The organism is Paenibacillus sp. KS1, assembly GCF_001680695.1.
Classification (GTDB): Bacteria; Bacillota; Bacilli; order Paenibacillales; family Paenibacillaceae; genus Paenibacillus_B; species Paenibacillus_B suaedae.
In genome coordinates, this window is sequence record NZ_MAIS01000004.1 from 57,672 (window position 1) to 142,876 (window position 85,205).

An 85,205-nucleotide genomic window follows, 5' to 3' on the forward strand; every position below is an offset into this window, starting at 1 on the left:
GGTTATTCATCCCCCGCTGCCTCACAGCGGGGGTTTTATGTTGGTACCGTTAGAAGATTGGAGAGAGAAAGGAGAGACCGTCGTGGGCAAACACATGGACTCAACATGGAAGCGGCGAATCAGCATGATGCTGGGAGTCGCAGTTGCCGCAGGGGTCATTTGGACAGGAGCAGCCCTGTTCTCGAATGACTCGCGGAGCTCAACAATTGAACCAGCGTTAGCAAGCGGTGCAGTAAAGCCGCTAAGTGTTTCTTCGGACTCCAATCCGAAAGGGCTGCTTCGTTATGAGTCGTACCAGAAGAAAGTGGGGAATCCATCTGCAATCGCATCGCAGCCGATTGAACTCTTAGCGAGCGAATTGGATCATTCGCTAAGCGAGGGAAGTCCTATAGAGTCGTCGTACGAGGGCTCAACAGGACAAGTGATTCGCAGTGGGGAGATGGGGACGTTCGGCTGGACGTTTCATGTGGAGGAAGATGGATGGTACGATGTGAAGCTTCGTTATTCTCCTGTGAGTGGAACAGGATCTCCAATCGAGAGAGAACTGCGGGTGGACGGAAATATTCCATTTGCAGAAGCGGAACGGATGCTGTATCCGCGAATTTGGGGCAATGAGAGAGAGGACATCGAACGTGACAGCAACGATAACGATATAAGACCGCGCCAAGTCGAACAGCCTGGTTGGACGGAACGAAGCTTGAATGACGCAGAGGGATATTATGCCGATACACTTGCCATTTATTTGGCGAAGGGGAAGCATACACTTCAATTTATCGGAATAAGAGAACCGATGATGGTAGAGCGCGTGACATTGGAACCGCGTGTAGCCAAGTCATATGCAGACATAGAGAAGGAGTATGCAGAGAAAGGCTATCAACAGGCAGACGATGCACTGATTAAAGTACAAGGAGAGTCGGCCTACCATAAGTCAAGCCCATCGCTATATCCGATTAATGATCGCTCTGGCCCGGATGTAGAGCCCTATGATGCATCCCGCATTCGCATGAATGCCATTGGAGGCGACCATTGGAAGGCACCCGGGCAATGGATCGCATGGAATGTAGAGGTGCCTGCGGATGGATTATATGAGATTGGATTCAAATACAAGCAGGATTTAGCTCGTGGCCTTAAGGTGACACGCAAGCTGATGGTTGATGGCGAGCTTCCATTTGCCGAAGCGGCAAAGATTACGTTTCCACCGAGCACTTCATGGGATGTGAAGGCAGCAGGCGATGAGCGCACAGGGAAGCCCTATTTGTTCTATCTGACGAAAGGACAGCATGAGCTGCGGCTGGAAGTAACGATGGGCGATCTCGCAGATATGGTTCGCATCGTGAAGGACAGCATTCAAGAGCTGAACGGATTGTATCGCAAAATTATAATGATTACGGGCACTGCTCCAGATCAATTCCGCGATTACCCGCTTGAGGATTTGATCCCGACGATGGCGGATACGTTCCTTGCGCAGAGCAAGCAATTGTCGCTTGTTGCGGATGAGATGGATCGTCTAGCAGGGGGAGCTAGTGTAAATGCAACAGTACTTCGAACGACAAGCTATCGCTTGCAGGATCTCGGCGAGCATCCAGAAACGATTACATCCCGGCTGACCAGCTTCAAAGATGGCATCATGTCGCTAGGAACGTGGATGCTTAGTGTGAACACGCAGCCGCTAACGCTTGATTATCTGTTTGTAAGCTCGCCGAAGACGGCATTGCCTGAAGCGGGAGCAGGATTGTGGGCATCCGTGAAGCATGAATTAACGTCGTTCTGGTATTCCTTCACAGATGATTACAATCTGGGAGGCGGCGGGAAGAAGACGGACATTACGGTATGGGTAGCTGGCGGACGCGATCAGGCACAGTTGATCCGAACCTTAATTGACAGTTATTTCACGCCGGAGACCGGCATTCAAGTTGACCTGCAGCTTGTCGGGGAGAATGTGCTGCTTCCTGCAACACTTGCAGGCAAAGGGCCGGACGTGGCGATTGCAACTGCCAACGTGATTGACTTTGCGATGCGAAATGCGCTAGAGGATTTGAGCCAATATCCGAATTTCCAAGAGGTATATGGACGATTCCGTGACAGTGCATTTGCGAGCTTCAAGTTCAAGGACGGTGTATTTGCCATTCCTGAAACGCAGTTGTTCCCGATGCTGTTCTATCGCAAGGATGTACTTAGCGAGCTGGGCATGAAGGTGCCGGATACCTGGGAAGAAATGATGTCGCTCGTGCCGGAGCTGCAGAAGCGAAATATGCAAATCGGACTAATGCCGAATCCGACCTTCGATACACTCCTCTATCAATTGGGCGGCAGCTATTACGAAGGTGATGGCATTGCAGCTGCGATTGGCAAGCCGGAAGGAATGGAGGCATTCCGTCACTGGACAGAGCTGTATACTCATTACAAACTGCCGCGTGAATTCGAGTTTGTGAATCGCTTCCGAACGGGGGAGATACCGCTTGGCATTGCAGACTACACGACATTCAATACCTTAGCTGTATTTGCTCCCGAGATTCGTGGGGAATGGGGGTTCGCTCCAATTCCGGGTGTTAAGGGAACAGACGGTGTTGTACATCGGGAAAGTCTGTCGTCAGCAACGGGCTCTGTCATGTTCAAGAAGGCCAAGAATAAAGAAGCGGCTTGGAAGTTCATGAGCTGGTGGACGAATGCGGATACGCAATCATCCTTCGGAAGAGAGATGGAGTCTATACTCGGCGAATCTGGCCGATATACGGCAGCTAATGTTGAGGCTTTGAAGCGGCTGCCATGGTCTGCGAAGGAAGTGGCGACACTGAATGAACAGTGGAAATGGATTGTTGGGAAGCCTGCGGTTCCGGGTTCTTACTCCTTCGATCGCCACTTGCAGAATGCATTCTTCGAGGTATTCAATAACGGAACGGATGTACGGGAGACGCTAGAAGAATATGTGCGCATTATTAATCAGGAATTGACCATTAAGCGCAAAGAATTCAATTTGCCAATCCGAGAGGGGGAGCAATAGCCGATGGAAGTGAATCGACCTGTTCTTCCAGCATCTGCGAAGTCGGTGCAGCCTGCCTCTAAGCTGCGAATGCGCCTGAATCATAAATTGGCCGAAGTGCGGCGCAATCGAACATTATATGCAATGATCGCGCCGTATTTCCTTATTTTCTTTACTTTTACGGTCTTGCCGGTAGTGTTGTCGCTCATTATTAGCTTTACAAATTTCAACATGCTGGAACTTCCAAAATGGGTAGGCTGGCAAAATTATGCCCGGTTGTTCGTCCAGGATGATGTGTTCCTCATTGCCCTGAAAAATACGCTGATGTTCGCAGTAATTACTGGCCCCGTCAGTTATATTGCCTGTTTTGTACTGGCTTGGATTATCAATGAATTGTCGCCGAAGGTGCGTACATTCGCTACCCTCGTGTTCTATGCTCCAGCGCTATCCGGCAATGCGTTCATCGTCTGGACACTGTTGTTCAGCGGCGATGCTTACGGGTATATCAACGCTTTCCTCATGAAGTGGCGCATCATTCTGGAGCCGATTCTCTGGCTAAAAGATACGAAGTATATTATGCCGATCATTATTATCGTACAGCTATGGTTAAGCTTAGGCACCAGCTTCCTTGCCTTCATTGCGGGCTTGCAGGGCATGGATAAGAGTTTATATGAAGCGGGGGCTATCGATGGGGTGAAGAATCGATGGCAGGAGCTATGGTACATTACACTGCCTTCTATGAGACCCCAGCTGCTGTTCGGTGCAGTCATCCAGATTACCTCATCATTCGCTGTGGCAGAAGTGGCGACGACGCTCGCCGGATTCCCAAGCGTGCAGTATGCAGGGCATACGATCGTAACTCACTTAATGGATTTCGGATCGCTCCGCTATGAGATGGGCTATGCTTCCTCCATTGGCACGGTACTGTTCGGGATTATGCTTGGCTCGAACTTGATTGTGCAGAAGCTGCTGCGGAAGGTGGGGGATTAGGATGGGACGTATATTTCGATGGAAACTGCGCATCGGACGCAAGGTGAATCGTTCTCGTACCGGTGATGTGTTTCTGTTCTTATTCTTGAGCTGCATTGGCGTTTTTAGGCGATGCCGCTTGTATTCGTCATCAATAATGCGTTCAAGCCAATCAATGAAATTTTGCAATTTCCACCTAACTTCTTTGTTCGCAACCCTACGTTCAATAACTTCGTGGATTTATTTCATCTCATGTCGGGCACATGGGTGCCCTTTTCCAGATACATTTTCAATACGCTGTTCATCGCATTTGTCGGTACTGCTCTTCATGTCATTATTGCCTCACTGGCGGCATACCCGCTTGCGAAGAAGAAGTTCCCCGGAAAGGGGATTCTGTTCACGGTTGTCGTCTTGTCCTTGATGTTCTCTGCGACCGTAACGCAAATTACGAACTACATGACGATGTCATGGCTTGGTTTGGTTGATACGTATTGGGCCATTATTTTGCCGGCGGTTGGCTCCTCGCTCGGCTTGTACTTAATGAAGCAGTTCATGGAGCAGGTGCCGGATGCGCTGCTGGAAGCAGCTCAGCTGGACGGATGCTCGGAGTGGAGAATCTTCTGGAGCATTGTTATGCCAATCGTGAAGCCGGCATGGCTGACTTTGATTATTTTCTCCTTCCAAGGATTGTGGAATGTAGGGGGAGCCGGCGGGGCCGGTTCACTGTTTCTGTACAGTGAGACGCTCAAGACATTGGATTATGCATTCAGCCAAATCTTAGCGGGAGGCATTATCCGCACAGGGCCATCAATGGCAGCAACGCTCATTCTCATCTCTGTTCCAATCACGATCTTCATCATTACACAGAGCAATGTGCTGCAGACGATGTCGACGTCCGGCATGAAAGAGTAAGCCAAGGAGGGAGCGTATGTTATTACATCAACCCAACCAAACATTGCCGTCCCGCCTTGTGCAGGCGGGATATCGAATCGTGCTTGCCTTCGTCATCTGCGCCATGCTGGGAATTTCTCTGTTCGATGCCACAGCATCTGCGGCTCCCTATGAAGGCTACAACTATGGGTATGACGGCAAGCCGATCAAGACGCCGCTTCCATATGAACCTTCGCGGAGCTGGACGGGTGAAGCGCTTGGCGTTGGCGCATTGAATTCGCCGGAGGATATGACTATTGGCCCTGATGGGACGATGTATGTTCTCGATACGGGCAATAACCGATTGATCGCATTGAACGACAAGCTGAAGCCCAAGTGGGTTGTAAGCAAGTTCACGAACCAAGGGATAACAGATACGTTCGAACGCCCGCAAGGCCTCTTCGTGACGGAAGACAATCGCATCTATGTGGCGGATACCGGCAAGGCGAGAATCGTGGAGCTGACACCGGAGGGGAAATTCGTACGTGCACTTGGAACGCCGAAGTCGGATATGATACGGGCAGATCTGCAGTATGTTCCGATTAAGCTGGTCGTTGACCGAACGAAACGATTTTATGTCGTGAGCAAGGGCGTATTTGACGGCATTATGGAGTTGTCGCCTGAAGGGGAATTCAATGGATTTATTGGCGTGAACCCTGTTCTGTATAACCCGATTGAGCTGTTCTGGAAGCAGTTTGCGACGAAGGAGCAGCGCAAGCAGATGGCACTGTTCATCCCAGTCGAGTTCAATAATATATCACTTGATGATGAAGGCTTCATGTACGTAACCACTGCCGATGAGATGTCTACCGAGCCCGTTCGCCGCCTGAATCCTTCTGGGGTAGATGTATTGAAGCGCAAGGGCTACGAAAAACCGATGGGTGATCTGTACTTCAGCAACAGTGCCACAATGGGCGGATTCTCCACCTTAATTGCGGTTACTGCTGATAAGTTCGGCATGTATAGTGTGCTCGACAATAAGCGCGGCCGTATTTTTACGTATGACAAGGAAGGCAAGCTGCTGTACATCTTCGGGCAGAATGGCGATAAGTTCGGCCAATTCAAGGCTCCAATTGACTTGGAGATGTCAGGGGATAAGGTACTTATTCTTGATAAAGGATCGAATCAGATTATTGTGTTCGAGCCAACTCGATATGGACGCGTCTTGCGCAAGGCGGTTGAATTGACGGAGGTTGGCAATGAGGCAGAAGCCGAGGCCGCGTGGGAAGAAGCATTGAAGCTGAACAATAACTTGGATATGGCGCATGTTGGCCTTGGCAAGGCGAAGCTGCGAGCTGGCGAATCTGAGAAAGCCATTCATGAATTTCGCCAGGGGATGCGCCCAGACTATTACTCGCGTGCATTCAAGAGTTATCGCAAGCAGTTGATCTGGGATCAATTCGGGCTCATCGCGACCTTGTGCATTGTGCTCGTTGTTGGCCTGATTATCGGGAATCGGATGTTGAAGGACAGACTTGCTTCTGAACCAGGTAAGATTCGATTTGCTTGGAAGCTGATGTTCAGGCCATTCAAGTCCTTCTGGGAATTGAAATATGAACAGGCAGGTCATTGGGGTTTTTCTCTGCTTTTGCTTCTCATCTTCATTATTTTATCAGTTATTAAGCGGCAATTTACCGGGTTTATTATTTTTCAGAGCTTGGAGACACAGTTCAGTATATGGATGGAAGTCCAGGTTGCCGTTATTCCATTCTTCCTCTGGTGTATTGCGAATTGGTCATTGACTACGTTAATGGATGGAGAGGGCAAGTTCAAGGAGATTGTAACTGCAACGGGTTACGCGCTTATGCCGTTAATTGTCATGCAAATTCCACTATTGATTCTATCCAACATCATGACGCAAGAGGAAACCTCGTTCTACTACTTGCTGGAATCGATCAGCTATATATGGTGCGCCCTGCTCTTGTTCGTCGGCATGCTGACAGTGCATCAATATACGGCATCGAAGACAGTTGTCACGATGGGCCTGACCTTCGTCGTTATCGGGATCATCCTGTTCCTCGGTCTGTTAGCATTCAGCTTGGGGCAGCAAATGATAATGTTCGTATCCACCGTATATCAAGAAATCTTATTCCGGATCGGAGAGGGGTGACGACTTGAAAATCTCATTACGCAAGTCTCGTGATTCTGGAACTGTCGCACCCACACGGCGACGGAAGTGGAAATGGAGAACCATAGGCATAGCTGGGGCGATTATGGCTGTGCTGCTGCTCCTGTTCGTTCTGTTCCAACCAAGAAGCCTGCCGCGCACGGGAGATGCAGCGATGCCGGACTTCGGTGTATCCACATCGCCAGGAGCGATCAAGGGAACGGTTGCGCTGGCATCGAATGCCCAGTTGTCTGCAGCCCGGCAACAGGTAGCTGGCCTGGAACGAGTGGCAGCAACAGATGTCCTGGAATTGTACGTGAACAAAAGCACGGCAGAAGCTGCCGTCGTCGATCTGCGAAGCAATGCGGTGTGGTGGACGAATCCACAGGATCGAGACTCGGACGGTATGGCCAGCCCGTTAATCAAGGGCAAGCTTGGCGCCCAACTGTCGCTTACCTACTTAATGCCGAATGGACAGACGAAGGATTATGACAGCTTCAATGACAGTGTTGTCCATAAGACCTTCACCATCCAATCGGAGTCGGACGGCATGACCGTCGTCTATGAATTTGGTAATCCGGAACGCGGCGCAGAAGCGATTCCACTCAAGATTAGCAAGCAGCGGCTGGAAGAGAAAATATTGAATAAGCTCGACCAGAAGGATCGGAATCAGATGTTGACCCGCTTCCGTCTAAATGAGGATACGGGGATCTATGAACGTAGGGAGATTCCGAAGTCAGCGCTCAAGAAAGTGCTTGATCTGATTGAGAAGGCTGGATATACCGAAGAGGATCTGAAGTCCGACAATGAGCAGAACGGTGTTATTGAAGGAGAGGGCGGAGGCAGTGCATCCTTTACGGTGCCGCTTCGCTACAAGCTTGATGGGGAGCACCTGCTGGTGAGTGTGGATGCCTCGGCAATCAAGGCGCAGCCCCCATACCGGCTGCATACCCTCGATGTTCTATCCTCCTTCGGTGCGGCGGGTAAGAAGGAGAATGGCTATTTGTTCGTGCCGGATGGTTCGGGCTCACTTATTCATTTCAATAATGGCAAGAACTACGCGCAAGGCTTAGTCCTTCCTGTATATGGCGAGGATCCAAGCTTCTTCAAGACAGAGCAGTTGAATACGTATGAGACGGTTCGTATGCCTATTTACGGCATGAAGAGGGACACGAGCTCTTTTCTAGCGGTCATCGAGGACGGAGATGCGATGTCGACCCTTTATGCAGATGTCAGTGGAAGGCAGCATGAATATAACTGGATTGGCCCCCAGTTCACCGTATTGCCGAAGGACAAAGTGATGCTGAATGCCAGGGAGGAGCTTATTAAGACGCCTGCAGAGCCATACGCAGGACAGCTGCAAATTCGCTACATGTTCCAGAATCGCGAAGAGGCAGGATATTCGGGGATGGCGAATGCATACCGGGATTATTTGATGCGCAAATACCAGCTGAAGCCGCTGCGCGAACAGGCTGATAAGGCTGTTAAGCCAGCGGATGCGCCATTTTACGTAGAGGCGATCGGTTCGATTTCTAAAGTAAAGACCTTCTTGGGCGTTTCTTATGATTCGCCAGTGCCGCTCACCACATTCGATGAAGCCGGTCAGATGGTGGAGGAGCTTGCAGCTAGGGGAGTCTCCAATATTCAGATGAATTATGCCGGATGGATGAACGGAGGCATTCAGCATAAGCTGCCGAACAACGTGAAGGCGGTTCGTGAGCTGGGTGGAAGAGATGGACTGAACCGGCTGCGTGAACAGCTGCAGGCCCGAGGGGGAACCTTGTATCCGGAGTTCTCGCTTGGACGCGTATACAATGATGATGGGTGGAACGCAACCAAGGACAGCGTACAATCGCTTGGCCGAATCTCGTTGAAGTTCTTCCGATTCAACGCAGCTAATTTCAAGAAAAATTACGAAGCATTCTCCCATTCATTATTGTCGCCAGCGTTGTACCCAACCGTCATGAGCCGTTACTTGGCGCATGCAGAGCTGCCAGCGGATGATGGTGTCTCTATTCAGGATTCAGGAAGCGAGATCTATTCCAACTTCAATCTGAATGAACCCATATTGCGTCAGAAGTCGATTGCCTTCGTCAGCAAGGCGCTGAAGCAAGCGGCGGATCGGGGCAAGGTCATGCTGCAAGGCGGCAATGCGTATGTGCTTCCTTATGCGAGCCAGATTGTCCGCGCACCGATGCAGAGCAACAGATTTCAGATAACGGACGAGATGATTCCTTTCTATTCGATGGTTATGCATGGCTTGATTCCTTATGCAGGTGAAGCATTTAACGGGGTGGAGAATCAGGATGTGAACAGGCGGATGCTGCAAGCGGTAGAGACAGGTTCTAATGTATTCTTCAGCTGGCTTGCGGCGAGTACAGAACAGCTCCGCGATACGATGTGGGATGACTTCTTCGCCGCAGAGTATTCGCAATGGCTCGACGAAGCAGCTTCTGCGTACCGGCAGTTGAATGAGCTGCACCATAAGGTTGGCGATGCATTCATGATCAAGCATGAGCGCCTGGCGGATGAGGTAGTGCAGACAACTTACAGCAATGGTGTGCGCGTCATCGTCAACTACGGCAATGCGCCTGTTGAGGTAGGCGGAGCGGCGGTGGAAGCGGCCAACTATCGCATTGAGGAGGGGAGCAAGTGAAGCTGTCGATTGGAAAACGAAGAAGACCCTCGCTTGAACGAAAGAAGGCGATGTTTGGCTGGCTTTTTATCGCACCATGGTTGATCGGATTTTTGCTCCTCATGGCTGTTCCGCTCGTACGATCGCTGCTCTTCAGCATAAGCCATTTGAGTCTGACAGAGACGGGCTACAAGCTGTCATCTGTTGGATTTGAAAATTATACAAAAGCATTCACCGTTGATCCCAACTTCAATCGGCTCTTGATTGAAGCGACAATGAACATGCTAGCGAATGTGCCGCTAATTATCTTTTTTAGCTTATTTTCAGCAGTGCTGCTCTCTCAGAAGTTCCGCGGGAGAATGCTTGCCCGTGCAATCTTCTTCCTGCCGGTCGTGCTTGCTTCCGGTGTTATTCAGGGCATAGACAGCTCGAACTATCTTGCCCAGATGCTAGGGGATGTTGCATCAAGCGTAGAGGGCAATTTCTCAGGACTTCGCAGTATGGGACTGCGTTCTTTGCTGATAGAGATGGGGATGAGCGGCGATATCGTATTTTATCTGACTAGCGCTGTTGATCGCATCTATTACATTGTAGCGGCGTCGGGTGTGCAGATATTGATATTTTTAGCTGGGCTGCAGTCCATATCGCCTTCCTTGTATGAGGCTTCCAAGATTGAAGGAGCAACGGGCTATGAAGCATTTTGGAAGATTACATTCCCGATGATGTCGCCGCTTATTTTGACAAATACGGTCTATACGGTCGTAGATTCGTTCACGAATAATGGAGTTACAGGTTATATTCATCGGATGGCGTTTAGGGAGAATAACTTGGCTTAAGCTCAGCGATGTCTTGGGCATATTTCCTTATCGTATCTATTATGCTCGGAGCGTGTGTCTACTTTATTTCCAAACGGGTCTTCTATTATGACTGAGAAAGGGGAGAGAAGCATGTCATCTATCGCAAGACAAAAGGCAGACGCAATAGGTCGACGTATGGAACGATGGAATGCGGAAGTTCGTCCCCTTGACCAGATGAAGAAGTGGCTGTGGATTTGTGCGCGAACCTTGCTTATCGTTGGGATCTGCTACATCATCCTGTACCCGCTCATTACGAAGCTGTCCATGGCGATTCGGGATCGGATGGATTTGTTTGATACGACGATCGTATGGATTCCGCGTCATATTACATGGGACAATTTCAAGACGGCATTTGATATGCTGGAATATCCCGCCGCGTTCTGGAATTCTACGATGCTGAGTCTAGGGACTTCCGTTCTGCAAATGGTCTCCTGCGCCTTAGCCGGATACGGCTTCGCGCGGCTGAAATTTAGGGGAAGGGGCATTCTGTTCACGTTAGTAGTGTTCACGATTGTCATCCCGCCGCAGACCATTATGATCCCGACGTATTTGAATTATCGATTCTTCGATATATTTGGTCTCTATGAGCTGTTCACAGGCAAGCAAGGGGTTAACTTGCTGGAAAGCTATTGGCCGTTCTTTATTTCCTCTACATTAGCAATGGGGATGAAAAACGGGTTGTTCATTTTTATTTTCCGTCAATTTTTCCGCGGCCTGCCGAAGGAGTTAGAGGAAGCCGCTTATGTTGATGGAACAGGGGTTATCGGTACGTTCTGGAGAGTCATTATTCCGAATACCGTGCCGGCAATCGTAACGGTGCTGCTGTTCTCAATCGTCTGGCAGTGGAATGACAACTACTATGTCTCTCTATATATGAATTATACGCAGGTGCTGTCCTCGACGCTTGCCAGCATGCCAGGGGCATTAGGGCGGATTACGACAGATCCTTCCTATATTTCGCAGCTTATGAATACAGGAGCACTGCTTGTCATGATGCCAATGATCATTTTGTATGTATTTGCCCAGAAGTATTTTGTTGAGAGTGTTGAGCGTACGGGGCTTGTCGGATAGTATTACAAACCATACCTTTTCCGCAGCACGAGTAATGTGCATGCACGAGAATGATGGGGTGTTTACTATATAAGGGGATTACTGCCTTAGAAGAAGAGGAGATGGAGTTATGTGCAAAGGGAATATGCATATGCAGGCTGAGGAAATCCAGCACAATTGGGCGCATGGAAGCTGGAGCGAGCTGCTGCAGGCGGAATGGAAGCAGATGATCGAAGAAGGCAAGGAGACACAGGGCATTGCGGAAGCCTTAGAGGACTGGACCCATCATCATTCGCATGATGAGGAGGCTGCTGCAAAGCTGTATTGCGACATGTCCAATCGCCGCATTCGCAGCGATTTCCCCTTTACTGAGCCATCTGACTTGGAGAGCATCCGGGAGCTGAGACCTACGAACGCTCCATTTCGCTCAGAAGAGGAGCTCAAACGGGAATCGCCACTGCGGGATGACGAGTTCTGGCATGATCGTTTCCATGGGGCATGGGTTGGGCGCGCAATCGGCTGTGCGCTCGGCAAACCGTTAGAGGTGCCTCCATTTGTCGACGGAGCGGGTGGAATTCCGGGTTGGAAGTGGATTCGAACATGGCTTCAAGATGCCGATGCTTGGCCATTTCGGAATTACGTGCCGGGACATTCGCGCGCATCATCTATTGAGTTTCGTCCAGGTGAGAAACTGAGGATTTTCTTTCCAGACAGCCAGCTCGAGCAGATTCGCTTCATGGAGACGGATGACGATATGCGTTACGCGGTTCTTAGTCAGCTCTTAATGGAACGCCATGGATTGAAACTGAAGACGGAGCATGTCGCAGCGGTATGGCTGGAACGGCTCAGTCTAAAGCAGGTATTCACTGCTGAATGCATGACCTTCGTGAATTTAGAGCAGGAGCTGGCCGCCGTGCAGGACTGCAAGATGTCAGCTTCCAGTAATAAGCGGGAAGTAGACTGGGAACGAGTGCGTATGCACCTGAATCCCTACCGGGAATGGATTGGCGCCCAGATTCGCGCGGATGTATACGGCTATTCTGCTCCTGGACGACCGGAATTAGCAGCAGAGCTAGCTTGGCGTGATGCCTCCCTATCCCATGTGAAGAATGGAATTTATGGTTCTATGTTCGTAGCAGCAATGATCGCTGCGGCTTTCTATGAACCGGATCCTGAACGCATTGTTCGGGCGGGGCTTGCTCAGATTCCAGACACGTCGCGTCTGGCTGCTGATATCGCCCAGGCGATTGAGATCGGCAAGACGTCGAAGAGTGAAGAGGAAGTAGCTGAGCGAATTTGGAACTCGTTCGGACATTATTCATGGGTGCACACCAATAACAATGCCGCGCTCGTTGCTGCTTCGTTGATTTTTTCTAAAGGAGATTTCGCGTGTGGTGTAACAACGTCCGTGCTGGGTGGATTCGATACGGATTGCAATGGAGCGACAGTAGGTTCCATTTTAGGGGCTTCTATGGGACATCAGCAACTTCCCGCACATTTCGTGCAGCCATTGAACGATACTTTATATGCGGATGTCGAAGGGTTCCATCCTATTGATTTCACTGCGTTAGCGCATCGTTCCGTTGTATTGTTCAGGGGGATTGAAAACGCTTTAGTAGGGAAGTGAAAAGGCGTATATTATTTTGTTTTATCAAATAAAAAGTTCGGATATAAACTGTCCACTGAGCGAAAACAGGAACAATCATGCAAAAATGATCAGTAATCCATAATGATTCACAAAACAAAAAAATAAAGAATGCCCTATTGACTCCTGATAGGTGTAGGAATATAATGTTTCTAAACATTTGAAACATGACACATAATACCAACGGCAATGAAGAGGACGAAGTAGTAAGGGCTCTTATGAACAGAGAGCGGTCGGAGGTTCTGCTGAAACCGACGCCTTAACCCCTTATATGCGAGCTCACCTCGGAGCTGTTCTCCTGAACAGATGATTAGGACGCTGGAATGTATCGTTCTATCATGCGAGTAGGGAGAATCGTAGGGCGCGCGTTAGACGCTATGAGTATTCGTTATTGTCTATGGCATACGAATACTTGCTGAGATTTCATATTGCGAGATATGAAATGAATGCGGGTGGTACCACGGAAGCACAACCTTTCGTCCCTAATGCAGCAGTTTGCTGCGTGGGATGGAAGGTTTTTTTGTATTTGCTGACTCTCTCATTTCTCATCTTCATGTGATGAGTTGGCATAGTATGTGCCTGGCCAGGCAAGACATATCTTCACAAATGTAACCTAGAGCCCGAGTATGGAAATGAGTAAATATGCGTAAGGAGGATGTCGAATGAGCTCACATCGTACGGCAATGAGGTCAAAAGAAGAATTAAGACAGAAATGGATGCAGCCTGAAGTCATTACAGGCTCGGATATTTTGCTTCGCAGCTTGTTGTTGGAAGGTGTGGAGTGTGTGTTCGGATATCCAGGCGGCGCGGTGCTCTATATTTATGACGCCATGCACGGCTGTGAGGATTTCCACCACGTTCTGACCCGGCACGAGCAAGGAGCGATTCATGCAGCGGACGGATATGCCCGTGCAAGCGGCAAGGTCGGTGTATGTATCGCAACATCGGGACCAGGCGCGACAAACCTGGTTACAGGAATTGCTACTGCCTATATGGATTCGGTTCCGCTCGTTGTTATTACAGGCAACGTAGCGACGACCTTGATTGGCACCGATGCATTCCAGGAAGCAGACATTACAGGCATCACCATGCCGATTACGAAGCATAGCTATCTGGTACGCGATGTGAAGGATCTGCCGCGTGTCATTCACGAGGCATTCCACATTGCGAACACAGGACGCAAGGGGCCGGTTCTCATCGATATTCCGAAGGATGTATCGGCGGCGAAGACGCTGTTCGAACCGGTATCAACTGTAAATATTCGCGGCTATAACCCTAACGTTCAGCCGAACAAATATCAAGTCGATAAAATGCTGAAAGCGATCGAAGAGTCGAAGTCACCTGTGATTCTCGCGGGAGCTGGAGTTATCCATTCTGGAGCGCATGAAGAACTGTATGAATTCGTGAGCAAGACACAAATTCCAGTAACGACAACGCTGCTGGGACTTGGCGGATTCCCAAGCGGTCATGATCTGTGGATGGGCATGCCTGGCATGCATGGAACCTATACAGCGAACAATGCGATTCAGCAGGCGGATTTGCTCATTAACATCGGGGCTCGCTTCGATGACCGAGTGACGATGAAGCTTGAAGGTTTCGCGCCACATGCGAAAATCGTCCATATCGATATTGATCCGGCAGAAATCGGCAAAAATGTCCCAACGGACATTCCGATTGTAGGCGATATTCGTACTACATTGGAACTAGCCAATAAGACAGCAGCACGTGCAAACCATGCGGATGAATGGCGCGCTCGCATCATGCAGATGAAGGCGGATAAACCGCTGCAATTCATCGATTCGGATGAAGAACTGAAGCCGCAATGGGTCATCCAGCTGATCAATGATACGACCAAAGGGGAAGCCATCGTTACGACAGATGTCGGACAACACCAGATGTGGTCAGCGCAATATTATCGCTTCAATCATCCGCGCTCCTGGATTACTTCTGGCGGCCTTGGAACGATGGGATTCGGATTCCCATCCGCAATCGGAGCACAAATGGCCTTCCCGGATCGTACCGTTGTATCGATCAATGGCGATGGCGGCATGCAAATGTGTGCGCAGGAACTTGCAATCTGTGCGATTAACAATATACCGGTCAAGGTAGCGATCATCAATAACCGCGTGCTGGGGATGGTTCGCCAGTGGCAAGAAATTATTTATGACAATCGCTACAGCCATATTGACCTTGCTGGAAGCCCAGACTTCGTGAAGCTCGCGGAAGCTTACGGGGTAAGAGGATTCCGCGCGACGAACAAAGAGGAAGCAGAACAGGCATGGCAGGAAGCACTGAATACACCGGGGCCAGCGGTTGTGGAATTCGTTGTTCGCAAGCACGAGAATGTGTACCCGATGGTAACGCAGGGCTGCACGATTGACCAAATGATAATGGGGGATTGTGAATGATGAACATAACCAAACATACCATTGCCGTCATCGTGAACGATCAGCCAGGTGTTCTGCAGCGTGTCTCCGGTCTATTTGGCCGCAGAGGATTCAACATTGAGAGTATTACTGTAGGTGCTTCTGAGGAGCAAGGTCTCTCCCGCATGGTCATTGTGACCACGGGAGATGACCATATGCTGGAGCAGATCGAGAAGCAGCTGTACAAGATCGTTGACGTGATCAAGGTACTCAACTTAAGCTCCCAGCCAATGGTTGCTCGTGAACTTGCACTCATTAAGGTGAAGGCTGAGCCACACGTACGTCCAGAGATTCTTGGCGTCGTGGAGACGTTCCGCGCTTCCATCGTCGACATTGGGCCAAGCACGCTTATGGTGCAGGTTGTCGGCGAATCGCAGAAGATCGAAGCGATGATTCAATTGCTGGAGCCATACGGAATTCGTGAGGTTAGCCGCACAGGAGTTACAGCCTTGATTCGCGGTCAAGTAACAGATAAGTAAGGAAGCGTCTGGACTTATTCCTACACGTATGGATTGAATCGAATAACGGCCTTCGAATGAGGGGGTATCTCAGAGGACAAGCGGAAGCTGTAAGAGGCCCGTGATTGTCACTTGAAATACCCGCCTCATTCGGGGGAGATTACTACACACTATTTATATAGGAAGAAAGAGGAGGACTCATACTTATGCCAGTTACAATGTACTATGAAAATGACGCTGAATTTAACGTACTGCAAGGAAAAACTATCGCCGTTATCGGTTATGGAAGCCAAGGACATGCTCAAGCGCAAAACCTGCGTGACAGCGGTCTTCAAGTGGTAATCGGTCTTCGTGAAGGCAAATCTGCAGACAAAGCTCGTCAAGACGGCTTCGAAGTGCTGTCCGTTGGCGAAGCTACTTCCCGTGCTGATGTGGTTCAAATCTTGATGCCGGACGAAACGCAAGCATCTGTATACAAAAATGAAATCGAGCCGAACTTGAAAAAAGGCGCAGCCTTGATGTTCTCTCACGGCTTCAACGTACATTTCGGTCAAATCGTAGCACCGAAAGACAACGATGTATTGCTCGTAGCTCCTAAATCCCCAGGACATCTTGTACGCCGTACGTATGTAGAAGGCTTCGGCGTTCCAGGTCTTATCGCAATCGAGCAAGATGCAACTGGCAATGCGAAGGCTATCGGCCTTGCATACGCGAAGGGCATCGGCTGTACACGTGCAGGGGTTATCGAGACTTCCTTCAAGGAAGAAACAGAGACAGACTTGTTCGGCGAGCAGGCAGTATTGTGCGGCGGTGTAAGCGCACTGATCAAAGCAGGCTTCGAAACATTGGTAGAAGCAGGCTACGCTCCTGAAATGGCATACTTCGAGTGCTTGCATGAGCTGAAGCTGATCGTTGACCTCATCTATGAAGGAGGCCTGGCTACAATGCGCGACTCCATCAGCAACACGGCTGAATACGGCGACTATGTTACAGGTCCTCGCATCGTAACCGAAGAGACGAAGAAGGCGATGAAGGAAGTATTGTCCGACATCCAACAAGGCAAGTTCGCACGTGACTTCATCTTGGAGAACCAAGCGAACCGTGCGTTCCTGACAGCAACTCGCCGCAACGAAGCAAACCATCCGATCGAAGTGGTTGGCGGTCAATTGCGTGAATTGATGCACTGGATCAAAAAATAGGAAGTAAGAAGTAAGCTTTAATCTCATATATATAGTTCAAAAAGTCCATACTGCAGCCTTTTCGGTGCTATTCATGGGCTTTTTGAACATAAACTGATACTTGTAAAGCTCCACAGACTACAGAAGGAGGTGCAGCCGGTGCGCAAAATTTATATTTTTGACACGACGCTTCGGGATGGAGAGCAGTCCCCTGGCGTGAACCTGAATACGAAGGAGAAGCTTGAAATCGCGCTTCAATTGGAGCGCCTAGGCGTCGACCGCATCGAAGCGGGATTCCCTGCAGCATCTCCTGGTGACTTGGCGGCCGTGAATGCAGTGGCGAAAGCGGTGAAGCAATCTACGATTGTCGGCCTGTCCCGTTCCCGTATTCCGGATATTGATGCAGCTTATGAAGCGCTGAAGGGTGCAGAGGATGCTTGCTTGCATCTCTTCCTTGCTTCTTCGCCAATTCATCGCAAGCATAAGCTCCGCATGGAGAAGGAGCAGGTACTTGAGACAGCTGAAGCAGCTATTCGCTATGCGAAGAAGTACTTCAGCAAAGTTGAGTTCTCTCCAGAGGACGCGGGCCGTACGGAGATCGACTTCTTATGCCAAATGACAGAGATGGCGATTAAAGCAGGCGCTACCGTTGTGAACATTCCGGATACGGTTGGATACTTGTCGCCGTATGAGTACGGCAACATATTCAAGACGCTGAAGGAGAATGTACCGGGAATCGAGACGATTCAGCTTAGTGCACATTGCCATGACGATTTGGGAATGGCGACTGCCAATGCGCTCGCTGCAATCTTGAACGGTGCAGATCAGATCGAGGGGACGATCAACGGTATTGGGGAGCGTGCAGGCAATACTGCAATTGAAGAGGTTGCGATGGCGCTTGATACGAGATCGAGCTTCTATGAGGCGAAGACTTCGCTCGTTTTGTCTGAGATTGCGCGTACGAGCCGACTCGTCAGCAAGCTGACAGGCATGCCGATCCCAGGCAACAAGGCGATCGTGGGTGCTAATGCCTTCGCGCATGAATCCGGCATTCATCAAGACGGCATGCTGAAGGAACGGTCAACGTATGAGATTATTACGCCAGAGACGATCGGACTTAAGGAAAGCAAACTCGTGCTCGGCAAGCATTCTGGCCGTCATGCCTTCCGTGAGAAGTTGATTGATCTTGGCTATGACTTGGATGAAGAACAGCTGAACGGAGCTTTTGCCAAGTTCAAGGAATTGGCAGATAAGAAGAAGGAAATATCGGATGAGGACATCCGGGCCATACTCGAGGAGAAACTGATCGATACGCCTGAGGTGTACTCGCTCGAGACGATATACGTCGCTTACGGGAACCAAGCAATTCCGGCTGCGAAAGTGCGTATCGTAACATGGGAAGGCAGTGTGCTTGAGGAAGAGTCGGAAGGCAATGGCTCTGTTGATGCGATTTACAAGGCAATCGACAAAGCTACGCAGGAAGATGTTGAGCTCGTTGACTATTCCATTAAGTCGGTCACGCACGGCAAGGATGCACTCGGTGAAGTGCATGTCGTTCTCGCACAAAATGAAATATCTGTGCTTGGCCGTGGTGTAAGTACAGATATTCTCGAAGCGAGTGCACGTGCTTATGTCGATGCGCTCAATCGACTGATTGAGAAGCGCAAGCTAGGTGCAGCCAGCCGTCGCGACAAAATTGGACTTGTCTAATTGGATATCAGCAGATAATGGAAGCTGCCCCACAAGCCTTGAATTGGCTGTAGGGGCAGTTTTTTATTGTAAATAGAACGGATCGTGGAAGACACTCGCATTTTCATAGGAACGATCGCATTGTGCGGATATGTTACAATAAAAGAGTTATGTATGATACGCACGAATGGAAGAAATTCGCCTTATGCGATGGGAGGATAAAGTGATGGATCAACAACAATCAACGGTTCGATTGACAACCTTGTCAAGCAAAGGAGGATGCGGCTGCAAAATAGGGCCGTCCGATCTGTCTCAAGTATTGCGCATGTTACCGCAGACAGAGAAGCATCCGGATTTACTCGTAGGATTGGATACAAGCGATGATGCGGGTGTGTATCGGTTGAATGACGACATGGCATTAGTGCAAACGGTTGATTTCTTTACGCCGATTGTCGATGATGCTTATTCGTTCGGTCAAGTTGCCGCTGCGAATGCACTTAGCGATATTTACGCAATGGGAGGCAAGCCGCTCACGGTATTGAATATTGTGGCTTTCCCAATTTCGAAGCTGGACAAGTCCATCTTGGCAGACATTTTGCGCGGAGCGGGAGATAAAGTGAAGGAAGCGGGAGCAACACTCGTTGGCGGTCATTCCATTGATGACGCGGAACCGAAGTTCGGCATGGCCGTAACGGGCATCATTCATCCGGACAAGGTGCTGACGAATGCGTGGGCTAAACCTGGCGACAAGCTGGTGTTGACGAAGCCGATTGGTGTCGGCATCATGACAACTTCCTTGAAGCGCGAGCTGCTTCAGCCAGAAGAAATTGAGCTGGTAACACGGACGATGACGACACTCAATAAGACGGCAGCTGAAGTGATAGCCGGATACGAGATCCACGCATGTACCGATGTTACGGGATTCGGCTTGCTCGGCCATAGTACAGAGATGGCGGCAGGCAGCGAGGCAGGACTTGTTGTTCACGCGGAGAACGTACCATTCTTGCCACGCGTTCGTGAACTGGCTGAGAACGGTGCTGTACCGGGCGGAACGAAGAATAACTATAATCATGTGAAGGATCAAGTTGTATTCGACGAGCGACTTGATGAGATTGCACAGTGGATGCTGTGTGATGCAGTCACATCAGGTGGACTGCTCTTGTCTGTTGCAGCTAGCGATGCGGAAGCGATGATTCATGAGATGCAAGCTCGTGGTGTAGAAGCGGTGTGCATCGGTGAAGTGGTGGCCGAGCATCCAGGTAAGATTCATGTAGTGGGCAGCTTCGTCGGTAGATAACAACAATCAGAGTTAAATAGAGAATACGTGTACCAAATACCGCCAGGAGAAGAGGAGAGGTTATCCTCCATTCCTGGCGGTATTTTGATGTAAGCAAGTGAATTCGGCAAGGCGCCAACGGAAATGGCAACTTACTTTAGAGCGAAGGATTCTGCTGTAGAAAGTGCTGTGCAAGCTGTGACAGCTGTACAGAGTTAATCTGCTGATGAGACGAATTCCATACGACTTTCTGCTTGTAAACAAGCAGAATTTGCGGGGATTTATGGGGAGTCTGCAATAGTTCCGCTACTTTGCCAGACAGCGCCTTCTCTTCGAGGACACGAACGACAGCGTAGGAGAAGCGGGAAGATACATGCGGATAGCGAGTCAAAAATTGATTCAGCGCGAGGTGAGCTACTCTGCTCGAACCGCAGTTTGTATTGTGCTTATAGAGCCACAACGGCCGTTCATCTGTCTGTTGAATCAAGCTGATAAGCTGCTCCTCAGTAGCGATGATGGGGAGTCCCTGCATATATCTTCTTCCTCCTTCTGATTTTTGTTCCCGCTGCAAGGGAGGGTGGCGCTATGTAATGTCCAAGGCAGTGATAGGGAACAGTTCTATCCTTGTCAAGAAGTCCATACAATGAATCTGATCGAAAGAGTATACGAGCGGCTAAGGAGGACTGTTATGCATAACATATCCTGGTTGTCATTGACATTGCTTATTTTGGCGAGCTATCGCCTAACTAGACTCATCGTATTCGATGAAATTACTTCTTTCATTCGCAAACCCTTTGTAGAGGAGCGATATCATACGGATGAGAATGGAGCTATATTTGCGGTGATCGAAGAAAAAGGCGGCCGTTTTCATGCCTTTATGCGCAAACTGCTTACTTGTTATTGGTGTACGGGTGTATGGTCTGCCGCATTTGTAACAGCATGTTACCTTCTCATCCCCACTTATGCATTTCCGGTTATTCTCCTGCTTGCTATTGCGGGTGCGGCCGGGATTATGGAGTCTTTTGTCAAAGGCTGACAGCACCCTCTTCTATATGCTAGGTTTCTATCCACGGGCTTGTTGCACATTTCCTCGTCTATCAGGCTGTTGTCTCTCAAGATTTCGAAAGCCGCATCATAAGATATAGCAGAGCTGATAGAAAATGCGGAACTTGCTAATCGAAGTGGTGAACAAGTTATTCCAGTTCCCGCACTCTACTCAACAAATGCTCCAGGCGCTTCGCAAATGTATGCTCTGACTGAGTTCGTTCATAGCCTTGAGAGGCGATGGAGCTCCGCTTGGCATCTTCGTAGAGGTACGTATGAATAAGCTCGGCACATTCCTTCGGCGATTCGAAGCATAGCAATTCCGCGCCTGGTTCATAGAACATGTGAAGATCTGGGCGATAATCAATGATCTGCGCACGCCGGCATGCCGCAATATCGAAGGTGCGATTGTTAATGGTGTGGCCAGGAGCACCTGTCTTATTTTTATCAATTAACGTATCATCTTCGCTGCGGTGAATATTCAGCACAAGCTTGGCACCGTTGTAATAACGGGGCGTCTCAGAGAAGTTGACCCACTTGGTTCGCAGGTGAGGGATACAACCGCCCGACCAATTGACGGTGTCCCAGAAATGTCCGACAAGTTTCACATGTAAGCCAGGATCGAGTTCCTTCAGCATTTGCTGCATCATACGGAGTCGGTTATCGTACCCTGTACCGATGAAGCAGATGTCGCTCTCATAAGAAGGGTGCGCGTTGAAGGGACGGAAGATATCGGTGTCTGTTCCGAGCGGCAAGTGGTGAACTCGCTTGCAGCCGTGGCGCTCATAGTAAGAGACACAACCAGAATCAATGGTGAAGATGATGTCGTATTCGGCTGCTACTTGCAGCGCATTGTCGATGGCATAGGGATCATCAACGAACCACACGCCAATTGGAATGCCCATCCTCCGTATGCTGCGAACTTGATCAACAGGCAGAAAAGAGCGCGGGCCGCAAATGGTCAAGACGAATTCAGGCCTGAATTCGCGGATATCAGGAAGAAGCTGCTGAAGTGGTGCACGATTCAACAGAAATATTTTGCTCTCATAACACTGGCCGTACAGAGCCTTCATGAGCGCATTATCGAGGATATCAATTGGCCTCCGATAACCGGAAGCGATATAGTATAGCCGCATTAGCCCCTCCTCGTTCCTGTCATCGAGAGAATAAAAAAGGGGATGGTTTTAGCCACCACCCCAAGCCGATCAGCATTTTGATTATGATGGGAACGGATAAGGTGCACCAGGGAAGATAGTAGGACATTGTTTCGGGAATGTGACAACACAAGCGTTTTCAGGGACTGGAATCACTGCACGCGGTTGGCACAGCTCAGCTTCAACAACTAACTTGACATTCGCTTTTACCTGAATGCTTTGGCAAATCACGATGTCCACGTTGACACAAGAGTTGTCGACAATATCGAGAACTTCAATCGTTGATGTGTTCGGAACGATTTCGCAATCCACCGTAGTTCCCGGAGGTGCGCACAACAGAACTTTCTCGAAGCGTACAAAGGTTTTCGTAAACGAGCAATGTACTACGTTAGGGACGACTGTAGTATCAATGATCGTGACTTCAAACGTTCCTGTTTTCTTAATGACAACACGTTGTAGAGTAACTGGTGTGCCACCAATCGTAACTACTACATTTTCTCTAACAGAACCGACTTTCTCTCCGCAGCTTACTGTCAGTAACGTTGCTTGAGCGCTGAATGTAGCCGGCAATGGCAAGCACAGAGCTGGATCAATGCATGCTTCATCAACAATTTGCGTCGTTAACAACACCCAATCGAATACTTTAGGAACCTCTATACATTCCAAAGAGGGTAGTGGCAAATATTCGGGGGGCGTTGTTTGCCCTTGAACTAACTTGCTCTCCATGAATGTTTCCTGCCTCCTTTATAGAATCTGAATTCAAATTCAATACAGTCTATGGGGGCGATCTAGAAAAGGTGACACCCCCATAAAATAATTTGGAGGGGATCGCAGTGAGGCAAGAAGTTTGCTTATATTCCTCAGAAGGCGTGCATTGGGTAGAACTTCAATCCGATGGGTCGCTGCTTCATTCCTTATACCGCGGAGTTGAACTGGTCAAGCAGCACCTATGGAGGTTCAGCAGTACCGTGAAGCAGTTCAGCGCCATTCTGCTTCATGGACATATACATATGTTGATGGCTTATGAATCGGGTATCTATTATGCACGTTGCAGCGTGAATGCGCGTGCAGATGAAAAGCAAGAATTGCGAATAAGCAGGCATCCCAGCTCATCGAATCCGTATCTCTTTAACCTTGGCAGAACCCTCTATTTCGGCTTCACTACAATACTGAACAAGAAGTTTACGTATGTGCTTCGACAGGTTGAGCAGGGGAGGTGGCGAGAGAGGGCTTTTTCCTATGTTCACGAAGATTATGGCGTCAATGTACATATTGAACAAGCAAGCTGCGATATAAGTGAATCAGGGACTTTATATGGGCTGTTCCTGATCCGACATGGAGATACGAATCGACAGCAGCTAATGCTGCTCGAGCTCGATATGGAATCAGAGGAGGCAAAATGGCAACACGTCTTCTCTTCTGCGCAAGCAGGGCAGAGTTGGAGCATTACAATATCCGCGGCGAGGGAAGGAGATCCGTATCTCGCGTGGGTCGTACACAACGGAGTCACAGCTACGGTATATTGTGCACGAGGCAGACAAGTTACGAATTCCTGTATCCCATTGAAGGTATTTTTTCAGAATCAATTTTTCGTTCCTCGACTTATTATCGCAGGAGAACATGGTCTGTTTCTCTCGATTACAGGTTCCTCCTGGTTAGCTTGTGCTTATTCAAGCAACGGAGGGAAAGACTGGGGGACCTTTATGGAAGTGCCGTTCGCACGGGAATCGAGACTTCGCATCATCCAAGGGGTTCGTAGCTCTGAACATGACCATGTGCCTGTGTCGCTTGTTGGCATCGGGTACCCGTGCTTCCGTCCGGTCGAACTCATTGATTTGTTCCATCCATTCTTGACCATGAATACAATGGGCCCTTCTATACAGGATGATGTATTGCTTCATTATGCCAAACTGCAGTTAGGCGTACTGCATGATTTTGCATCTGGACGAATTGTTTCATGGCAAGAAGAGATGATGCTGCTTGAAGAACGTCTGCTGCAAGAGGAGTATGCGCTGCAGCGATTGGAATCATTTATCGAAGAGATGGAGCGGGAGCAGGTTCGCGTATTGGAGCAGTTGCATGCCGTTGGTTCCAATTTGGCACCATTCGGAATTCGCCTCATACAATGACGTTAGTCAGTACATACAAGAGGGAGGGGCATGGAATGCACATTCAGTTGAATGGCAAGCCATTATGCAAGATTGCGGAGACGCGGTTAGTTGATGTATACCAGCTGCTGGGCAAGTACTCGTTCACATTTCATCTGGACAAACGACAAGGCGTGCTCGATATTATGAACCCGCTTGAAGGGTGCAGAGTTGTACTGGAGAGTAAGATGACGGAGATTGTGGATCGGTTGTTGTATCCGATACAGTCCACGCTGTCCCAAGCTGGATTGAGGGTCACGATTGTGGATTCAGAGGATACGCGCAAGCAGCTGTTAAGCGAATCCAATCATCAGCGGCAGGGGATATGGATATCAGCAGTGCCGGATGATGCAATGGAGTTAAGTGTGCATTATTATTTCCATCATCGTAAGCAGAGCAAGCAGTTGGCCCAATTACTTATTATGAATATGTTGAAGCACGGTGAGCTGCCTATCCGTGGAGCCACCTTGAATTGGAAGGATCGATCGAATTATCAGATATCGCTGACAGGGCAATCATGGACTTCGGTGGCACTCACATACGGCGGTTTCCTGCGATTGTCTTCGGAACAGCTTGTGCAGCTCGGCAATGGAATCACTCGCGCAGCTGCCTCCTACTTCTCGTATCTTCCGATCCTAGATGTCATTGAGAAGCTTCGAGCAATGGATAATGGTGAGGGATTTGAATCCGATAGGAAGAATGAAGCAAGTCCCGTTACTACTGAGGTGCGGCACGCTGAAGACATTGCATCGCTGCGGGAGGAAGAGGCTACGGCTCCACATGTGCAGACCTCATTCATGGATGTATCTAATATGCATCAATCTGTAGACAATTCACGCAGGGATGAACTGGAACCGCACGAACACTCGAAGCAGCGGGGGCATAGAGAGGCACGGCTTGCTCAAGAAGCGCGTTCCGCTTATGAGGGTTCAGGGACAGCTGCCGTTGAGCACAGTGAAGAACGAGTAAGTGTGCATGATCTTGAGCATGGGAATGAGTTGAATGAGCAAGTGTATTGGGAAAAGTATAAAGATAATGAGGAACCTTCGGGAGACGATTGGCAGGAAGCGGATGTTGAAGAAGCAGTAGATATCGAGAAGAGCCTTAATGACACCGGTTATGATGACGATATGTTCGTGAACAGAAGCGTGTTGGTAGCGGAATATGAATGGGAGGATAAAGAGAATATGTATGACTCTCCTACGGTGGTTGAAGCCGATGAACTGTATAAGGGAGAGCAATCAGATAGCAGGTCGATCGGGGTTAAGGAGCAAGGGACAGGGATATCACTAGATGGTGGCAGATGGACACACAAACAGAAGGCTGACGGAATGTCCAATCCTCTACATGAGGAGCGAGCACACCGTGAACTGCAAGCTGATTCGGATGAGTTGGAGGGCCGAGAGCAGGAACGGTTGGAAGACAAGAAGCGGCAAGCTCCAGCATATTCGACGTTTACATGGCTTCATGCCAATACGGTAAATCGTGCAGACGGAGCAAGCAAGCAGTCTGGCTCACTGCTTAGTTATTTGAATCAACAATCATTAACGAGCCAGCCTCGCATACCGAAAGATCCGGCTCAAGATCTATTGCTCATGCAAAGGGAGCGGACGAAACGTGAACAATCGTCTACCGACAAATCATAATGCTGTAGGACTACAGCTAACGGAGAACACATATCGAGAGATGGTAGGGCATTGTCTGCAAGAGAAGCCACTGGAAGCTTGTGGACTGCTGTCAGGAAACGACGGGCTTGCTAACCGCTGCTGGATTATCGATAATATTGACCGCAGTCCGGTATCATTTACGATGGATATGGAGCAGCTGGATCATGCACTGAAGCACATGGAGGGGAGTGGAGAACAGCTGCTCGCTGTATTTCACTCTCATCCAGCCTCTGTTCCATACCCGTCCGTCTTCGACATTGAGCATGCTGTGTATCCGTGCTCGTACATCATTATATCTTTGTCACGGCTTCGTCCTCGCGTACGCAGTTATCGGATTGAGGGGCGTCAAGCACAACCGGAGTCAATAAGAATTGTAACACATGGCACGAAGCATGATGCGCTCTAAGGAATCGCATCATGCTTCGTGTTGTTTCATTCGATTCAGCTAATCAGCTGGTTTGTGGGAGATAAGCAGCAGCAATTACAGCAAGGACTGATAAATGTCAGCAATGAAAGACAGGCCAGCTGTGTTGACAGCGCCAGTTGTGAAGTAGTTTGTCACTTGGAATTGGAATACAAACTGTACGCTAAGCGCAATTGAGATGAGTCCAAGTGATGCTGGAATCGTATAGAAGCGCACATTTTGCCAGTTGTATGGATTCGCGACATCTGTAGTTAAGCCAGTAGTTGGATCCAAGGAGCCTGCAGTCAATGGTACATTGAGTCCGGGAACTGGGAACAAGCTGATTTGCAATGGGCTGAAAGCTTGAATCGTTGCAGTCACGGCATTGTCGGCAAATACAGCCATCGCAATGACAAAGTCAGCAGCAATTCCAATAGTAAGCGGAATTGCTGCAGAAACAGTAGCAAAACCGTGTGTTTCACCTGGAACGAATGTGGCTTGTGACCAGATGAATTGCGGATTTGGAACTGCTGCAAATGGCCCGTTATCATTGTCGAATTTTGCTATCTGAGGCCATATTTTCGGAGCATTTCCTACATTCACTACATTCGGTGCTGCACCTGCGATTGCTAGTGTAGCAGCAGTTGCACTAGTGGCGGCCGTTACAACGTTAGATGTGCTGCTTACGATCCGTTGAATGGGAATAAGAACCATATTAGTAAACCTCCCCTTCATCATATGAGCGAAAGAATCCGCTAGAATTCTTTCTACACTGTTAATGTATGAAGGAGACTCGTCATAAGATTGGATGAATTACTAGATTCATTCGTACAAACTTATGTCAAGATACTCGTCATTCATGTAGTTTAGAATAGACCAATTATGGATGAACAGCAGCTCGGAAGCTGATACTGCTTGGATTCGCGGCAGGGAACTGCTTGCCTCCTGCACATACATAAGCGTGTATGTGGAGCGGGGTGATGAGGTGATCGATATCGCATTCTATATGAATATCTCTTATGTCTGACCAGATTCGTGGGGGGAGCAGAAGAGGCTGGACAGGCTCAATCCGGTACTCCCCGTTTTTGCGTCCGTTCGAGAACCAATCATCCCGATCGAATTTCCAGCCCGTTTGCTGATTGCCTTTCTTATGGAGACCAAACACCAGAGCATGCTGCGGGGCTACAATTTTCCCGCTCACGACTGCGAATTGGCTTGGGGATAGCGTTAGTAAAATATGAGACAACGACACAGGCTGAGCTGAGGTATTGCGAAATTTGATATGGGTAATCAGGCAGATTCTGCGCGTCTCTAGATCAACATCGGCTGCAGTTTGCAGGATCACATCAATTGAAGCTTCTGGATCATTTGTCATCACAAGCTCCTCCTTAGCGGGGGTTTGATATTTTTAATACAATCCGTGATAATTGTTCCTTCATGCCGCTTCGAGAGTCTATCTTATCTTCTTTCTTCATTAATAATGTATTCTTCTCACTAAGTTCCTGAATGGCAAGGCGCACTTGAACTTCCTCCTGCAAGGCAGCGATTCGTTCAGTCAGTCGGTCTGCTGTGGCTTGCCGCTCCTTCTGGATTTGTTTCAATTGGACGAGTTCCTTCTTTCTTGTTCTGCAACATTCCCTCATGTAGGCGATAGAAGCGATGAGTGCATCGGCTGAATCGATACTATGTGTGAGGTCGCGTGTTGCTCGGTAGCCTTGCATGACTGCGGGTGCTGCAGATCCGGTGAAGTCGGGCGTTGTTTCCTGGTCAGAAGCAATCCATACGGTAGGGCCATCGCGACCTGACTGCTTGTCATAAATACAAGTCCAGATTACTGGACACTGAATTGCTGTTGTGTATAAGTCGCTCCATTCTTCTTGATGGATGCTGTAATGAATGCGGAACAGCAAGTCTTCTGTTACCCAGCTTAAGCGATACCGCACCTGATCATATGCACATATGACCTGTGTTGCGAGAGTGGGAGGGATGATTGTTTGGTTATGAGCCGTCAATGTCCATTCCTTTTGCTTATTCCATTCATATGCTGTAAATAAGAGCTTGTTCCCAATGCGCTGAAACTGAAACATTCCAAGTCGCCCTTGTACAGAGTAGAGATCATAGGCTAGAAAATCTTCCCTCGATTCCAGTGGGACAACAGGCAATGAAGTCGAAGGCAGCCATCGGCTGGATGCTGTATGGAACGATTGCAGGAGCAGACGTAGTTGCTGATGGGGAGGCGCCGCCGTTATTAATGCAGTGCACAGCCAGATATGATCTTGATGTGCGAATAGACGGAGGGAATGGATCTCTTCGCCATCATATAGGACGTCTGCGGTTGACCAATGAATGCCAGATAACGATACATGCTCAATACGGGAACGGTATTGAATCACAGCATGAAGCTGATTGTGGCAATTCGTCAGTTGAATATGCAGGACGTGCTTGAACAGGCCTGCTATTTCGCGCTTGTGCGACTGCAGGGAACAGGGATTGATTGAGACATGAATGAGCTGGTCATCCCTATTCACATACACGAGATGAACATAATGTGCGTCATCCTGACACACGCCGAACGGACCGGCCGCATCGTGGTATATCACCGGCTTAGGGCATTCAATTAGACAATGCTCCTGTGGTTCGAATAATAAGCTGCCGTCTCTCATCTGCAACGAGGAGAAATGATATCGGTTCGATAACAACATACGCGTCATCGGATTACACCCCCTAGGTTCGCACAAGCTCTTCATTTCAATGTATTCAATCATCTTCACATCTAGGATTGAAATTCTCGCTCGAACATAGCGAGTCCCATTTTGATCGTGTAGGGAAGAATGTTTATACCAAGTTCGTTGAATCGCATATAGTGATATACGGAGGTGAGTAAGGTGCTTGCATTTTGGGAAAAAATTATACTTCCACTTTTGCAATCATTTGGTGTGAAGAGAATCGTAGAGATTGGTGCGGAGCATGGTTTGAATACGAGCAACTTATTGCAGTATTGTCGTGCGGTGAATGGTGAATTATTTGTTATAGATCCAGCACCGAGATTTGATATTCAGCAGATTAAGATGCATTTCCACAAGGAATTTCATATGCTGCTGGACTATAGTTTAGAGATTCTTCCGCACCTGAAGCAATTTGATTGTATCCTGATTGATGGGGATCATAATTGGTATACCGTATATCATGAACTGAAGTTAGTTGAGATAATGGCTCAGCAGCAGGAACGGTTCCCGCTAGTATTTCTGCATGACACACAATGGCCGTATGGTAGAAGAGATATGTATTATTTCCCAGAATCGATTCCCGCGGGTTTTGTGCACCCTTATGCGAAGATGGGGATGGTATCAGGCCAATCGCAGCTCGTTCATGGCGGAGGGGCAAACAATTTGCTGAATAATGCACTCTATGAAGGAGGAGCCCGCAATGGCGTGTTGACTGCTGTTGAGGACTTCCTGCAGCAGACGCCTTGGTACGTTAGCTATCATCAAGCCTTGTCCAATAGCGGGCTAGGTATTATTGCACCGAAGCACCCATCGATCGATATACATGTCCAAACGATTCTGGCAGCTTCGGGATTATAATAGCGAGACGAGAGGTGAAGGTTGGTTCACTAAGCCCAATTATAGGTGTGACAACGACATATGTGTCAAGACACGACTTCCATATTCTTATCATTACGAATAGCTATCATGAATCGCGCAGCAATTAAGCTATGACACATAGGGTGTATTCTAGCCGCAGATAAAAGGAGAATCTGTGGCTAGAGATACATAGAACGGTTGCATTATAGACCGGATTGTTCAATTATTCGGCGTATTTCGCGATTGAAGTAATGATGTGTTTCTGTAATGTCTGGCATAATGATGCCTAGTCCGAACTGGCTGCGTACGCGATGCAGCTGGAGCGGGATTTGGGCTTCCTTCATAAAATCTTCTACCGCAGTCAATACTCCGTTACGATCTCCATTTTCATATGCTGCGTTGTGGACAGAATCATTATGTCCATTGTCTACAAGCTCATTGATTCCTGGCAAGATCCCCTTCTTAGCGCTCGGCTTGCGGAACTCCGCCGGAATTGATTCAGGGAAATAATACATATCTCGCCTGCCATAAGGCCATTCCACATCATGAAGGAAGATGAGCGGGAACTTCTTGATGCGCTCGAATTGCTTCAGTTCGTTGTACACGGTATACCAATTATGATCCCCGTCAATAAACGCGGCATCGCATGTGTGAATGTGCGGTAGGACTTTCAGGCTGTAATCTTGCACGAGAAGAAATTTATGGCCATATAACTGCTTCATTCGTTCAATATCGAACAGGGGAGAGGGATCGATAGCCACTAGCTGACCGTTCTCCATCGGCTTTACATATTCGAGCAAATTAACGGTGTTATATCCTTGGGCACATCCTATTTCTACGATCACTTTCGGCCTTGTCAGCTGAAGGATAGGATGTACGACCTGATTCCAGAAATAAATCACTTCTGTTGCCTCCCATGATCACCACGTTTTGTACGTGCGAATGAAATCCTCGATTCTATTGGAGAGAAGGAGGGGCCAAGCGACTGTGATGTACTCCAGTGGCCAATCCCACCATGCAATACGCTGCAAATCGTCAATGATGGAAGGGGGGAAGCGATAACGAATCACACGAGCCGGGTTGCCGCCGGCAATCGCATAAGCAGGAATGTTCTTCGTAACGATGCTCCTTGCTGCAATGACTGCACCATTTCCAATTGATACTCCAGAGAGAATCAGCGAGTCGAAGCCAATCCATACATCGTGGCCAATCGTAACATCACCCTTTGTTTTGGGATGTCCAAGGAAGCCTGCTGCATTGGGGAATATTGGGTTGAAGGGGTAGGTAGTAACCCAGTCCACGTTATGTTCTCCGCCCAGCATGATCGTCGTATTCGAAGCGAATGAACAGAATTTTCCGATCGTTAATGTTGCTTTCTCACCCCATGTGAGTACGTTAGGGTAGCCGTAGGACCAATCACCGATTTGGTATTGTTGATAAGCTGGATTTTGGTTCAAAAAGTAGCTCATTGAACTTCCCCTCCCCCGAGCTGTTAATGCTGGTGATAGCTTGCAGCTCTCCACATGTCCAAGTATTGCTGGAGCGAGTTAATCGTCTCGGCAGGTACGGCATTGCCCTTAATGCCGATACCGATGACAGTGTGAGGGAATAGTTCTTCCCCGGCATAGTCGGTTATTACCGTATCGAATGGCTTCAAGATGCTGGCGAATGCTTGGGGTGTGAAGCGCCAATAATCGGCTGGATAATCATGGATTGGGAAATTCATGACCGAGGTAATAATGGCAATGCCGTTCGGTTTTAAGATGCGATGAACCTCTTGCATGGCGAGACGGGGATCTTCCACATGCTCAAGCGTATCCAAGGAGATTACAAGCCCTGCTGTCTCCGCAGGGAGGTCGATATGATGGAGATCCAAGATCATATCTACTCCTACACCAGGACGCATATCACAGCCGACATAGGGTTGGTTGGGGAAGAAGGGGCGCAGGTCAGCGAATCCTTCCTGGCCTTGCACCTGATAGGATCCAAATTCATATACTGGCACTTCATATGGAAGAATGTCCGAACATATTTTCACCAAATTTTTGACAATGTGTCTCATTTCTTCACTCCTTATTCATGTACCATCACCTAAATCTAGTACTCACTGTATTCAGCGATGATGGAGATGTTGATTAGGCGTACATCCAATTGTTATTTCGCGCCCGTTTCTGTCAAATACACAGGCAAATTGGAACCTGTGCTAATACACTAATGTAAATGACCGTATCATCCGTAATGTGTATGGAGGGATCGAGTTTGAATATCATCCAGACGTTACACCAGATGTTCCGCTTGGAAGAGGAAGCATTTGTGTCGGAGCTATATAGACAGGTGTTAAATAGAGAGCCGGATTATCCAGGATTGAGCCATTTTACTGCACTGCTTCGCGCAGGGCACACGAAGATGACCATTGTTACCCATTTCCTGAAAAGCAAAGAGTTGAAACAGACATTCGCTGGTGAAGTTTCCGTCGATATGGTCGGCACTCCATTTCGTATCTTTCATCGGATTTACACCTTATTGACAATCGATCCAAACGAATTTCCGCATGAGCTGTACCGAGAGATGCTGTGTAGAGAGGTGGAGGACGGTGCATTCCGGCACTATTACTTCATGCTGAGACAGGGGAAGCCGCGAATGTCAATCTTAATGGGGATTCTGGTATCGCCGGAATGCCAGATGCTGCTCCATGCCCCACAAGCCCCAAGACATAATGGTCCGGTTGACTTTGAACGATTCGAAATTATGGAATACCCTCCTGCCAAGACGATCGGCAATCTTGCTCCGTCTCCGCCGCTGCGGCGCAAAGTATCAATTGTCATCCTGACATGGAATGGACTAGAACATACGAAGCAATGCATCGCATCGCTTTCCCCATTGGCTGCGCATGAATTGGTGGATGTTGTGGTGCTGGACAATGGAAGCACGGATGGAAGTGTGGACTATCTTCGAGGTTTGAAGTGGGTTACGTTAATAGAGAGTCCACAGAATATAGGGTTTACGGCTGGAAACAATTTGGCAATTGCTCATTGTGATCTAGACAGCGATATTCTGCTGCTGAATAACGACATTCTGATTACACAGGCAGATTGGCTGGAGCGCTTGCAAGAGACAGCCTTTCTAGCTCCCAATATCGGCGTTGTAGGCTGCAGATTGCGTGGTGAAGACGGGAAGCTTCAGCATGCAGGGACATATATTTTTGAGGATACATGTTGGGGACAACAGATTGGTGGACAACAGACAGATATTCGTCAATATGAAGGTGTACGTGATGTGCAAGGGGTTGTATTTGCTTGTGCCTATGTGAAGCGTGAGCTGATTAATCTAATTGGTTCATTGGATACCGATTATTTTGCTTATTTTGAAGACACCGATTATTGCTTGCGGGCATTAGCCGCTGGTTTCCGGGTTGTCTATGATGGAAGAGTAACGCTCGTTCATGCGCAGAACACCTCTACGAAGGTAAACAACATCGATTTCAACCAATTATTCTTGCAGTCGCAGGGCATCTTCCATGGCAAGTGGGGCCACCAGCTTGCAGGAGAGTATCATACACAGCTGAATTGGCATTCGATTGTGAACCTGCCAAGCGGGTATGCGAATTCCTCCCGCAACCTCATGATTGCTCTCGACGAACAGCGTGTGAAGATGCATTATCGCTATGTATACGGCCCTGGAACACCGTTCCATACGAAGGAACCGAATATGAGCGATGATTATCGTGTGAATCTATTTAGCATGCGAAAGAGGAATGAATCAGCACCTGAAGTAGTGTACGGGCAGGGAGATGTGTTCTTCAAAAATGAAGGCAGGTACAAGATCGGCTATACGATGCTGGAAGTGGACGGCCTGCCTGAAGAGTGGGTGCATCAGTGCAACCGCATGAATGAAGTGTGGGTTCCATCCAGCTTCAATGTAGAAACCTTCCGCAACAGCGGCGTGCATGTTCCGATTCATGTTATCCCATTAGGGGTTGATCCTAACTATTTCAACCCGGATATTCGTGCTTTCCGGTTCTCTGAGAAGTTTACATTCTTAAGTGTATTCGAGTGGGGGGAACGCAAAGCACCGGAAGAAATGCTGCGAACGTTCGCTAATGAATTCGCCTTCGATGATGTGGTGCTTGTCTGCAAAATTACGAACAAAGACCCGGAAGTAAACGTGCGTGCCGAGATTCGCAAGCTGAATCTAAAGCATGCAGAGTCCAAAATCATTATTATCGAAAATCAGACCATTCCTTCTTATTTGCTTGGCAGCTTGTATCGTTCAGCGGATTGCTTCGTGCTGCCTACAAGGGGAGAAGGCTGGGGAATGCCAATACTGGAATCGATGGCTTGCGGCATTCCTGTTATCGCGACGGATTGGAGTGCGCAGCGGGACTTTTTGAATATCCAAACGGGCTTCCCCATTCAAGTGAAGCGATTGATTCCGGCCGTGGCGAAATGTCCGTATTATACAGGATTTCATTGGGCGGAGCCGGATTTTGAGCATCTAGCTCATGTCATGCGTTTTGTGTACGAGAATCAAGAAGTGGTGAAAGAGCGAAGTCTGGCCGTATCCCAGCTTGTGCTGTCGCACTGGACGTGGGAGAACTCGGCGAAGAAAATAGCGGAGCGGATTCGCTATCTATAAAGGTATAAGGAAAGCTTAATGAATTTGTATATGAGGAGTGATCAGCATTGCGTTACGTTGTGGGAATTCCGTACGTGAACCGTAAGGATCTGCTGTATCGGGCTTTGGACAGTATCGAACTGTATTGGAAGCATACTTACGTATTGGATAACTCTCCCGCGCACGATTTGAGATATGATTCTGAATTGTCTCGGCGCGTAACCGTATATGAGCCCCCTGTATCGCTGACATTTACCCAATCTATGAATTGGTTCCAGAGGGTGGCTCTCGATCAGGGGGCCGATTCTGTGTTCTATATGCATAACGATGCGGAGGCTCATCCGGGTACGCCAGAAGCATTTCTGGGAGTGCTTGAGGAGTTGAAGAACAGTGGGCGGAAGTGGGGGCTTGCCTTAACGAACTTCGATGCGCTTGCCGCTTACAATATGGAGGCGGTTAGAGCAGCGGGATCATGGGATACGGTATTCAGCAGTTATTTTGCCGATATAGACTATCATCGCAGGCTCAGGTTGGCAGGATATGATGAAGTGTTCACGGGCTTGCCTGTCGATCATCATGGAAGCTCAACGAGGAAATCGGATGCTCATTACAATTTTATCATTGATACGACTTGGCCCTTGTACGAGCGGTATTATGAGTTGAAGTGGGGCGGCAAAATGGCCGAGGAAACCTATAGGACACCGTTCAACCTTACGTAGTGGAGGAGATTGCCTTGCGATTGTCTGATGTAAAAGGCGTATACGATGCCGTGTACAGTTTGGGGTCGAACTGCTATACGGCTCAACGGCTGGAACGCTATGGCTTGCGGCCGTACAGTGGTGTCGTGGATTGGATGTACTCCAATTGGACACCTGGTGTAAGCTTATTGCTTCGAAATCGCTTTGCCAAGTTCATGCATCCGGATCATTTAGTGGTGGAGAGCATCATTTTTAAACGTCATAATTATTGTATATTAGACCGGGTGTATGGTGTACAATCAGTTCATGATTTTTTGTACACAGAACGTCGGAGAGGGATCGCGTTGAAATATCCGAAATTTATTGAGACGATTCAGCGGAGAATTCATCGATTTCTAGATAAGGCGGAGCATAGCAAGCGTATCTTCTACTTCCGATTTAATGCATCATATGACGAGGCAGCAGAACTGGAAGCAGCATTGGCATCTCTTGTGAAGCATCAATTCAGCTTGCTGGTTGTAAATCCCGGAAACGAGCATCGGATCATCGACAAGGAATGGCCGCTTGCGAATACATGCGGATTAGAGCTGCCCATTGGATGGGATGCTGCGTGCGATCAAGTATGGAATGAAGTATTTGCCGGCATTCACTATCAAGTAGGAATAAGGAATTAGGATATGCTGCACATAAAGTAAGCCCCGCTCCGAGGTTCGGAGGGGGCTTATTTCATATGCATTCACTGCTGCAATTGAGGCGTCACGGCGTGAAATACCGTAAGCAGATTATGCATCACACGCGGCCAATTATAGTGCTGCACCGTTGTCATGGCATTCGTCGTGAGATACGCGGCGAATTGCGGATCGGTTAATATACGCAGGATCCCTTGTGCAACTCCAGCAACATCTCCTTTGTCTACAAGAATGCAATTCCATTCATTATGGCAGAATTCTTCATTTCCTTCCGCCTTCGTGGTCACGACAGGGGCGCCACAAGCCATAGCTTCCAATATCGGAAGCCCAAAGCCTTCGTGATAGGAGGTTTGGACAAATACTCCGCAGTTGGCATATAAGTAGGCAACATGGTGGTCATCAGGGTGAGAGAAATGACCATGAGGAATGCCATGCAGATGGGGAGGCTCCACGCCAAAGGTGACCATAGATGCTTGTGGCAGTCTGGAGCACACATCCTTCGCTGCTTGAACCGTAATGTCGAATCCCTTCAAGTGCTGGCTGCGGCGGCTGCAGGCAAGGATACGGAATGGGTCATAGTCATGAGTGCGATTCGGCTTATATAGGTCGAAATCAACAGCAATGGAAATGTTGCTTGCGTGCTTCTGGAACCGCTCCAGCAATTGTCTGGTCGTCCAATCCGCTATCGTCAGCATATGCACGGGCACCCGGTACGTATTACGTACTCGTTCCTGCATATCATTCCAGTTCGGGTAATAGCTCTCCTCAATATCCTGCACCAGATATACCGGAACGCCGTTGCCGCCGCGCTTGCGATCGCAGCTATGCCATACGGCAGCAAGCGTCTTCCACCAGGTGGCTACCTTAATACAATTCATTGGCGTCAGCGCACGCATCATGGATGGATAATTGCCGAAGCGCCGTACGGGCACCTTGAGCGGGAACCAATTAGGCTGCTTATCGAGTGCGAATAGTTGTACGTTGACCCCCATATCATGCAGGCGGTTGACCTGTTCGAATACGTTGCGGATGCCGCCAGACAATCCGGTCAGTTCAAGCACATATACGACTTCCAGAGGAGCTGTCATCGGATGATTTTCCCTCCCCATTTCATCCAGAATTTTTTTCGAGCTTCCATTTCTTTTTGTCTCCAATATGGATTCTTGTTCGCTTTTGTCGTGCCGCGGGTATACCCTTCCGCATGGATGGCACTAGCCGTTCCGCAATACACGACACGGGAGCCGTGCACCTTGGCGCGATAACAGAGGTCAACATCCTCGAAGGCAATGAAGAATTCCTCGGACAATGGCCCAATCTGGTCGAGGAGCTGCTTGCGTATTAGCATTAATGCACCGGTTACGGCATTCATATCTTCTACGGCTAATGCAGGCTCATAATCAGCTGACTGTCGGCGGTAGCGGTGGTCAAAATGCCCCTTCGCTGTCGGGATAACACCGCCATGCTGTATGGTCATATCAGGATAGAGGAGCCTCGCTCCTACGATGCCGATTGCTGCATCACTGTTCATGGTTGCAACCATATGATGGAGCCACCCGGGCTCGTGGAAGAACACGTCATTGTTGACGAGCAGAATATATTGTCCCTTGGCATGCTGGATGCCAGCGTTGACAGTATGGCTGAATCCATGATTATGAGGCTTTGCAATGAATTGCACCTGGAGCGGAGCAGCCCATCGTGCCAGTTCTTCTTGAATCGCGGCAGGACTGCCATCATCGACAACGATGATCTCGTAGGGCAGCTCATGTACGGTATGGATGAAGCTGTGCACACAATGTTTAACGAGATCGGTGTGATGGATCGTAGGAACAATGACGCTGATCATAGCGTTGCCATCTCCCTTTTTAACGCGCGGCTATTTCCGTCAAGCGATGAAGCATGCGGGCTGCGCTTGCTTGCCATGTGAATTGCTCCTTTACTGTGTTTCGACCGAGGGCAGCCTTAGCGGCTGCTTCATCCCGGTTCATATATACATGCCTCATCAGCTGTCTTAGATGCATATTGTCTGGAACTGCCCACAGCATTCTGGAATTCGTGGGGTGGGCGGGAGCGAACTTTTGGACGGAGATGAGGTATCCGTTCGCATCGTTGACGAAATCAAGATGAGCTGACCAACGCGTTGTAATGACAGGGAGACCGGAGGCCATTGCCTCCATTACGGTTAAGCTCCATCCTTCTCCACGTGTAGGAAGCACATAGCTGTCTGCACTGTTATAGAGCATAGCTAACTGCTGCTCGCTCCAACTGTGAATCGCTGAGATGAGAATGACAGATGAGCGAGACTTTCCGGCTGTCTTGAAGGCGATAGCGTCAATATAGGCTTGCTGTCTGCCGATCTCCTCTTCAGTGGTTGCACGCGTTTTGATAATGAGGCATACATCCTCGGACTCCGCGAACTCTTCAAGGAAGGCGGTAAGTAAGATATCAATGCCTTTGCGGTCATCGAAGGAACAGACGGATAAGAAGGTATAGCTTCGTTGGCCCGGAATAGGGAATGGGGGGTGACCGGGAGCAAACAAGTTCGAATCAATTCCGTAAGGCATGACGTGAATTTTGTGCAGCGGGACTCCAGACCGGTGGAAGGTATCTCGATTGAAGGTGGACGGTACCCATACTTCATCCATATTGCTGCATCTTCGAGACCACATGAACGACAGTCGGCTGCATTCGTACATCGTCATTCCGATTGAGTAATGGCGAATGTCCTTCACAAATTGGATCGCAGGGTAATGCGTAAATACGATATGGGGCTCTGGCAATGGAGTGTGCGATATCGCCTGCAAGGCCGCCTCGATATCGGGGGTCATGGGAACCCTGACTGTTTCGGAATGAACTGGTGTATAGTGAAACTGCACCCCCAGCTTCATCAATTCAAGCACGACATGACGATTGGCCTTTGCATATCCTGTTGGTTCGTAGATGGTACCGATATTATGAAGAAACATCGAGTCGTATCCACCTTTCTATAAGAACGTGTCGTATCCGCGCTGCTTCAAGTGCTGCACCATCTTTTTTATATCCTGTGTTCGTTCTTTCGGACAGACGAGAACCACATCATCCGTGGCGACGATCACGATGTCTTCAATGCCTACCGTCGCGATTAATTGCTTTGTTGCACCGTAGATAATGCTTCTCTCCGTATCGATCCCCTCATGACGCCCATGAACAATATTCAGGAGCTCATCGGTCTGGTGTATGCGCTCAAGTGCATTCCAGTTGCCGAGATCGTCCCAGCCGTAATGGACAGGAATCATGTAGATGGATTCACATTTTTCGATAACGCCATAATCAATGGATTGCTTCTTGAGACTACTGTATGCGGCTGCGAGCTGTTGTTGACCGTTATGTGAATCGTTTAAGAGTGTCTTCATTTCAAACAAGGAACGATACAGGTCAGGTAGGTGCAGATGGATCAGATGCATGATGGTTGAAGCTTTCCAAATGAACGTCCCTGTATTCCAATAGTGGCAGCCATCAGCAAAAATATTGGTTGCAACAGACAGTTCTGGCTTCTCGATGAATTTCTCAACTGGGGTAAGAGGAGTGTATATATCGGTTGCTTCATTTCCGTTAGTAGGGGTAGGGCTGTTCTGTTGGATACGGATATATCCGTATCCCGTCTCAGGGCGTGTTGGCTTTACCCCCAAAGTAACGACACATCGTTCCTGATCAGCACGATAGACGGCGGTGCGCAGTGCTTCGTGAAAAGCATCAGGATCCGAAATATAGTGATCGGAAGGTAAGGTAATCAGAATGGGATCTTCGTCGTCTGCACTTAATTGAAGCGCGGAAAGACCGATGCATGCGGCGGTATCTCTCGCCATCGGCTCCACAATAATGTTCTGCAGCGGGAAGGCAGGAAGCTGCTTTCGGATAATAGGGATGTATTCTTCAAGGGATACGATATATATATGTTCCAGCGGTAAATATTGAAGCATTCGCTGCACCGTGTCAGCAAGCATCGATTGTTGATGAAGAATCGGCAAAAATTGCTTCGGGTAATCTGCGCGGCTGAAAGGCCAGAAACGAGTTCCAGTTCCGCCAGCTAATATAACTGCCTTAACGATCGTGATGTGAAACACCTCCTGGGAAACAGACAATGATGACAATCATGGGTTATTACTACATATGTACTTAACGTAAAAAAGGGCACGGCGATTGTCAGAGTGGATTTCTTGGGCGGAATGCTATAGTCTTAACAATAGTTCGATAACACGAGATGTAAGAGACAACAAGAGGTGAGAGGTATGCACGATATTTCATTAGAGCAGTGTATGGCATTGCGGGACAAGGAGGCAACGCTTGTTGATGTGCGTTCGCCAGGAGAATTCGAGGAATTCCGAATACCGGGAAGCATCAATATTCCTTTGTTCACGAATGAAGAACGGGCGGAGATCGGAACGATATACAAGCAAGTAAGTGTAGAAGCGGCCAAGGAACGTGGGTTAGAGATCGCGTCAGCCAAGCTTCCATCATTATATAAGCAGTTCAAGGAGCTTCGAGGGACGACCATCATCTACTGCTGGCGGGGCGGCATGCGAAGCCGTACGATGGCTACTGTGATGTCTTTAATGGGATTGAAGCCATACCGATTGTCAGGGGGAATACGCACCTACCGACAATGGATACAAGAGTCGCTGGTGAACTATGACTGGCGAATACCGTGCATTGTCCTGTCCGGACATACGGGGACAGGGAAGACAGATATGCTTCGGCAGCTTCAAGCGGAAGGGTATCCCGTCCTTGATCTTGAGGAGATGGCAGGACATCGAGGCTCTGTATTTGGGCATATTGGACAAGTCCCGAACAATCAGAAGATGTTTGATGCGATGCTATTTGAGAAGCTGGAGGAGTTAAAGTCAGCAAGAGTACCTTGCCTCCTATTGGAGGCGGAGAGTCGTCGAATCGGGAAGGTCATACTGCCAGAATTTCTGATGGATGCGAAGAAGGCGGGAACGGTGCTTGATATCCAACTGCCGATACAGGTACGGGTTAAAAACATTGTGACGGAATATGAGCCGTCCAAGCATCCGACTGCGATCCGTGAAGCATTTGCCCGCATTCAGCGGCGCATGCATACCCCGCATGCTAACGCAATTGCAGAAGCACTTCGCCTGGAGAACTATGGAGAAGCGGTGTCGCTCATGCTGGAGCATTACTATGATTCCAGGTATGATCATGCTTCGATGGGCTATGAAGGCCAGATCTATTCCATTAAAGCTGAACATCTGGAAGACGCATTGAAGCAGATTAGGGCACATCTCGGAAGACCGGAGTAATAAAGGCAATAAATACGGGCTTCACCTTCTAGGTAAAGGTGAAGCCCGTTGTACGTGATAGGGCAGTAATGAGATCCTGAGCTGCCTTATCAGGTGAAAAATGAGTGAGCGTATGGTGCATAGCAATTTGGCCCTTGTTAGACGCTTCCGCATAATTGGTAACGACATGCCGCATCTGGCTGCGCAGGGCGTCTACAGAAGCCTCAGCCCACAGCTGATCACTCTGGTATCCTTGGTAATAAGGCTGAGGCCTTACGGGTACGAGGTGGTAGGGGATTAAGTAACTGTTATATTCATTCAAGAAATCAAGATGACCACCCCAGCCGGTTACAATGATAGGCACTCCCCTCATAGCGGCTTCCAATACGGGATAGCCGACACCTTCTCCACGGCTCGGCAGCACAAATGCATGACTGCTTCGATATAAGGCATCCATCTCCATCTCGCTGCGCAGTTCTAAATCGATATAGACCTGAGCAGGATGATGTGTCAGCTGCAGTTCTCTCTTCCAATGCTCCATCATGTGATATACCTCTGCGGTACCTGCTGTCTTAATAATGAGACATACCGGATCAGCCGCCGTAAATTCACTCCAGAAGGCTTTGAGCAAGATGTCTATTCCTTTGCGATTAATCCAAGAACATACGGACAAAAATCGGAATGGCGGTAAATGATTCACGTACTGCGGTGTATGCTCAGGAGCAGGTGGATGATAGGGTTCGGAGAGACAGGGCCGAACGTAATGCAGCGGTACATTAACGCCGGATTGGCGAAAAACAGTGATATTATGAATGCTGGGCAGCAGGATGCCGCTCATTTGATTTGCTTGTTTAATCCAATTATCTGGTATCTTCGACGTTTCCCAGTAGGTAAATCCGAATGAAGCCCGAAGCTTTCTCCGCCAGAGATCCGGAATATAGTGGTATACACTAACGCGCGGACCAGCGCTGCGTCGCTTTCTCAGCAAGTGCTCCAGTACAGAACGTTGATCTGGGGGAAGTCCTACTTGCGGTAGTCCTTGATAGGTTTCAAGGCTTACATCTACGCCGGCAGCATGCAGTGCGAGTACATATTCTCTGGTTGCCTTAGCATACCCAGTGGAATCGAATACTGTGCCATGCCATATAACTTGCGCCATTCTAAATTTCCCCTCCAATCTAGCTATCGTTATTGTACTCGGAAGTATGCTTCATGCGTCACGGCTATTCCCACGAATCTTACTGCGGAATACAGCATAATGATTAACTGATTGCTGCATGCAACGAGATGCTGCTTCCAAGGGAGTGTGGAATATGAGAATAATGATATGGTGCGCAAATTTAATATCGGCGGGCGGTGGAGCGAGATTATTATCCAATATGCTGCCTGCGATGGCTCGGCAGGTAGATATTGATCTCGTCCGATTAGTCATTGCACCTGACACGAAGTTCAAAGAGAGAATCGATACGGTCAGCTACCCGAATATCGACATTGTGTATTTTAACGGAAGCATTCAATCGCCAGAAGCGAGGGTGCTGTTAGCAGATTGCCATGTTGTGTATTTCTTCTGGCCGCATGGGCCTGCTTATGTGAAGGTAGATCTTCCGACGATATGCACCTTTCATGATGCAACTGTCTTTGACTTTGTACCGCCTTATGTGTCAGGCGCCGTTATTGAGCAGGCTTGGCGGGAAGCGAAGGAATGGCTCAGCAACATGACCTCAATTGTCGTATCCTCACGCCATGTACAGACTAGGCTGCTCCATCATTTCGGAGAGGTAGGCAACAGCGCCACCATTATTCCTCACGCCATACTGCCGGCAGATCCGACAAGTCATCTCGTCAGTGATAACGTGAGCCCTGATGTGGCCGTCCGTCTCCCGCCGCAATATGTGGTCTACCCAAGTAATATATCTCCGCACAAAAATCACTATAATCTGCTGTTGGGATATTCCAGGTGCACCGCAGATGGCAAAGTCCCCCTCGTACTGTTTGGACATCATACAGAATTGCTGCGAGTTGTCCCTCCACAATGGCCGGAACAAATGTATGTGCCTACGCTGATTTCTTTATTATCAAGGACAGGGCTTCGCTTGGATGCAGACATCTATCCAATGGGGTTCATTCATGACTCTAATGTGATTCCTCTAGTTCGCAACGCGCAAGCACTTATTATGCCGAGCATGTCGGAGGGGGGAGGAAGCTACCCCGTAGAAGAAGCGCTGCGTCTTGGCGTACCGGTGCTGTGCTCGGATATTCCTGTGATGAGAGAGCATATGGCAAGACATAGCGCGGAGATCATCTGGTTCGATCCAGAATCCCCTGATTCCATCGCACAAGCACTGGATTTATTTTTTGAACATTCTAGTCATTACAAATCGTCTGCCATGCAAGGCATGAATGATCCAACAGATACGTGGGATCATATTGCAAGCCAATATATCCATGTCTTCCGCGTTGCTTATATGAAATATTACGGCATGATTTAGAAGATGAAATGTAAGTTGAAATGCTTGTGCAATCAGGGGATTTAGACTGGGTTCGATATGACATGTTGGAGAAGGGCGTAGTATTCGTTCGCAACATCCGACCAGCTCCGCTGCATTGCTTCTTGAATCACTGCCTGTTGTCCTGGCACTAAGGTATGGCGATATACCCATAGAGCGCGAAGACTGGCTTCGATCTCGTCCACGGAGTAGGGATTGAAGGCCAGGAAGGCGCTCATATTGGGAATAATTTCGTTCGTCACCTCTAAATTGGCTGCAGCGACAGGTGTTCCTACCGTTAATGATTCAAGAATAGGGAACGGACAGCTGCCTTCAAACAAAGTGGGCACGATTGTGCCGACTGCGTATTTGTAAAGGGAAGGCATGTCTGAGGTCGGAATTCTGCCGATGAACATAAGACTGTTTAAGATTTCAGGTTCTTGAACATGATGCAGCATGCGCATGACATCGGCTTCTTTTGGACTGCTGGACAATTGATCAGTGAAGACGAGTCGCAGACGCGAATGGTATCCGTCTATCGTTAATCGGAATTGAATAAATGCAGCAAGAAGCCGCTCGAAATTTTTGTGAAGGCGAAGTACGGTTGGAAATACGATATATTCATGATGAAGCTGATATTTCGCTCTAAAATGCTGCTGATCCATAAATGAAAAGGTTTGATACTCGTCACTAGGTGGAGCAAGTCGGATGACATGCGTTTTGTGTGCAGGCAGCCCAGCAATGCCAATTGCATGGTGAGTTCGTACATAATTCGAGTTCGATACAACCGCCGCGGCTTTATGCAAAATATAATAGCCATTTCGATCCACACGGTGACAAAATTCTGGGTAGGTAGAGAAATAAAGCTCTTTAAACTGATGATGAACGAGATCATGCAGACATAAAATATACGGCTTTTTTAAAAACATGGCCAAATCGAGCGAGATAATGGGGACGATCCATATCTCAGCGGGTACATTCGTATTGAAATGCTCTACATTATTGGAATGGTGGATATGAACTCTGCCCGGAAACATTGGTCTTAACGGTGAGAAAGATTGTTCTGCATCGGCGTAATTATAGCCAGTAGCAGCAATATGAATGTGCACATGTGGAAAGTTGGACAACATACCTCTCGTAAGCCGGTAGAGGAAGCGGCCAATTCCTTCGCCATCCATGGCAAGCGGGTGCGGATAAGCTAAGAAAATCCCGATATGCTGAACAGTTCGCGGGGATGCTGTCAGACTGGGAGAAGCGTTGGGATCCGATTTCAACGGTGGATGCGGATGTGCAAGCAATTGTTGAAATTCTGTGGTATTCAAAAATTGCCGAAGCATTAGTTTCTTGCTATGTTTGGCCATTAATCCCTTTAGATGACCTTGCAAGCCCAGTGAGTCTGGATTGCGGCACAACAGTTCATCATATAAGGAATGGATGAAGAAAAAAGGCTCCGCGGCGTAAAAACGCCGAATAAGACCAGCAGCGGAAACAGCTTGAGTAGGAATAAAACTTGTAGGGGGCCTAAGGTAGTTCTGCTCTGCCTCCTCACTGCACATGACTTGCTCAATAATACTTAGTTTGGTCTGCCGAGAAGTCAACAGTCTCATATAGTGCTGACTCTCTACCGCTCCTGGTTCGCGGTTAAGGAACTGTCGAAACAGCTCGGTGATGAAATGTTGACCATCCTGCCTCCAGATTGCTTGTATGAAATGGATGAGTCGAAATTGCAGATCCAATAATGTCTCCTCCTAACAGCTCATTTGTTCGTCACAGTATATCTTGCAAGGATTGGCAGATATACTGAATATCCTGTTTGGTTAATTCGCCGTGGCTGGGAAGATTCATACCTTGCGATGCAATTCGGTTGGCGATCGGATATTCTTCATACAGCTGACCATCGCGATAGGGAGGAAGGATGTGCATCGGATAGAAGAATGGCCGGGTTTCAATTCCTTTGTCCTTCAGTTGCTGCATGACATGATCTCGCTGCTGCTCGGAACGGCCGTTCAACACAATACTGAACATCCAGAATACATTTTTGGCCCATATTCGTTGTACAGGCAGTGTCAGTCTGCTGTCATGCTGCAAGTAATCATAATAATGCATTGCTACCCGAATTCGCTCTCGAATATGCCACTCAACCTTCTCCAGTTGGGCGCATCCGATAGCGGCTTGAATATTCGTCATCCGATAGTTGTAACCGATGACCGGATGCCAATACTTTTTGTTCTTATCTATCCCTTGGCCTCGCAGCAATCTTATTTTCTCCGCAATGGCTTCGTTATCTGTGGTGACAACACCGCCTTCCCCAGTTGTAATGACTTTATTGCCGAATAGGCTGAATGTCGCTGTATGTCCCAGCGCTCCTGCCATTCTCCCTTTGTACTGCGCCCCAATCGCTTCAGCAGCATCTTCAATGACAAACAGATCATATTTGTGAGCGATCTCCATGATTGGATCCATGTCGGCGGGATGCCCATATAGATGTACCGCGATAATGCCCTTCGTACGGGAAGTGATTTTTTGCTCGATTGCTCGAATGTCCATGTTCCACGTATCGGCTTCAACGTCAACGAATACAGGTAGTGCGCCGCAATACGTCACCGCATTTGCTGTCGCAACGAACGTAAGTGTAGGTACGATGACTTCGTCGCCTGGCCCGACATCATGAGCAAGCAGGGCAAGATGCAGTGCTGTTGTTCCATTGCTGCAGGCGATTGCATGCTTCGATTGGCAGAAGGCAGCGAATTGCTGCTCGAATTGATCCAGATATGGGCCGTTGGAAGATATCCAGGTCGTATTCAAACAATCCAGAACATATTTCGTTTCATTTCCATTCAAGACAGGGGTTGCTATAGGGTAGTATTTATTCATGTTATTTCCCTCCAACATTCATGTCTGCAATTAGCTCGATTTAAATGTGAATCTGCTTAATGACGCGAGCTGGAACCCCAACAGCAACACAGGATTCTGGAATATTGCGAATGGCAACAGAACCAGCCCCCAAAATAGACCATGCCCCAATGGTAACCCCGTCGATTACTTTGGAGCCTGTGCCGAGAAAGCTTCCTTCTTTAACATGTACATTCCCAGAGAGTGTGGTGCCAGGAGCAATATGACACGCTCGCTCTATCACGGATTCATGATCGATTGTGGCACCTGTGTTAATGACTGCGTAGTGATGGACTTGAGCTTCTGCATTGATGACCGCGTTGTGCATGATCGCAATTCCTGATCCTAACTGTGAAGAGGGGGCAACATAAGAGAACGGGCTGATGGCATTGATCAGGGTAAAGCCCAGCTTCTCTACTTGAACTGCTATTTTGTAACGCAGCTTGTTGTCTCCGATTGCTACAAAGGCATGGCGTATGTCATCCGCGAATAAAGTAGGCAAGATAGAGTCATCGCCTAATAGGGGAATTCCCATAATCTGCGGCTTCTCCGATTTGTCCGTACATCCAATGATCTCTATCGATGAATCATGCTGCAAAATATCGATAATCACTTTTGCATGTCCGCCTGCACCAATAATTACAGTCTTTTGCTTGCTTGACACGAAGCACTTCCTCCTGACCACAGTGTCTGTACTGATACATTATGATGATTGTGAGGGGGACGACTTAGGCATAACAAATGATTGCGTCTAAAATGGGTGAAATGCAGACGTTCGCGCCAAAAGAGAGGTCGAGGAGTCTGGCTGCTTTCGACAGAAGGCTGTCCCTGCAAAATAAAGAAAGCCAGGGTTTTATATCCCGGCTAATTCAAGAGTCTGTTTAAGCTGGCTATATTAACATCTCCTATTCGATTCCAGCCAGATGAAGCACGTGCCGCAGCTTATTCGCATCCACATACATGTTATCGGCACCTCCAACTGGCTTTGCAGGGTACTCAATGTCGCAGATGATTTCATAATAGTCAAGCCCTGCATGATTGCTTATTTTCCAAAAGTAATCGTCCTTAACGGTATGCGGCGTCAGTTCAATAACCTTCGTTCCGGGATTGCAGAAGGCAAAGTTAATGTTCCCGCTCCCGAAGGGGGCGACGACTGCTTGAGCAGAAGAGTATATCGCGATCTTCTCAGCAGTTGTTAGCGGAGTAAGCACAATTTTGGTAAATCCTTTGGAATGCAACAGTTCCAGCACCTCGTCTTCATTGATCACATAGCGAGCGAAAGCATCCTGTCTAGTGACGTAAATTCGTTCATACCCGCTGATAGGCTGAACCGGATGGTTGTCTTTCAGGTGTTTCCGTATATATTCATATGCCCAGCGAGGACTTTTGCCTGTCATCCATGGTACTGCCGGGACAAGAAGTCTCTCAGCCATGATATGGAATTCATTTCGATCGACCTGAATAAGCCGTTCAAGCGGGATACCCAGCATGTCCAGCGATTCATATTGGAAGGGATGGGTCAGCTTGCCGATCACATATTTGTCAATTGGTATTCCGCTCTGCTGGAGTAAGTGAAATCGCGGCAAAATATCGAAAAACCAATGTCCGAATATGGCTTGTGTGAATACGAGATCCGGAATATTCCATCCCCATACAACGGTAGCAATCGTCCCGGGGTAATATTCTGGCGGAGGCAGAGCTTGAGAAGCGTACGGATAATAATATTCCACGTCAAGCAGCCGTTTCTGATCTGGTGTGACGACATAGCAGCTTCCAGTTATGAGGCGTCCACCCGGAATTGCGGCGACAAAAGCCTCATCATAGCTGCATATAGTAGACCAGCGGATAGGATCGATGCCTTTTGGAGGACGCAGTGCGAGTGATTCTTTCGGATAAATGACTTGGTAAAAGAGTTCGAATGGTAGATGCTGTTGTGCCGCATAGGTGGCAGCCCAGTCACTTGTTTTCTCGTAAAATTGATCTGGGATGGTTAACATATTCTCTTCCCTCCCTATTATAGATAGAGTTGTGTTCAATCAAGCATTTCCCTTCAGATTCCATTGCTAGCTTACGATATTCTATTCTATGTAGAGAGAGTGGCTTTGAGATACGGCGTATAGGACGGGAAAATTTTTTTCAACGAGTAACATAGAGAGAGCAGCGGTTCTGATACTTTGATAGTTATAGTTTTTACCTATAAAAACAATAGCTTTTATATCTTAGCCAACCTTGTTCATTTGTGATACAACAGGAATAACATTACTTGAACGAGGAGTGGCAGACATGGCAGAAGTGAAGAAGATAGCGATTGTTGCTGGCGATGGTATCGGACCGGAAGTCGTAAGAGAAGCGGAGAAGGTATTGAAGCGTACGGAGGAACTTTTCGGATATGCGTTCGAGACGAGTCATGGACTGTTCGGGGGAATCGCGATAGACGAGAAGGGAACGCCGCTGCCTGAGGAGACGCTGGCTCTATGCAAAGATGCTGATGCGGTTCTGTTAGGAGCAGTTGGAGGGCCGAAGTGGGATAACAATCCGAAGGAGCTTCGTCCAGAGACTGGACTGCTTGGCATTCGCAAGGCTCTCGGTTTATTCTCTAATATTCGACCTGCAGTCGTATTTGACTGTTTGAAGGATGCATCCACATTGAAGCCTGAAGTGCTTGAAGGTACGGATCTAATTGTCGTACGTGAACTGACAGGCGGGATTTACTTCGGAGAGAAGTTCCGCCGCGAGGGCGAACATGGACAGGAAGCCGTTGATACTTGTGTCTACAATGTACAGGAAGTCGAGCGCATTGTACGCCAAGCATTCGAGGTTGCTCAGAAGCGCCGCAAGAAGCTGGCTTCGGTAGATAAGGCGAACGTGCTTGAGACTTCGCGCTTGTGGAGAGAGACGGTGAACCGCGTTGCACCTGAATATCCAGATGTGGAGCTGGAGCATGTATTGGTGGATAACTGCGCGATGCAGCTGTTGCGTCGTCCGGCTAGCTTCGACGTTATCGTCACCGAGAATATGTTCGGTGATATCTTAAGTGATGAAGCAGCCATGCTCACCGGTTCTATCGGCATGCTATCCTCTGCTTCCTTAGGGGAAGGCAGCTTCGGTCTGTATGAGCCCGTACATGGTTCGGCGCCGGATATTGCAGGGCAAGGAATTGCGAATCCAATTGCGACCATTCTATCGGTTGCTCTCATGTTCCGATTGACATTCGGTTATGAAGATGCGGCACAATCCATTGAAGATGCAGTGAAGGAAGTGCTGGATAGCGGACATCGGACAGGCGATATCGCTACAGATAAGTCTAAGGCGATCGGAACGGAAGCAATGGGCGATCTGATTGTGGCAGCTATGACAAAATAATGGGATGATGATAAGGCCAACTCTTAGAAGGATGAGTTGGCCTTTGCTTTGTTGCCAGTCATTTTGGACAGACATTCCTGGGAATGATCAGCTCTATATGATGACAATAGCTCCAGTAAGCCGTTGATTGCATGCAGGTTGGTTTGGGGCGTGTCATTTTTGAATCGAACGGGTAGAATGATATAATAAATGACAATTCAGTTAGTACTTAGGAGGAATTTAGCTTGGCAGAACGTTTGGTAGGCAGACCTGCTCCAGAATTCAATATGGAAACTGCAAAAGGTGACGGACAAGGATTTGGAGCAGCATCTTTGTCGGATTACCGGGAGAAATGGCTCGTATTTTTCTTTTACCCGCTCGATTTCACATTTGTATGCCCGACCGAGATAACGGCATTGAGCGAAGCTGCGGAAGAGTTCAAAGCATTGAACACGGAAATCTTAGGGGTATCCGTTGATTCCATCCACAGCCACAAAGCATGGATCAATACACCAAGAGAGCTGAATGGTCTTGGCAAAATCAACTTCCCGCTCGCCTCCGATATTACGAAGAATGTTGCACGCGACTATGGTGTCTTAATAGAAGAGGATGGCATTGCACTGCGTGGCTTGTTCATTATTGACCCAGAGGGCGAACTGAAATATCAAGTCGTGAACCATAACAATGTAGGGCGCAGCGTAGAGGAGACACTTCGTGTGTTGCAGGCGCTGCAGTCCGGCGGGTTGTGCCCAATCAATTGGAAGCCGGGCGATAAGAACTTGAACGCCTAGATGGTCTGCCACTTGGTATATAGCAAGGCAAATGAAAAGAAAGCCCCGTAGAAATCTGCGGGGCTTATTTCGTGTATGAAAGAGAGATGTCGAATTCAACAGCTAGAGGGAATCTATATTAGAGGTTATTCAAGCTCTAAGTTCAGGATAAACAGGCTGCCTCCAATTGCTTGTATTTCTCAATATACTTCAGAACGGTATGAATGTATGTTGCATGTGACCAAGTTAAGGGTGCAACGGACAGTGGAGAACCATCAAATGGATCCAACTGCTCAGGAAGCAATCCGCTTGCCAGACTGTGTGCTTCCACCCAGCGCAAGGTATCATGTGCGGCTTGCAGTTCCTTCAGGCTGGAGGCGGTATCGATGTCATGGGCTGCGAACCAGAGGGTACAGATGATCCAGGGATTGCCGGGAGCAAGGCTCGGATCAGTGCTGCGCTGGAAATAGTAATCCCGCCAGTAGCGCGCAATCCCCCCTGTCTGGCTGCGAATGGACAGCTTGCTCTTCAATACGCGAACGGTTGACAGTACCCGCTCATCGTCAGCAGGAAGTACACCGAACATATAAATGGCTAGAATGCTGCTCTCGGGCGTACAATCCTGAGCCCATTTCCCTTCTTTCCGGTACAGTCCGCGTACGAAGCATCCGGCTTCTTCATTCCATAGATGGGCAAGCATCGCTGTCTTGATTTCCTCTGCGGCGCTGCGGAAGCGGTCAGCTCGTTCCTCATCCCCGAACAGAGATGCAAAGTTGGAAGCAGCTACTAAGCCGCTGTAAACAGCTGAAGCGGTGAAGGTGAATATTCCATACCGCTCCTCCCATAGATCATAGCTGGGCAGGGGGAGCTTCAATTCGGGATCGCGGTAGTGAATCATGAACTTGGCAGCCTTGCGGATTAAGGATTGATAGAGTGATTGAGGGAGCTCAATGTCTCGGTGATGTTCGTAATATCTCCACAGTGCCCACAGCACAAGTCCGGTCTCGTCCTCTTGGATCGGCAGTTGCGATTTGCCGTCGCGCAGATAGGGATGCCAGCTGGAACCGACGGTGCCGTCAGGATTATACTTGTGCAGCAAGTATCCTTCCGCAGTCAGCGCATCCGCACAGAAGCGGAAGAAGGGGGCTGTCATCCCATGGTATCCCGCAGCGGACATCGCTTCCGCGACAAGTGCGCCATCCCGAGGCCACATGTAGCTGTAATGATCCCGATTGAATTGCATAATGTCCGTATCATTCGCTGCAATGATTGCCCCGTTCACGTCTGTCTGCGTGCGAATGATAAGCAGGCTGAGCTTAAATAGGCGTATCAGCTCGGGCTCCAGATCGGCGAAATCAAGCTGGTGCTGATTCGACCAACGCTTCCAGTAGGTGCTGACACGCTGGATCAGTTGTGCAGGGCCGCTGTCTCTTACATATCGATCAAGTTGTTTCACCTCATCAAGCCGATTACCAACACTGAGCCAATAATAGCTCTCCCGGCTGTCTGAGCCGGGGACGATCGTGCGCAAGCAGATCGTGCTGTCAACAGAGCCTTGGGCGATAGGATTTCCCATAAGATGCCCATCCTCTGCGTCCTTCCACGTTCCCTCTGCCTGATGAAATCGCTTGATGCCTGTCGTGTATTGGTGTATGCCTGCTATTTCACCATGATGCTGGGTGATGCAGCCATTGAACATGAAGTAGCGATCTTTTTTGTAATGAAATAACGTGCCATTGTCAGGGTAATATCCTGCTGTATCGCCAACTTCCGTTTCATTGATGGACAGATCCTGATGGAAAAATAAGCGTACTTCACGTGGGTTTGGATTACCATTCGAGATGACAATCCGCTTCAAGTAGATCGAATCCCGCTGGTGAACGGCATCATTCATATGAAGCACAATACCAAGCCCTTCGTGTGTGGCGGTTACATCGGTAACAAGCGAATCTTCTTGATAAGCCAGGCGAATGTTCCACTCTGGATCGCCTAGCCAGCTGAATTGACCTTCCACCCATACCCCGAGACGGCTGGGATAGCCGGCTGTATGATTCAGTTGACCAACATACGGATAATAGACATCCCTTACATAGGCGTGCTCGTCAAGGTTCACGAGAAATTTGCCATTTCCAACGACTAGATGGCGCGGCACGTCATCACTTCCTTAACGGGGACTGCGTCTGGATTAACCGTCCTGCATATTCATGAGCTAGAATTCGCGCCTTGGTCATACTGTCTGCTTGTGAAATAACGCGGAACAAAGGCTCTTCTTGATCCGGCTGAATAAGAATGGAGCCCTCAGGCGTCTCAATCTTAATTCCATCCAGAAATTCCGCGCGATAGGAGGACTGGCGAACCCACTCGGTCATCTCGCGCATGACACTGCCTTTGTCAGAACGGGGGCAGGTCACTTCTTCAATGGCGGTATGCAGGGTTGGAATATCCGCAACAAGTTCGTGCAGCGGCTGTCCGGTGTCTGCCATGAGCTGCAATATCAGACTAATCGCATATAAGCGATGTGCCGCAGGCAACAAGGCGATGCCGCTCGTGGCTTCCATCTGGGAGCGAAGCGGCTCCTGCGTCCGTACGATCCTTACCCCGCTGCGACTGACAATTTGCTCTGCTGTAACAGGAGCGCTGATCGGCACTCCAATGCTCGCGTTGACGCCCGTTTGGACAAGCGCCTGCAGCAGCAGCGGAAGAAGATGATTATGATGCATGCTTGTGCCGTCACTCATATAGATGCGGAACCCTTCATCTTCGGTCAGCATGATGCCCATGTCAGCCTGAACATTTCGAATATGCTCAATAACGGCAGCTGGGGACGGCACATCAGATTGGGTATGCAGCAGGATGCCTCCGGTCAGGGAAGACCATTGTTGAACGAGTGCTGCTTCTGCACCTGAGCTCTGAACGATGAGCTTGAAGCTTGCAGATTGAATTAGATTGAAGTCAATGGCCTTGGATAGTGTTGTAAAATAGGAGGTTATCGCGTGTTCTTCGCTTCTTCTGCGCCCCATATATTCGATTGGTGTTCGCGCAAAGTCTTCTTGGAAGTAGGCATTTTCGATCTTACGCTCCAAACTTTTCGCGAATGGCATTCCTCTTGCATCCATCCAGCTCATCACCATTTGTTCGAACTTGGCATCCTCGCTAGCGGACAGTACCTTGAAATGAATGCCGCCATCGGCCTTCAGTGTGGTAACAGCATGCCGCAAGCATTCCAGCGGAGCGTCTCCGATATCAATGATATGAATGCCCTGTGATTGAAGTCCTGCTGCACAGGCATTCTTCATTATGGTGTCAAAAGGATGCGAAGATGCAGCCAGAACAATAGATGATTCCCGATTGAGGATCGATCCATAAGCACAGGCCAGCTTGCCGATAAATTCTGGGGTCAGCTCGCTATTCGGACTTCCGCCTATTTTGCTGCCCTTGAACAGCGAGGCAGCTGCATTGCCCCAGATGAGCGTAGCATTCACGATGCTATGTGCTTCAACCTCTTTGTTCGGCCACAGTTTAACTTGAGAACGGATATGGGATTTATCGCCGATCGTACAGCCGCTTCCAATAACGGCGCCTTCTTGAATGTGTACATCACTGCCGATGTTCGTGCGGTGGAGCAGGATCGCATCTTCAATGTCGCAGTGTTTGGCAACGCGGTTTCCGTTCCACAAGATGGAGCGTGTAAGTGAGCTGTGCGGGAACACAATATTGCCGGAGCCGAGAATGGTATATGGTCCGATCGAGCAGGAAGGGTGGAGAATCGAATCTGATCCGATATAGGCAGGTCCGCTCAGTCTAATACGGGAAGGAAGCCTCACGCCTGACTCTACGAATAGACCTGGCATCGGTTCTGCTGCTTGAATGTGCACATCTACGCGGCGATCGAGCATATCGAATTGAGTCTGCCGATATTGCTGTAAATTTCCAATATCTGACCAGTATCCGGAAGCAGTATATCCGTATAGTCGCTGCTGTTCTTGAAGCAGTCTTGGGAAGAGATGCAGACTGAAGTCATAGCTTTCCCGCTCCGGAATCCAATCTAATATTTCTGGCTCCAATATATAGATGCCAGTATTGACGGTATCGCTGAATATTTCTCCGTAACTTGGCTTCTCAAGGAAGCGGGCGACCCGGCCCTCTTCATCGGTCATGACCACCCCATATTCGAGAGGCAAGCTTACTTGCGTCAGTACCATCGTAGCGATTGCCTGCTTCTCCTTATGATAGTGGATGGCCTGGCGCAGATTGAAGTCGGTCAAGGCATCGCCGCTGATGACGATGAACGATTCGTTAAGGAAGGACTCAGCATTCTTAATGCTGCCTGCCGTACCGAGAGGAGCGTCCTCCTCGAAATAATGCAGCTGCACGCCATATTTGGAGCCGTCACCGAAATGGTTGCGAATCACATCGGGCAAATATTGTACGGTAACGGCGATTTGATGAATGTCGTACCTCTTCAACAATTCAATAATGTATTCCATGCACGGACGATTCAATAGGGGAACCATTGGCTTGGGTGTGCCTAGTGTCAACGGGCGAAGCCGTGTACCTTTGCCGCCTGCCATAATCACTGCCTTCATCGAGCGATCACTCCTTCATATACTTGTCTCGTTGACACAGCTATCGTATTCCAGTCGTAGTGTGCTCGAACCTTCTGTTGTGCTTTTGCAGCCATTTGAGCAGCTCGCTCAGGATGGAGGAGGAGATCCGTTACATGCCATGCTAATGATTCAATATGACCTGGGAGTGCTTTGTATCCATCTAAAGCATGATCAATGATTTCAGCGAGTCCACCCGTGTCTGATACGACAACAGGTGTTCCGAACCGCATTGCTTCAAGCGCAACGATTCCGAAGGGTTCATATAGACTGGGGAATACACATACCGATGAGGCTGCAATCCACGCATCCCGTGCCTCATCCTGTACAAATCCAGCGAAGAGGATATGTTCTTGCAGTCCTAACTGTGCGGCCTGAGCCTCTAATTGCTGTCTCATGGGTCCAGTACCGGCGATAATCAGCTTCGCTTGTGGAACAGACTGTATAATAAGTGGCATTGCCTCAATGAGAATATGGATGCCCTTCTCATAGACAAGGCGGCCAACATAGAAGAGAAGTTGGGAATCTACTAGATCAGTGCGATGTTCTAGGTTGTTGATCGAACCAGCTGGTATAGCTATGTCAATCGCGTCAACCCCATTTGGTATCATGGTAACGCGCTGCCGTGTAAGATCGAACAGAGATGCGACCTCCTGAATCATGGCATGGCTGCACACAATGGTATGGTCGGCCTCTGCTGTCAAGCTTGCTTCCATGTCATGGATTCGCAGCTGAAGCTCGCCGTGCAGCCGGCCATGATTGCGTCCATGCTCGGTGGCATGAATGGTAGCAACCAGCGGCCAATGGTAAGTCTGCTTCAAGTCTGCTGCGGCAGGGTAGACGAGCCAATCATGGGCGTGCATGAGGTCGAAGGTCAGACCGGCATCTACGAGATCATCAACGAGTGATGAAATGGCAGCGTTCATATGGAACACCCAATCCATGAACTCTAGTGGTGAAGCTGTCTGTATAAGTGGGACACGATAGACGTGAACCCCATCCATTAGCTCATAGTCAGGTGCGCCTGGCACTTCGCGAGTGACTACATGAATTTCGCATTGCTTCTTGCTTAAATGGCGGGAGAGATCATATACGGCTCGTGACAGCCCGCCTACAACGAGCGGCGGGAACTCCCAAGCTATCATTAAGATGCGTTTGTTGGAACGATATTGTGGATGATGTGCCAAAATAGGTTGGGGACAGTTGAATGGTATAGTTCGTTTGGTAGGGGGATAGGCTGCATTGAAATGGTACATTCGCTCGATTGAATGCCTAGCTCTGCTGGATAAAAGCCGATAATCAACTGTAGGGAAGCAAGGGTATTCTCCCTCCATCCGCTCGACAAGTACTTGGTCGTATACGCCCCGCTCAATCATGTCCAGCAAGTTGTGGCATCGCTCCAGATGCTGAGTCGTTCGCATCCCAGCATACTCGGTCACCGTCCCCGCATCTACGATGAAAGCCCAATCGCTGCTCGCTGCGAGCATCCATTCGGTGATAGCTTGATTGATAATGCGCTCTTGCATGTCATGGAAGCTTGAAGCTGCCTCCTTATCGATATGGGATACAGTGTGCAGGATTCGATCTTCCGTCTCATGAAGACGTGGATACATCCAGTCATTTCCCTGCTGCAGCCAGACATCCGCATATCCGCCGCGTCCCCAACTACAGAACGATAATTGAGCCTTTTCCTGATTGGGGTATCGCGATAGGTAATCACTTGGTGTTACGAACTCAATGCGTTGTGTATGATGGCGGGTTCGTTCCGACTGCTCTCGGAATAATGCTTCTATCCATAGCGGGCCTTCGAACCACCAATGCCCGAATAGTTCCGCATCATAGGGGCTGATGGCGATCGGAAGGCGATCCCCATCTACTTGAGCCGCTTCAAGTTGAAGTTCTCTGTTGTTCAAGAAGTGACGTGCGTGTTCCCTAGCTTTGTGCAGGGCCCATTCTGGTCGGTATGGTTCTTTAGGAACGTCATGTACTCCGGTAATACGATAATATTTGAGTCCTGTATTGATTCGTGCTTCATTATCCAGCAGGTGAGGACGAATATAATCCCATTCATCTGCACTGTTCCAGCCAAGATCGTAGCCGATGTCGCGATAGTATTCTCGATAATCATGGTCACCCGGATACCCTTCGTGCGTGCTCCATACTTGTCTTGAAGAATCTGGATCGCGTGCGAAGGCGAATACCCCTCCTCCTGTGTCAATAGGAGCATAATGCATAGCTGTTGGCTGCGGCATTGCATTGACGAATCCATGGTGATCAACAATAAAATATTGAATCCCGCATTCCTGAAGAAGCGGGCTAAGTTCTGGTGCGTAGGCGCACTCTGGCAGCCAGATTCCGTTAGGCCGTCTGCCGAGCAGCCGCTCGTGTTCCCGCATCCCTACCTCAATTTGCAGGTAAGCTAGGGATGGCTGCTTAATTAGAGGGAGGAAGGCATGAGTTGCAGCACATGTCATGCATTCCAAGTTCCCTTTTTGGACATAATGCCGATATCCATTAATGACATTGCCTTCGAGCCGAGCGTAGATGGACTTCAACTGATGCCACCGCTCCACATACATTGCAGCGACGTCCTGCAGGTCATTGTGGCCTGCCAATCTCTTTACTTCGGATTCAGCCAAGTCAATCGAACGCTGCAAGTGGGATTCAAACCGCACTTTCATCTCCGCATCGTCCATCATGGACAGCAAAGTCGGGGTTAACGTCATCGTAAGGCGAAACGGGATGTTGTCTCGCTCAAGCTGGCCAAAGGTATGAAGCAGTGGGAGGTACGTCTCCAACATGGCTTCGAAAAACCAGCGTTCTTCCAATGTGCGCTGTACATGCGGGTGGCGCACATAAGGCAAATGTGCATGCAGAACGAGGGATACTAATCCTTGCGTGTGCATGCTGGGATGAGAGCATACTGGGACAAATGCGTTCATTCACAAACTCCTTCTCGATTTTCATATAACGTATAAGATGAGAATGATGGAAATGGCGATCCGGCTTCTGTTTGCTCCAATTGTATGGCTTGTAAGGCACCCATCTGCTCAGGGAATTCGCCATATGATTGCAAGTAGGGGGTATGAACGAATGTTGAACGTGCAAGTGGTACAAAGGATTGCGATGCCGGAATGATCCCATAATCAGCTATGTATGAACGATTCGGCTTAACAGGATGCAGATATACGGAGCTCTCATGCGATTCCACGGGATGCAGTAATACTTGGTTAGATGCGCCTAGCTTGCAGTGAGGAAAATCGGCACGCGGTACTTCATACAGCTGTATCACTTTGGTCATTTCGTTCCAGCCCATTCGATAGTGTCGCTCTACGGCTGCTTGTGTGCGTGCTGTGATGAACCAATAGGCGAATAAGGTAAAGGGGTCTCTAAGTAACAATTGCAAGGCAGAATGTTGACGATAGGATGATGGCGTCCGTGCATCGGCAGCAGGAATAAGCGCTCCTCCTTTCCTGGAAATCACTTCATGCTTCAACCTATACTATCCATGCAATCGGTGTTTCATGTCTGTTCCTTTTATGAATATTTGAAAAAAGGATTGGAACCTTTGAAAATGAAAATGCTTTTACATTTGATTTCAAACTTGGAAATATTGACGCTCACACATGTTCATGACGCTTCTTCAAGCTTCCATTTAACAGACCTTCCGAAAGTTTCATGACATCATCGTATTGATTGTCAGAATGCATTAACTGCTCGAACCAGCTTGACGATATGGATGAAAATGCGTCTTGCTTCCCATCTGCATAGTGCACAACCAATTTGAGGTTTGATTCGTCATAATGTACGTATTGAATTTGCTTCGAGGCGATGAACAGTACATTTGATTTCATAAGTATGCCTCCCGCTTCTTTGTATTATTTACATCTATATGCCCATGGGCACACAGTTATACGCGGGGAGCTTAAGGTAGGACGTTTGAAGGAAGTTTTATCAGAATTAAAGGAATTATTAGAGGGGCTATCGAATACACTACAATAATCTTAGCTTACCGCAGAGCGAGGAGGGAGAACATGAGCTTTTGTTGTGGAGCAAGCATGATCGGGACAACGGGTACCCTGCAGCATTATCGAACACGCATTCATAATGTTCCCCTGCTGCTGTGTCCGGTCTGTCATCGCATTGAAGTCCATTACTTAGTTGAAAGCGAATACGAAATACTGGCGGAATATTCATCAGATGACGGTGCGGAAGAAATTGACTTCCGTGACTATGTACACACAGATGATGAAGGTATGTTCGAGAACTGCATTAATCAAGAGCATGATGATCCGCTAGAGCTAGTGAAGACACAAATCGATAATGCGCTTGATTTGCTTGCATTGGCCAAGCAGTGGAAAGATACACAATGGGAAGCGGAGCTGAAGCGTCGGTTGGCCTTAATGAGTCGTCGCAGAGCGAAGCTGCTGAAGCAAAAATAGAAGCTGTCTGTCATATAGGATAGAGGAAGAGGCGGCAGCCGATCGTCAAACAGCGTGCTCAGAGGCGCGTTCATCGTAGGGCGATAGGCGCATGGCGCCTCTTTGTCGTGCAATGAGATGGGCATTTTAGCTTACTTTTAAGGGAAATGAGCTTATTTGTCCATTTTCGACATTATCTAGTGTTGACGATTTTGCCAAAAGTTTACTATGATGAAGCTGTTGGGACGAACCTGGATACGGTTACCGTACAAATGAGGTGAGCCACATTGACCACGGACTGCAAGCTGCAAGTGCGAAGTGAGAATGAGTGGATTCAAAGATATTGTAGAGGGCTGTGGAATTATATCATGAACGGGGACGAGAAGGATTTGCATGTAGCGAGGGAATTAGCCATGGAGCTACATTCACTGGAGCTGCAGCAGGATCTTCTTAGCTTGCACGAGGATGCAATGTTTACTGTTCTGGCCCATGTTGACTGGAATGATGGGGTTAAGGCATTTCATCGTTCGTTCCTATATTTCTTAGAGTGGATGATAGCTATAAAGACAGAAGAGAGAGGCAAGGAGGGGATTGCAGTGGCGCTGAACCCGATACGTGAGCCTTGGATTCAGTCCGCACAAGCTTTATTTTCCACCAAGAGCGTTCGTGACAAATACGAGAACGTGCTTCAGCATATGGATAGCGGAATCGTATTATTTGACTGTAGCGGCGTACTGTCTTTCATTAATGTGGAGACGGCCAAACTGCTGGATGTACCACGCAAAGCACTTGTAGGTTGTTCCTTGCGTGAAATGCTTTTTCATCCTTTACTCAAAAGGGACAAGCGTAAAATGCTCCTCCGTCTATATAAAGACACTATCCTCCAAAGAAAGCGCTATCACGAATTCTCCGATCGTCTGGATCGACATTATCTTGTCACCGTCACCTACGGGGATCAGATGGATGGCGATTATTTATTTAGCATTAAAGATGTATCTGACTTCAAGCGCATCGAACAAACGGCATATCAAAATGACAAGCTAGCTATTCTTGGTAAAATCGCCGCAGCTATTGCGCATGAAATACGCAACCCATTAACCTCGATTCGCGGCTTCATTCAATTGCTCAGGCCGCATCTGATGCAGCTTGGCAAGGAAGAGTATGCGAAGATTATTCTCGCAGAAATTGATCGTGCCAATGATATCATCTTTGAATTTCTGAATTCCTCCAAGCCATCAGCTCCTATGACCTCAGAAGTTCCTGTCTCATCCCTTCTACGAGAGGTTGTTCTCCTAACCGAAAGCGATGCTGTTATGAAAGGCTGCGAGATTGAATTGGTCGACAACTCCGCTTCGGGCTCATTATTTGTATCCATTGATGTGAAGCAGATTAAGCAGGTTATATTGAATATGATACGCAATGCGATTGACGCGATTGATGATGTGGCCGCTGTACGGAAAGGGCATATCCGCATCGTGACAGAGCAGGACGGTCGGTTCGCGAAGATACATATTCGGGACAACGGAAGAGGGATGTCCCTGAAGACGATGGAGCGCTTATTCGATCCATTCTTCACAACGAAGGCCGATGGTACTGGACTCGGGTTGTCTGTCAGTTATCGAATTATTAAAAATCACGGCGGGTTAATTGAGGTAGACAGCCAAGAGGGAGAATGGACGCTGTTTACGATTCGATTGCCGCTCGCATAAATACTTGTAAGGGCAAGAAGCCTCACCAACGCAGCCGATGTCTGCCGTTATGAAGCCACAACGATCAGGGTTGTGGTACAATAAGGGAGACATTGGCATTCATCATTTTTTAATACAAAGGAATGATCACATTATGAAACTAGCAAATGCAACATGGATGAATGATGTACAAATTCAAGCTCAAGCACTTGCATCTGCTCAGATTGAGGCAGACGCTGTTGTAGTAATTGGTACAAAAGCTGAATTCGAGAATGCATCTGGATTCCCAGGGGCCGAAGCCTGTGCGGCAGCGGTTCGTAGCGGATTGTTCGAGGCAGATTGCTGCAAGGCTTATGTAGTAGCTACAGGAGAAGAGAAGACTCCTGTTCTGATTGCAGTAGGACGCAAGGAAGAAGCGTTGACAGAGAAGCAAGTACGTCTTAGTCTTGCTGAGGCTGCTCGTGTAGCGGTTAAGCATCGCCTGAGCCGTGTAGCGGTTATCGTACCGGAACAGCTTGTACAGGCTGATGCGGCAGCAGCGCAATCGTTCGCACATATGATGGTGGAAGGCTTCCTCTTGGGGGCTTATCAGCGCGTTACCTATAAGAAAGATGCGAAGCCAGCTCATACCTTTGCATCCCTGAATCTGTACGCAGCGGAACTGGCGACAGAAGCATGGAACGAAGGCATTAAGACGGGTCAAGCTTATGCGCTCGGTACAACGTATGCGCGTGACCTGACGAACTTGCCAGGGAACGTGCTAGTTCCCAGCACACTCGCAGAACAAGCGTTGGAACTGGCTGAACAGTTCGGCTTCGAAGCACATGTGCTCGATGAGAAGCAGATCGAAGAGAAGGGCATGGGGGGTCTGCTCGGCGTTGGCAAGGGCAGCGTGAATCCTCCACGCATGATTGTTCTGAAATACCAAGGCACGGACGAGTGGACAGATGTTTATGGCATCGTCGGCAAGGGGATTACGTTCGATACAGGCGGTATTTCCTTGAAGCCTTCTGCGAAAATGGATGAAATGATCTGTGATATGGGCGGCGCAGCTGCAATGCTCGGCACGATGTCCGTAATTGGACGTCTTCGTCCACAGAAGAACGTGATCTGCGTGATTGCTTCGGCGGAAAATATGCCTGCTGGCAATGCGTTGAAGCCAGGTGATGTGATTACATCCTACAGCGGACGTACCATTGAAGTGCTCAACACAGATGCGGAAGGACGCCTTGTACTGGCTGACGGCATGACGTATGCGAAGGAGCTTGGCGCAAGCAAGCTGATCGATGCAGCAACGTTGACTGGTGCTGTCGGGGTCGCGCTCGGTTCGATTACAACAGGTGTTGTAACGAATGATGATGCCTTCTACGATACGCTCAAAGCGGCTGCATCCCGTACGAATGAACTCGTATGGCAGCTTCCTTCCAATCAAGAGTATTGGGATATGCTGAAAAGCGACGTTGCAGATCTGCGCAATGCTATACCAGGTGGAGCAGGAACGATTACAGCTGGCTTGTTCGTCGGAACATTCGCTGACGAATTGCCTTGGATTCATTTGGATATTGCAGGAACTGCATTCCTAGCATCCAGCCGTGGCGTTGATCCGAAGGGCGGAACTGGAGTTATGGTTCGGACAATTGCTGAGACAATTCTGTCGTAATTTACAATTATTGTAAAGGTGTACCGCTTGCGCGGTACACCTTTTTATTCGTTCGGGGCCTACGTTGGTTCGTGCAAAGGAATGGATTAACCAGTTGATGCATGGGAACGCTTCTTCGGAAGACGGCTTCGCAAATCGGCTGTTGATTTGGCTGTCTTAGTCTCCGCCTCTTGCGATGCACGGCGGCTCAACAGATTGTTCACGATTAGAGCGCTGACGATAAGCAGTGTGCCGAACCACTCTGCTGACGATACCTCATAACCCTGTATGACGGAGATAATGAACGTCGTTGCAGGCACGAAGTTAATGAACAGCATGCCATTAATCGGCTTCAACAATTGAACCCCCTGAATCCAGCTCAGCAAGGCGAGCAGACCAGCTACGAGAATCATGAAGCTCATCTCCGGCGCAATCGATACAACCGTGCTCACAGATGGAGCATCGACGATGCCTAGAGCAGTCATGACGAGAACGATAGCCAGTGTTGTAAATCCGCCGTACAGCGAGCTCAAGGTAGAGAAACGAAGTGCAGACCATCCAGCGAACTGTCCGCTGCTAACGGTGTAAATGACCCACCCCGTAATCCCTGCAAATACAGACAAGAGTGGAAGCAGCTTCAGTCCTCCATTTGCAAGGGAGTGAAGATCGCCTTTCGTCACGACGAAGATAACTCCAATAAATGCGGTGATCACACAAGCAAGTGTTGACATCTTTGGCATTTTGCGCGTTACGAGCCATACGAACAGTACAGCCAGCATCGGCATGAACGATTCCATGATAGAGGCAAGCAGAACTCCTGATTTGCCGAGCTGCTGTTGTCCCCAGAATACGCCGAAGTTATAAATAGTGAACCCGAACAGACCAAGCAGCCATATTTTGAAGGTTTGTCCCTTTGTATTGAATGCTGCCTTGCCTTCCTTGAACAATAACAGTGCAGCTAGTAATAGGCCGACGATACTGTATCGAATTCCGGAGAACCAGAACGGATCGATATGATGCAGCGCACTCTCGGCAATCGGGAACATTGCCCCCCATGCTACTGCTGCAAAGAGGCAAAACATAGCTCCCTGCCAAAAATGTTTCTTACTCATGATGCCACTCACTCCCACTCCACACGATGCCAAGCGTTATCTGTATCTGTAATAGAGATTGCTTAACAATTCCGTTTATAGTAACGTTCGATAACAACTGAAATTCATATTATGACTTTTCTGATATCTTGTAAAATAATTGAAAGTGATTTAAGATATCACTAATAATGATATCTAACATAGAGTGTGAAGGAGTTATTAGGATGGACTTGAGTGACATTCATATTTTCATGTCCGTCGTAGAGCATGGAAGTGTCAGCCGTGCGGCTGAAGAGATGGGGTATGTGCAGTCGAACGTAACGGCTCGCATCCGTGCATTGGAGCAGGAGGTTGGGCATCCGCTGTTTCATCGCCATCGCAGGGGCATGACCTTGAATGCGGAAGGCCGCAAGCTGCTCTATTATGCAGAGCGGATGTCAATGCTCATGAGTGAAATGAGGAAGGCGTTCCAAGACAGTGAGGATCCTGTTGGCAACCTGCTGATCGGTTCAGTAGAGACGGTCGTGGGATTGCCTGATATATTAAGTCTGTTCTATCAGAAATATTCGAAGGTCGACCTGTCGCTAATGGCGGGGGTAACGGACAAGCTGACGGAAGAAGTGCTGGAATACAAGCTGGATGGGGCATTCGTATCCGGTCCGGTAACGGTATCGAACGTAGAACAGTACCCAGTGTTCGATGAGGAATTGGTGCTCGTATGCGGCAAATGTGCCGTAGACGGGAAGCAGCCGTTATTCCATGTGCGGGAATTGCTGCACCGCCCGCTACTTGTCTTCCGCAAAGGCTGCGGATATCGAGCGAAACTGGAGCAGTGGATGCAGCTTGAGGGGATTTCGCCAACAAAGGTGATGGAATTCGGGACACTAGAGACGATTATCGGAACGGTTGTAGCTGGGCTCGGCATAACGGTTGTCCCTCGGGCCGCAGTAAGACGTCTAGAGAAAGAAGGCGAACTGCAAGTATTCGCCATACCGAAACCGTTCAATATGGTATCCGTTGTCTATATTCGCCGCAGTGATACGTATATGGGGGAAGCGGAGCGCCGCTTTATGGAAACAATGGAGGAAGTGCGCGAGAAGCGCCGGGTGTAGGAGCATTTGCCTGTATAAGAGTAGCTGGAAACTTGAAATTAGTAGTTTATTTCAATTGATTAGTGGCGGCAATCAGGTATAATATGTAATAAGAGCGATACAATAAATAAGGAACGGACTGCCATCCGTTCCCAGTACAAACATCTTGAGTGGATTTTCCCCTCCATAAATTTCATACGCTATAGAGAAGTAACCCACGGCGGCTAACCATGAGTGGTTACTTCTTTTTTCTATCCATGTACGTCAGTAGCGCGACGAGAAACGTAGCGAACATGATAACATCGGAGAAGGAGAAGTTCATAGACTCACCTCCTTTCCGGAGGGAGCCAACCACTCAAGGTGTGTTGTACATATCTATTATACAAGCTAGAGGAATAAATTGTAATCTATGATTGCGATGAAAATAAGAAAAGGGATGGTGCTATGGCACAATCCCTTTTCTTGATATACAAGGACATTTTGAAGCTGCTGCTCCAATCGGCACTCTGAATCAGCCTCGCAGATTTTTATCCGTACTGCTGCTTGTATGCAGTCGTCCTGCAATAAAGAATGGAAGATACAAGACAATGAACATTCCCAGTGCAACACCCTCGAGTGATAGAAGATACCACGGGTAAGGCCCCAGCACATCCAATAAGGAAGCAGTCTCCGGCTTGTGAGCCAAGAACATGTAGTTGCCGCCTGTTATATAGTTGACACCCCCAACTACAACGAGCAGAACGTTAAGGAACAGCATCGCATAACCGATTGATTTCCACGTAGGCCTCACATTTTCTATCCAGACCATATACAGCACCGCGAGGATGATTGCGATATGGGCAATGAAGAACTGGACGAATCGGAAATGGGGGAACGGATAGTCTAGAGCTGGCGTTAGCAGTGCCTGGAGCGCTCCCCCGATACCAGTAAAATAAACAATATGGAATATCTTCTTGCTTCGGAACAGGAGCATGAGCACACACATGTATAAGGAGATGCTGCATAGCTCGAACGGGAGTGTATCCGCCGCACGGAATATCCCTGTTGCCACATACCATATATTCAAGGTTACTTCAGATAGGACGAGCAAACTTATTAGGACGCATCTGCCGTATCGGTTATGTTTCTCCTGTCGATACCAATGACGCCATCGATATAAGAGGAGCACTGTCACGATAAATAGAAACAGTGCCCCCATATGTGCAGATGAGAATGCCTTGAACGTGTCTGTTACCTGTGGAGAGAACCAAGACATGGAGATGCCATCCTCCTTTTCACATGGAATTCTTGCTAGATTTCTTTATGCTGATAAAGCATGAGTTGTGGTAGAGCCAGTTGTAAGTTGTGAGCAGTGAGAAGTGAGTAGAGCAATCCACTAGGAACTGATCAGTTCCTCCTTCGGTACTTCCCCCTTTGGTACTTCCTCCGTAGAGGACTGCTCGCCTTGCCAGAGCAGCTGCATTTCTGCACATGTTGCGAGCAGCTCATGCAGTGTCCCTTCTGCCTCGATTCGGCCATCCTTCATTACGATAATATGATCAGCCCTGCTTAAGGCAGCGCGGCGGTGCGACACGGCAATGCAGGTGACATCACGCTCGGTGAATAATCGCTCCCAGAGCAGCTGCTCGGTCTCCACATCAAGGGCGCTGGACAGATCGTCGAACAAATACAGATCAGATTGTGTCATCATCATCCTTGCAGTTGCCCCCCGTTGAATTTGTCCGCCGGAGAGCATTACCCCGCGAGGCCCTACATACGTATCAAGACCATTTTCAAGCTGTTCCATATCCCGCTCCATGCTAGACGAATGGCGTGCTCCAATGCATCTTTCTCTCGATCATGACTGCCCATAATGATATTTTCCCGAAGCGGGTCGCTGAATAAGCGAGGCACCTGCGGCGTATAGGCCGCTTTGGGCGGGGTGAGAAATGATGCAGGATCAATCTCCTTCCCGTTCCAGCGTATCGTTCCTTCTGATTTTTTCAGCAGACCAAGCAATGTACGCATCAGCGTGGATTTCCCCGAACCGATCCTACCGGTAATGACGAGGAACTCGCCTCGATTCACGCGAAATTGAATATCGTGAATGCCATGTTCAGAATCCGGATAGGTGAATGATACCTGATCAACCTCCAAGGATTGCAGCCGTTCTGAATCATTAAGGGTGCGAACGGGTGGTGCCGGAGGATCTTCATCCAGATAAATCTGGCTGTGCTCCACGACACGATCCTCTTCTCCCGGCTGGAACAAGATGCGCATTCGATCGAGAGATACTTGCAGGCGCTTATGTTGAAAAACCATATAGCCGAACAAGGATATGCTAAAGGCAAAGTTCGTCAGGTAGGAGGTAAATAGGGCGAAGTCTCCTACAGAGAACCGTCCTGCCTGCATTTCTGTTGCGCACATCAACAGAATTCCGCCTGTGCTGATAGTAAGTACATGCTGATTCAACGACTTCATCCATTGCGTGAATAGCGTATCCTTAAGGGCAGCTTGACGACGATCCTCGTTCAACTTGACGAAGCGCTGGTGCACATGACGTTCAGCCTGCCCAAGCTTCAGTGCTTGCACTGCCCCGAATATCTCCGCGATGAAGCCCGTAATCTTCGATGTTGCTTCTCGATTCTGCTGACTATAGCGCCGTGCACGATTGCCCGACAGGTTGTTCAGCACGGTAACAGCAAGCAGCGGCAGGATTGCAACTACGGTAATTTGCCAATTGATGTTGGCCATAATGATGATGGATACGATGGTGAAGGCCAATCGTCCCCAGAAGTCGACCCATGATTCCACGTAATCCACGACTTCATTCACATCGTCGCGGAAGCGGCTGGCAGCATCTCCGGGGGAAGCCGGAAGATGGCGTCCCGGCCAGCGCATAATGCCTGCCAGCATGTTGGTACGCAGTACAGCTTGAATATGATAGATATAAGTGACCCACTGGTAGAATGCTGCAAAAAACACGCCAACCCGCAGTATGCGTACAAGTGCGATAACAATTAACGGAACCGCAAGCCACATATAGTCATGAGATTGGGTAGTAGCGCGATCAAAAAACCACTGCATGCCGAGACCGATGAGCAGGGGGATTGCGTGAAACATGCCCCACATGATTCCGTTTACAAGAAAGAGCATCGGTCGGAACTGGAACAATCGGGTGATAAAGCGCGTTACGGTCATGCCAATTCCTCCTCCATTCCTGTTCGAAGCAGTCTCGCATAATGCGAGGATGGGGTGTTTGCAAGCTCTTCGCGCAAGCCTAGCTCGACAATTCGTCCATGCTGTAACACCATGATCGTATCGACCTGTTCGAGCGTTGCCAAGCGATGGGCGATGACAATGCCCGTACACTGTTCCATCAGCTGATCGACTGCAACTTGCAGCATTGCTTCTGTTGCGGCATCCAGCCGTGATGAAGGCTCATCAAGCACAATAATGCTTGGATTGGTCAGAAATACACGTGTCAAGGCGAACAGTTGAGCTTCACCTGCAGACAACGAAGTTCCACCCGAGGACAAATGGGTATCGAGTCCATTAGACAGTCCATCGATCCATTGCCGCAGACCGAGCCTTGCTGTTGTCTCCAGGATGCTCTCGTCCGATACATTCGGATCGAATAAGGTTAGATTGTCGCGCAGCGTTCCGTCAAAGAGCTGCACGTCTTGTGTCACCATTCCTACGCGGCGGTACAGCGTCTCCAGCTTCAAGCTGCGAATATCCTCGCCGCCAATTTGGATCGTTCCGCTGTTGATGTTGTATAGACGAAGCAGCAGACGGCTGATGCTGGACTTGCCGCTTCCCGTACGGCCAATGATGCCCAGTCGCTGGCCTGGCTGAACGTCGAAAGTGATATCGTGAAGCACGACTTTATCTTCGTTATAACCGAAGGTAACCTGTTTGAACTCCAGACCGAGTGCCCCATCCGGAAGTTGCGTCTTCGTTCCATCTTCAATCTCACTGCGAAGCGAGAGAAGTTCGCGAGCGCGAAGCATGCCGGATTTGGCTTTTTGGAATTCCTGAATTTGATCCCCCAGCTGCTCAATAGGCGTATTTAACATTTGCGTATATTGGAAAATGAGAAACAGCGTTCCGAGCGATATTTGACCGATTAAATAGTAATGGACGCCCAATAACAGTACAACCGTCACTGCGATCGAAAAGAGTACAACTGTGCTATTCCATGGAATAACCCGCAGCATCCAAGCTTTGCGGCCGGACAAGAACACCTTCCGCATCGCACCATGGAATCGATTCATGACATAGGGCACAGCCCCATTCGCTTGCACATCCTCGATACCCGCGATTCGTTCCTCAATCAAGCCGAATAAGGCGGCGCTTGCAGAACGTTCGTCCTTGGAGCTATTCACGCCCATGTTGCGAATAAATACCATAGAGCCGATGGAGAGAAGCGTAAATACAGTCATGACAGCTGCAATCGGCCAATTAACGGTGAACATGTAGCCAAGAATACCGATGAGCAGGATGAAGCTGCCGATGACTTGCGCAATGAACATGGCGAAGAAGTTGGACATGCCGGTTACATCGCCGTCTATTCGCTCGATCATCTCGCCAGGCGTTTTGCGGTTATGGAAATGCATATCCAATCCGAGGCAATGCCGCAAGAGATCTCCGCGCAATGTATTGGTTGCGCGCCATGAGATATCATTGCCAACATAGCTTATCGCAACCGTAATAAACTGGGTGAAAACAGCAATGAGCAGATAAATGCCTGCAAGTGTGAGAAGGGTGGATATTGCACCTTGAGCTGCGGCTGTATCGATGAATTGCTGCACAAGCTGAGGATTGATGAGCTGACATGCAGTGGATACGAGCAGCATAATCAGCAGCAGCAGCCGTCCCCTTACCGGATATAGATACCGAAGCAGCCAAGTCATTGATATGGATGTATTCTGGGACATAAGATGACCTCCAATCTGTGAACGACATGAGGCTTCTACGTCATGCGAAGGAAGAAGCGTCGAATGAAATAATTTCTATCATACACTAAATAATGGCAGCTGCAAGATAAAAAATGAATTAAGAAGTTTATTCTCTAACTATTCCGTAGGGGCGTCCGGGATTCGCATCGAGTAGAAGGTTTCAAATATAGGAAGACTACAAAAGTGAACATGATTTTACCAGAAAAGGTAATGCGAAACCGCTTATGATGTAAGCGTTTTACCACTACAATGTGGAGGCAATCATTACTGTAACGAGAAGGTCAAAGGGGGGTGAACATACACACGTGAGTGCTATGCGTGTATCAGCGCATAGATCCTAAATTGTTCTCCTGAAAGGTGGTAATCGTAATGAGATACATCTTGCTGAGACCGTTGTCCATCTGGCTTGTTGCCGTTCTCCTTTTCTCCACGCTGCTGCAGGCCGTGCCTAATTATGCGCAGGCTGAGGCGGATCTGCCCCCAATCGAACAACTGCTTCTTCCATCGGGTGAGGCAGACCCTGTCACCGTCGTCTCGCAGGATGCAACGCAGTCGCTTGTAATTAGCGATATTAATTCCCCCGGGGATTCATTAGCGAACAAAACCGATTTCTTGGCCTTATATACGAGTGGAGCCGGTGTGACGAATACGGTGTACGGCAATGAAGTGTTCGTCAAAAAATATGATGTGGCCCTCGTGGTTAATCGTCACAGTGTTGTAGAAGCTGTCTATGGCCCTGATGCTGATCCTCCAGTGTCATGGGATGACGACATAAGTATTGCAATTCCAGAGGAGGGCTATATCGTGTTCTCTGGTGGAACCACTTGGGACTCTTCGATTCATCAAAAACCACTATTTCATCATTACGGCATCGGAGATCACATTCGATTAATGAGAGGCGGCAAGGAAGTGACGGCAGCTGATTTCCGCAATCAGCAGCCTGAGCCTGAACTGAAGCCTGAACTGCATCTCGTTACCCCTTCGGATTCAACGGTAACGTTACCCATGATTGAGGTCAAAGGCTATGTTGCGAATTATCGAGAGAACCAGAATATCCAGGTTGTCATCGGTGGGAAGCAGGCGAGTATTACCGCGAACGGCAGCTTTCTGCAGCAAGTGTATCTGACCTTAGGTGCTAACCTTATCACGGTGCGCTTGTTGCAAGGCGATACAGAGCTGGCAGTGTCCAACATCACCGCAACCTATGAACGCTCCGGGCAGGGCTCAGACTATATCGAGGTTGAGGCTGCTCCGATCGATGTCACAATCGAAATTCAAGGGCCTCGGCATAAAATTGATGCTGTAGACGAAGACATCGCCGCACACGGAAATGTAGTTGCCTTATTTACACGTGATTATGGCTCCTCGCTTGTCGTTCCTCAATACAATGTTGCTGTTCAAGTAGACGAACATAATCGTGTTCTTCGTGTCGTCAATCCTTCTATTAATGGCAAGCCTCCTGTCTGGACGGGGCCAACTACTCTGGAAATCCCAGATGGCGGTTATGTATTAATGGCACAGGACGACAGCTATGCGACGAACTTCATCAAACGGTATCTAGCGGTTCATTTCAAGGCGGGGGATCAGATTAAGCTTCGCAAAAACGGAGAGGTAGTCTCTGTTAAGGATGTGAGAAGCGGCAATGGAGCGATTGCAAGACTGATGCTGGATAATGAGCTGATGTATACCGTAACAGACAACCAGACGGTGGTTACTGGGCGGATTGTGAATATCGATCATCTGGAGTCGACGGCATTATTGATCCATGGGAAGCAGGAGACTTTCGCTGCGGATGGTACCTTCTCAGTTCCCGTTACACTGAGCAGGGGTACGAACTATGTAGATATTGTGGTTATGAAAAACGGAAAGGAACAGGATAAGCGAAATATGGTCGTGTTCAGCAGACCGGGATTTGCACCTGAGAAGGACATCATTCTATGGGTCGATCAGGCAGCGAATGCTCGGAAGTTCCAATCCAGCGAGCAAGTGCTGGCCTTCCTGAAGAAGGCAAAGGACTTAGGCGTGACGACAGTCGTCTTCGATGTGAAAGGGGTAGAGGGGTTCGTATCCTATAAGAAGAACGATCTGACCGGAAGACCGTACGTGAGCGAGATAAAAGCGCCGGAGAAGGCAGGCTCGAATCCGAATCTCGACCTGCTGCAGGAATTTATTTTGCATGGCCATGCGCTTGGCTTAAAGGTGCACGCATCTCTGAATGTATTCGCGGAAGGTTCGATCGCCCATAACGAATACGCAGTGCTCGATCAGCACTTGAATTGGGAGGAGCATATATACGTTCCAGAAAACAACGGGGAGATCAAACGTCTTCGGGAAAGCGCGAAAAAGGGGCTCGTTGCATTCGTCAATCCTTCCGACGATGAGGTGAGAGCGTATCAGTTAAGAACGTTCGAAGAGGTGATCAAAAACTACGATGTTGATGGAGTCGTCCATGATCGGGGGAGATATGATAACGAAACGGCTGATTTCAGTGACGTCACTCGGATCAAATTCGAACAGTTCCTGCAAGCAAGGGGCAAGCAGTTGCAGAATTGGCCAGCCGATATTTACCGCTATGAGCAGAACGTCCGGGTATACGGGCCGTTAATTCAAGATTGGTGGGAATTCCGTTCCGGGACGATCAAGAGCTTCTTCGCTGAAGTGAAGGCACTCGTTGATTCCTATGAAGTCTCGACGGGACGGACGATCCAAGTGTCCTCCTATGTAGGTTCTTGGTATGAGACGTATTATTTGAACGGGGTCAATTGGGGAAGCCGTAATTTCCGCTATGACTCACGCTTAGGGCTGCCTGATCAATCCGTCTATACGCCGGAATATTATGATACGGGCTACATTGAATACTTAGACTTCTTAATGATCGGCGCCTATCAGACGACCAGCAAGGAAGTGAAGAAATACATCACGCTTGGCAATATTGTGACAAATGGTGAGATTCCGCTGTATGCGGGGATATCCCTTGTCAATGTGCAGACTCCGTCTGTACAGCGAGAGGTATTTCAGGCAGGATTGGCTACCACGAATGGCCTGATGTTGTTCGATGCCTCCCAGATCAACTGGCCTATTGCTTCGGCGGCCCTCCGGGATGAGGAATATGTGAAGGATTATCAGCTTGGCATCAGCTTGCCAGGCAGCCCGGATTCATTCATGGAAGGGAACTATTATAATGTGAACCGAGTCGAGGGCAATGTGAATGTGCTGACCGACGCGTTCGGTTATTCAACGGGCACGAATCAATTCGGGGTCGAGGTTGTTGTAGATGCCGGCGGTAAAGTGACGAATGTAGTCAATCGTAAACAAGCGATCCAATGGAACTGGGCTGTACCGGAGCAGAACAACAGTGTCATTCCGCAGGGAGGATTCGTCATTACAACCGTCGATCCTTCTGGGACGCGAACGCTGCGCCAGCTTGTGGCGAACGCGTATGATGTGGGTAACTCGATACGGGCAGCTGTACTTAGCGGATGGCAAGACGATGATGGGCGGCAGACATCGAACCGCGAGATAGTGGTGGAGGGTCAGGTTGAGGTGCTGGGCACAGGGAAGGCTGAGGTGTTTTTGAATGGTAAGCCAGCGATCATTGACGCAAGCGGCGGCTTCAAATCCAACATCCCGCTATCGGTTGGCCGCAACAGCGTAACGATTACTGTGTTTGTAGATAAACATAAGACGAACAGTCGGACGATTGACATCATCCGCACCGATTCAGGCGGCACGGATCCGAATTCAGGAGGTTCGAATCCATCTAGCGGTTCGGGAGCTGTTTCGCAGCAGCCTGCGACAACGAACAAAATAGAGCGGCTATCTATTGCTTATCGACAAGATCGGGATGGTCGTCAAGTAACCGCAGCGAAGGTAAATCTTGCTCCGATGCAGGAAGAGATCGAACAGTTCAAGAAACAAGCCTCATCATTGTCTAACCCTATTCTGAAATATTCGATTGCGAGTGTGCAGGATGTGCTTGAAATTAGCATTCCCGTGCTAGGCGTGGTGCAAGCTGCGGAGGAGCTTCCACAATCCAGCATTGCCATCGAATCGCCGCAAGGTGTCCTGAAGCTGCCGCTTCACGCGATGAAGTCCGCCCTGACAGGCATCAGTAATCAGAAGTCTGGGGAGCTTCAGATTCGTATCGGGACGTTGTTGCAAGAACAGGATAGAGCACTCCAGCAACGATTATTGCAGGATGGATCCAAGAAGATAGGGGCAGCGCTCGAAATTGGATTGGTCGTGAAGGAAGGGGAAGAAGAGAAGGCGATTGCATTCAAGGGGGAACGGGCGGAATATCGATTCAAGCTTCCAGCGATTGCAGCTGATCGAAATCGAATGACGGCAATCGATTATGATGGGAAGTCAGGAGGGTACGCGTTCGTCCCTGCCTTATTTGAATCTCGTGAAGGGGATTTGGAAGTGCTGCTCAAGCTATCGGGGACGGGGATATACGGCACTGCAGAAGTGCAGCCCCCAATGTTCACGGACATACAGGGACACTGGGCAGAGCAAGATATCTTATTGCTTGCATCCAAGCTAATAGTGAAGGGAACGAGTGACACCCGCTTCTCTCCGGGAGAGACGTTGACGCGTGCCCAATTTACAGCGATGCTTGTGCGAGCGCTCGGCATGAAGGAGAAGGCAGGTGTGATGCCATTCGTCGATGTCCAGTCGCAAGATTGGTATGCGGGTGCAATAGGAGCAGCGGTAGAGCAGGGACTGATTCAAGGCACGGACAGCAGCCACTTCAGCCCGAATGCGCTTCTCACGCGTGAGCAGATGAGTGTACTCATTCTACGAGCAGCTGAGATTGCTGGGGTAAAGGATACCGATGTGAATACGGAGGCAGTTCTCCAATCCTTTAAGGATCAGAATGAGATTGCCGCATGGTCTAAGGATGCTGTAGCTGCGGTCGTGAGCAAAGGACTTATGGAAGGGCGCAATACAAACTCTTTTGTCCCGAATGGAACTGCTACGCGCGCAGAAGGCGTCGTTGTGCTGAGGAGACTGCTGCAGCAATCTGCATATATCAATCGTTAGTAATAGGGAATGAGTTAGGAGCGATTGCTTCCCGCACCGTTTCATGATGTGGAATTGAAAAGGAGCCCTTCACCCTAGGTTGCAAATTAGCTGGTGTGGAGGGCTTTCAATGGAGGGAATTCGAACCTCCAACAGGCGGCCTTTATAATCAATCTCGATTCGCAAGGAGGGAGGAATCGTAGTAGAATAAGAGTATGTTCAACTACTACTTTTTGGGAAAAGGAGCGATGGACGAATGGCGGCTCAAGCAACGCGTATGAAACGATCAGAAGTCCCTCTGGAAGCAACATGGAGATTGGAGGACTTATTCGAATCCGAAGCAAAATGGCTTGAGGAATTGCAAGCGATTACAGCTGATTTGAGTTCAGTCACCCGCTTCACAGGCAAATTGCATGAGGGTGCTGGTACATTGCTGGCTTGTCTGGAAGCAATGGAGGTCATTTGGAGGCGCTCGCAGTTGTGCGGCAGCTATTCACATTTACGATTGACGGAAGACAGCACGAATCCAGTGAATCAGGGAAATAACAGCCGTGCGCAGGATATGATGGCTGAAGTGTCCGTTGCTCTATCCTTCTTCGAGTCTGAATTTAGTGACATGAGCGACGATGCATTGCCCGCATATTATGAAGAAGAACCTAAGCTTCTGGAGTTCAAGCCCTATTTGGATCAGATTGCAAGCAAGAAGCCATATCGGCTGAGCAGCGAGACGGAATTGACGCTCGCAGCACTTGACAACGTCTTAGGAGCTCCGTACAAAATTTATAATCAGATCAAGCTTTCGGACATGGCGTTTGAACCCGTTACCGATCAGGAGGGTAAGACCTATCCTCTATCTTTTGCTCTATTTGAGAATCGATATGTGGAGTCTCCGAATACATACTTGCGAAGAGAAGCGTTCCGATCATTTTCCGAAACGCTGCATGCATATCGCAACGGGGTTGCGGCTTCATATGCAACAGAAGTGAAGAAGCAGGTCGTGCTGGCGAAGCTTCGCGGCTATGATCATGTAACCGATATGCTACTGCATAAACAACAAGTGACACAGCAGATGTATCACGCTATTTTAGATACGATTCAAGCCGAGCTGGCTCCGCACATGCGGAAATGGGCAAAGCTCAAGAAACGTGTTCTCGGTCTGGATGAACTCCGCTTTAGTGATCTGAAGGCGCCATTCGACCCTGAATACGATCCGGAAGTTTCGTTCGAGACAGCAGCGCAGCAGGTAGTAGAGGCGCTGCAGGTCATGGGGCCGGAGTACACGGCAATTATGCAGGATGCCATCCAAAATCGTTGGATTGACTATGCGGATAATGTAGGCAAGTCAACAGGGGCATTCTGCTCATCAATTTATGATTCCCATTCCTACATATTGATGACATGGACAGGAAGCATGCGAGGAGCATTCACTCTGGCTCATGAGTTGGGCCATGCGGGGCACTTCATGCTGGCACATAAACATCAGAGGATATCCAACACACGTCCATCGCTTTATTTTATCGAGGCTCCGTCCACCATGAACGAGATGCTGCTGGCTGACCACTTGTTCCGTCAGTCGTCGAATGATCCTCGGATGAGACGCTGGATTATTACGCAGCTGCTGAATACGTATTATCATAATTTTGTAACGCATTTGCTCGAAGGTGAGATGCAGCGCAGGGTATATGAGCTTGCTTCACAGGGAGAGCCGCTTACCGCTGATCTGCTGTCGCAGCTGAAGGGGCAAGTCCAGAGCGATTTCTGGGGCGATGCCGTTGTGATGGATCCAGGTTCGGAACTAACTTGGATGCGTCAGCCGCATTATTACATGTCCTTATATCCATATACGTATTCAGCAGGTTTAACAGCATCGACGGCAGCAGCCAAGCGCATCCGCGAGGAAGGACAGCCGGCAGTAGAACGTTGGCTGACGGCGCTGAAGGCTGGAGGCTCCTTGCCTCCATTAGAGCTGATGAAGCTGGCTGGTGTGGATATGTCCGATACGAATACGATCCGCGAAGCTGTAGGATATGTAGGCGAGCTCGTTGATGAATTGATAAGCTTGTACGAGTAATCGAGTTTTTATTGTGGTAGAGAGTAAGAATGGTAACAGCTATCTTCGCACGAGGTGTATGCTGCCGAATTGGGGGCTGGGCATGGAGCGAGGAGCATGCAGCAATTATAGATGTAAACAACAAAGAACAGTAGCACGAGGTTCATCTCGGCTACTGTTCTTTTCATTTCAGCTATTAGTCAGCGTCAGCTTCATTTGGATGTGGTTGTGTGGAGCATCCGGATGAGCAGGAGCGGTTCAATGCGCATGAAGCACAAGCTCCTTGCTTCGACTTACGCACGTGGCGTACAACCATCCACAGTGCATACGCAAATATGATCATTACAATTCCAATTTCCGGCCACGACATGCGATTCACCACCTGTTCTATGAAAATCCGAGAAGTCTACCGACTCCCGTAATGATGAGAGCGACAACATAGGCGATAAGTAGGGCATAGCCGATGGAGAACCATGTCCAGCGCCACGATGCGGTTTCTTTCTTAATAATGCCCACCGTTGCAAGACAAGGGACATACAGCAGCACGAAGGCACAAAAGGCATACGCAGACAACGGGGTGAATGCCCCTGCGATCTGGGATTCAAGCATAGCTGTGTCTGGTGCGTGATAAATAATATTCATCGTGGACACAACGACTTCCTTGGCTAGAAACCCGGTAATTAGAGAAGCACCCGCTTGCCATGTGGCGAAGCCGAGCGGGGCGAACAATGGTGCAAGCACGCCGCCAATCATCGCCAGGAAGGAGTCGTCCATCTCAACTCCGAATCCGCCTGGCCCAGCATACGTCATGAGCCAGATGAGCACGGAGCCTCCAAGAATGAAGGTACCTGCTTTGCGTACGAATCCTTTCCCTTTCTCCCATGTACTGCGGAACAAAGTCTGCCATTGTGGCAGACGGTAAGGTGGCAGCTCAATAACGAAAATGCTCTGCTCCTCCTTCATCATCCGCTTGGTGAACAGCTTGGCTAGCAGCAGGGAGAGTACAATTCCCATCACATAGAGGGACAGCACGACAAGTGCTTGATGACTCTTGAAAAAGACACCGGCAAACAAGGCATAAACGGACAAGCGGGCAGAGCATGACATCAGTGGAACGAGCAAAGTAGTGACAAGCCGTTCGCGCGGCTGCTCAATCGTACGAGCGGCCATGATCCCAGGCACGTTGCACCCGAAGCCGATGACAAATGGAATGAATGCCTTGCCGTTCAGACCAACGGCTTCCATAAGCCGATCCATGACGATGGTCACACGAGCCATATATCCCGAATCCTCAATAAAGGAAATGAATAAGAACAGGATGAAGATTTGCGGGACGAATACGAGTACGCCGCCAACACCCGCAATAATCCCTTCTTCGATCAGCGCATGGGTAAATGGTGACACGCCAATCGCATTCAATATGGATGCTGCGCTGTCCGTTACGGGGCCGGAGAAGAAGGCATCCAATGCATCCGACGTTGGAGTTCCAATCCATTCGAATGTCGCCTTGAACATGAGGAACATAATGCCGAGAAAGATCGGAATGCCTAGCCAGCGATTTGTAACAATGGCATCGATGCGCTCCGTCAAGGTTACGGATTTCTCCTTCGTACTATTAACTGCTTCTGCACAGACCTCACGAATAAAGGCAGTGCGCACCGCACGAATGTGCTGTGCCATGTGCAGCGCGATGCCCTGCTGTTGTAGCTGCTGTTCTGCTGCACTGCATATATGCAGGAGCTTATCGTTCATCTCCTGATTCAATCCGCTGTGAACCCATTCACGAACGGTATTATTCTGTTCCAGATACTGCAGCGCAATCCATCTTGAAGGTACCCCATCTTTAGGTGGTAAGTACTCCGACATACGCTGAATAGCGAGTTCAGTAATTTCCCCATAGTCGAGTTGGAACGGATCTCCGTCTTCCCTCGCTGCTTCTTGGGCGGGGTGATTGATATGCTGCAAAATATCGTGAATTCCTTGCTTGCGTCTAGCATTGACGGGAAGTAAGGGGGCATGAAGTGCCTTGGACAGCTTCTGCGTATGAATGTGAATGCCGCGGCCCTGTGCCACGTCGTTCATATTCAGCGCAATGTGCACGGGAAGCCCATATTCCAGTAATTGTATGGTTAAATATAAGTTGCGTTCGAGCTGTGAAGCATCGACAACATTCAAGATCGTATCTGGCCGTTCGTGGAGCAGGTAGCTTACAGCGACGCTCTCGTCACGCGACATCGGCTGCAGCGAGTAGATGCCGGGAAGGTCGATGAGCGTGCCTGAATTGCGATGCAGGTGGCCGACCTTCTTCTCTACCGTTACGCCAGTCCAGTTGCCTACATATTCGTAAGAGCGGGTGAGAGCATTGAATAAGGAAGTCTTACCAGTATTCGGATTGCCTACGAGTGCGGTGGTACAAGTACTCATGCGCCATTCACCCCGATAGAGCGAGCCTCGTTTTGGCGAATGCCGAACAATTGGCCGTTAGCTTCTAGGGTAAGCGGACCGCCGAACAAGCTGGTACGCTTCAGCTCTACATGGGTTCCTTCTGTAATGCCCAGATCACGCAGGCGATGGCAGACCGATGCATGGACTTTGGACAAATCACAAATACATGCACGCTGCCCAGGCTTCAATTCGCATAAGGAGGTATTCTGTCCGAGCATCTCACAATTAGTTGGGCGCATGTTAATCCTTCTTTCTTCAACATATCAATTTCAGCTATGATTAACTATTAACTCGTTATGTTCTTATTTATAATGATAATCGGTATCAATTGGATTTACATTGAATGTAGCACAATGGAAGAAAAATTACATGTGATTTTTTTCATAGAAAAAGGATTAAATTGTAGATAATTTATCGAAATCTATGAAAACGACACGAAAATGAAGCTTTTTTGCTTTGCTTTATGAGTTTGTTTCCATTAGAATGGAGAGAAAACATTTGGCAAAGGAGATAGCGGAATGAAAACGAATCACTGCAAAATTGTCGACTGTACAATTCGCGATGGTGGTCTAGTAAACAATTGGGACTTCAGCGTCGAGTTCGTGCAAAGCTTATACGCATCATTGAATGATGCTGGCGTCGACTATATGGAAATCGGCTACAAAAATTCGCCTAAACTGCTCAAAGGCGCTGACGAAGCAGGCCCTTGGCGATTTTTGAATGACGATTTTTTACGTACTGTCATTCCGCAGAAGGGTACTACGAAGCTATCCGCACTTGTAGATATCGGCCGTGTGGATGAGAACGACATTCTACCGCGCAACGAGAGTATGTTGGACTTAATCCGGGTTGCTTGCTACATCAAGGATGTGGACAAGGCGCTGGATTTGGTACGCACGTTCCATGATCGCGGATATGAAACAACGATCAATATTATGGCGCTGTCAAATGTGATGGAGAATGACCTTATCGAAGCATTTGCGATGATCAAAGAGAGTGTCGTTGATGTGGTATACGTCGTAGATTCCTACGGCAGCCTTGATCATAATGATATTCATTTTCTCGTGAATAAATTTAAAGAGCATTTGCCGAACAAGCGAATCGGTGTTCATACGCATAATAATATGCAGCTTGCTTTCTCGAATACGCTTGTTGCTGCAGAGCTTGGGGTTGAAATGCTGGATGCTTCCATATACGGGATGGGGCGTGGAGCGGGCAACTGTCCGACAGAAGCTCTATTGACTCATTTGAAGAACAGCAAATACCAGCTTCGATCCGTACTTGGGTTCCTTGAGAAATACATGATTCCGATGCGTGAAAAGTGGGAATGGGGCTACCTGATTCCATACTTGATTACAGGTACGCTTGATGAACATCCTCGTTCTGCCATGGCGCTGCTTGCTTCTGATGATCGGGACAAATACCTGGACTTCTATGATCAAATGACGACACCTGAGGTATCGATTCATAAGAAAAATTCGTAAAGGAATGTGAAAGCTCCTTCACGATAAGAACATACAAAGACCGCTCCAGCTATGGCTGAGCGGTCTTTCTTATGTTGAAATGAATGAGGAACAGGCTACGATTGCATGCGAACGTACTTGCGTTCGCCTGTCTTCGGGTTGTAATACACTTGATATTTTAAACCATCTCTCGGATCGATAAAGATCTCTTTCGTTGGCATAAAGTCGCCTGAGACACCGATGGCATCCAACGGATTATCGTATTGCTTATAGCGCTTGTCGAAATATTTCTTGCCGATCACGATCAGGATGACAAGGCCGATCAGGGGCAGGCCGTACACCACAAGAGCGATTTTGAAGAAATGTACAACCTCATCCATTAGGAATGCACCGCTCTCAACTTAACAACCGTTCCGTAAGCTACAATTTCACTCATGTTCTGGCCGACATCGCCGCTATCGAAGCGCATCATGATGATTCCGTCTCCACCCATTGCGTGCGCATTCTCGATCATGCGATCCATTGCTTGTCGGCGAGCATCCTCGATCATTTGTGTGTACTGCTTGACTTCACCGCCCACGAGACCTTTCAAAGATGCCATAATGTCCCCGCCGATACCACGTGCTCGAACAACAACGCCAAATGCCGTTCCCAATACTTCGGATACTTCATAATTTGCAATGCGTTCGGTCGTTACTACGATCATGAATGCCAGCTCCTTTTGAACACTTATCTAGAGTTGAAGGGGATTATCAATCCCTTTTAGTATTATTCATACGGGGAATATCTTTATTCGTTTCATAAAGAAGTTCAATCCGTAAGAAGAAGGGCCGTCCATAGCTAAAGATTTACTAAAAAAGGCGTAAAATGTCGGTTATCACGGTAGTTTTAATGGAATAACGCTTTAAAGTTAGTTATGATGGTTACATAGAGATTTGTGCCTTTCCATATCTAATGATCGATCATGAGGGGAGAAGGATATGAAGGTCAGTATATTTGATGTGGCTAAGAAATCAGGTTTATCTGTAGTGACGGTATCCCGTGTCCTAAATAACGCGAAGACGGTTCGAGAAAAGAATCGGGTCAAGGTTCTTCAGGCGATGAAGGATCTGGATTACCACCCGAACGCAGCAGCTCGAAGCCTTGCGAAGGGGAAAACAGGTGTCATAGGGATGATTGTCACTACCTTGCAGGATTCATTTCTGGATAGTATCGTGCAATCGGTGTACTCACTGCTAAAGGATCATGGTTATTACTTAGCACTATCGGTTGCATCAGAGCCGATGGAACAAGGGGTGGGTACGGACTTAATTCAAGAGGATCGCGTGGATGGAATGCTGATTCTATCTGCGGTACATGAGGAACCTTACGTGGTAGAACTAAAAAAACGTAAAATCCCGTTCGTACTCATCGACAATCAGACAATCCAGCCTTCTGTGACCAATGTGAATGTGGATAATTATAAAGGTGGATATGATGCAACGAAGCATCTCATTGATTTGGGGCATCGCTCGATCGCTCATATTCGCGGGCCGAAGTTCTTCTTAAGTGCACTGGAGCGTGAAAGGGGTTTCAAGGATGCAATGAGGGACGCAGGCCTCGAACCTTTTGCAATTGAGGATGGTAAGTTCTGCATTCAATCCGGCTATGATGCTGTACAGCGATGGCTGCATGCAGGTTGTATGCCGACGGCGCTGTTCGCGGCTGATGATTTCACGGCGATTGGCGCCATCAATGCACTCTGGCAGGCTGGTTACAAGGTGCCAGATGATATGTCTGTAATCGGCTATGATGATCAAGTCATCGCCTCCCAACTGCGTCCGAAGTTGACAACGATGCGACAGCCAGCTCACCAAATCGGCAAAGTTGCTGTTGATTTGCTTATAAAGCAGATTAATGGAACGAATAAGCGTAGTATCAGTGCTCGTCTAGAGTCGGATATCGTGATTCGAGAATCAACGAGCGCACCGAAATTATTGCAATCGTAATATGATGAATAGGTAAGACAGATAGGCGTGCGGTTATGAACTGGTGACCGCATGCTTTTTTCATTACAATAGGAATAGATGCGAATGGAAGATACCGAACATAGAATGGAGCGAAAACTATCTTGAAGGATCGTACGATTAAACATCTGATTCTATGGATCCCTACGATTACAATTGGACTGTGGGAATATATGCGCCACTCGTTCCTGCTCCCTTACGTTTCCATGGAGGTTGGGAATTGGCTTGCCCCTGCCATTGTTTTTATCGTGTCGGCCACGCTATTGACTCGCTTATTCAAGCTGCTGGATGATACGAATAAGAAGCTGCAGCATGAGCAGCAGACGAAGGCGGCCTTGGAGGAGAGGAGGAAATTGGCGCAAGAGCTGCATGATGGAATTTCACAATCATTGTTCATGCTATCGGTGAAGATTGATCGGCTGGAGACAGCTTCGACCGAACAGCAGCCAGAGCAGCTGGACAAGCTCCGGCAGACGGTTCGTCATGTATATGATGATGTGCGCCTGTCCATCGCTAATTTGCAAACTGTTCCTGAGGAGATGAATGTATGCTGGTCGGATCAACTCGTTACAATGATCGAGGATATTCGAAAGGATACGGATTGGACACTGGACGTGAAGTGGGAGCTGCCTGAAGATCAATTGTCATTGAAAGAGAAAATCGCGCTGTTGTCGGCTGTCCGCGAGGCGCTGCTGAATGTGCGCAAGCATGCAGAGGCGAAACGAGTATGGATCATAGCGCAGCCTGTGGCTGAAGGATTCGTCTGCGACATTCGGGACGATGGAATCGGATTTGCAGGAGAGCCTTTTGCACAGAAAGGGAAGTATGGATTGAAGATGGTACGCGACCGCACGACCAATATGGGGTGGAGCTTGTCTTTGGAACGAGATGGCGCCGTGACGGTAGTGCGTATTGCAAGTTAATGAAGTTGGCGGAAGGAGAGGAAACTAGCGTGAATGCGGAACATGGGGTGGAGAAGCAGCATTGTTTTCGGGTGTTAATCGCCGACGATAATGCCCATGCGCGTGAGGGGATGCGGGATATTTTAGCGATTGATCCTGCATTCGTCGTTGTAGGTGAGGCTGTGAACGGAGAAGATGCACTTCGTATGACGGATCAAGTCATGCCGGATTTGATACTGATGGATATTTCCATGCCTGTTATGGATGGATTGGAAGCTACCAAGCGGATCAAAGAGCAGTTCCCCTATGTAAAAATCGTGATGGTGACGGTATCGGATGATATTACTCATTTATTCGAGGCATTGAAAAAAGGGGCACAGGGCTATTTGCTCAAAAATTTACAGCCTTCTGCATGGCATGAGTATTTGCGTGCGATTGCCATTGATGAGGCACCGATGTCGAAGGAACTAGCGTTTCGCTTATTGCAGGAGTTTTCCGTGAAGAGTGAGAGCAAGATTCCGTCATCGACTCCGTTGACGACTCGTGAGCGTGAAATCTTGGAGCGTGTAGCGAAGGGAGAATCGAACCGGATCATTGCGGGACAGTTGTCCCTATCTGAGCATACCGTGAAGAATCATCTAAAAAACATTATGCAGAAGCTGCATTTGGAGAATCGTGTGCAGCTTACGCGATATGCACTGAAGCATGGCATTGTAGATAACTAGAACCCTATGATGATGAATTATTGATCGAAAATAATTATGATTTCGAAGGTGAAAAACGTATTGCGCAACAGAATGGGCTGTGCTATATTAATTCTTGTCACTTGATGTGACGTGCAATATATGTCGGGACGTAGCTCAGCTTGGTAGAGCAC

At 48.6% G+C, this 85,205-nt stretch carries 66 protein-coding genes and 1 pseudogene; 35 read left to right on the top strand and 32 right to left on the bottom strand.

Features of this window, described 5'->3' with window-relative positions:
* The first annotated feature begins 82 nt into the window (after positions 1-82).
* From BBG47_RS02495 to selD, 13 genes are all read left to right on the top strand, one after another.
* A complete protein-coding gene (locus BBG47_RS02495) occupies positions 83-3,001 on the top strand; it encodes an extracellular solute-binding protein (protein WP_175400466.1) in 2,919 nt (972 codons plus the stop codon).
* Between the two features lie 3 nt (positions 3,002-3,004).
* Positions 3,005-3,970: a carbohydrate ABC transporter permease gene (locus tag BBG47_RS02500; RefSeq protein ID WP_065290386.1), complete on the top strand. Its 966-nt coding sequence runs from the start codon at positions 3,005-3,007 to the stop codon at positions 3,968-3,970.
* A gap of 111 nt (positions 3,971-4,081) precedes the next feature.
* Entirely contained in the window at positions 4,082-4,861 is a 780-nt protein-coding gene (locus BBG47_RS02505; RefSeq protein ID WP_368072424.1) for an ABC transporter permease subunit, read from the top strand.
* Between the two features lie 16 nt (positions 4,862-4,877).
* The gene (locus tag BBG47_RS02510; RefSeq protein ID WP_083189044.1) at positions 4,878-6,989 is read left to right on the top strand and encodes a YIP1 family protein; all 2,112 of its coding nucleotides are present in this window, start codon (positions 4,878-4,880) and stop codon (positions 6,987-6,989) included.
* A 4-nt stretch (positions 6,990-6,993) separates the two neighbouring features.
* A complete protein-coding gene (locus BBG47_RS02515; protein ID WP_139070663.1) occupies positions 6,994-9,642 on the top strand; it encodes a DUF5696 domain-containing protein in 2,649 nt (882 codons plus the stop codon).
* Entirely contained in the window at positions 9,639-10,457 is an 819-nt protein-coding gene (locus tag BBG47_RS02520) for an ABC transporter permease subunit (RefSeq protein ID WP_368072425.1), read from the top strand. Before BBG47_RS02515 ends, BBG47_RS02520 begins: the two co-directional genes overlap by 4 nt.
* A gap of 111 nt (positions 10,458-10,568) precedes the next feature.
* A complete protein-coding gene (locus BBG47_RS02525; protein ID WP_083189045.1) occupies positions 10,569-11,549 on the top strand; it encodes a carbohydrate ABC transporter permease in 981 nt (326 codons plus the stop codon).
* 109 nt (positions 11,550-11,658) lie between these two features.
* Positions 11,659-13,155, top strand: a complete 1,497-nt coding sequence (locus tag BBG47_RS02530) for an ADP-ribosylglycohydrolase family protein (RefSeq protein ID WP_254659729.1) — start codon at positions 11,659-11,661, stop codon at positions 13,153-13,155.
* 680 nt (positions 13,156-13,835) lie between these two features.
* On the top strand, positions 13,836-15,581 hold the full coding sequence (gene ilvB / locus BBG47_RS02535; RefSeq protein WP_021254477.1) for a biosynthetic-type acetolactate synthase large subunit: 1,746 nt from the start codon (positions 13,836-13,838) through the stop codon (positions 15,579-15,581).
* Positions 15,581-16,078: an acetolactate synthase small subunit gene (gene ilvN, locus BBG47_RS02540; protein ID WP_028531812.1), complete on the top strand. Its 498-nt coding sequence runs from the start codon at positions 15,581-15,583 to the stop codon at positions 16,076-16,078. Before ilvB ends, ilvN begins: the two co-directional genes overlap by 1 nt.
* A 185-nt stretch (positions 16,079-16,263) precedes the next feature.
* A complete protein-coding gene (ilvC, locus tag BBG47_RS02545) occupies positions 16,264-17,256 on the top strand; it encodes a ketol-acid reductoisomerase (protein ID WP_021254479.1) in 993 nt (330 codons plus the stop codon).
* 138 nt (positions 17,257-17,394) lie between these two features.
* Entirely contained in the window at positions 17,395-18,945 is a 1,551-nt protein-coding gene (locus BBG47_RS02550) for a 2-isopropylmalate synthase (protein ID WP_065290388.1), read from the top strand.
* 205 nt (positions 18,946-19,150) lie between these two features.
* Entirely contained in the window at positions 19,151-20,221 is a 1,071-nt protein-coding gene (selD, locus tag BBG47_RS02555; protein ID WP_065290389.1) for a selenide, water dikinase SelD, read from the top strand.
* 136 nt (positions 20,222-20,357) lie between these two features.
* Here selD and ytxJ read toward each other — a convergent pair whose 3' ends face one another.
* On the bottom strand, positions 20,358-20,732 hold the full coding sequence (gene ytxJ, locus BBG47_RS02560) for a bacillithiol system redox-active protein YtxJ (RefSeq protein WP_065290390.1): 375 nt from the start codon (positions 20,730-20,732) through the stop codon (positions 20,358-20,360).
* Between the two features lie 156 nt (positions 20,733-20,888).
* Between ytxJ and BBG47_RS02565 the strand changes: the two genes are divergently transcribed.
* Entirely contained in the window at positions 20,889-21,236 is a 348-nt protein-coding gene (locus BBG47_RS02565; protein ID WP_065290391.1) for a DUF1360 domain-containing protein, read from the top strand.
* A 157-nt stretch (positions 21,237-21,393) separates the two neighbouring features.
* On the opposite strand, the gene BBG47_RS02570 is transcribed toward BBG47_RS02565, so the two are convergent.
* Together BBG47_RS02570 and BBG47_RS02575 are read right to left on the bottom strand one after the other, a co-directional pair.
* Positions 21,394-22,380: a CgeB family protein gene (locus BBG47_RS02570; RefSeq protein ID WP_065290392.1), complete on the bottom strand. Its 987-nt coding sequence runs from the start codon at positions 22,378-22,380 to the stop codon at positions 21,394-21,396.
* A gap of 81 nt (positions 22,381-22,461) precedes the next feature.
* On the bottom strand, positions 22,462-23,124 hold the full coding sequence (locus tag BBG47_RS02575) for a BMQ_0737 family morphogenetic spore coat protein (protein WP_065290393.1): 663 nt from the start codon (positions 23,122-23,124) through the stop codon (positions 22,462-22,464).
* A gap of 107 nt (positions 23,125-23,231) precedes the next feature.
* Between BBG47_RS02575 and BBG47_RS02580 the strand changes: the two genes are divergently transcribed.
* From BBG47_RS02580 to BBG47_RS02590, 3 genes are read left to right on the top strand one after another with little or no spacing between them, the layout of a single operon-like run.
* The gene (locus BBG47_RS02580; protein WP_065290394.1) at positions 23,232-24,527 is read left to right on the top strand and encodes a hypothetical protein; all 1,296 of its coding nucleotides are present in this window, start codon (positions 23,232-23,234) and stop codon (positions 24,525-24,527) included.
* Between the two features lie 35 nt (positions 24,528-24,562).
* Positions 24,563-26,191 (top strand): hypothetical protein, encoded by a 1,629-nt coding sequence (locus tag BBG47_RS02585; protein WP_065290395.1) that lies wholly within the window; start codon positions 24,563-24,565, stop codon positions 26,189-26,191.
* Complete coding sequence (locus BBG47_RS02590; RefSeq protein ID WP_083189046.1) at positions 26,163-26,618, top strand: M67 family metallopeptidase; 456 nt, start codon at positions 26,163-26,165, stop codon at positions 26,616-26,618. Before BBG47_RS02585 ends, BBG47_RS02590 begins: the two co-directional genes overlap by 29 nt.
* A 75-nt stretch (positions 26,619-26,693) precedes the next feature.
* On the opposite strand, the gene BBG47_RS02595 is transcribed toward BBG47_RS02590, so the two are convergent.
* The 3 genes from BBG47_RS02595 to BBG47_RS02605 all read right to left on the bottom strand — a co-directional run bounded on the left by BBG47_RS02595 (position 26,694) and on the right by BBG47_RS02605 (position 29,326).
* Positions 26,694-27,329, bottom strand: a complete 636-nt coding sequence (locus BBG47_RS02595; RefSeq protein WP_065290396.1) for a hypothetical protein — start codon at positions 27,327-27,329, stop codon at positions 26,694-26,696.
* Between the two features lie 166 nt (positions 27,330-27,495).
* Positions 27,496-27,990: a hypothetical protein gene (locus tag BBG47_RS02600; RefSeq protein WP_065290397.1), complete on the bottom strand. Its 495-nt coding sequence runs from the start codon at positions 27,988-27,990 to the stop codon at positions 27,496-27,498.
* 13 nt (positions 27,991-28,003) lie between these two features.
* Entirely contained in the window at positions 28,004-29,326 is a 1,323-nt protein-coding gene (locus BBG47_RS02605; RefSeq protein ID WP_065290398.1) for a hypothetical protein, read from the bottom strand.
* Positions 29,327-29,500: 174 nt separating this feature from the next.
* Here BBG47_RS02605 and BBG47_RS02610 point away from each other — a divergent pair, with 174 nt between their 5' ends.
* Positions 29,501-30,199 carry a class I SAM-dependent methyltransferase gene (locus BBG47_RS02610; RefSeq protein WP_065290399.1) on the top strand — a complete coding sequence of 233 codons (699 nt, stop codon included), beginning with the start codon at positions 29,501-29,503 and terminating at the stop codon, positions 30,197-30,199.
* A gap of 203 nt (positions 30,200-30,402) precedes the next feature.
* Here BBG47_RS02610 and BBG47_RS02615 read toward each other — a convergent pair whose 3' ends face one another.
* The 3 genes from BBG47_RS02615 to BBG47_RS02625 are packed head-to-tail and all read right to left on the bottom strand — an operon-like array spanning position 30,403 to position 32,261.
* The gene (locus tag BBG47_RS02615; RefSeq protein ID WP_065290400.1) at positions 30,403-31,101 is read right to left on the bottom strand and encodes a class I SAM-dependent methyltransferase; all 699 of its coding nucleotides are present in this window, start codon (positions 31,099-31,101) and stop codon (positions 30,403-30,405) included.
* Between the two features lie 18 nt (positions 31,102-31,119).
* Positions 31,120-31,668, bottom strand: coding sequence for a CatB-related O-acetyltransferase (locus BBG47_RS02620; RefSeq protein WP_021254495.1), 549 nt, complete (start codon positions 31,666-31,668; stop codon positions 31,120-31,122).
* Between the two features lie 23 nt (positions 31,669-31,691).
* On the bottom strand, positions 31,692-32,261 hold the full coding sequence (locus BBG47_RS02625) for a class I SAM-dependent methyltransferase (protein WP_065290401.1): 570 nt from the start codon (positions 32,259-32,261) through the stop codon (positions 31,692-31,694).
* A 197-nt stretch (positions 32,262-32,458) separates the two neighbouring features.
* On the opposite strand from BBG47_RS02625, the gene BBG47_RS02630 reads away from it, so the two are divergent.
* The 3 genes from BBG47_RS02630 to BBG47_RS02640 are packed head-to-tail and all read left to right on the top strand — an operon-like array spanning position 32,459 to position 36,185.
* Entirely contained in the window at positions 32,459-34,834 is a 2,376-nt protein-coding gene (locus BBG47_RS02630) for a DUF4214 domain-containing protein (protein WP_083189047.1), read from the top strand.
* A 47-nt stretch (positions 34,835-34,881) separates the two neighbouring features.
* On the top strand, positions 34,882-35,532 hold the full coding sequence (locus tag BBG47_RS02635) for a glycosyltransferase family 2 protein (protein WP_065290402.1): 651 nt from the start codon (positions 34,882-34,884) through the stop codon (positions 35,530-35,532).
* Positions 35,533-35,552: 20 nt separating this feature from the next.
* A complete protein-coding gene (locus BBG47_RS02640; RefSeq protein WP_254659730.1) occupies positions 35,553-36,185 on the top strand; it encodes a DUF1796 family putative cysteine peptidase in 633 nt (210 codons plus the stop codon).
* 62 nt (positions 36,186-36,247) lie between these two features.
* Here BBG47_RS02640 and BBG47_RS02645 read toward each other — a convergent pair whose 3' ends face one another.
* From BBG47_RS02645 to BBG47_RS02660, 4 genes are read right to left on the bottom strand one after another with little or no spacing between them, the layout of a single operon-like run.
* Positions 36,248-37,288, bottom strand: coding sequence for a glycosyltransferase family 4 protein (locus tag BBG47_RS02645; protein ID WP_028531818.1), 1,041 nt, complete (start codon positions 37,286-37,288; stop codon positions 36,248-36,250).
* Positions 37,285-38,043 carry a glycosyltransferase family 2 protein gene (locus BBG47_RS02650; RefSeq protein WP_065290404.1) on the bottom strand — a complete coding sequence of 253 codons (759 nt, stop codon included), beginning with the start codon at positions 38,041-38,043 and terminating at the stop codon, positions 37,285-37,287. The genes BBG47_RS02645 and BBG47_RS02650 overlap by 4 nt, the downstream gene beginning before the upstream one ends.
* A gap of 19 nt (positions 38,044-38,062) precedes the next feature.
* Positions 38,063-39,163: a glycosyltransferase gene (locus BBG47_RS02655; protein ID WP_065290405.1), complete on the bottom strand. Its 1,101-nt coding sequence runs from the start codon at positions 39,161-39,163 to the stop codon at positions 38,063-38,065.
* Positions 39,164-39,181: 18 nt separating this feature from the next.
* A complete protein-coding gene (locus BBG47_RS02660) occupies positions 39,182-40,318 on the bottom strand; it encodes a mannose-1-phosphate guanylyltransferase (RefSeq protein ID WP_254659731.1) in 1,137 nt (378 codons plus the stop codon).
* A 147-nt stretch (positions 40,319-40,465) separates the two neighbouring features.
* Between BBG47_RS02660 and mnmH the strand changes: the two genes are divergently transcribed.
* Positions 40,466-41,497 carry a tRNA 2-selenouridine(34) synthase MnmH gene (mnmH, locus tag BBG47_RS02665; protein WP_065290406.1) on the top strand — a complete coding sequence of 344 codons (1,032 nt, stop codon included), beginning with the start codon at positions 40,466-40,468 and terminating at the stop codon, positions 41,495-41,497.
* Between the two features lie 28 nt (positions 41,498-41,525).
* Here the strand turns inward: mnmH and BBG47_RS02670 are convergent, their stop codons facing one another.
* Positions 41,526-42,635: a glycosyltransferase family 4 protein gene (locus tag BBG47_RS02670; RefSeq protein WP_065290407.1), complete on the bottom strand. Its 1,110-nt coding sequence runs from the start codon at positions 42,633-42,635 to the stop codon at positions 41,526-41,528.
* A gap of 154 nt (positions 42,636-42,789) precedes the next feature.
* On the opposite strand from BBG47_RS02670, the gene BBG47_RS02675 reads away from it, so the two are divergent.
* On the top strand, positions 42,790-43,965 hold the full coding sequence (locus BBG47_RS02675) for a glycosyltransferase (RefSeq protein WP_065290408.1): 1,176 nt from the start codon (positions 42,790-42,792) through the stop codon (positions 43,963-43,965).
* Between the two features lie 41 nt (positions 43,966-44,006).
* On the opposite strand, the gene BBG47_RS02680 is transcribed toward BBG47_RS02675, so the two are convergent.
* From BBG47_RS02680 to BBG47_RS02695, 4 genes are all read right to left on the bottom strand, one after another.
* Positions 44,007-45,698: a DUF4214 domain-containing protein gene (locus BBG47_RS02680; protein ID WP_065290409.1), complete on the bottom strand. Its 1,692-nt coding sequence runs from the start codon at positions 45,696-45,698 to the stop codon at positions 44,007-44,009.
* Between the two features lie 31 nt (positions 45,699-45,729).
* The gene (locus BBG47_RS02685) at positions 45,730-46,836 is read right to left on the bottom strand and encodes a DegT/DnrJ/EryC1/StrS family aminotransferase (RefSeq protein WP_065290410.1); all 1,107 of its coding nucleotides are present in this window, start codon (positions 46,834-46,836) and stop codon (positions 45,730-45,732) included.
* A gap of 40 nt (positions 46,837-46,876) precedes the next feature.
* The gene (locus BBG47_RS02690) at positions 46,877-47,518 is read right to left on the bottom strand and encodes an acetyltransferase (protein WP_083189048.1); all 642 of its coding nucleotides are present in this window, start codon (positions 47,516-47,518) and stop codon (positions 46,877-46,879) included.
* Between the two features lie 241 nt (positions 47,519-47,759).
* Positions 47,760-48,851, bottom strand: coding sequence for a glycosyltransferase family 61 protein (locus BBG47_RS02695; protein WP_065290411.1), 1,092 nt, complete (start codon positions 48,849-48,851; stop codon positions 47,760-47,762).
* A 286-nt stretch (positions 48,852-49,137) separates the two neighbouring features.
* On the opposite strand from BBG47_RS02695, the gene leuB reads away from it, so the two are divergent.
* Both leuB and BBG47_RS02705 read left to right on the top strand, forming a co-directional pair.
* A complete protein-coding gene (gene leuB, locus BBG47_RS02700; protein ID WP_065290412.1) occupies positions 49,138-50,217 on the top strand; it encodes a 3-isopropylmalate dehydrogenase in 1,080 nt (359 codons plus the stop codon).
* A gap of 224 nt (positions 50,218-50,441) precedes the next feature.
* Positions 50,442-50,987: a peroxiredoxin gene (locus BBG47_RS02705; protein ID WP_021254513.1), complete on the top strand. Its 546-nt coding sequence runs from the start codon at positions 50,442-50,444 to the stop codon at positions 50,985-50,987.
* A 142-nt stretch (positions 50,988-51,129) separates the two neighbouring features.
* On the opposite strand, the gene BBG47_RS02710 is transcribed toward BBG47_RS02705, so the two are convergent.
* The 5 genes from BBG47_RS02710 to BBG47_RS02730 all read right to left on the bottom strand — a co-directional run bounded on the left by BBG47_RS02710 (position 51,130) and on the right by BBG47_RS02730 (position 59,424).
* Positions 51,130-53,118 carry a glycoside hydrolase family 15 protein gene (locus BBG47_RS02710; RefSeq protein ID WP_065290413.1) on the bottom strand — a complete coding sequence of 663 codons (1,989 nt, stop codon included), beginning with the start codon at positions 53,116-53,118 and terminating at the stop codon, positions 51,130-51,132.
* A gap of 4 nt (positions 53,119-53,122) precedes the next feature.
* Positions 53,123-55,552, bottom strand: a complete 2,430-nt coding sequence (locus BBG47_RS02715) for a sugar phosphate nucleotidyltransferase (RefSeq protein ID WP_065290414.1) — start codon at positions 55,550-55,552, stop codon at positions 53,123-53,125.
* Positions 55,549-58,512 (bottom strand): 1,4-alpha-glucan branching protein domain-containing protein, encoded by a 2,964-nt coding sequence (locus tag BBG47_RS02720; protein WP_083189049.1) that lies wholly within the window; start codon positions 58,510-58,512, stop codon positions 55,549-55,551. The genes BBG47_RS02715 and BBG47_RS02720 overlap by 4 nt, the downstream gene beginning before the upstream one ends.
* A complete protein-coding gene (locus tag BBG47_RS02725; protein WP_175400467.1) occupies positions 58,509-59,054 on the bottom strand; it encodes a DUF4912 domain-containing protein in 546 nt (181 codons plus the stop codon). The genes BBG47_RS02720 and BBG47_RS02725 overlap by 4 nt, the downstream gene beginning before the upstream one ends.
* A 136-nt stretch (positions 59,055-59,190) precedes the next feature.
* The gene (locus tag BBG47_RS02730) at positions 59,191-59,424 is read right to left on the bottom strand and encodes a KTSC domain-containing protein (protein ID WP_065290416.1); all 234 of its coding nucleotides are present in this window, start codon (positions 59,422-59,424) and stop codon (positions 59,191-59,193) included.
* Between the two features lie 180 nt (positions 59,425-59,604).
* On the opposite strand from BBG47_RS02730, the gene BBG47_RS02735 reads away from it, so the two are divergent.
* The 3 genes from BBG47_RS02735 (at position 59,605) to BBG47_RS02745 (ending at position 63,339) form a co-directional block, all read left to right on the top strand.
* Positions 59,605-60,012, top strand: coding sequence for a hypothetical protein (locus BBG47_RS02735; protein ID WP_021254519.1), 408 nt, complete (start codon positions 59,605-59,607; stop codon positions 60,010-60,012).
* A 266-nt stretch (positions 60,013-60,278) separates the two neighbouring features.
* The gene (locus tag BBG47_RS02740; RefSeq protein ID WP_065290417.1) at positions 60,279-61,700 is read left to right on the top strand and encodes an ATP-binding protein; all 1,422 of its coding nucleotides are present in this window, start codon (positions 60,279-60,281) and stop codon (positions 61,698-61,700) included.
* A gap of 133 nt (positions 61,701-61,833) precedes the next feature.
* Positions 61,834-63,339, top strand: coding sequence for a leucyl aminopeptidase (locus BBG47_RS02745; RefSeq protein WP_065290418.1), 1,506 nt, complete (start codon positions 61,834-61,836; stop codon positions 63,337-63,339).
* A gap of 86 nt (positions 63,340-63,425) precedes the next feature.
* Here BBG47_RS02745 and BBG47_RS02750 read toward each other — a convergent pair whose 3' ends face one another.
* Positions 63,426-64,430 (bottom strand): DMT family transporter, encoded by a 1,005-nt coding sequence (locus tag BBG47_RS02750; protein ID WP_065290419.1) that lies wholly within the window; start codon positions 64,428-64,430, stop codon positions 63,426-63,428.
* 203 nt (positions 64,431-64,633) lie between these two features.
* On the opposite strand from BBG47_RS02750, the gene BBG47_RS02755 reads away from it, so the two are divergent.
* Complete coding sequence (locus BBG47_RS02755) at positions 64,634-65,521, top strand: LysR family transcriptional regulator (RefSeq protein WP_065290420.1); 888 nt, start codon at positions 64,634-64,636, stop codon at positions 65,519-65,521.
* Positions 65,522-66,011: 490 nt separating this feature from the next.
* On the opposite strand, the gene BBG47_RS02760 is transcribed toward BBG47_RS02755, so the two are convergent.
* The 3 genes and pseudogenes from BBG47_RS02760 to BBG47_RS02770 all read right to left on the bottom strand — a co-directional run bounded on the left by BBG47_RS02760 (position 66,012) and on the right by BBG47_RS02770 (position 70,419).
* Positions 66,012-66,755, bottom strand: coding sequence for a YwaF family protein (locus tag BBG47_RS02760; protein ID WP_065290421.1), 744 nt, complete (start codon positions 66,753-66,755; stop codon positions 66,012-66,014).
* A 120-nt stretch (positions 66,756-66,875) separates the two neighbouring features.
* Positions 66,876-68,680 (bottom strand): annotated as a pseudogene (locus BBG47_RS02765) (ABC transporter ATP-binding protein).
* Positions 68,677-70,419 (bottom strand): ABC transporter ATP-binding protein, encoded by a 1,743-nt coding sequence (locus BBG47_RS02770; protein WP_065290422.1) that lies wholly within the window; start codon positions 70,417-70,419, stop codon positions 68,677-68,679. The pseudogene BBG47_RS02765 and the gene BBG47_RS02770 overlap by 4 nt, the downstream one beginning before the upstream one ends.
* Before the next feature lie 390 nt (positions 70,420-70,809).
* Between BBG47_RS02770 and BBG47_RS02775 the strand changes: the two genes are divergently transcribed.
* Entirely contained in the window at positions 70,810-75,483 is a 4,674-nt protein-coding gene (locus BBG47_RS02775) for an S-layer homology domain-containing protein (protein WP_065290423.1), read from the top strand.
* Between the two features lie 235 nt (positions 75,484-75,718).
* Positions 75,719-77,533, top strand: coding sequence for an oligoendopeptidase F (pepF, locus tag BBG47_RS02780; protein ID WP_065290424.1), 1,815 nt, complete (start codon positions 75,719-75,721; stop codon positions 77,531-77,533).
* 175 nt (positions 77,534-77,708) lie between these two features.
* On the opposite strand, the gene BBG47_RS28840 is transcribed toward pepF, so the two are convergent.
* The 3 genes from BBG47_RS28840 to BBG47_RS02790 are packed head-to-tail and all read right to left on the bottom strand — an operon-like array spanning position 77,709 to position 80,196.
* Positions 77,709-77,882: a FeoB-associated Cys-rich membrane protein gene (locus tag BBG47_RS28840; protein ID WP_083189050.1), complete on the bottom strand. Its 174-nt coding sequence runs from the start codon at positions 77,880-77,882 to the stop codon at positions 77,709-77,711.
* Positions 77,883-77,899: 17 nt separating this feature from the next.
* Complete coding sequence (feoB, locus tag BBG47_RS02785; protein ID WP_065290425.1) at positions 77,900-79,936, bottom strand: ferrous iron transport protein B; 2,037 nt, start codon at positions 79,934-79,936, stop codon at positions 77,900-77,902.
* A complete protein-coding gene (locus BBG47_RS02790) occupies positions 79,933-80,196 on the bottom strand; it encodes a FeoA family protein (RefSeq protein ID WP_021254531.1) in 264 nt (87 codons plus the stop codon). Before BBG47_RS02790 ends, feoB begins: the two co-directional genes overlap by 4 nt.
* A 279-nt stretch (positions 80,197-80,475) precedes the next feature.
* On the opposite strand from BBG47_RS02790, the gene BBG47_RS02795 reads away from it, so the two are divergent.
* Positions 80,476-81,441 (top strand): aldolase catalytic domain-containing protein, encoded by a 966-nt coding sequence (locus BBG47_RS02795; protein WP_021254532.1) that lies wholly within the window; start codon positions 80,476-80,478, stop codon positions 81,439-81,441.
* A gap of 95 nt (positions 81,442-81,536) precedes the next feature.
* On the opposite strand, the gene BBG47_RS02800 is transcribed toward BBG47_RS02795, so the two are convergent.
* Together BBG47_RS02800 and BBG47_RS02805 are read right to left on the bottom strand one after the other, a co-directional pair.
* Positions 81,537-81,800, bottom strand: a complete 264-nt coding sequence (locus BBG47_RS02800; RefSeq protein WP_021262043.1) for a hypothetical protein — start codon at positions 81,798-81,800, stop codon at positions 81,537-81,539.
* A complete protein-coding gene (locus BBG47_RS02805; protein ID WP_021254534.1) occupies positions 81,800-82,126 on the bottom strand; it encodes a YbjQ family protein in 327 nt (108 codons plus the stop codon). Before BBG47_RS02805 ends, BBG47_RS02800 begins: the two co-directional genes overlap by 1 nt.
* Positions 82,127-82,400: 274 nt before the next feature.
* Between BBG47_RS02805 and BBG47_RS02810 the strand changes: the two genes are divergently transcribed.
* The 3 genes from BBG47_RS02810 to BBG47_RS02820 all read left to right on the top strand — a co-directional run bounded on the left by BBG47_RS02810 (position 82,401) and on the right by BBG47_RS02820 (position 85,053).
* Positions 82,401-83,408, top strand: a complete 1,008-nt coding sequence (locus BBG47_RS02810; protein WP_065290426.1) for a LacI family DNA-binding transcriptional regulator — start codon at positions 82,401-82,403, stop codon at positions 83,406-83,408.
* A gap of 122 nt (positions 83,409-83,530) precedes the next feature.
* Positions 83,531-84,349 carry a sensor histidine kinase gene (locus tag BBG47_RS02815; protein ID WP_065290427.1) on the top strand — a complete coding sequence of 273 codons (819 nt, stop codon included), beginning with the start codon at positions 83,531-83,533 and terminating at the stop codon, positions 84,347-84,349.
* A gap of 29 nt (positions 84,350-84,378) precedes the next feature.
* Positions 84,379-85,053 (top strand): response regulator, encoded by a 675-nt coding sequence (locus BBG47_RS02820; RefSeq protein WP_083189051.1) that lies wholly within the window; start codon positions 84,379-84,381, stop codon positions 85,051-85,053.
* Positions 85,054-85,205: the final 152 nt, after the last annotated feature.

What these genes read in the sequence shown, in the direction of transcription:
- selD (WP_065290389.1), top strand. Translation starts at nt 19,151, where the DNA reads ATGGATCAACAACAATCAACGGTTCGATTGACAACCTTGTCAAGCAAA.
- BBG47_RS02685 (WP_065290410.1), bottom strand. Translation starts at nt 46,836, where the DNA reads ATGAATAAATACTACCCTATAGCAACCCCTGTCTTGAATGGAAATGAA.
- BBG47_RS02585 (WP_065290395.1), top strand. Translation starts at nt 24,563, where the DNA reads ATGCACATTCAGTTGAATGGCAAGCCATTATGCAAGATTGCGGAGACG.
- BBG47_RS02510 (WP_083189044.1), top strand. Translation starts at nt 4,878, where the DNA reads ATGTTATTACATCAACCCAACCAAACATTGCCGTCCCGCCTTGTGCAG.
- BBG47_RS02750 (WP_065290419.1), bottom strand. Translation starts at nt 64,430, where the DNA reads ATGAGTAAGAAACATTTTTGGCAGGGAGCTATGTTTTGCCTCTTTGCA.
- BBG47_RS02605 (WP_065290398.1), bottom strand. Translation starts at nt 29,326, where the DNA reads ATGACGCGTATGTTGTTATCGAACCGATATCATTTCTCCTCGTTGCAG.
- BBG47_RS02795 (WP_021254532.1), top strand. Translation starts at nt 80,476, where the DNA reads ATGAAAACGAATCACTGCAAAATTGTCGACTGTACAATTCGCGATGGT.
- BBG47_RS02525 (WP_083189045.1), top strand. Translation starts at nt 10,569, where the DNA reads ATGTCATCTATCGCAAGACAAAAGGCAGACGCAATAGGTCGACGTATG.
- leuB (WP_065290412.1), top strand. Translation starts at nt 49,138, where the DNA reads ATGGCAGAAGTGAAGAAGATAGCGATTGTTGCTGGCGATGGTATCGGA.
- BBG47_RS02790 (WP_021254531.1), bottom strand. Translation starts at nt 80,196, where the DNA reads ATGCGCCCAACTAATTGTGAGATGCTCGGACAGAATACCTCCTTATGC.
- BBG47_RS02775 (WP_065290423.1), top strand. Translation starts at nt 70,810, where the DNA reads ATGAGATACATCTTGCTGAGACCGTTGTCCATCTGGCTTGTTGCCGTT.
- BBG47_RS02655 (WP_065290405.1), bottom strand. Translation starts at nt 39,163, where the DNA reads ATGTTTCTTCATAATATCGGTACCATCTACGAACCAACAGGATATGCA.
- BBG47_RS02770 (WP_065290422.1), bottom strand. Translation starts at nt 70,419, where the DNA reads ATGTCCCAGAATACATCCATATCAATGACTTGGCTGCTTCGGTATCTA.
- BBG47_RS02745 (WP_065290418.1), top strand. Translation starts at nt 61,834, where the DNA reads ATGAAACTAGCAAATGCAACATGGATGAATGATGTACAAATTCAAGCT.
- BBG47_RS02565 (WP_065290391.1), top strand. Translation starts at nt 20,889, where the DNA reads ATGCATAACATATCCTGGTTGTCATTGACATTGCTTATTTTGGCGAGC.
- BBG47_RS02500 (WP_065290386.1), top strand. Translation starts at nt 3,005, where the DNA reads ATGGAAGTGAATCGACCTGTTCTTCCAGCATCTGCGAAGTCGGTGCAG.
- BBG47_RS02760 (WP_065290421.1), bottom strand. Translation starts at nt 66,755, where the DNA reads ATGTCTTGGTTCTCTCCACAGGTAACAGACACGTTCAAGGCATTCTCA.
- BBG47_RS02650 (WP_065290404.1), bottom strand. Translation starts at nt 38,043, where the DNA reads ATGATCAGCGTCATTGTTCCTACGATCCATCACACCGATCTCGTTAAA.
- BBG47_RS02755 (WP_065290420.1), top strand. Translation starts at nt 64,634, where the DNA reads ATGGACTTGAGTGACATTCATATTTTCATGTCCGTCGTAGAGCATGGA.
- BBG47_RS02570 (WP_065290392.1), bottom strand. Translation starts at nt 22,380, where the DNA reads ATGCGGCTATACTATATCGCTTCCGGTTATCGGAGGCCAATTGATATC.
- BBG47_RS02800 (WP_021262043.1), bottom strand. Translation starts at nt 81,800, where the DNA reads ATGGATGAGGTTGTACATTTCTTCAAAATCGCTCTTGTGGTGTACGGC.
- ilvC (WP_021254479.1), top strand. Translation starts at nt 16,264, where the DNA reads ATGCCAGTTACAATGTACTATGAAAATGACGCTGAATTTAACGTACTG.
- pepF (WP_065290424.1), top strand. Translation starts at nt 75,719, where the DNA reads ATGGCGGCTCAAGCAACGCGTATGAAACGATCAGAAGTCCCTCTGGAA.
- mnmH (WP_065290406.1), top strand. Translation starts at nt 40,466, where the DNA reads ATGCACGATATTTCATTAGAGCAGTGTATGGCATTGCGGGACAAGGAG.
- ilvB (WP_021254477.1), top strand. Translation starts at nt 13,836, where the DNA reads ATGAGCTCACATCGTACGGCAATGAGGTCAAAAGAAGAATTAAGACAG.
- BBG47_RS02625 (WP_065290401.1), bottom strand. Translation starts at nt 32,261, where the DNA reads ATGAGACACATTGTCAAAAATTTGGTGAAAATATGTTCGGACATTCTT.
- feoB (WP_065290425.1), bottom strand. Translation starts at nt 79,936, where the DNA reads ATGAGTACTTGTACCACCGCACTCGTAGGCAATCCGAATACTGGTAAG.
- BBG47_RS02675 (WP_065290408.1), top strand. Translation starts at nt 42,790, where the DNA reads ATGAGAATAATGATATGGTGCGCAAATTTAATATCGGCGGGCGGTGGA.
- BBG47_RS28840 (WP_083189050.1), bottom strand. Translation starts at nt 77,882, where the DNA reads ATGTCGTGGCCGGAAATTGGAATTGTAATGATCATATTTGCGTATGCA.
- BBG47_RS02530 (WP_254659729.1), top strand. Translation starts at nt 11,659, where the DNA reads ATGTGCAAAGGGAATATGCATATGCAGGCTGAGGAAATCCAGCACAAT.
- BBG47_RS02600 (WP_065290397.1), bottom strand. Translation starts at nt 27,990, where the DNA reads ATGACAAATGATCCAGAAGCTTCAATTGATGTGATCCTGCAAACTGCA.
- BBG47_RS02810 (WP_065290426.1), top strand. Translation starts at nt 82,401, where the DNA reads ATGAAGGTCAGTATATTTGATGTGGCTAAGAAATCAGGTTTATCTGTA.
- BBG47_RS02620 (WP_021254495.1), bottom strand. Translation starts at nt 31,668, where the DNA reads ATGAGCTACTTTTTGAACCAAAATCCAGCTTATCAACAATACCAAATC.
- BBG47_RS02805 (WP_021254534.1), bottom strand. Translation starts at nt 82,126, where the DNA reads ATGATCGTAGTAACGACCGAACGCATTGCAAATTATGAAGTATCCGAA.
- BBG47_RS02735 (WP_021254519.1), top strand. Translation starts at nt 59,605, where the DNA reads ATGAGCTTTTGTTGTGGAGCAAGCATGATCGGGACAACGGGTACCCTG.
- BBG47_RS02505 (WP_368072424.1), top strand. Translation starts at nt 4,082, where the DNA reads ATGCCGCTTGTATTCGTCATCAATAATGCGTTCAAGCCAATCAATGAA.
- BBG47_RS02645 (WP_028531818.1), bottom strand. Translation starts at nt 37,288, where the DNA reads ATGACAGCTCCTCTGGAAGTCGTATATGTGCTTGAACTGACCGGATTG.
- BBG47_RS02730 (WP_065290416.1), bottom strand. Translation starts at nt 59,424, where the DNA reads ATGAAATCAAATGTACTGTTCATCGCCTCGAAGCAAATTCAATACGTA.
- BBG47_RS02695 (WP_065290411.1), bottom strand. Translation starts at nt 48,851, where the DNA reads ATGTTAACCATCCCAGATCAATTTTACGAGAAAACAAGTGACTGGGCT.
- BBG47_RS02670 (WP_065290407.1), bottom strand. Translation starts at nt 42,635, where the DNA reads ATGGCGCAAGTTATATGGCATGGCACAGTATTCGATTCCACTGGGTAT.
- BBG47_RS02715 (WP_065290414.1), bottom strand. Translation starts at nt 55,552, where the DNA reads ATGAAGGCAGTGATTATGGCAGGCGGCAAAGGTACACGGCTTCGCCCG.
- ilvN (WP_028531812.1), top strand. Translation starts at nt 15,581, where the DNA reads ATGAACATAACCAAACATACCATTGCCGTCATCGTGAACGATCAGCCA.
- BBG47_RS02575 (WP_065290393.1), bottom strand. Translation starts at nt 23,124, where the DNA reads ATGGAGAGCAAGTTAGTTCAAGGGCAAACAACGCCCCCCGAATATTTG.
- ytxJ (WP_065290390.1), bottom strand. Translation starts at nt 20,732, where the DNA reads ATGCAGGGACTCCCCATCATCGCTACTGAGGAGCAGCTTATCAGCTTG.
- BBG47_RS02595 (WP_065290396.1), bottom strand. Translation starts at nt 27,329, where the DNA reads ATGGTTCTTATTCCCATTCAACGGATCGTAAGCAGCACATCTAACGTT.
- BBG47_RS02720 (WP_083189049.1), bottom strand. Translation starts at nt 58,512, where the DNA reads ATGAACGCATTTGTCCCAGTATGCTCTCATCCCAGCATGCACACGCAA.